This window comes from Pseudomonas putida, assembly GCF_003228315.1.
GTDB lineage: Bacteria > Pseudomonadota > Gammaproteobacteria > Pseudomonadales > Pseudomonadaceae > Aquipseudomonas > Aquipseudomonas putida_S.
Genome location: NZ_CP029693.1, coordinates 3548290 through 3645000 on the forward strand (window position 1 = coordinate 3548290; position 96711 = coordinate 3645000).

Annotated in this window: 97 protein-coding genes, 4 tRNA genes and 2 rRNA genes (1 of these 103 only partly in view); 27 read left to right on the forward strand and 76 right to left on the reverse strand. The window is 59.2% G+C overall.

Annotation, left to right across the window (positions count from 1 at the left end; translation table 11 throughout):
- The 5 genes in view from DKY63_RS16530 to DKY63_RS16550 are tightly spaced (at most 35 nt apart) and all read right to left on the reverse strand, a layout consistent with a single transcriptional unit that may run on beyond the window.
- On the reverse strand, positions 1 to 264 hold the start of the coding sequence (locus tag DKY63_RS16530) for a DUF2300 domain-containing protein (protein WP_110965076.1). It extends 1353 nt beyond the left edge of the window; 264 of the gene's 1617 nt are visible here — the first part of the coding sequence; its start codon is at positions 262 to 264; its stop codon lies beyond the left edge, outside the window.
- Between the two features lies 1 nt (position 265).
- The gene (locus tag DKY63_RS16535; protein WP_110965077.1) at positions 266 to 4825 is read right to left on the reverse strand and encodes an alpha-2-macroglobulin family protein; all 4560 of its coding nucleotides are present in this window, start codon (positions 4823 to 4825) and stop codon (positions 266 to 268) included.
- Positions 4822 to 5448 carry a DUF1175 domain-containing protein gene (locus DKY63_RS16540; RefSeq protein ID WP_430523159.1) on the reverse strand — a complete coding sequence of 209 codons (627 nt, stop codon included), beginning with the start codon at positions 5446 to 5448 and terminating at the stop codon, positions 4822 to 4824. Before DKY63_RS16540 ends, DKY63_RS16535 begins: the two co-directional genes overlap by 4 nt.
- Before the next feature lie 8 nt (positions 5449 to 5456).
- Positions 5457 to 7178 (reverse strand): DUF2138 domain-containing protein, encoded by a 1722-nt coding sequence (locus DKY63_RS16545; protein ID WP_110965079.1) that lies wholly within the window; start codon positions 7176 to 7178, stop codon positions 5457 to 5459.
- 35 nt (positions 7179 to 7213) lie between these two features.
- Entirely contained in the window at positions 7214 to 8002 is a 789-nt protein-coding gene (locus DKY63_RS16550) for a YfaP family protein (protein WP_110965080.1), read from the reverse strand.
- A 277-nt stretch (positions 8003 to 8279) separates the two neighbouring features.
- Between DKY63_RS16550 and DKY63_RS16555 the strand changes: the two genes are divergently transcribed.
- The 5 genes from DKY63_RS16555 to DKY63_RS16575 all read left to right on the forward strand — a co-directional run bounded on the left by DKY63_RS16555 (position 8280) and on the right by DKY63_RS16575 (position 14784).
- The gene (locus DKY63_RS16555) at positions 8280 to 9425 is read left to right on the forward strand and encodes a Fic family protein (protein ID WP_110965081.1); all 1146 of its coding nucleotides are present in this window, start codon (positions 8280 to 8282) and stop codon (positions 9423 to 9425) included.
- Between the two features lie 211 nt (positions 9426 to 9636).
- Complete coding sequence (locus DKY63_RS16560) at positions 9637 to 9879, forward strand: exodeoxyribonuclease VII small subunit (RefSeq protein WP_110965082.1); 243 nt, start codon at positions 9637 to 9639, stop codon at positions 9877 to 9879.
- Positions 9876 to 10763 (forward strand): (2E,6E)-farnesyl diphosphate synthase, encoded by an 888-nt coding sequence (ispA, locus tag DKY63_RS16565; RefSeq protein WP_110965083.1) that lies wholly within the window; start codon positions 9876 to 9878, stop codon positions 10761 to 10763. The genes DKY63_RS16560 and ispA overlap by 4 nt, the downstream gene beginning before the upstream one ends.
- A 91-nt stretch (positions 10764 to 10854) precedes the next feature.
- Positions 10855 to 12750, forward strand: a complete 1896-nt coding sequence (dxs, locus tag DKY63_RS16570) for a 1-deoxy-D-xylulose-5-phosphate synthase (protein ID WP_110965084.1) — start codon at positions 10855 to 10857, stop codon at positions 12748 to 12750.
- A 150-nt stretch (positions 12751 to 12900) separates the two neighbouring features.
- Entirely contained in the window at positions 12901 to 14784 is a 1884-nt protein-coding gene (locus DKY63_RS16575; protein WP_110965085.1) for a TonB-dependent receptor domain-containing protein, read from the forward strand.
- Between the two features lie 135 nt (positions 14785 to 14919).
- Here the strand turns inward: DKY63_RS16575 and DKY63_RS16580 are convergent, their stop codons facing one another.
- The 12 genes from DKY63_RS16580 to nrdR form a co-directional block, all read right to left on the reverse strand.
- Complete coding sequence (locus tag DKY63_RS16580) at positions 14920 to 15720, reverse strand: cobalamin-binding protein (RefSeq protein WP_110965086.1); 801 nt, start codon at positions 15718 to 15720, stop codon at positions 14920 to 14922.
- Positions 15720 to 16139, reverse strand: a complete 420-nt coding sequence (locus tag DKY63_RS16585; protein ID WP_110965087.1) for an MFS transporter — start codon at positions 16137 to 16139, stop codon at positions 15720 to 15722. The genes DKY63_RS16580 and DKY63_RS16585 overlap by 1 nt, the downstream gene beginning before the upstream one ends.
- Positions 16136 to 16753 (reverse strand): GTP cyclohydrolase II, encoded by a 618-nt coding sequence (gene ribA, locus DKY63_RS16590; RefSeq protein ID WP_044465292.1) that lies wholly within the window; start codon positions 16751 to 16753, stop codon positions 16136 to 16138. The genes DKY63_RS16585 and ribA overlap by 4 nt, the downstream gene beginning before the upstream one ends.
- A 248-nt stretch (positions 16754 to 17001) precedes the next feature.
- On the reverse strand, positions 17002 to 17739 hold the full coding sequence (locus DKY63_RS16595) for a substrate-binding periplasmic protein (protein WP_110965088.1): 738 nt from the start codon (positions 17737 to 17739) through the stop codon (positions 17002 to 17004).
- A 53-nt stretch (positions 17740 to 17792) separates the two neighbouring features.
- Positions 17793 to 18296: a phosphatidylglycerophosphatase A family protein gene (locus tag DKY63_RS16600; protein ID WP_110965089.1), complete on the reverse strand. Its 504-nt coding sequence runs from the start codon at positions 18294 to 18296 to the stop codon at positions 17793 to 17795.
- Positions 18293 to 19258 (reverse strand): thiamine-phosphate kinase, encoded by a 966-nt coding sequence (gene thiL / locus DKY63_RS16605; RefSeq protein WP_110965090.1) that lies wholly within the window; start codon positions 19256 to 19258, stop codon positions 18293 to 18295. Before thiL ends, DKY63_RS16600 begins: the two co-directional genes overlap by 4 nt.
- 28 nt (positions 19259 to 19286) lie before the next feature.
- Positions 19287 to 19787, reverse strand: coding sequence for a transcription antitermination factor NusB (gene nusB / locus DKY63_RS16610; RefSeq protein WP_095197200.1), 501 nt, complete (start codon positions 19785 to 19787; stop codon positions 19287 to 19289).
- Positions 19784 to 20260: a 6,7-dimethyl-8-ribityllumazine synthase gene (ribH, locus tag DKY63_RS16615; RefSeq protein WP_003228649.1), complete on the reverse strand. Its 477-nt coding sequence runs from the start codon at positions 20258 to 20260 to the stop codon at positions 19784 to 19786. The genes nusB and ribH overlap by 4 nt, the downstream gene beginning before the upstream one ends.
- A gap of 91 nt (positions 20261 to 20351) precedes the next feature.
- Positions 20352 to 21443: a bifunctional 3,4-dihydroxy-2-butanone-4-phosphate synthase/GTP cyclohydrolase II gene (gene ribBA, locus DKY63_RS16620; protein WP_110965091.1), complete on the reverse strand. Its 1092-nt coding sequence runs from the start codon at positions 21441 to 21443 to the stop codon at positions 20352 to 20354.
- Positions 21444 to 21474: 31 nt separating this feature from the next.
- Positions 21475 to 22140: a riboflavin synthase gene (locus tag DKY63_RS16625; RefSeq protein ID WP_110965092.1), complete on the reverse strand. Its 666-nt coding sequence runs from the start codon at positions 22138 to 22140 to the stop codon at positions 21475 to 21477.
- A gap of 47 nt (positions 22141 to 22187) precedes the next feature.
- A complete protein-coding gene (gene ribD / locus DKY63_RS16630; protein WP_110965093.1) occupies positions 22188 to 23321 on the reverse strand; it encodes a bifunctional diaminohydroxyphosphoribosylaminopyrimidine deaminase/5-amino-6-(5-phosphoribosylamino)uracil reductase RibD in 1134 nt (377 codons plus the stop codon).
- The gene (nrdR, locus tag DKY63_RS16635; RefSeq protein WP_162634909.1) at positions 23318 to 23782 is read right to left on the reverse strand and encodes a transcriptional regulator NrdR; all 465 of its coding nucleotides are present in this window, start codon (positions 23780 to 23782) and stop codon (positions 23318 to 23320) included. The genes ribD and nrdR overlap by 4 nt, the downstream gene beginning before the upstream one ends.
- 118 nt (positions 23783 to 23900) lie before the next feature.
- On the opposite strand from nrdR, the gene DKY63_RS16640 reads away from it, so the two are divergent.
- The 3 genes from DKY63_RS16640 (at position 23901) to trxA (ending at position 26071) form a co-directional block, all read left to right on the forward strand.
- Positions 23901 to 24365, forward strand: coding sequence for a YbaY family lipoprotein (locus tag DKY63_RS16640; RefSeq protein ID WP_110965095.1), 465 nt, complete (start codon positions 23901 to 23903; stop codon positions 24363 to 24365).
- A complete protein-coding gene (locus DKY63_RS16645; protein WP_110965096.1) occupies positions 24362 to 25018 on the forward strand; it encodes a class I SAM-dependent methyltransferase in 657 nt (218 codons plus the stop codon). Before DKY63_RS16640 ends, DKY63_RS16645 begins: the two co-directional genes overlap by 4 nt.
- Before the next feature lie 180 nt (positions 25019 to 25198).
- On the forward strand, positions 25199 to 26071 hold the full coding sequence (gene trxA / locus DKY63_RS16650; RefSeq protein WP_110965097.1) for a thioredoxin: 873 nt from the start codon (positions 25199 to 25201) through the stop codon (positions 26069 to 26071).
- Between the two features lie 103 nt (positions 26072 to 26174).
- On the opposite strand, the gene DKY63_RS16655 is transcribed toward trxA, so the two are convergent.
- Positions 26175 to 26525 carry a hypothetical protein gene (locus DKY63_RS16655; protein ID WP_110965098.1) on the reverse strand — a complete coding sequence of 117 codons (351 nt, stop codon included), beginning with the start codon at positions 26523 to 26525 and terminating at the stop codon, positions 26175 to 26177.
- A 135-nt stretch (positions 26526 to 26660) separates the two neighbouring features.
- On the opposite strand from DKY63_RS16655, the gene DKY63_RS16660 reads away from it, so the two are divergent.
- The 5 genes from DKY63_RS16660 (at position 26661) to DKY63_RS16680 (ending at position 30829) form a co-directional block, all read left to right on the forward strand.
- The gene (locus DKY63_RS16660; protein ID WP_110965099.1) at positions 26661 to 27251 is read left to right on the forward strand and encodes a DUF2796 domain-containing protein; all 591 of its coding nucleotides are present in this window, start codon (positions 26661 to 26663) and stop codon (positions 27249 to 27251) included.
- Between the two features lie 148 nt (positions 27252 to 27399).
- On the forward strand, positions 27400 to 28110 hold the full coding sequence (locus DKY63_RS16665; RefSeq protein ID WP_110965100.1) for an ABC transporter ATP-binding protein: 711 nt from the start codon (positions 27400 to 27402) through the stop codon (positions 28108 to 28110).
- A gap of 1 nt (position 28111) precedes the next feature.
- Positions 28112 to 29377, forward strand: coding sequence for an ABC transporter permease (locus DKY63_RS16670; RefSeq protein ID WP_110965101.1), 1266 nt, complete (start codon positions 28112 to 28114; stop codon positions 29375 to 29377).
- Positions 29378 to 29388: 11 nt separating this feature from the next.
- Positions 29389 to 29907, forward strand: a complete 519-nt coding sequence (locus DKY63_RS16675) for a DUF3299 domain-containing protein (RefSeq protein ID WP_110965102.1) — start codon at positions 29389 to 29391, stop codon at positions 29905 to 29907.
- A 223-nt stretch (positions 29908 to 30130) separates the two neighbouring features.
- Positions 30131 to 30829: an OmpW/AlkL family protein gene (locus tag DKY63_RS16680; RefSeq protein WP_110965103.1), complete on the forward strand. Its 699-nt coding sequence runs from the start codon at positions 30131 to 30133 to the stop codon at positions 30827 to 30829.
- A 183-nt stretch (positions 30830 to 31012) separates the two neighbouring features.
- On the opposite strand, the gene DKY63_RS16685 is transcribed toward DKY63_RS16680, so the two are convergent.
- Positions 31013 to 31909 carry a sugar nucleotide-binding protein gene (locus tag DKY63_RS16685; protein ID WP_110965104.1) on the reverse strand — a complete coding sequence of 299 codons (897 nt, stop codon included), beginning with the start codon at positions 31907 to 31909 and terminating at the stop codon, positions 31013 to 31015.
- A gap of 308 nt (positions 31910 to 32217) precedes the next feature.
- Between DKY63_RS16685 and DKY63_RS16690 the strand changes: the two genes are divergently transcribed.
- Positions 32218 to 36522, forward strand: coding sequence for a DEAD/DEAH box helicase (locus DKY63_RS16690; protein ID WP_110965105.1), 4305 nt, complete (start codon positions 32218 to 32220; stop codon positions 36520 to 36522).
- A gap of 111 nt (positions 36523 to 36633) precedes the next feature.
- Here the strand turns inward: DKY63_RS16690 and DKY63_RS16695 are convergent, their stop codons facing one another.
- Complete coding sequence (locus DKY63_RS16695) at positions 36634 to 38754, reverse strand: mechanosensitive ion channel family protein (protein WP_110965106.1); 2121 nt, start codon at positions 38752 to 38754, stop codon at positions 36634 to 36636.
- Between the two features lie 166 nt (positions 38755 to 38920).
- Here DKY63_RS16695 and DKY63_RS16700 point away from each other — a divergent pair, with 166 nt between their 5' ends.
- From DKY63_RS16700 to DKY63_RS16720, 5 genes are all read left to right on the forward strand, one after another.
- On the forward strand, positions 38921 to 40123 hold the full coding sequence (locus DKY63_RS16700) for an MFS transporter (RefSeq protein WP_110965107.1): 1203 nt from the start codon (positions 38921 to 38923) through the stop codon (positions 40121 to 40123).
- 199 nt (positions 40124 to 40322) lie between these two features.
- Complete coding sequence (locus tag DKY63_RS16705; protein WP_110965108.1) at positions 40323 to 41249, forward strand: DUF72 domain-containing protein; 927 nt, start codon at positions 40323 to 40325, stop codon at positions 41247 to 41249.
- Positions 41246 to 42043: an endonuclease/exonuclease/phosphatase family protein gene (locus tag DKY63_RS16710; protein WP_110965109.1), complete on the forward strand. Its 798-nt coding sequence runs from the start codon at positions 41246 to 41248 to the stop codon at positions 42041 to 42043. Before DKY63_RS16705 ends, DKY63_RS16710 begins: the two co-directional genes overlap by 4 nt.
- Entirely contained in the window at positions 42040 to 43332 is a 1293-nt protein-coding gene (gene clsB, locus DKY63_RS16715; RefSeq protein ID WP_110965110.1) for a cardiolipin synthase ClsB, read from the forward strand. Before DKY63_RS16710 ends, clsB begins: the two co-directional genes overlap by 4 nt.
- Complete coding sequence (locus tag DKY63_RS16720; RefSeq protein WP_110965111.1) at positions 43319 to 44305, forward strand: lysylphosphatidylglycerol synthase domain-containing protein; 987 nt, start codon at positions 43319 to 43321, stop codon at positions 44303 to 44305. The genes clsB and DKY63_RS16720 overlap by 14 nt, the downstream gene beginning before the upstream one ends.
- 115 nt (positions 44306 to 44420) lie before the next feature.
- Here DKY63_RS16720 and DKY63_RS16725 read toward each other — a convergent pair whose 3' ends face one another.
- The 3 genes from DKY63_RS16725 to DKY63_RS16735 form a co-directional block, all read right to left on the reverse strand.
- Positions 44421 to 45179 (reverse strand): alpha/beta hydrolase family protein, encoded by a 759-nt coding sequence (locus DKY63_RS16725; protein ID WP_110965112.1) that lies wholly within the window; start codon positions 45177 to 45179, stop codon positions 44421 to 44423.
- A complete protein-coding gene (locus tag DKY63_RS16730) occupies positions 45169 to 46278 on the reverse strand; it encodes a DUF3182 family protein (RefSeq protein ID WP_110965113.1) in 1110 nt (369 codons plus the stop codon). Before DKY63_RS16730 ends, DKY63_RS16725 begins: the two co-directional genes overlap by 11 nt.
- 279 nt (positions 46279 to 46557) lie before the next feature.
- Positions 46558 to 47550 carry a GlxA family transcriptional regulator gene (locus tag DKY63_RS16735; RefSeq protein ID WP_110965114.1) on the reverse strand — a complete coding sequence of 331 codons (993 nt, stop codon included), beginning with the start codon at positions 47548 to 47550 and terminating at the stop codon, positions 46558 to 46560.
- Between the two features lie 102 nt (positions 47551 to 47652).
- Here DKY63_RS16735 and DKY63_RS16740 point away from each other — a divergent pair, with 102 nt between their 5' ends.
- The 7 genes from DKY63_RS16740 to DKY63_RS16770 all read left to right on the forward strand — a co-directional run bounded on the left by DKY63_RS16740 (position 47653) and on the right by DKY63_RS16770 (position 52952).
- Positions 47653 to 48201: a cysteine hydrolase family protein gene (locus DKY63_RS16740; protein WP_110965115.1), complete on the forward strand. Its 549-nt coding sequence runs from the start codon at positions 47653 to 47655 to the stop codon at positions 48199 to 48201.
- A 303-nt stretch (positions 48202 to 48504) separates the two neighbouring features.
- The gene (locus DKY63_RS16745) at positions 48505 to 49086 is read left to right on the forward strand and encodes a YjfI family protein (RefSeq protein ID WP_110965116.1); all 582 of its coding nucleotides are present in this window, start codon (positions 48505 to 48507) and stop codon (positions 49084 to 49086) included.
- Between the two features lie 39 nt (positions 49087 to 49125).
- Positions 49126 to 49824 carry a PspA/IM30 family protein gene (locus tag DKY63_RS16750; RefSeq protein WP_110965117.1) on the forward strand — a complete coding sequence of 233 codons (699 nt, stop codon included), beginning with the start codon at positions 49126 to 49128 and terminating at the stop codon, positions 49822 to 49824.
- Positions 49825 to 49930: 106 nt separating this feature from the next.
- Complete coding sequence (locus DKY63_RS16755) at positions 49931 to 50611, forward strand: DUF2491 family protein (protein ID WP_110965118.1); 681 nt, start codon at positions 49931 to 49933, stop codon at positions 50609 to 50611.
- 14 nt (positions 50612 to 50625) lie between these two features.
- On the forward strand, positions 50626 to 51054 hold the full coding sequence (locus DKY63_RS16760; RefSeq protein ID WP_110965119.1) for a DUF350 domain-containing protein: 429 nt from the start codon (positions 50626 to 50628) through the stop codon (positions 51052 to 51054).
- A 16-nt stretch (positions 51055 to 51070) separates the two neighbouring features.
- Positions 51071 to 51781, forward strand: a complete 711-nt coding sequence (locus DKY63_RS16765; RefSeq protein ID WP_110965120.1) for a DUF1190 domain-containing protein — start codon at positions 51071 to 51073, stop codon at positions 51779 to 51781.
- Between the two features lie 13 nt (positions 51782 to 51794).
- Complete coding sequence (locus tag DKY63_RS16770; RefSeq protein WP_110965121.1) at positions 51795 to 52952, forward strand: glutathionylspermidine synthase family protein; 1158 nt, start codon at positions 51795 to 51797, stop codon at positions 52950 to 52952.
- Between the two features lie 70 nt (positions 52953 to 53022).
- Here the strand turns inward: DKY63_RS16770 and DKY63_RS16775 are convergent, their stop codons facing one another.
- Positions 53023 to 53535 (reverse strand): single-stranded DNA-binding protein, encoded by a 513-nt coding sequence (locus DKY63_RS16775; protein WP_110965122.1) that lies wholly within the window; start codon positions 53533 to 53535, stop codon positions 53023 to 53025.
- A gap of 9 nt (positions 53536 to 53544) precedes the next feature.
- The gene (locus DKY63_RS16780) at positions 53545 to 54942 is read right to left on the reverse strand and encodes an MFS transporter (protein ID WP_110965123.1); all 1398 of its coding nucleotides are present in this window, start codon (positions 54940 to 54942) and stop codon (positions 53545 to 53547) included.
- A 191-nt stretch (positions 54943 to 55133) separates the two neighbouring features.
- Here DKY63_RS16780 and uvrA point away from each other — a divergent pair, with 191 nt between their 5' ends.
- Positions 55134 to 57968 carry an excinuclease ABC subunit UvrA gene (gene uvrA, locus DKY63_RS16785; protein WP_110965124.1) on the forward strand — a complete coding sequence of 945 codons (2835 nt, stop codon included), beginning with the start codon at positions 55134 to 55136 and terminating at the stop codon, positions 57966 to 57968.
- A 63-nt stretch (positions 57969 to 58031) separates the two neighbouring features.
- Here uvrA and bfr read toward each other — a convergent pair whose 3' ends face one another.
- The 51 genes from bfr to DKY63_RS17040 all read right to left on the reverse strand — a co-directional run bounded on the left by bfr (position 58032) and on the right by DKY63_RS17040 (position 96704).
- A complete protein-coding gene (bfr, locus tag DKY63_RS16790; RefSeq protein WP_110965125.1) occupies positions 58032 to 58496 on the reverse strand; it encodes a bacterioferritin in 465 nt (154 codons plus the stop codon).
- 149 nt (positions 58497 to 58645) lie between these two features.
- Entirely contained in the window at positions 58646 to 60100 is a 1455-nt protein-coding gene (locus DKY63_RS16795; protein WP_110965126.1) for a catalase, read from the reverse strand.
- A 205-nt stretch (positions 60101 to 60305) separates the two neighbouring features.
- Positions 60306 to 60692 (reverse strand): 50S ribosomal protein L17, encoded by a 387-nt coding sequence (gene rplQ, locus DKY63_RS16800; protein WP_110965127.1) that lies wholly within the window; start codon positions 60690 to 60692, stop codon positions 60306 to 60308.
- Positions 60693 to 60734: 42 nt separating this feature from the next.
- Positions 60735 to 61736 carry a DNA-directed RNA polymerase subunit alpha gene (locus tag DKY63_RS16805; RefSeq protein WP_007924176.1) on the reverse strand — a complete coding sequence of 334 codons (1002 nt, stop codon included), beginning with the start codon at positions 61734 to 61736 and terminating at the stop codon, positions 60735 to 60737.
- Positions 61737 to 61758: 22 nt separating this feature from the next.
- Positions 61759 to 62379: a 30S ribosomal protein S4 gene (gene rpsD, locus DKY63_RS16810; protein WP_110965128.1), complete on the reverse strand. Its 621-nt coding sequence runs from the start codon at positions 62377 to 62379 to the stop codon at positions 61759 to 61761.
- Between the two features lie 18 nt (positions 62380 to 62397).
- Entirely contained in the window at positions 62398 to 62787 is a 390-nt protein-coding gene (gene rpsK, locus DKY63_RS16815; RefSeq protein ID WP_002555466.1) for a 30S ribosomal protein S11, read from the reverse strand.
- Positions 62788 to 62817: 30 nt separating this feature from the next.
- Positions 62818 to 63174: a 30S ribosomal protein S13 gene (gene rpsM / locus DKY63_RS16820; protein ID WP_009045849.1), complete on the reverse strand. Its 357-nt coding sequence runs from the start codon at positions 63172 to 63174 to the stop codon at positions 62818 to 62820.
- A gap of 130 nt (positions 63175 to 63304) precedes the next feature.
- Positions 63305 to 63421, reverse strand: a complete 117-nt coding sequence (rpmJ, locus tag DKY63_RS16825) for a 50S ribosomal protein L36 (protein WP_002555468.1) — start codon at positions 63419 to 63421, stop codon at positions 63305 to 63307.
- A 27-nt stretch (positions 63422 to 63448) separates the two neighbouring features.
- Complete coding sequence (gene secY / locus DKY63_RS16830; RefSeq protein ID WP_003228718.1) at positions 63449 to 64777, reverse strand: preprotein translocase subunit SecY; 1329 nt, start codon at positions 64775 to 64777, stop codon at positions 63449 to 63451.
- Positions 64778 to 65215, reverse strand: a complete 438-nt coding sequence (gene rplO, locus DKY63_RS16835; RefSeq protein ID WP_011336169.1) for a 50S ribosomal protein L15 — start codon at positions 65213 to 65215, stop codon at positions 64778 to 64780.
- Positions 65216 to 65218: 3 nt separating this feature from the next.
- Positions 65219 to 65395, reverse strand: coding sequence for a 50S ribosomal protein L30 (gene rpmD / locus DKY63_RS16840; RefSeq protein ID WP_003176408.1), 177 nt, complete (start codon positions 65393 to 65395; stop codon positions 65219 to 65221).
- 2 nt (positions 65396 to 65397) lie between these two features.
- Complete coding sequence (gene rpsE, locus DKY63_RS16845) at positions 65398 to 65898, reverse strand: 30S ribosomal protein S5 (protein WP_110965129.1); 501 nt, start codon at positions 65896 to 65898, stop codon at positions 65398 to 65400.
- Positions 65899 to 65901: 3 nt separating this feature from the next.
- On the reverse strand, positions 65902 to 66252 hold the full coding sequence (gene rplR / locus DKY63_RS16850; RefSeq protein ID WP_003186037.1) for a 50S ribosomal protein L18: 351 nt from the start codon (positions 66250 to 66252) through the stop codon (positions 65902 to 65904).
- Between the two features lie 10 nt (positions 66253 to 66262).
- Complete coding sequence (gene rplF, locus DKY63_RS16855; protein WP_110965130.1) at positions 66263 to 66796, reverse strand: 50S ribosomal protein L6; 534 nt, start codon at positions 66794 to 66796, stop codon at positions 66263 to 66265.
- A 12-nt stretch (positions 66797 to 66808) separates the two neighbouring features.
- Positions 66809 to 67201 carry a 30S ribosomal protein S8 gene (gene rpsH, locus DKY63_RS16860; RefSeq protein ID WP_003228724.1) on the reverse strand — a complete coding sequence of 131 codons (393 nt, stop codon included), beginning with the start codon at positions 67199 to 67201 and terminating at the stop codon, positions 66809 to 66811.
- Between the two features lie 209 nt (positions 67202 to 67410).
- Positions 67411 to 67716 (reverse strand): 30S ribosomal protein S14, encoded by a 306-nt coding sequence (gene rpsN, locus DKY63_RS16865; RefSeq protein ID WP_003228726.1) that lies wholly within the window; start codon positions 67714 to 67716, stop codon positions 67411 to 67413.
- A gap of 13 nt (positions 67717 to 67729) precedes the next feature.
- Entirely contained in the window at positions 67730 to 68269 is a 540-nt protein-coding gene (gene rplE / locus DKY63_RS16870; RefSeq protein WP_003210069.1) for a 50S ribosomal protein L5, read from the reverse strand.
- Positions 68270 to 68289: 20 nt separating this feature from the next.
- Positions 68290 to 68604 carry a 50S ribosomal protein L24 gene (rplX, locus tag DKY63_RS16875; RefSeq protein ID WP_003186046.1) on the reverse strand — a complete coding sequence of 105 codons (315 nt, stop codon included), beginning with the start codon at positions 68602 to 68604 and terminating at the stop codon, positions 68290 to 68292.
- Positions 68605 to 68615: 11 nt separating this feature from the next.
- Positions 68616 to 68984 (reverse strand): 50S ribosomal protein L14, encoded by a 369-nt coding sequence (rplN, locus tag DKY63_RS16880; protein WP_002555479.1) that lies wholly within the window; start codon positions 68982 to 68984, stop codon positions 68616 to 68618.
- A 23-nt stretch (positions 68985 to 69007) separates the two neighbouring features.
- The gene (gene rpsQ / locus DKY63_RS16885; protein WP_003176419.1) at positions 69008 to 69274 is read right to left on the reverse strand and encodes a 30S ribosomal protein S17; all 267 of its coding nucleotides are present in this window, start codon (positions 69272 to 69274) and stop codon (positions 69008 to 69010) included.
- 2 nt (positions 69275 to 69276) lie between these two features.
- Positions 69277 to 69468: a 50S ribosomal protein L29 gene (gene rpmC, locus DKY63_RS16890; RefSeq protein WP_002555481.1), complete on the reverse strand. Its 192-nt coding sequence runs from the start codon at positions 69466 to 69468 to the stop codon at positions 69277 to 69279.
- Entirely contained in the window at positions 69468 to 69881 is a 414-nt protein-coding gene (gene rplP, locus DKY63_RS16895) for a 50S ribosomal protein L16 (protein ID WP_003228729.1), read from the reverse strand. Before rplP ends, rpmC begins: the two co-directional genes overlap by 1 nt.
- Positions 69882 to 69893: 12 nt before the next feature.
- Positions 69894 to 70580 (reverse strand): 30S ribosomal protein S3, encoded by a 687-nt coding sequence (gene rpsC, locus DKY63_RS16900; protein WP_007970424.1) that lies wholly within the window; start codon positions 70578 to 70580, stop codon positions 69894 to 69896.
- Between the two features lie 13 nt (positions 70581 to 70593).
- Positions 70594 to 70926, reverse strand: coding sequence for a 50S ribosomal protein L22 (gene rplV / locus DKY63_RS16905; RefSeq protein WP_003103908.1), 333 nt, complete (start codon positions 70924 to 70926; stop codon positions 70594 to 70596).
- 11 nt (positions 70927 to 70937) lie between these two features.
- A complete protein-coding gene (gene rpsS, locus DKY63_RS16910) occupies positions 70938 to 71213 on the reverse strand; it encodes a 30S ribosomal protein S19 (protein WP_002555486.1) in 276 nt (91 codons plus the stop codon).
- Positions 71214 to 71229: 16 nt separating this feature from the next.
- Complete coding sequence (rplB, locus tag DKY63_RS16915) at positions 71230 to 72054, reverse strand: 50S ribosomal protein L2 (protein ID WP_007924198.1); 825 nt, start codon at positions 72052 to 72054, stop codon at positions 71230 to 71232.
- Between the two features lie 14 nt (positions 72055 to 72068).
- Positions 72069 to 72368 carry a 50S ribosomal protein L23 gene (rplW, locus tag DKY63_RS16920; RefSeq protein ID WP_002555488.1) on the reverse strand — a complete coding sequence of 100 codons (300 nt, stop codon included), beginning with the start codon at positions 72366 to 72368 and terminating at the stop codon, positions 72069 to 72071.
- The gene (rplD, locus tag DKY63_RS16925) at positions 72365 to 72967 is read right to left on the reverse strand and encodes a 50S ribosomal protein L4 (protein ID WP_110965131.1); all 603 of its coding nucleotides are present in this window, start codon (positions 72965 to 72967) and stop codon (positions 72365 to 72367) included. The genes rplW and rplD overlap by 4 nt, the downstream gene beginning before the upstream one ends.
- Before the next feature lie 12 nt (positions 72968 to 72979).
- Entirely contained in the window at positions 72980 to 73615 is a 636-nt protein-coding gene (gene rplC, locus DKY63_RS16930) for a 50S ribosomal protein L3 (RefSeq protein WP_110965132.1), read from the reverse strand.
- An 80-nt stretch (positions 73616 to 73695) separates the two neighbouring features.
- Positions 73696 to 74007 carry a 30S ribosomal protein S10 gene (rpsJ, locus tag DKY63_RS16935; RefSeq protein WP_003186070.1) on the reverse strand — a complete coding sequence of 104 codons (312 nt, stop codon included), beginning with the start codon at positions 74005 to 74007 and terminating at the stop codon, positions 73696 to 73698.
- A gap of 157 nt (positions 74008 to 74164) precedes the next feature.
- Positions 74165 to 75358: an elongation factor Tu gene (tuf, locus tag DKY63_RS16940; protein ID WP_010220303.1), complete on the reverse strand. Its 1194-nt coding sequence runs from the start codon at positions 75356 to 75358 to the stop codon at positions 74165 to 74167.
- 30 nt (positions 75359 to 75388) lie between these two features.
- Positions 75389 to 77494 (reverse strand): elongation factor G, encoded by a 2106-nt coding sequence (fusA, locus tag DKY63_RS16945; RefSeq protein WP_110965133.1) that lies wholly within the window; start codon positions 77492 to 77494, stop codon positions 75389 to 75391.
- A gap of 30 nt (positions 77495 to 77524) precedes the next feature.
- Positions 77525 to 77998 (reverse strand): 30S ribosomal protein S7, encoded by a 474-nt coding sequence (rpsG, locus tag DKY63_RS16950; RefSeq protein ID WP_007957592.1) that lies wholly within the window; start codon positions 77996 to 77998, stop codon positions 77525 to 77527.
- A 109-nt stretch (positions 77999 to 78107) separates the two neighbouring features.
- Positions 78108 to 78479 (reverse strand): 30S ribosomal protein S12, encoded by a 372-nt coding sequence (gene rpsL, locus DKY63_RS16955; protein WP_003186084.1) that lies wholly within the window; start codon positions 78477 to 78479, stop codon positions 78108 to 78110.
- Between the two features lie 216 nt (positions 78480 to 78695).
- Entirely contained in the window at positions 78696 to 82895 is a 4200-nt protein-coding gene (rpoC, locus tag DKY63_RS16960; protein WP_110965134.1) for a DNA-directed RNA polymerase subunit beta', read from the reverse strand.
- Positions 82896 to 82959: 64 nt separating this feature from the next.
- Complete coding sequence (rpoB, locus tag DKY63_RS16965; RefSeq protein ID WP_110965135.1) at positions 82960 to 87033, reverse strand: DNA-directed RNA polymerase subunit beta; 4074 nt, start codon at positions 87031 to 87033, stop codon at positions 82960 to 82962.
- Positions 87034 to 87251: 218 nt separating this feature from the next.
- Positions 87252 to 87617, reverse strand: a complete 366-nt coding sequence (gene rplL, locus DKY63_RS16970; RefSeq protein ID WP_007957596.1) for a 50S ribosomal protein L7/L12 — start codon at positions 87615 to 87617, stop codon at positions 87252 to 87254.
- Between the two features lie 78 nt (positions 87618 to 87695).
- Positions 87696 to 88196 carry a 50S ribosomal protein L10 gene (gene rplJ, locus DKY63_RS16975; RefSeq protein ID WP_110965136.1) on the reverse strand — a complete coding sequence of 167 codons (501 nt, stop codon included), beginning with the start codon at positions 88194 to 88196 and terminating at the stop codon, positions 87696 to 87698.
- Between the two features lie 198 nt (positions 88197 to 88394).
- Positions 88395 to 89090, reverse strand: a complete 696-nt coding sequence (rplA, locus tag DKY63_RS16980) for a 50S ribosomal protein L1 (RefSeq protein WP_110965137.1) — start codon at positions 89088 to 89090, stop codon at positions 88395 to 88397.
- On the reverse strand, positions 89090 to 89521 hold the full coding sequence (gene rplK / locus DKY63_RS16985; protein WP_007933726.1) for a 50S ribosomal protein L11: 432 nt from the start codon (positions 89519 to 89521) through the stop codon (positions 89090 to 89092). Before rplK ends, rplA begins: the two co-directional genes overlap by 1 nt.
- Before the next feature lie 117 nt (positions 89522 to 89638).
- Complete coding sequence (gene nusG, locus DKY63_RS16990; RefSeq protein ID WP_007957598.1) at positions 89639 to 90172, reverse strand: transcription termination/antitermination protein NusG; 534 nt, start codon at positions 90170 to 90172, stop codon at positions 89639 to 89641.
- A 9-nt stretch (positions 90173 to 90181) separates the two neighbouring features.
- On the reverse strand, positions 90182 to 90550 hold the full coding sequence (secE, locus tag DKY63_RS16995) for a preprotein translocase subunit SecE (protein WP_110965138.1): 369 nt from the start codon (positions 90548 to 90550) through the stop codon (positions 90182 to 90184).
- 44 nt (positions 90551 to 90594) lie between these two features.
- A tRNA-Trp gene (locus tag DKY63_RS17000) sits at positions 90595 to 90670 on the reverse strand.
- 173 nt (positions 90671 to 90843) lie between these two features.
- Positions 90844 to 90919: transfer RNA gene (locus DKY63_RS17005), tRNA-Thr, on the reverse strand.
- A 26-nt stretch (positions 90920 to 90945) separates the two neighbouring features.
- Positions 90946 to 91019, reverse strand: a tRNA-Gly gene (locus DKY63_RS17010).
- 23 nt (positions 91020 to 91042) lie between these two features.
- A tRNA-Tyr gene (locus tag DKY63_RS17015) sits at positions 91043 to 91127 on the reverse strand.
- Positions 91128 to 91268: 141 nt separating this feature from the next.
- On the reverse strand, positions 91269 to 91709 hold the full coding sequence (locus DKY63_RS17020) for a hypothetical protein (RefSeq protein WP_110965139.1): 441 nt from the start codon (positions 91707 to 91709) through the stop codon (positions 91269 to 91271).
- Between the two features lie 7 nt (positions 91710 to 91716).
- On the reverse strand, positions 91717 to 92466 hold the full coding sequence (locus DKY63_RS17025) for a pantothenate kinase (protein WP_110965140.1): 750 nt from the start codon (positions 92464 to 92466) through the stop codon (positions 91717 to 91719).
- Positions 92456 to 93415 (reverse strand): bifunctional biotin--[acetyl-CoA-carboxylase] ligase/biotin operon repressor BirA, encoded by a 960-nt coding sequence (gene birA / locus DKY63_RS17030; protein WP_110965141.1) that lies wholly within the window; start codon positions 93413 to 93415, stop codon positions 92456 to 92458. The genes DKY63_RS17025 and birA overlap by 11 nt, the downstream gene beginning before the upstream one ends.
- A gap of 135 nt (positions 93416 to 93550) precedes the next feature.
- Positions 93551 to 93666, reverse strand: a 5S ribosomal RNA gene (gene rrf / locus DKY63_RS17035).
- Between the two features lie 146 nt (positions 93667 to 93812).
- A 23S ribosomal RNA gene (locus DKY63_RS17040) occupies positions 93813 to 96704 on the reverse strand.
- Positions 96705 to 96711: the final 7 nt, after the last annotated feature.

Here is a 96711-nt window from a genome sequence, read left to right on the forward strand (position 1 = left end):
GCAGCAATACACTTCCTCTTTCGACTGCCCGCGACATTCATAGGCCGACTCCCGCGCCCCGGTATCCACCAGCCAGGCATAGACGAACAGTTTCCACACACTGCCCAGCGGCGTTTGCAAGGTATCCGGCAACGGCTCGCGGGACAGCAGCTGCGTCCGGTTCAAGGACAGCAACTCGCCCTTGAACGCCAGGCGCAGCGGTTCGCCCTGCGCCATCGTCAGCGCAGGCATCAAGCACGCCAGACAAACCAGAAGCCGCCACATGTCAGTGCACCGTCACCTGACCGAGCGCCGGTTTCTGTTCCTGGGCCTGATGCTGCGGCGCATACACCTGCGTGAACCGCACTGGCGGCAAATTGAATTGCCCTTTCTGCGAGAAGCGCACCAGATGCCGCAAACGCAACTCGCCACTCAGCGCATCCACCGGCACCGCATAGGCCAGTTGCCCCGGTTCGAAACGTGCCTTTTCCAGCGCCGTGGGCTCCGTTCCGGCCTTGCCCATCAGCTTGATGCCCCAAGTGGTGCGCTCGACATCGGCGCCCGGTGGCAACGGCACTTCCAGCATTCCGTAACGCAGGGGCTTCGCAGCCTTGCTGGTGAGGATCACTTCGTCCAGGTACAGGCTGTCGCTGGACAGCGGCGTGGTGCCGACCGGCTCCAGCTTGAAGGTGAAGGCCTCATCCCCCGGCACCAGTCGCGACAGGCGGCGGGTGATGGTCACGGCCATCGGATCTACCGGTGGCTGACGGGTCTGGAAACTCAACGCAGCACGCAGCGGACGCTCTTGCGCCCCGCTCAACGACAACACCGCCGGCACCGGCGATGCGCCCTGCCACGTCCAATACACCTCACCCGTATCCCCATATTTTTTCTTCCAGCCATCGCCCGGCGCCAATGCGATGGTCGGCGAGGCCTGTTCGATGCCGCGTTGCAACCAGGTCAATGCCAACGCACGCTCCAGCGTCGATTGTTGCGGTAGCAGCCGTTGCAGCAACGCCGTCGCGCGGGCCTGATCGAAAGGTTGCAACGACAGGTTCAACGCCTCGGCAAATGGCTGGGAGCTGACTGCCAACCGCTGTTGCGCATCTGCCAGCTGGCGATTGAACGCGTCCGGCAGGGGCACTTTGGCCTGACGTGCCATGGATGCAGTCAACACCCGCGCAGCGGCCAGACCGAGGGCCGAATCAGGATCGCCCATCACCAGGCTGTCGCCCTCCGCCTCCAGCATGTTGGCGGCGCTGCCCTCGCCCGCTTGTGTCAGATCGTCCATCAAGCCACTGAGCAGTGTGTTCACCGGCAACTGCATCTGCCGGGCGAACGACAGGATCAACGCGCGCTGCAGCAGCGGCGTGTTTTTCGCCTGTTTGGCGTAGACCTCCAGCACCCGCTGCCAATGCTCCGGCGGCAGGCTCAACTCCAGCACCTTGCTGGCGTGCCAGTCGGCGTAATAGGCGTAGGCGGTGAGGAACGCATCCGGCTCGCCGTCCATGCCCCACCAGGTGAAGCTCGCCGAGGGTCCGGCCATTTGCACCAGGCGCAAGCGGCTGTTCTGCATGATCAGGCGCAGGCGATCGCGGATCTGCGGGTTCGATGCCAGGGTTGGATAGGCGATGCTCAGCGGCAGCAGACGGCTGGCGGTCTGTTCGACGCCACCATAGGGGTAGCCCAGCAGGTCATCGAGTGCCGAGCGGAACAGCGCCTGCGGACTGTCATCAAGGCGCAGACGGATGTCCGTGGCGTCTGCCGGCAGGGTCAGCGGCGTGTCACCCGTGGTCACGTCCAGACTCTGGCTTTGCGTGATCTGCCAGCCTTCACCGGTTGCTGTCAGGCGTACGGCCAAGACGTCGGCGCTCTTGCCGTCCTGCACCAGTTCGGCGGTCCACTCGCCATTGGTCAGGGCAAACGCCGGCAGAGGGATGTAATTGATGCCGCTATTGAGCGTGACCGGAACGCGCTGCTCACTGCCAGCATAGTGAGTGACCAGTTCAGCCTTGACCGGACTCTGCGCCTGATTGAAAGCAAACACGCCCAGGTCCGGCTTGTCCCCCGCGCGGAATCTGCTCGGCCCGCTCCACTTCAGGTACAGCGGTTTTTCCGAGCGCACGAATTGCTTCTTCTGCCCGACCTGACCGTCATCGGCAATGGCCCGGGCAGTAATGCGCCAGCGGGTCAGCGAGTCCGGCATCTTGAAGGTGAAACGGGTCTTGCCATTGGCATCGGTGAGCAGTTCCGGTTGCCAGGCGGCAGTGTCGACGTCTTCGCGGCGCGGCCGCTCCAGCACTTTCACCCCGCGCTCGCTTCGATTGGCCTTGCCCGGCGCACCGGGGCTGCCGGGCAGCGCAACGTCATAACTGATGAACGACAGGCTGGCGCTGGTGCGCACGTTGTTGCGCCGTGGGTGGTAGAAGAACTGGTCGATGGTCGGCGCCACTTCCGGTTGCAGCGCGTAGACCATTTCGTCGGCCACGCTGACCGTCAGATGCGCGGGCACCGGCTTGCCGGCGAACTGCGTGGTCAGGTCCACAGTGACGGTGTCACCGGGTTGATAAGTGTCCTTGTCAGTGGCGATGGCGACGTCGATCTGCGGGGTAATCACCTTGATCCCGGCGTTCTGGAAGCTGTATTGGCCGCCCTTGGTGTACAGCACCGAGAACGTCAGGTTCGGCGTGAAGCTGTCCTTCACCGGGATGCGTGCACGGTATTGAGTGTCGCTGAGCTTCTCCATTTTCAGCCAGTCGCCACCCTTGGAGAGCAACGCGGTGGCCTCGACCTTGTCACGCTCCAGCGACAGCAAGGCATCGCTGACCGGCTCAGGAAAGGTGATCAGCGCCAGCGCTTCATCGCCCGCCTTGTACTCGGGTTTATCGAGGACGATTTCCACGGTGCCGGGCACCGCGTTGACGCCATCGCCAGTGACGGAATGCCCGGTCGCGCCGAGGGTTCGGCCGTGATCATCCCTGAGCGTGAGGTTGTAAGTGCCGGGGCGGTCGAAGGCCAACGTGAAGCCTTTATCGGTCGCCGTCAGCTTGCCTTCGCCGGTGGTTTGATCCTCAAGACGTACCCAGCCGTAGCTGCTCGGCGCGACCGATGCGGCTTGTTCGCTTTCGTTGGCATAGCTGAAAGCAACCTTGTCGCCCACCGCGCTGAAACGCTGCGGCGCGCTCAAGCGGAAATTCGCCGCGCCGCGATCGATGAGGATTTCCTTGGTGGTCTTGACCCGATACGCCGCGCCATCGCTGGCGAACACGGTGAGCATGTAGCGGCTCGGTTTCTCGGCGGCCGGCAGGTCGAGAGTGGCGTTGCCCTTGGCGTCAGTGGTCAGTTCGGTGCTGGTCAGTTCCACCGGGAATTGCCCCAGGTACTGCAGCTCGTTATCGACCATCGACAGTTGCTGGGCGCGCAGGCTCAGGCTGAGCTTGGCATTGGCCACCGGCTTGCCGTCGGGGTACAGCAGCACCAGATTGCCCTGCACCGGCTCGCCGGTGCGGTAGTCCTGCTTGGCCAGGTTCAGCGATATCTCGAAGTGCGGCTTGATGTATTCAGCCACGCGGAAGGCGCTGCTGTAGGCCTGATCCTTGTAGTTGAAACGCAGCTCATAACCACCGGCCACGGCATTGTCGGGCAACTGGAACCGGCCTTGGGTGCCGGCCTTGGAGTCGAGTTTCAAATCGAGGCTTTGCAGTGCCGTGCCTGTTGCATCCAGCACGGTCACACTGACATCGGCGGCAGCGGGTTGCACCGAATCCCGGGCATTCTTGAACTCACGCCCGACGATCTTCAGCGACACCCAATCCCCGGGCCGATACAGCGGCCGGTCGGTGAAGGCATAAAGCTTGGTGTCGTAGATTTCGCTGTCGTAGTAGAAGTTTTCCGAGACGAAAACTCCGCCCTCCTCGTCCTCGCCGATCACGAACGAACGCTCGGGGCTGACGTGTTTCAACCGCAGCAAACCATCGGCATCGGTGGCACCACTGCTCATCACGCCCAGGCCATCGGTCCACAGCACATTGACCTTGGGCACCGAACTGCCTTCGTGTTTACGCGCGGCCCATACCAGCAATTCATCACCGGCAATCTTGCTCACCGCCACCGTGTTGGAAACAAACACCATGGTGGTCGCGCGGTACTTGCCGATCAGCGCTTCCACCAAGTACAGCCCCGGCTTCAACTGGCCCAACGGGATGTAGACGTTACCCGGCGCGACGCTGACAAATTCACTGGAAGAACCGGCAAGGTTCACCCCTGGCGGTGGCTGGATCGGCTTGGCTTCCCACAAGGGATAGCGGAATTGGCTGACCACCGGCAAACCCGGAATCAGTGCGAATTGCGGCTGGGCGTCGTAGGGCGTTGGCGCAGCCATGGCGTTGCCCATCTTCAGTTCCGGTATTTCCTCGGTGACTTGTTTACGCGACTCGTAGGAAAACGCCCGCTGCATCACCCGACGGGATTTGCGGTACCAGTTGTCCCACAGGTACGCGAGGGTGTTGGACAAGCCTTCGCCCTTGAACTGGCCGTCGCTAACCACGCGGTGCAGGTTCTTCTGGCGCTTGAGGAAATCCAGCGGCTTGTCAATGCGGTACACACGAATGTCGGCACCGCCGTAAGGCTCCATGCGGAACCGGCGATAGTCGCGGCCGGGGGCTTCGAGGCGCACCATCGCCTGCTCGTCGCTGGCGAAACTGCTGTCGGCCAACAGGAAAAAGCTTTCACCGGCCACCGGCGTGTAGCCACTCGGTTCGACGGTGTCTTCGGCCTGGCTCGCGGAAAATGGCAGCGCCAGAAGCAACAGCAGAGGCAGAAAACGCAGCATGCGGGCACCGGTCATTGGGAGAGAAAATTCAGTCGATAGACGCCGATGAAGTTGGGGTTGGCTGCATCGGGTATCCATCGGGTGTCCTTCCATGTCATGAGTTGTTGCAGGCTTGCTGAACGCATGCCGTTGTCAGTGGGGGTGGTGGTGCCGGTGTGATAGGCGATGTAGCGGCCCATCCAGATCATCAGGTGCTGGTCATCGCCCTGATCGAAAAACATCAGGTCGCCGGGTCGGGCCTGAGCCACATCGCGGCCCACCAGATGGCTGTTGAACTGGATCAATTTGATGGCGTTGACGTACGGCCCGACCTTGCCGCCGCCCTGCTGCCATTGCTGGGCGAGACCGCGCTGGGCGTCGCTCAGTTGCAGCTCCGGCGGCAGGTAGCGGTTGGACAGGCCATTGCTGCGCAGCCATTTGCCGTCGTGGACTTTCAGCGCCTCGTTGGCGGCGAAACGTACCAGCCCGGCGCAGTCCTGTTGATACCAGCGCGGGCTCGGGCCCTGGCTGAGTTGCTCCTGGGCGATGCGCACGAACCAGGCGCGGAAGACCTGAGATTGCTGCACATCCAGCATCGGGGTTTCGACGGCTCGGGCGCTCGCACTCAGCAGCAACGCCAGCAGCCCAAGGATCCGCATCGATTTCGTCACAGCGCTTTCCATGTCAGCGGCAACCATTGCCAGTGACCGTCGGGCTCACTGCCTTCGGGCAAGGTCAGGGCGTATTTGCCGTAGCCACCGAGGGTGCGCAGTTTAGGGATCAGGTAGGTTTTCGCGGCGTTGTAGAACACCGGTTCCATGTCTGGCGGCAGGCTGTCGAGGGTTTCCTGCTGCATCAGTTGCGCCATCGAGTCCGGGCCGAAATAGATCGGCATCAGCAGATCCTTGGGCACCACATCGGCCATCGGCGGGAAGCGTTTGTCGAGGGTGCCGAGGGCCTTGTCCACCAGTTTGTCATCCAGGGAAAACACCAGTGTCGAGCCGTGCCGCGCCAGGCTCACGCGCATGAACGCCTTGCCGCTGATCGCGTCGGGATTCTCGGCATCCCCGGCTTTGTAAGGGCCGAAGTTGGAGCTCACCTGGCGCTGCCACTGATGGCTTTGACCTTCCTGCTTCTCGACCACCGGGAAGACCTGTTCGTCGACGTTGGCCTCAAAGGCGCCCACCATCGAACCGAACAGCTTGCCCAGATCACCGTCGAGTTTGGCGCTGTCCTTGTCATTCAGACTGGCCACCAGCAGCGGCGTGTACAGCCGCGAATCGGCGTACCAACACAATCCCGCCGCGCCGGCCATGTGTTCGGTCAGCGCCTGGGCTACCTTCTCTTCGGCGCCGAGCTTAACCAGCAACGGCTTCTGTTGTTCGGCGGCCAATGGCAGGGCCACACAAGCGCTGGCGCCCATGGGCATGGCCTGCCAGATCGGTTTGAAATCAAAATCCGGCTGGTTTTCCAACTCATCCATCGCCAGAAAGCTGTGCCAGCCCTTGTCGTCCATGTCGAAGCGCAGGCCGGCGAAATTCGGGATAAACCGCTGGTACCCCATGGCCAGCACACTGGCGTTGACCGACAGCCGCTGTTTGACCTGCGGCGCACGAGGTTGCAGGCCAAAGGCTTCCGGGAAGAGTTTTTCGCCGCCCAGCAACGCGGCGATGGCCTGGGGCGAAACACTGCCCGGAGCTTGCGACTCACCGCTTTGCGGGTCAACGAACCGGGTCGGATTCGACAACACCACCAGTTTGTCGCCGTGGGAAGCGAACAGCAGTGCCCTGCCCGCGTTATAGGTGAGCTGATAAAGCGCCACGTCATCGGTGCCGACTTTCACATCGGCGATCTTGCTCAACTGCGAATCATCCAGCGCCACTTTCGCCAACGGCTCCAGCACCTTGGCCAGGCCGCCGCGATCCATCACCAGCAAGAAATCCCGGAGTCGCCCATCCGCTCCGCGCCACAGTGCGATGTCGGCCGGCTGATCGAACAGTTGCTCGATCAGCGTGTCCTGCAACTTCAGGTCATGCTCGTAGATGATTCGCCGCAGACTGCCGATCAAACCGAGGCGATCGGCATGGGTTTCGTAATAGAAGACGAAATCCTCGGTGAGGGTTTCCTTGAGGAACGGCACCGCCAACAGGTCCTTGGGCAACTGGCTCAGGGAATGGGTTTCCAGCAGGCCGTCGGGGCGGCTCATACCGAGTTTTTCCGCTGCCAGTTGTGGCGCCGGGGCCTTGCTTTTATGCATCAGCCAACCCATGCCAGCGGCCACGCCCGCCACCAGACACAGCCCGACCACAATGGCCGGCCAACGACGGGACGGCTTGGCGCCCGGTGTTTCGGCGGCCGGTGCTGCAGTTGAATCGGTGCTATCGCTCATGAATACAAACCCAAATCATCCGTGGTGCGGGATGCTCAATAGTTGAAAGTCTTGACCAGCAGCAGGTCGCCGATGGCGCGCAAGGGCACGATGAAGGTCTCGCGTTTTTCGTCGACGGTGTTTTCGTTGAGCACCAGGTTGATCTGCGAGGTGATCACCTCGTTCTGGTTGCTGGTCTCATCGAAGTTATAGCCGCCGCTGCCGAAGTTGCCCCAATAGTTCACGTAAACCAGATAGGTGCCATGCAGCGGCGCGGTCATGGTGAACATTTCAGGTCCCGGGCCATCCACGCCGTCCGGGTCGAGGCCACCGCCGTTGGTCAGTGCCGAATGGGCCCAGAACGCATGCTGGCCGTCGGGGGTGATGATGTGCAGGTCGAGTTCGGCTTTCGGGTCGTCCCAACCCAGCACCACGCGAATCCGCGCCGGCGTGCGCAGATTGTTGGCTTCATAGAATTGAACGCGCTTGAGCGACTGGCCTTCGGCGCTGCGCACTTCGACGCTGTTGGAGCCGGCACCGAAGGCATAGGGCCGGGCGAAACGGCCCTGCTCGTCGGTGTACAGGTTCAGCGGATTACCGTTGACCGCCAGCGTGTGGGGACCGCGTTGCGTGCCGAGGGCCTTGAGCTGGCCCTGGATCATCGTGCGATTGCGCTGCACGCCTCGGTCGATGGGCGGCGTCGGGTAGGCCACCTGCGGGTTTTCCGTACGGTCCAGCAGACCATTGAAGCGCCAGCCTCCCACCGGCTCCGACAATTCGGCATTCGGCGCGGCCAGAGCCTGCGCACAGGCCAGCCCGATCAGCAGCAAAAGAAATGAACGCATGTGACGCCTCCTGCCATGCCTGACGAAACCTTGCGCCTGATCCTCGGCGCGTTACAGATGGGGTGACTGCGTTTCGTCTGAAAAACCCGCGACTGGCGGGTCATCAATGGCGCGAAGGTTAGTCACTCTATTCCCGCCGAACAATCGGATAATTCCTACGCTGCAGAGCAAATCACTGTTCCGAGTGGACGGTGAGCCGAATAGGCGTCATATTCGGCTCACCAAATGAGCCGAATAGCGGATTTATTCGGCTCACGTACCGGAGATTATTTCGCGCATGGCAACTGACTGGATCTGGCAACAGCCTGACTGGCCGAATTTCCACTGGCAGGCCGATCACCTGGCGCCACTGCTTCGCGAGTGTATTCAGGCCCAGGGTCAATTGATGGGGATGGCCGGTTCAGTCGGGAATTCCCTGAGTGCGCAAAGTGAGCTGGATGCGCTGCTACAGAACATCGTGACCTCCTCTGCGATCGAGGGCGAGCAGCTGAATGTCGGATCGGTTCGCTCTTCATTGGCCCGGCGCCTGGGTCTGGAACTGGTCGATGGCGATAAAGTCAGTCAGCGCAGCGAGGGCCTGGCGCAGTTGATGCTCGACGCCACCCAACATTTCGCCGAGCCTCTGACTCTCGAGCGGCTGCTGCACTGGCACGAGTGGCTGTTTCCTGACCAGCACACTGACTTCGCCGCCCGCTCGATACGGGTGGGCGTCTTGCGCAGCGATGAGCCCATGCAAGTGGTTTCGGGTCGACTCGACCGGCCGACCATTCACTTCGAGGCCCCGCCTCGTCCGGGCCTTGAGCAACAACTGAAGGCCTTTCTCGACTGGTTTGCAACCAGCCGAAATCAGCCTGACCTCGATCCCGTGCTCAGGGCCGGCATCGCCCATTTCTGGTTTGTCACACTGCACCCCTTCGACGACGGCAACGGTCGCCTGACGCGAACCATCACCGACCTTGCCCTGGCTCAGGGCGAGGCCCAGGCGATCCGCTTTTATGCCATGTCGGCAAGCATCCTCGATGACCGTGCGGGCTATTACCGGGTACTGGAAAACAGCCAGAAAGCCACGCTGGATATCACCCCATGGCTGGACTGGTTCTTACAAACCCTGTTGCGCAGCCTGCGGCAGGCCATGGTGAGAATCGAATCGGTACTGGGCAAGGCGCGCTTCTGGCAGGCGCACCGGGAGTCCGGGCTGACGGCTGAGCAAACCAAAGTACTCAATCGCCTGCTCGATGGAGGTGAACGAGGGTTCGAAGGCGGTATCAGCGCGGCGCAGTATCAGGCCGTGGCGAAAGTCTCCAAAGCCACTGCGACGAGGCATCTGGCCGAACTGCTGGAAAAGGGTTGCCTGAAGCGGCTGCCGGGGGGTGGGCGCAGTACTCGATATCAGATCAGACATCCCGATTCGACGGACACCTGATTCCTCGGCCCGCCTCCCGTAGGAGCGAGCCTGCTCGCGATGAACCTGAGAGCGCCATGGGGTGTCAGGCTTCCCGCGTTATCGTTGACGACCATCGCGAGCAGGCTCGCTCTACAGGAGGCGGGCCGGCTGGAAACCGTCCGCTCATTTGCCCATAAACCCCCTATCTGCTAGTGTCGCGCCGGTTTAACGTCTACCGGAAATCGCCGCCATGGCCCGCAAAAAAGCTGCACTGGATTTCGAACAGTCCCTCGCCGACCTGCAAACGCTGGTGGAGCGTCTGGAGAACGGTGAATTGTCGCTGGAAGACTCGCTGACCGCTTTCGAGCAGGGCATCGGGCTGACCCGCGATTGCCAGGCGGCGCTGGCCCAGGCCGAGCAGAAGGTTCAAGTGTTGCTCGAGCGTGATGGCGAGATGGCCGAGGAACCCTTCGACGCGGATCAACCAGAATGATTGCAGCGTACTCGGCGACCAGCCAGGCCCGTGTCAATGCGGCCCTGGAAACCCTGTTCAATGCCCCCCTGCCAGAACTGGCACGACTCTACGAAGCGATGCGCTACAGCGTAATGAATGGCGGCAAGCGCGTGCGTCCGCTGCTGGCCTATGCCGCTTGCGAAGCGCTGGGCGGCAAGGCCGAGCAAGCCAACGGCGCGGCTTGCGCGGTGGAACTGATCCACGCCTATTCGCTGGTGCACGACGATTTGCCGGCCATGGACGACGACGATCTGCGTCGCGGCCAGCCCACCACCCACAAGAAATTCGATGAAGCCTGCGCGATCCTCGCCGGTGACGGCTTGCAGAGCCTGGCCTTCAGCGCCCTGCTCGACCCGCGCCTGAGCAGCCTGGATGCCGACATCCGCCTGCACATGGTCACTGCCCTGGCCCAGGCCGCGGGACCGGCGGGCATGGTCGGCGGTCAAGCCATCGATCTGGGCTCGGTCGGGCTCAAGCTCGATCAGAAAGCCCTGGAACAGATGCATCGCCACAAGACCGGTGCGCTGATCGAAGTCAGCGTCACTCTCGGCGCCCTGGCCAGTGGCCGTGTCGAGAAGGACGAACTCAAATCCCTGAAGACGTATGCACAGGCCATCGGCCTGGCGTTCCAGGTGCAGGACGATATTCTCGACGTCGAAAGTGATACCGCCACCCTGGGCAAACGCCAGGGCGCCGACATTGCCCGCGACAAGCCGACCTACCCGGCCCTGCTCGGCCTCGACGCCGCCAAGGCCTACGCTCTGGAGCTGCGCGATCAGGCCCTGCACGCGCTGCGACCGTTTGACGCGGCCGCCGAGCCCCTGCGTGACCTGGCCCGCTACATCGTCGACCGCCGCAACTAAAGGCGTATCCGCCAAAAAAGACCAACGCGTGGGCACAGGCCGATGCATCAGGTAAACTGCCGCATCTTTTATACCTATAACGATTCGCCTGATGCCCACGACGTTTCATGAGATTCCCCGCAAGCGCCCGACCACGCCCCTGCTGGACCGCGCGAACACGCCGGACGGCCTGCGCCGGTTAGGCGAAGCCGAGCTGGAAACCCTGGCCGATGAGTTGCGCCTGGAATTGCTCTACACGGTCGGTCAGACCGGTGGGCATTTCGGTGCCGGCCTGGGCGTGATCGAGCTGACCATCGCGTTGCACTACGTGTTCGACACCCCGGACGACCGGCTGGTGTGGGACGTAGGGCATCAGGCCTACCCGCACAAGATCCTCACCGATCGTCGCGAGCGCATGGGCACCCTGCGCCAGAAAGACGGTATCGCCGCTTTCCCGCGCCGCTCCGAGAGCGAGTACGACACCTTTGGCGTCGGCCACTCCAGCACTTCGATCAGCGCCGCGTTGGGCATGGCCATTGCCGCCCGCCTGCAGAACAGCGATCGCAAGGCCATCGCCGTGATCGGTGACGGCGCCCTGACCGCCGGCATGGCGTTCGAAGCGCTGAACCATGCGCCGGAAGTAGACGCCAACATGCTGGTGATCCTCAACGACAACGACATGTCGATCTCGCGCAACGTCGGCGGTCTGTCGAACTATCTGGCGAAAATCCTTTCCAGCCGCACCTACGCGAGCATGCGCGAAGGCAGCAAGAAGGTGCTGTCGCGCCTGCCCGGCGCCTGGGAAATCGCCCGTCGCACCGAAGAATACGCAAAAGGCATGCTGGTCCCCGGCACGCTGTTCGAAGAGCTGGGCTGGAACTATATCGGCCCGATCGACGGCCACGACCTGCCGACCCTGATCGCCACGCTGCGCAACATGCGCGATCTCAAGGGCCCGCAGTTCCTGCACGTGGTCACCAAGAAAGGCAAAGGCTTCGCCCCGGCGGAAGTCGACCCGATCGGCTACCACGCCATCACCAAGCTCGAACCGCTGAACGCCCCGGCCGCGCCGAAAAAGGCCAGCGGCCCGAAATATTCCGGTGTGTTCGGCGAATGGCTGTGCGACATGGCGGCGGTCGATCCGCGCCTCGTCGGTATCACCCCGGCCATGAAGGAAGGCTCTGATCTGGTGGCCTTCAGCGAACGCTACCCGCAGCGCTACTTCGACGTGGCGATTGCCGAACAACACGCTGTGACCCTCGCTGCCGGCATGGCCTGCGAAGGCGCGAAGCCGGTGGTGGCGATCTACTCGACCTTCCTGCAGCGCGGTTATGACCAGCTGATTCACGATGTGGCGGTGCAGAACCTCGACGTACTGTTCGCCATCGACCGCGCCGGTCTGGTGGGCGAAGACGGCCCGACCCACGCGGGCAGCTTCGACCTGTCGTTCCTGCGTTGCATCCCCGGCATGCTGGTGATGACCCCGAGCGACGAAAACGAGCTGCGCAAGATGCTCACCACCGGTCACTTGTTCGAAGGCCCGGCGGCGGTGCGTTACCCACGTGGCAGCGGCCCGAATGCGACCATCGAAAAAGATCTCGAACCGATCGAAATCGGCAAGGGCGTGATTCGCCGCCAGGGCAGCAAGGTCGCCCTGCTGGTGTTCGGCGTGCAACTGGCCGAGGCGCTGAAAGTCGCCGAGACCCTGGATGCGACCGTGGTCGACATGCGTTTCGTCAAACCCCTGGACGAAGCCCTGGTGCGTGAAATCGCCGCCAGCCACGAGCTGCTGGTAACCGTCGAAGAGAACGCGATCATGGGCGGTGCCGGCAGCGCGGTCAGTGAGTTCCTCGCCCGGGAAAACATCCTCAAGTCGGTGCTGCACCTGGGCTTGCCGGACAGCTACGTCGAGCACGCCAAGCCTGCGCAGATGCTGGCCGAGTGCGGGCTGGATGAAGCCGGGATCGAGGCTTCGATCCGTGAGCGCCTGCAACTGTTGAACATCTAAACACCAGACACCTGCAAAACCCTGTGGGAGCGAGCTTGCTCGCGATTGCGGACTGACAGTCACCTGATTCATCGACTGACATACCGCTATCGCGAGCAAGCTCGCTCCCACATTTGATTTGTGTACACCAAAAGCACCAACGGACTACCGATGAAACTCTCCCCCCTCGCCCTGACGCTGACCCTGCTGCCGTCAGGCCCGCTGCTGGCCGACACCTTCGAACGCGATCAGGCCCTGAAGCTGCCCGATGTGCTGATCAGTGCCAACCGTCAGGTCGAGGCGCGCAACGACAGCAGCGCCGCCAACACGGTCTTCACCCGCGAAGACATCGACCGCCTGCAACCGGACAGCGTCACCGATCTGCTGCGCCGGGTACCGGGTGTGCAAGTCGCGCAAACCGGCGGGCGCGGCAGCCTGCCAGGCATCTACATTCGCGGCACGCAATCGGCGCAGAGCCTGGTGCTGGTGGACGGTCAACGAATCGGCACCGCAAGCTCCGGCGACAGCAACTTGCAGCACATCAACATCGAACAGGTCGAGCGCGTGGAAGTGTTGCGCGGATCACGCTCGGTGATTTACGGCAGCGACGCGATCGGCGGGGTCATCCAGATCTTCACCCGTCGCGGCGGCGAGCCGGGCCTGCGACCGCAGTTGCACGTCGGCATTGGCAGCAATCAGACCTTTGAACGTAGCCTTGGCTTATCCGGCGGCGATGAACAGACCCGTTTCAATCTCGGCGCCAGCCTTGATGAAACCGCCGGGATCGACCGCACCCATCAGTCGTATCCCAGCGACAGCGACCATGATGCCTACCGCAACCAGTCATTCAGCCTGAGCCTCAGCCATGCCCTGAGCGAAGACATCGAAATCGGCGCCAACGTGCTGGATAACCGTGGCAAGAGCGAATTCGACAATCCGTTCGGCCGCTTCGACCTGAACACCTTCGAGTCCGTCCAGCAACAACCCTACAGCGAATTCGATGTGAGCAGCGTCAGTAGCTATGTCGACGCGCGGGTCAATGAAAGCTGGAAAAGCCGCCTCGAATTCGGCCACAGCGAAAACCGTGAAAAGACCCTCGACAAACTCAGTGATGAGCGCAGCGTGTTCAACACCTACCGCGACTCGCTGAGCTGGCAGAACGATCTGACCCTCAATGATCGCAATAGCCTGATCCTCGGCGGCGACTGGTACGAAGACCGGCTCAACAGCAGCACGGATTTCGACGAGGACAGCCGCTGGAACCGTGCGGCGTTTGTACAGCATCGTTACCACACCGACAGCTTCTCCACCGAACTGGGCCTGCGCCGCGACCAGAACCAGCAATTCGGCGGCCAGAACAGCTGGAGCGGGACCTTCACCCTGCCGCTCAATCCCGATAACGATGTGTTGCTGACCTACAGCGAAGGTTTCCGCGCCCCGACCTTCAACGACCTGTACTACCCGGATTTCAGCAACCCGGACCTCAAGCCAGAAACCTCGAAGAGCTATGAACTTCAATGGCGCAGTCAATTGACCGAGGACAGCCGTCTGGAGGCCTCGCTGTACCGCACCGATCTGGAAGACGCGATCATCTTCGGCAGCAACTCGCGCCCGGAAAACGTCGCCTCCGCACGAATCAACGGCTTCGAGGCTGCCCTGAAGCAGGAGCTGTTCGGCTGGCAGAGCAACCTGGGCGTGGCGATCATCGATCCACGTGACCGCGACACCGGCCATACCCTGGCCCGCCGTGCGCGGCGCACCTTGAGCCTGGATCTGGATCGGCAGTTCGATCGCCTGGGCCTCGGCGCCAGCTGGCAGGCAGTGAGCAGCAGCTATGACGACCTGAACAATCAGCACTCGCTGGGCGGCTACGGGTTATTGGGGGTGCGCAGCAGCTGGGAGCTTAATCGCGAGATCAAGCTGGAAATGAAGGTGGATAACCTGCTGGACAAGGGTTACAGCCGGGTGCTGTACAGCCATGAAGGCAGTCAGTACGGGTATCGCGAGGAAGGCCGGGCGTTGATGTTCGGGGTGACCTGGATGCCGGAGATTTGATCTGAAGTTTGTGGTGACTGCACTGGCCTCATCGCGGGCAAGCCTTGCTCCTACAGGGCTTGCGTGTGCGCCAACATTGGGTGCGACACAAAACCTGTAGGAGCAAGGCTTGCCCGCGATGGTCGCACCCCGGTCTCAACGATCGGGCGCGATCAGTTGACATAACCTGGCCGTCGCCTCGACCATCTGCCCGCTCGGCCGCTCAAGGCCTTTGTCAGTCACCAACAGCAGCTGCTTGCGAACCACCGCATCGACTTGCGGCCAGGCTCGCCACGCATCGAGCTGCGCCTGATCACCCGCCAGTATCACCTCGGGATTACGCTGCAACACCGCTTCCACGCTGACTTGCGGCGCCGGCAACGTCAGGTCGGCAAATACGTTGCGAACCCCGCAAACCTCAAGGGCGTCGCTGATGATCTGCCCACCGCCGACGGTGTAGAGCGGCCTATCCCAGATTTGATAGAACCCGCGCAACGGCTGATCCCGCCGATAGCGCTGACGCAGCTCCGTCAGCCGCCGACGCAAATCGTTGGCCAGCTTGCTCCCGCGCTCGGGTCGCCCAAGCTGTTCGGCGATGGCTTCGATCTGTGCGGTGAGTTGGTCAAGGTTGTGCGGTTCGGCGACGAAGGTGGGGATGTTCAGGCGTTTGAGTTGCTCGCGCTGGGCCGGGCCGACACTGCCGGGCCAGAGCAATAGCAAATCGGGTTTCAGGCTAAGCAGCCGCTCCATATCCAACTGGCCGTAGCGGCCAACGGAAGGCAGGTCCTTGAGTTCGGCCGGACGCTCGCCGGCGTCCAGCACACCCACCAGCAGGTCGGTCGAGCCCAGTTCGACCACGATTTCCGAGAGCGACGGCGCAAGGCTGACTACTCGCTCGGCTGCCGCTGCGGCAGCGCTGAACGCCAGCAGCAGACAGCCCAGCCAGACAGCACGCATCAGGCCAGCTGGCGCGGGATACGGTAGAGGTAGAACAGCACGGCGGTTGAAAGCGCCAGCAACATCAATGGCACCGCTTCAAGGCCGACGAATACGGCCAGTGCACCAATCCACGCCGGCAGGCTGGCAGCGAGGAATGCCATGCGCCGCCGGGCGGCCAGGCTGATCCAGGCCGCGGGTTCGTCCTGGGTGTCGAGGGCTTTTTGCGTGGCGATCAGCGCGTGTTTGTAGCGACCGAAAAACTTCAGGCTGACAAACATCGAGGCCACGCCAGCAATGAAAAACGGCATCGCCAGCACCGGCAGGATCGCCTCACCCTGGCCGAACACGCCGTTGATGATGAACAGCGGCAACAGCGCCAGCGCAAAGTATTGCCACCAGTTGACGGTCAGCCGGCGTCTCACTTGACCACGGGTCACGCCCGGTCTACCTCGCCCTGATGCTCATTGCCCATCATGTGGTCCAGCTTGCTGGCCTTGGTCGCCAGGTAGAGTTTGTTGTGCGGGTTGTGCCCGGTGTGCAGTGGCACGCGCTCGGCAACCACGATGCCCATGTCAGTCAAGGCTTTGACCTTGCGCGGGTTGTTGGTCATCAGGCGCAGGGATTTCACGCCCAGGTGCTCCAGCATCGGCAGGCACATGGCGTAGTCACGCTGGTCGGCGGCAAAGCCCAGGCGCTCGTTGGCTTCCACGGTGTCGGCACCGCCGTCCTGCAATTCGTAGGCGCGGATCTTGTTCAACAGGCCAATGCCACGGCCTTCCTGACGCAAGTACAGCAACACGCCACGGCCTTCACGGGCGATGGCCTGCAGTGCGGCCTCCAGTTGCGAGCCGCAGTCGCAACGCTGGCTGAACAAGGCGTCGCCCGTCAGGCATTCGGAATGCAAGCGGCCGAGCACCGGGGCACCGTCGGCGATCTCACCCAGGCTCAGCACAACGTGCTCGCGGCCGGTGGCTTCATCGAGAAAGCCGTGCATGGTGAATTGCGCAAAAGGCGTTGGCAGCTTGGAAGCGGCGACAAAAACGACAGGCACCGGTGTGCTCCTGATCTAAAAAGTCCGAGATTCGCTGGACGGCATTGTAACAGCAGGTTCCAGCCGACGCTTAGGCTGAATTATCGAGGATAACTATCGATAAGTTTGATATCTGGCCCATAGCCACCTGTAGGAGCGAGCCTGCTCGCGATAGCGGACTTCCAGCCGAGGAAGATGTTGAATGACATACCGCATTCGCGAGCAGGCTCGCTCCTACAAGGGATACAGCGCCGATCGTGAAATTGCGGTCAGTTCGTGTCGAAAGGATACGGCTGTTTCCAGCGCTCGAAAATCGGCTTCAACTCGCCGCTTTTCACCAAATGCTCCATTCGCTCATCGAAGAGCGCCATCAGTGCGCGGGCCTGGGGGGTCTTGGCGAAACACAGGTAAAGCGGCAGTTCGGCAATATGGGTGCGGCGCAGCTGGGAGGGATCCTTGGCCCGGTTGAGGACGAAATCGACTTCGGTCAGCGCGTCGATGTAGTAGTCGACGCGCTTGTAGGTCAGCATCGAAACGATCCCCGTGCGCCGAACCACTTCATCGTAGTGGCGCACGTTGGGCAGGTAATTCTGGTAGTCGTAGCCACGAACCCAGGCGAGTCGATAATCACCCAGGGTCTCTGGCGTCGGCATGGGACTGCTGGCCAGGCCCAGGGCATAGATGTGATCGGTATCGAAGTTCCAGCGGGGATAGAGCAGTTGCTCGGCCTCATCGCGATAGGAGCCGACACAGGCATCCACTTCGCCACGCTCGGCCAGGCCGATGGAACGCAGATAGGGTTCGGTACGGATATCCAGCTTGACGCCCGCCGGCTCGAACACCTTGCGCAGAACGTCCCAGCCCAATCCCTGGCCATTGGCGGCGGTGTAGTCTTCCCATTCCTCGCTGGCCAGGTAAATCACGGACGGTGTCGTCGCGGCCTCCTCTGCCCGGGCGAACGAGCAGAACAAGGCCAGCACCATCACCATCAAACCGCGTAGAGCCATCCTTGATTCTCCCAGTTGAAAAGCTCCCGGCCAGCGCCTCATGACCTCTCCGGTCAGGCGAACATGCGCACCAGGCCTTGCATGGCCAGCCAGGCAAACACGCCGGCCAACACGTCATCGAGCATGATCCCGACACCACCGTGTACGTGCCGGTCTATCCAGCGTATCGGCCAGGGTTTGAGAATATCGAAGAAGCGGAACATCAAGAAACCTGCCAGCAGCCACTGCCAGCCTTCGGGCACCAGCCACAGGGTGATCCACATCCCGACCATCTCGTCCCAGACGATGCCTTCATGGTCGTGCACGCGCAAATCGTCGGCCACCTTGCCGCACAGCCAGAAGCCGAACAGCATGGTGATGCCCAGCATCAGCCAGTAGCCCCAGTCGGGCAGCATTTGCCACAACGGGATAAAGGGTAGCGCAACTAACGAACCCCAGGTGCCCGGTGCCTTGGGCAAGGTCCCCGAGCCGAAGCCAAACGCGAGGAAATGCCATGGATTGCGCCAGACCGACGGCGGTACGTTTTCCGCCGGGACTTGCTTGGGATGGTCGGTCACGGTGTCTCCCGAAAATGTTGGTAACCCCGGGTTTGCGGGGTGATGTCTTGTCCGTCCGTATCCAGCAGCGTCACGCCCTGCCCGCTCACCACGCGCCCGATCACATGTATCGGCCAGCCGTCGGCCAGCAATGACGGCAACTCGACGGACGGTAGGGTGAAGGCCAGGACGTAATCGTCACCGCCACTGAGCGCGGCGTTTTGCGCGCCCGCCTGACCGAGAAAAGACATCAGCGCAGCCGACAGAGGCAAGCGTTCAAGCTCGACCTGAAGGCCGACGTTCGATGCCAGGGCGATGTGCCCGCAATCGGCAAGCAGGCCGTCGGAGATGTCCATCGCCGAGGTGGCCTTGCCGCGCAGCGCGATGCCCAAACCCAGCTGTGGTTGCGGCGACCAGTAGTGCGCCAGCAGCGGTTCGGCGATGGCGGCCTCGGCAGTGCGTTGGCCAAGCACCAGCGGCAATGCACCGGCCGCGTTGCCCAACTCGCCGCCCACACACAGCAGATCGCCGGGTTGCGCGCCACTACGGGTCAACGCCTGGCCTGCCGGCACCCGGCCGAACACGGTCATGGTCAGGCTCAGCGGCCCACGGGTGGTATCACCGCCCACCAGTGCGACGCCGCAACTTTGCGCCATGTGGTTCAACCCACGGGCATAGGCTTGCAGCCAGTCGGAGGTCACCGCCGGCAAGGTCAGGGCAAGGGTAAAGGCTATGGGGTTGGCACCCATGGCGGCCAGGTCGCTGACCGCAACGGCCAGCGAGCGCTGACCGAGCAGAAACGGATCGCAGGGGTCTGCGAAATGCACACCGGCCACGAGGGTGTCGGTGGAAATCGCCAACTGCTCCCCGGGGGGAACAGCCAGCAAGGCGCAGTCATCGCCGATCCCGAGAGCAACGCCTTCGCCGCCCTGCGCACAGGGCGCGGCGGCGAAGAAATTGCGGATCAGCTCAAACTCGCCCATGGCCTGGTGTCGACACTCCAAGCGCCGATCAGCGCTTGAACGCCTTCACTTCAGCTTCACGCAGACGCGGAGCCAGCTTGTCGAGCACACCGTTGACGAACTTGTGGCCGTCGGTGGAACCGAAGACCTTGGCCAGTTCGATACCTTCGTTGATCACAACGCGGTACGGCACGTCGACGCGCTTGAGCAGTTCCCAGGTGGACAGGCGCAGAACCGCCAGTTCAACCGGGTCCAGCTCTTCGATGGTCAAGTCCAGGCATGGCTTGAGCGCGGTGTCGATTTCGGTCTTGAACTGCGGAACCCCGTGCAGGATTTCGCGGAAGTAGGCGCCATCGACATCGGTGAAATCGTTATCGACCCGGAACTGCGCTTCGATCTCGTTCAGCGACTGCTTGGCCATGTGCCATTGGTACAGCGCCTGGGTCGCGAGCTGACGGGCTTCGCGACGCTTGGCGCTTTTCGATGGCTTGCCGGCATCCGCAGGCTTTGGATCGCGCGGGTTGAAACGATCGCTTTCGTCGCTAATCACTTGGCCTCCAACTGCGCCAGCAGGCTGACCATTTCCAGAGCGGACAGGGCAGCTTCAGCACCTTTGTTACCGGCCTTGGTGCCGGAACGTTCGATGGCTTGCTCGATGGAATCAACGGTCAGGACGCCGAAAGCGACCGGTACGCCGAATTCCATGGACACCTGGGCCAGGCCCTTGGTGCATTCGCCCGCCACGTATTCAAAGTGTGGAGTGCCGCCACGAATGACCGCGCCCAAGGCGATGATTGCCGCGAACTCGCCCTTCTGAGCGACTTTCTGCGCAACCAGCGGGATTTCGAAGGCGCCAGGGGCGCGGATGATGGTGATGTCGCTTTCGCTCACGCCATGGCGAACCAGGGCATCAACTGCACCGCTGACCAGGCTTTCAACGACGAAGCTGTTGAAACGGCCCACTACCAGAGCGTAGCGGCCTTTAGGGGCGATGAAGGTACCTTCGATGGTCTTCAGGGTCATTCGATAGATCTCTTAAAGAGCCGGGACGCGTCTCGTACGCGTCCCTCGGTGATTTATTTGCCGCGAATTCAGGGCCGGAAACAACCGGTCATTATTCGGAGGGCACGTATTCTACAACTTCCAGATCGAAACCGGATATCGCATTAAATTTCATCGGCGCCGACATCAGGCGCATTTTGCGCACGCCCAGGTCCCGCAGGATCTGCGAACCAGCACCCACAGTGCTGTAGGTGGTCGGTTTTTTCACCGCCAGGTGATCGGCGGTTTCACGAATGTGCGCCAGCAATACGTCGCCATCCAGTGGATGGCCGAGCAACAGCACCACACCGCTACCGGCCTCGGCAACCGCGGACATGGCGGCGCGCAGGCTCCAGCGGCCCGGTTGCTTGACCATCAGCAGGTCACGCAGCGGGTCCATGTTGTGTACACGCACCAGGGTCGGTTCTTCGGCGCAGATGTTGCCCAGGGTCAGGGCCATGTGCACGTCGCCTTCCACGGCATCACGATAGGTCACCAGGTTGAATTGGCCCAGTTCGCTGTCCAAAGGCTGCTCGGCAATCCGCTGAACGGTACGTTCGTGGATCATCCGGTAGTGAATCAGGTCGGCGATGGTGCCGATCTTGATGTTGTGTTCGGCTGCGAACGTTTCCAGTTCGGCACGGCGGGACATGGTGCCGTCGTCGTTCATCACTTCGCAGATCACGCCGCTCGGCTCGAAACCCGCCATGCGCGCCAAGTCGCAGGCCGCCTCGGTGTGGCCGGCACGGGCCAGGGTGCCACCGGCCTGGGCCATCAGCGGGAAGATGTGGCCGGGGCTGACGATGTCTTCAGCCTTGGCGTCTTTCGCCGCGGCCGCCTGTACGGTGCGGGCACGGTCGGCGGCGGAAATGCCGGTGGTCACGCCGGTGGCCGCTTCGATCGACACGGTGAACTTGGTGCCGAAACCGGAACCGTTGCGCGGCGCCATCAGCGGCAGCTTGAGCGTTTCGCAGCGCTCGCGGGTCATCGGCATGCAGATCAGGCCACGGGCGTGTTTGGCCATGAAGTTGATGTGCTCGGGCTGGCAGCACTCGGCGGCCATGATCAGGTCGCCTTCGTTCTCGCGGTCTTCGTCATCCATGAGGATGACCATCTTGCCTTGGCGGATGTCTTCAACCAGTTCTTCGATGCTATTGAGCGCCACAAGGCACCCCCATTCTTTTAGAAATTGAGATTCAGGATTTGAGGTAGCCGTTGGCCGCCAGAAAGCTTTCGGTAATGGTGCTGCCGGCCGTCGGCTCTGCGGCCTTGTCGCCCAACAGCAGGCGCTCCAGGTAACGGGCCAGCAAGTCCACTTCCAGGTTCACCCGGCGACCCGGCTGGTACGACGCCATGATGGTTTCGGTGAGGGTGTGCGGAATGATGGTCAGCAGGAACTCGGCGCCATCGACCGCGTTCACGGTCAGGCTGGTGCCGTCGACGGTGATCGAGCCTTTGTGGGCGATGTACTTGGCCAGTTCTTTCGGAGCGCGGATGCGGAATTCCACGGCCCGCGCGTTCTCGGTACGGGCAACCACTTCGCCCACGCCATCGACGTGGCCGCTGACCAGATGCCCGCCCAGGCGAGTGGTCGGAGTCAGGGCCTTTTCCAGGTTGACCGGGCTGCCGCTTTTCAGGTCGTTCATGGCGGTGCAGTCGAGGGTTTCACGGCTGACGTCCGCCGCAAAGCCATTGCCCGGCAATTCAACGGCGGTCAGGCATACGCCGTTGACCGCGATGCTGTCGCCCAGTTTGACGTCGCTCAGGTCGAGCTTGCCGGTTTCTACATGGACCCGTACATCTCCGCCTTTCGGGGTCAATGCGCGGATACTGCCGATGGATTCGATGATGCCGGTGAACATGGGGTTCTCCTCGAGAACAGTGCCAGCGCTATAGCGATGGCCGGGAATTATACGCTCGACGCTGGCGAAGGAATGGCAGTGACTCGCCAATCATCGCCCACCGCGCGAATTTCAGTGATTTTGAGCTGCGGCGCATCCTTCATTTGTGCGAGCGGCCAGTCCAGCAACGGCCGGGCCGTCGAGCCGAGGAATTTGCCGGCCATGAAAATCTGGAACTCATCCACCAGCCCGAGCTGAGCGAAAGCCCCGGCCAACCGTGGACCGGCCTCGACCAACACCTCGTTGACGCCACGGTTGGCGAGTTCGATCAGCAACTGGCGCAAATCGACCTGGCCATCATCGCCGGGCACGATCAGGCATTCCGGGCCAGTGGCGTATTGTTCCTCGACCGCCACGCAAGTCGCGACCAACGCCGGGCCGGCCTTGAAGAACGCTGCATCCAGCGGCACCCGCAGACGACCATCGACCAACACGCGCAACGGCGGACGGCTCATGGCCAGTGCGGTCTGCTCGGCATCCAGGCCCAGTTCATCGGCGCGCACGGTCAAACGGGCGTTGTCGGCCAGCACCGTATCAGCACCGGTCAGCACCACACTGGCCTGGGCCCGCAAACGCTGGACCGCCGAACGCGCGGCCGGACCGGTGATCCATTGGCTCTCGCCGCTTTCCATCGCCGTGCGGCCGTCCAGACTCATGGCCAGCTTGACCCGCACAAAAGGCAAGCCTTGTTCCATGCGCTTGAGGAAGCCTTCATTGAGCTTGCGCGCCTCGCCCTCCAGCACGCCGCTGTCGGTGGCGATGCCCGCCTGTTCCAGGCGTTGCAGACCGCGACCGGCGACTTCCGGGTTCGGGTCCTGCATCGCCGCCACCACCCGTGCTACGCCAGCATTGACCAGCGCGTCGGCGCAAGGCGGCGTACGGCCATGGTGGCTGCAGGGTTCAAGGGTCACGTAGGCAGTCGCGCCCCGGGCCAGTTCACCGGCGGCACGCAGGGCGTGGACTTCGGCGTGGGGCTCGCCGGCGCGAACGTGCCAGCCTTCGCCGACAATCTGCCCGTCACGCACGATCACGCAACCGACCCGCGGGTTGGGGTGGGTCGTGTAATGGCCGTGGCGCGCCAGTTCCAGCGCGCGGGCCATGTAGTGGGCGTCGAGAATGGCTTGTTCGGCAGACGTGGTCATTCTTTCTCCGGTTCACGGGCCAGGCGATCGATCTCTTCACGGAACTCGTTGAGGTCCTGGAAGCGGCGATACACCGAAGCGAAGCGGATGTAGGCGACTTCGTCGAGCTTTTTCAGCTCGGTCATCACCAGCTCACCGACCACGAGGGACTTGACCTCGCGCTCGCCGGTGGCGCGCAGTTTGTGTTTGATGTGCACCAGCGACGATTCGAGACGCTCGACACTCACCGGGCGCTTTTCCAGCGCGCGCTGCATGCCGGCGCGGAGTTTTTCTTCGTCGAACGGCTGGCGACTGCCGTCGGTTTTGATCAGGCGCGGCAACACCAGTTCAGCGGTTTCGAACGTCGTGAAACGCTCGCCGCAGGCCAGGCATTCACGCCGGCGGCGCACCTGTTCGCCCTCGGCGACCAGACGCGAGTCGATGACCTTGGTGTCGTTGGCACCGCAGAAGGGACAGTGCATGGTGGCAGGCAACAAAAAAAGGGAGGGCCATGGTAGCGCATCCCGGTGGCAAGACAAGCCATAGGGTTTGCGGTATACAGACTGGCTATATATGGACTACACCTTGCTGGAGCCGTAAATGTCCCCAAGACCGCTCATTTTGCTCAGTCTGTTCAGCCTGTTGGTCGCCTGCGGCAGTGATGCACCCAAGCCTCAACCGCCGACGCCGGGCCCTGCGCCGGAGATGGCGCAGAAGAAAGCCAGGGAGTCGACCAACCTCGGCCCGCTGCCCGCCTGGCAACGTGAACTGAGCGGTACCTTGCAGGGCGTGCCGGAAGGTGCCGAAGTCGAACTGGCCTTGCTGGTGATCGACGAAAAGGATCGCCCGCAACAACTGCTGGCCAGTGCCAACCTGATCGGCACCAATCAAGTGCTGCCGTTTCACCTGCGCTTCAACCCGGACGCCTTTCCGGTCGGCCAGCGGGTTGAACTGCGTGGCCGCGCCAGTCAGTCCGGGCAGTTGATCCTGCACTTGCCATCACAGCTGATCACTCAACCCACCACCCAGGCGCTGGGCCAACTGCAATTCGTCAAAGCCCCATGAGTACACCGCTCGACCTGCAACAGGCATTGAGCGAACTGCTCGGCGATGCGCGTCTGGTGGCTGTTGACTTGCCAGGCACCGAACTGAAGCTGTGGCTGATCGACGGCGACAACATGGACCGCGCCTTCAGTCCGGAAGAAACCCGGCGCATCCTGCATGAACCACCCTACTGGAGTTTCTGCTGGGCCAGCGGTCTGGCGGTGGCCCGCTACCTCGTCGAATTCCCCGAGTGGGTCAAAGGCAAGCGGGTGCTGGATTTCGGTGCCGGTTCCGGCGTGGCGGGGATTGCCGCGGTGAAGGCCGGGGCGCTGGAAGTGGTGGCCTGCGACCTGGACCCGCTGGCGATTGCGGCCTGCCGGGCGAACGCCGAACTCAATGACGTGCAGCTCAACTACTCGACGGATTTTTTCGCCGAGGCCGACCGCTTTGATCTGATCCTGGTGGCGGATGTGCTGTACGACCGGGCGAACCTGCCGCTGCTCGACGAGTTTCTCAGCCGTGGCCGCGAAGCGCTGGTGGCGGATTCGCGGGTGCGGGATTTCCGTCATCCGCTGTATCGGCGCATCGAAATGCTCGAAGCCATGACCCTGCCGGATCTGTGTGAGCCGGAGGAATTTCGGCATGTGAGCCTGTATCACGCGCGGCGCGGCTGAAAAACATCGCGAGCAGGCTCGCTCCCACAGTGGTTTTGTGGCGCTCACAATTTCCCTGCAGGAGCGAGCCTGCTCGCGATGGCGGCCTTCCAGACAACACAGTTCTAAAGGCCACCCCGCTTCCGGCCACACCCCACCAAGCCGTATAGTTGCCCCATTCACGCTCCCAAGAGATCCCCCATGAGTCAGCAAACGCCGTACATCTTCGACGCCACGACTGCCGATTTCGACCAGTCGGTGATCGAGAACTCTTTCCACAAACCGGTTCTGGTGGATTTCTGGGCCGAATGGTGTGCGCCGTGCAAAGTGCTGATGCCGATGCTGCAGACCATCGCCGAGAGCTATCAGGGCGAGTTGCTGCTGGCCAAGGTCAACTGCGACATCGAGCAGGACATCGTCGCTCGCTTTGGCATCCGCAGCCTGCCGACAGTGGTGCTGTTCAAGGATGGCCAGCCCGTCGATGGCTTTGCTGGCGCACAACCGGAGTCAGCCGTTCGCGCCCTGCTCGAACCCCATGTGCAGATGCCACCGCCTGCCGCTGCCGATCCACTCGAACAGGCTCAGGCGCTGTTCGATGACAGCCGTTTCGCCGACGCCGAAGCCATCCTCAAAGTCCTGCTGGGCGAAGACAACACCAATGCCAGGGCGCTGATCCTGTACGCACGCTGCCTCACCGAACGCGGTGAGCTGGGCGAAGCCCAAGCCGTGCTCGACGCGGTCAAGACCGATGAACACAAGGCCGCCCTCGCCGGTGCCAAGGCGCAGATCAAGTTCCTCGGCCAGGCCAAGGACTTGCCTGACGCCGCCGACCTGAAGGCGCGCCTGGCGAAAGACCCGCTGGACGATGAAGCGGTCTACCAGTTGGCCGTTCAGCAACTGGCCCGCCAGCAGTACGAGGCGGCGCTGGATGGCCTGCTCAAGCTGTTCATGCGCAATCGCGGTTACAGCGAAGGCCTGCCACACAAGACCTTGCTGCAGGTGTTCGAACTGCTGGGCAATGATCACCCGCTGGTGACCACCTACCGTCGCAAGTTGTTTGCTGCGCTGTATTAAACGCCCTCTGTAGGAGCGAACTTGTTCGCGATGGTCGTGAACGATAACGCGGCCATCCAGAATTAACGCGGTGTCCTTGCGTTTTTCGCGAGCATGCTCGCTCCTACAACGGGTTTTCAATCCAATGGAAGACCGGCGTATCCGCGCCACTTTCCACCTTCACATCCGCGCTATGGCGCAAGCGCACCAGCAGCCGCTTGCCCGACACCGCGCTACCGGTCAGCGCCTCCAACTGATCCAGCAGATCCGGCCCGCTCAATTGTCCGGCCTTGCGCAGCAGGTCCCTGGCGATCTGCCACAGCGCATCATCCTGATTCAGCGGTTTGGCCGGCGTTGCAACCGCCTCGTTTTTTTCCACCTGTATTTGCGCACCGAGCCGTGCCCAATCGGCGTCATCCATCTCCAGCGTCAAATCCACCGGCCACTCGCCGATGCTTCCGCGAATTCGCAACATGGGTCTGCTCCCGCTTATTTCTTCGCTGCATGCTCCCATGGGACTTGTGCAACGCCAAGCAGGCAGTCAAACTCTCCGCACTTACGTTATAAGATTACATAACATTTCTTTCATTTTACTTTCCGGAGACTCACCATGCGTCGTCTGCTGCTCGCTTTGCCGTTTGCCTTGTTGCCGCTGGCTGCCGCTTACGCGGCCGATGAGCATGATCACGACCATGAGCACGGCAGCCTCGGCGCCCATGAACATGGCGTCGGGCGCTTGAACGCGGCGCTGGATGGCCAGAGCCTGGAACTGGAGCTGGAAAGCCCGGCGATGAACCTGGTGGGCTTCGAACATGCCGCCACCAGCGAGGCCGACAAGGCCAAGGTGGTCGCCGCCCGCACTGAGCTGGAAAATCCGCTGGCGCTGTTCAACCTGCCAAAGGCCGCGGGATGCGTGGTGTCGGATCAGGAGCTCAACAGCCCGCTGTTCGGCGACAAACCCGACGCCGATGATGATCACGATCACGACGAAGACGCCAAGGGCGAACACCATCACGACCACAGCGAAATCCACGCCCACTACCACTTCACCTGCGCCACCCCGGACGCGCTGAAAACCCTGGACCTGGCGAATATCTTCAACACATTCCCGGCGACCCAGAAAATTCAGGTACAACTGATCGGCCCGAACGGACAGCAGGGGGTTGAAGTCACGGCCAAGGCCGCTGCCCTGAAATTCTAAATTCACCCTGGATCCCCTGTAGGAGCGAGCCTGCTCGCGATGGTCGTGAACGAAAACACGGCCATCCTGAAAGAACGCGGCGTCTTTGCGTTTTTCGCGAGCAGGCTCGCTCCTACAGGGGGTTCACCACCCACCAGACCGGTTTCACATGACCCAAGCACTCATCGAACTGTCCGACCTGGGCTTCAGCTGGCCCGGTCACCCGCCGTTGCTGGACATCCCGGCCTTTCGACTGGAGCCGGGGGAAACCCTGTTCCTCAAGGGCCCCAGCGGCAGTGGCAAGACCACCCTGCTCGGCCTGCTCGGCGGTGTGCAGAAGCCCGATCGCGGCAGCATCCGCCTGCTCGGCCAGGAACTGACGCAACTGTCGGCCGGTGCCCGCGACCATTTCCGCGTCGATCACACCGGCTACATCTTCCAGCAGTTCAACCTGCTGCCGTTTCTCTCGGTGCGCGAGAACGTCGAACTGCCCTGCCACTTCTCTAAGCTGCGCGCCGCACGGGCGAAACAACGCCACGGCAGCGTCGATAAAGCCGCCGCGACCTTGCTCGCTCACCTGGGGTTGAAGGATGAGCACATCCTCGGCCGCCGCGCCGACTCGCTGTCCATCGGCCAACAGCAACGGGTGGCCGCCGCACGCGCCTTGATCGGCCAACCGGAACTGGTGATCGCCGACGAACCGACCTCCGCCCTCGACTACGACGCTCGCGAGAACTTCATTCGCCTGCTGTTCGCCGAATGCCGTGAAGCCGGCTCGAGCCTGTTGTTCGTCAGCCATGACCAGAGCCTGGCGCCGCTGTTCGATCGTCATCTGTCGCTGGCCGAACTCAATCGCGCCGCCACGTCTTCCGAGGTCTGAGATGTATTTGTTTCGTCTTGCCATGGCCAGCCTGGCTAACCGCCGCTTCACCGCGATCCTCACCGCGCTCGCCATTGCCCTTTCGGTCTGCCTGCTGCTGGCGGTGGAACGGGTACGCACCGAAGCCAAGGCCAGTTTCGCCAGCACCATCAGCGGCACCGACCTGATTGTCGGCGCGCGCTCGGGCTCGGTGAACCTGCTGTTGTACTCGGTGTTCCGCATCGGCAACGCCACCAACAACATCCGCTGGGACAGCTTCGAGCACTTCGCCAACGATCCGAAGGTGAAGTGGGCGATCCCGATGTCCCTCGGCGACTCCCATCGCGGTTACCGAGTGATGGGCACCACCGAAGCCTACTTCGAGCATTACCAGTACGGCCGCCAGCAACACCTGGAACTGGCCGATGGCCGCGCTTTCGCCACCGACCCGTTCGAAGTAGTGCTCGGCGCCGAAGTAGCGGACGCGCTGCACTACAAGCTCGGCGACAAACTGGTGCTGGCTCACGGCGTGGCCGCCATCAGCCTGGTCAAGCATGACGACAAGCCGTTCACCGTAGTCGGCATTCTCAAGCGCACCGGCACCCCGGTCGACCGCACGCTGCACATCAGCCTCGGCGGCATGGAAGCGATCCACATCGACTGGCATAACGGCGTGCCAGCTCGCGGCAATGGTCGGGTCAGCGCCGATCAGGCACGCAACATGGACCTGACGCCGCAAGCCATCACCGCGTTCATGCTCGGCCTCAACAGCAAGATTTCGACCTTTGCCCTGCAGCGTGAAATCAACGAGTTCCGTGGCGAGCCGATGCTGGCAATCCTGCCGGGGGTGGCGCTGCAAGAGTTGTGGAGCCTGATGGGCACCGCGGAAAAAGCCTTGTTCGTGGTGTCGCTGTTCGTGGTGCTGACCGGGTTGATCGGCATGCTCACGGCGATTCTCACCAGCCTTAACGAACGCCGCCGCGAGATGGCGATTCTGCGTTCGGTGGGCGCGCGGCCCTGGCACATCGCGACCTTGCTGGTACTGGAGGCGTTCGCCCTGGCACTCGCCGGCGTGGTCGCCGGCCTGGCGCTGCTGTATGTGTGCATCGCCGCCGCCCAGGGCTACGTGCAAGCCAATTACGGGCTGTATCTGCCGCTGGCATGGCCAAGCGAGTATGAATGGACGCTGCTTGGTGGCATCCTGCTCGCCGCCCTGCTGATGGGCAGCGTGCCGGCCTGGCGCGCGTATCGCCAATCCCTGGCCGATGGCCTGTCGATCCGTTTATGAGGATGTAGAAAATGCGCCGCGCTCTGTTTGCGCTGTTGATGCTGGTTGCCCTGCCGCTGTGGGCCGCCGAGCCGAAGGAGCTGACCTGGTCGGAAATGATCCCGCCCGACGCCATGCCGGAAGTGCCGGACATGACGCCGCTGCACGACCTGTCGAAAATGAGCGACGCACTGTCCGCCGAATCGGCGCCGGCGGCCAAGCAGAGCATGCCCAACGCCCCGGTGGTCAAGGCCCTCGACGGTCAGAACATTCGCTTGCCGGGGTACATCGTGCCGCTGGAAGTGAATGAGGAAGGCCGTACCACGGAGTTTTTGCTGGTGCCGTATTTCGGCGCCTGCATCCACGTCCCGCCACCGCCGTCGAACCAGATCGTGCACGTCAAAAGCGAAGTGGGCGTGAAGGTCGACGAGTTGTATCAGCCGTACTGGGTTGAAGGGGCGATGCAGGTCAAGGCGTCCAGCAGTGAACTGGCGGATGCCGGGTATCAGATGGAGGCGGACAAGATTTACATGTATGAATTGCCGGAGTGAATCCGGCGGTCATGTGTTGATTGTGAGGACGCCATCGCGGGCAAGCCTTGCTCCTACAGATTCACCGTTGCCCTTGTAGGAGCAAGGCTTGCCCGCGATGGCGCCATCAAAAATGCTGAAAATACCCGGCCCATCACTGTTTCCTTGAGCTGAGTCAAAAGACCGAATCGTTAGCCGCCTTACCATTGGACATCGAAAATTTTTAACGTCCTTTGGAGCCCCCATGAACAAGTCCTTGCTCGGCGCCTCGCTGATAGCCCTCGCGCTCGCAGCCCCGCTCGCCCATGCCCACGAAGCCGGCGATATCCTCCTGCGTGCCGGCGCCATCACCGTCGACCCCAATACCGACAGCTCCACCGTCAAGGTCGATCAGGGTCCATTGAGCGGTGCCGACCTGGGTGGCAAGGCGACGCTGAGCAGCGACACGCAACTGGGCCTGAACTTCGCCTACATGATCACCGATCACGTGGGCATCGAATTGCTCGCGGCCACGCCGTTCGAACATGACGTGAAACTCAAGGGCACCGCCCTGAGCGCGGCCAACGGCAAGCTCGGCAGCTTCAAGCAACTGCCGCCGACTTTGAGCCTGGTGTACTACCCGCTCAATCCCAAGTTCGCGTTCCAGCCCTATGTCGGTGCGGGCGTGAACTACACCTGGATGTACGACGAACACCTGAGCAGCGACGCGCGCGCCAACGGTTTCAGCAACTTCAACACCAAGAATTCCTGGGGCATGGCCTGGCAGGTCGGTGCCGACTACATGCTGACCGACAACATCCTGGTCAACGCCCAGTTGCGCTACATCGACATCGATACCCGCGCGACCGTGGAAAACAACGCCGTCGCACCGGGTACACGGGCACGGGTGAACGTGGATGCCGATCCGTTCGTCTACATGGTGGGTGTGGGCTACAAGTTCTGAAAATCGTTCACGTGGTGGGAACGAGCTGTAAAAAAAGGCGCCTGATGGGCGCCTTTTTCTATGATTTTTTTCTGTAGGAGCGAGCCTGCTCGCGATGGTCGTCAACGATGACGCGTTAAACCTGATGCCCCGCGGCGCCCATGGCTTCTTCGCGAGCAGGCTCGCTCCTACAGTTTTACGGCTCTACGGTTTGACGTCGCCCTTGCGGTAAAAGCGGTCCAGCAACCCCGGCAGGGCCGCACGCCAGGCGCGGGGCTTGATACCGAAGGTGTGGAGGATTTTCTTGCAGGCCAGCACCGCATGCTGCGGCTCCTCGGCAGCGTCCTCGCGCGCGGCGTGAGCCTGCGCGGTAGGCGCTTCGATCGCCAGTGGATGCAAGGCCCGCGCTTCCGTGAGGATCGCCTGTCCCAGGGCCAAAGGCGTGGTCGCCTCGTGCCCGGCATAGTGATAGGTGCCCCACAACGGCGCCGCGCAGTCGAGTTGCTTGAGCACCGAGATGATCACCCGGGCCGCGTCGTCTACCGGTGTCGGATTGCCTCGACGATCATCAGCCAGCAACAACTCTTCCGGGCTTTCGGCCCGGCCGAGGAAACGCCCCAGGGTACCGTCGGGGCTGTCATCGAGCAGCCAGCCGAAACGCAACAGCACATGTTGCGGACAGGTGGCACGCACGCTCTGCTCGATCCGCCACAACGCCTGGCCGCGCAGGCCCAGGGGCACCGGTTCGTCTTTTTCGCTATAGGCCGTGGCGCGGGAGCCGTCGAATACCCGATAGCTCGAAGGCTGCAACAGAACGATGTTGTGATGCTGGCACAGCTCGGCCAGACGCTCGATCGCCCGCTCCTGCCCGGCCAGACGCTGCTCGCTGACCGCTTCGGCCTGGAACCAGTCGAAGTAGTAGGCAAGGTTGATCAACGCGTCCGGGCGGGTGTCGTCGAGCAGTTGCGTCAGGCTCGCGGCATCCCAGCCGTCTTCTGGTGGGCGGGGGGCGAGGAAACCGATGTCTTCCTCCGCACCGAGGCGAATCAGCGCCTGCCCAAGGGCATTTCCGCCGCCCAGTAACATAAGGCGCATTCGCATAAAGTCAGCAGGCCCAGTCTGATTGGAACAATGGTTTTATCAACAGCGCCTGTAGGCGTTGTCGTCGATAGATGCAGGATCGTTGCATTTTGCGGGTTTAGTGCGCAACCGTCATCCGTAAAGTGTAGATACCTGAGTGCTGCGGCGCCCGTACGGGCCCCATCGCGAGCAGGCTCGCTCCTACAGTAGGTCGGTGTACACACATCCATTGTAGGAGCGAGCCTGCTCGCGATGAGGCCCTGAAGGCCGCAATAGATCCCCCCCAGCGGTACTTGCATCTTCCCGCCCCCAACCGCATAACTGACCCCATGAACCTGCCCATTCCCGCCGACAGTGCCCTGGCCGGCTTCCACCCTGCCGTCAGCGCCTGGTTCAGCAACACCTTCGCAACGGCCACTGCCGCCCAGGCCCGGGCGTGGCCGCTGGTCCGCCAGCGCCGCTCGACCCTGATCGCCGCGCCCACCGGCTCCGGCAAGACCCTCACCGCCTTCCTTGCCGTTATCGACGATCTGGTGCACCGAGGTTTGGACAACCCCGAAGGCCTGCCCGACGAAACCCTGGTGGTCTACGTCTCGCCGCTCAAGGCGCTGTCCAACGACATCCGGATCAACCTGCAAAACCCGCTGGCCGGCATCACCGAACAACTGCGCGCGATGGGCCTTCCCGAATTGCAGATCACCACCGCCGTGCGCACCGGCGATACCCCGCAGAAAGAACGCTCGGCGATGCGCAAGAGCGCGCCGCACATTCTGGTCACCACCCCGGAATCCCTTTACGTGTTGCTCGGTTCCGATTCCGGCCGGCAGATGCTCAAGACCACCCGCACGGTGATCGTCGACGAAATTCATGCCATCGCCGCCAGCAAACGCGGCAGCCACCTGGCCCTGAGCCTGGAACGCCTGCAGGCCCTTTGCGCCGAACCGCTGGTACGCATCGGCCTGTCGGCAACGCAAAAACCCATCGAAGCGGTCTCGCGCTTTCTGGTCGGGCGTGATCGTGACTGCGAGATCATCGACATCGGCCATGCCCGGCCACGGGATCTGGACATTGAAGTACCTCCCGTGCCGTTGTCGGCGGTGATGGCCAACGACGTCTGGGAACTGGTCTACGACCGACTCGCCGCCCTCGCCCGCGAGCACCGCACCACGCTGATCTTCGTCAACACCCGACGCCTGGCCGAGCGCCTGAGCCGTCACCTGAGCGAACGCCTGGGCAAGGACGCCGTGGCCGCTCACCACGGCAGCCTGGCCAAGGAGTTTCGCCTAGACGCCGAGCAGCGGCTCAAGCGCGGCGAGTTGCAAGTGCTGATCGCCACGGCCTCGCTGGAGCTGGGCATCGACATCGGCGACGTCGACCTGGTGTGCCAGATCGCCTCGCCGCGCTCGATTGCCGGTTTTCTGCAAAGGGTGGGTCGCTCCGGGCACCAGGTCGGCGGCACGCCCAAGGGCCGACTGTTCGCCACCACCCGTGACGATCTGATCGAATGCGCGGCGCTGCTCGATTGCGTACGTCGGGGTGAGCTGGACACCTTGCTGATCCCCGAGTCGCCACTGAATGTGCTGGCTCAGCAGATCATCGCCGAGGTGAGTTGCCAGGAATGGACGGAGCAAGGGCTGCTGGAGATGCTGCGCCGGGCGTCGCCCTACGCCACCCTCGACGACAAACACTATCAGGCACTGCTGCACATGCTTGCCGAGGGTTACAACGGCCGTCAGGGCATGCGCAGTGCCTACCTGCATCGCGATGCCGTCAACCGCACCCTGCGCGGTCGCCGAGGCGCCAAACTGACGGCCGTAACCAGTGGTGGGACCATTCCGGACAACGCCGACTACAGCGTGCTGCTCGAACCCCAGGGGCTGAACATTGGCAGCGTCAACGAAGACTTTGCCGTGGAAAGCATCGCCGGCGACGTGTTCCAACTGGGCAATACCTCGTATCGCATCCTGCGGGTCGAAACCGGCAAGGTCCGGGTCGAGGACGCCCAGGGGCAGCCACCGACGATTCCGTTCTGGCTCGGTGAAGCGCCGGGACGCAGCGCGGAACTGTCATTCGCCGTCGCCCGCCTGCAGGCGCAACTCGATAATCTGCTGGCCGACACGCCGGGCAATCTGCAACCCGCGCTCGACTGGCTGACCGGCACACTGGGCCTGAACATTGCCAGCGCCGAACAACTGGTGGAATACCTGGCCCGCGCGCGTCAGGCCCTCGGCGCCCTGCCGTCCCAGGACACCTTGCTCATGGAGCGGTTTTTCGACGAGTCCGGCGGCACCCAACTGATCATCCATACGCCGTTCGGCAGTCGCATCAACCGTGCCTGGGGCCTGGCCCTGCGCAAGCGCTTTTGCCGCACCTTCAACTTCGAACTGCAGGCCGCCGCCAGCGAAGACGCGATTGTGCTGTCGCTGTCCACCAGTCACAGCTTCGAGCTGGATGACGTCTGGCGCTATCTGCACAGCAACAGTGCCGAGCACATCCTGATACAGGCTGTGCTCGATGCACCGCTGTTCGGCGTGCGCTGGCGCTGGAATGCCGGGGTCGCGCTGGCCCTGCCGCGCTATTCAGGTGGGCGCAAGGTTCCGCCGCAGATCCAGCGCATGAAAAGCGAAGACCTGATCGCCAGCGTGTTTCCCGACCAAATCGCCTGCCTGGAAAACCTCGCCGGCGAACGCGAGATTCCCGACCATCCGCTGGTGGAGCAGACCCTCGACGACTGCCTGCACGAAGCCATGGACACCGAGGGCTGGCTGGCCTTGTTACGGCGAATGGAACGGGGGGAAGTACGCCTGATCAGTCGCGATCTGCCGGCGCCCTCGCCGCTGGCGGCGGAAATTCTCAGCGCCCGCCCCTACACCTTTCTCGACGATGCGCCGCTGGAAGAGCGCCGCACCCAAGCCGTGCTCAACCGCCGCTGGAGCGACCCGCAATCCACCGACGACCTCGGTGCGCTGGACCTGGATGCCATCGCCGCCGTGGCTGAGGAAGCCTGGCCTGCGCCCAACGGGGTCGATGAAATGCACGAGGCGCTGATGAGCCTGGCGTGCATCACCGATGCGGAAGCACTGGCCAATCCGAACTGGCTCGATTGGTTGAATGTCCTCGCGGCCAGCGGCCGTGCCTGTCGTCTTGACCAATCGTTGTGGCTGGCCCGGGAACGCTTGAGCTGCCTGAAAGCGATTTATCCACAGGCCGTTGTGTGGCCAGCCGTGGAAGCCTTGCCCGGATTCGATGAACCCTGGGAAAGGGACGACGCCGTGCTGGAAGTGATCCGCGCACGCCTGGGCGCCTTTGCGCCACTGTCGCTCCCGGCGATTGCCGAACCGCTGGGCTTGCCACCGGCGCACGTCACCCAGGCGCTGGCGCAACTGGAACGCGAGGGTTACGTGTTGCGTGGCCGTTTCATTCCAGGCATCGAAGCGGAGCAATGGTGCGAGCGGCATTTGCTGGCGCGGATTCATCGTTACACGGTCAAGCGTCTGCGCCGGGAAATCGAGCCCGTGGCGTTGCAGGACTTCATGCGTTTCCTCTTCGACTGGCAACATCTGTCCAGCGCCAGCCAGGGCCAGGGCAGCGCGGTGTTGCCGTCGATCGTCGCGCAGTTCGAGGGCTACCCCGCCGCCGCGTCAGCCTGGGACAGCGACATTCTGCCGGCGCGCATCAAGGACTATTCGGCGAGTTGGCTGGATGAGCTGTGCCGCAGCGGCAAGCTGGTCTGGACCCGACTCACCGCGCGCAACAAGAGCGCCAGCAGCGCCTTGCGCAATACGCCCATTCTGCTGTTGCCGCGCAACCGGGTCGGGCTGTGGAGCGATTTGACTGAACAGACGCCAGTCAGCGAACTGTCGCCGAAGACGCAAAAAGTCTACGAAGCGCTGCGCCAGCACGGTGCGCTGTTTTTCGATGAGCTGACCCATGAAGCCCATGTGCTGCGTACCGAACTGGAAATCGCCTTGCAGGAACTGGTGGGCGCCGGGCTGGTGAATGCCGACAGCTTCGCCGGGTTGCGGGCGCTGATCACCCCAGCGAGCAAGCGACAGAATCGCGGTAGCCGTCACGGGCGCGGCGCATTTATCGGCGGCATGGACGATGCCGGGCGCTGGGCGTTGCTGCGACGCGGATCACCTGCCCCCGTGGTGGATAACGCGCGCCCGGCGCCCACACCCACCGAGACCCTGGAACATATCGCCATGACCTTGCTGCGCCGCTATGGCGTGGTGTTCTGGCGCCTGCTGGAGCGTGAGGCGGACTGGCTGCCGAGCTGGCGCGAATTGCTGCGCACGTTCCATCGACTGGAGGCCCGGGGCGAGATTCGCGGCGGGCGGTTTGTCAGCGGCCTGGCGGGTGAGCAATTCGCCCTGCCCGAGGCTATCCCGCTGTTGCGCGAAGTACGCCGCCGGCCCCATGACGGCAGTTTGATCGCCGTGTGCGGGGTCGATCCGCTGAACCTGGCGGGCACCTTGTTGCCGGGTGCGAAAGTGCCGGCGCTGGCGAGTAATCGGTTGGTGTATCGCGATGGGGGGCCGGTGGCGGCGGAGATTGCCGGCAAGCCGTTGTTCTGGGTGGAGTTGGATCAGCAGGTGATGGCTGAGGTGCGTAGCAAGCTGATCCGGCATTGATGTTGACCGGACCGACCCCATCGCGAGCAGGCTCGCTCCTACAATGGAATGTGTACACCGCTCCCCTGTAGGAGCGAGCCTGCTCGCGATGAGGCCAGCCCAGGCAACAAATTACTGAGGCCGCAACCGATCCGGCATCAACACCGCCGAATGCTCCACCTCTACCCCGTCCTCCATCACCGGCTCCGCCTGCCTGGGCATCAAAACCTGCTGTGGATAAGTCTGCGCGAAATGCACCCACGGGCTGTTATCCACAAGCTTTTTCAAACGCTGATTGAACGCCCGGCTCACCGCATATTGCCCACCCGATACCGTGCGGAACTGCGCCGTCAGCACCACGCCATTAAGGTCCATCTTGTCCACGCCGAACACATCCAGTGGCCCTTGCAGGTTGTACTTGAGGAACGGATCGCTGCTGATCGAATGCCCGGCCTCGCGGATCAGTTCGATGGCCTTGTCGACATCGGTGTCGTAGGTGAACTGCACCGAAAAGAACGCATAGGCAAATTGCCGGGACTGGTTGGTCACCGCCTTGATCTGACCGAACGGCACCGAGTGCACGAACCCCTTGCCGTCGCGCAGGCGCAGGGTGCGGATGGTCAGGCCTTCGACGGTGCCGGCGTGCCCGGAGTCGAGCACCACCCAGTCGCCGATGGACAGGGTGTCTTCGATGATGATGAACAGGCCGGTGATCACGTCCTGCACCAGTTGCTGTGAACCGAAACCGATTGCCAGCCCAATCACTCCGGCACCGGCCAGGAACGGTGCGACATTGATCCCCAGGTTGGCCATGGTGGTGATGGCGCAGATCACCACCAGAATGATTTTGATCGCGTTGCGCAACAGCGGCAGGATGGTTTTGACCCGGGTGCTGGGCTGGCGCGCCGAGCGCTTGTTGACCGGCGGTTTCAGGGCTTCCTGGATCGCGGTGTCGAGCACCACCCAGACCATCCAGGTCGCCAGGAAAATCAGGCCGATATGGCTCAGTGAATCGCTGATCGCCCGGCCGACCGAGTTGGTCACTGCAAACTCGAACAACGACACGCCCCAGATGCGCCCGAGGATGTCGATGAACACAATGGCCATGGCGATGCGCAGCAAGGCATGGGACAGGTTCAGGAAGCGTTCCTTATAGGCACTGCTGCGCCGCACTTCTGCTTCGTTGCGCGACTTGAACAGGTGATGCAGCGTGGTGCTCAGGAACACTGTGGCAATCAACAAAATCGTGGTGAACAGCGCACTGCGCAGCACCTGCTGGTTGTCATCGCTGACGCTGATCAGGTTGATCACCGAGACCAGCACCATCAACAGGATCGGCCAATACCAGAGCCCGGAAAAAATCCGCAGGGTTTCGCGCAACGCTGGCTGCGATCGGCGCTGAGCCAGCGGTAAGATCCGGATCACCTGGCCCACGGGCCGGCGCATGCGAAACACCAGCAGCCCGAAGGAAATCGTTGCCGCCAGACCGGTGAACACCGCAATGCTGCTGGTGAGATTGCTACCCAGTTGGTGCGCGATCTGCGGGCTGGTCAGGGCATCGCTCAGGGCCACCAGAAAGCCAATGACGAACAGCGGTCGCGGGCTGTCCTGGCGAATGATCCGCACCGCCCTGCGCTTGTGACCGGCGTTGAACAGCACCACCAGCGACATCACCAGTGACGCGGCGAACAATCCGCTGCTGGTGGCATAGGCCAGGCACAGCGCCAGCGCCCGCCCTGCCGACATGGGTAACAGGTGACTGGCATACAGGGTCAGCGGCAGGCTGACCACCGCCGGAATGCTGTAGGGCAATACATAGCCCAGCAATGCCTGGCCGCGCTCGCGACTGAGCAGCAGGCGATGCCGGCACAGGCGTTCGGCCAAAGATTTGCCGAACATCCAGAGCAGGCCGAAGACGCCCGCCCACACCGCGGTCAGCAGCAGGAAATCCCCGGACACGCTCCAGGCCGAACGGGCTGAGGGTCGATTGACCAGTTGATCGACTTCATCGGCCGCGCGATCGGCACGCAAGCGCCAGGCGTCGACCAGGTTTTCGTTGAGATCGAGTTTGTCCTGCACCTCATCGAGGCTCGAACTGATGGCGCCCAGCAATCCGCCTTCCACCAGCGGCTGCGGGTGCGCCGGCGGTGTCGCGGCGGCGGCCGGTACGCCCGGAATCGTCGCGGCCTCCAGTTCCTCGCTGCCCAGAAACAGCAGCGCCCCCAGCAATATCGCGGTCTTGAACTTGATCAAAGCACGCGCTCCCTATGGATGAGCCTGTAAGGAACTGATCGGGAAATGGCCGGCAAGTTCGATCCTTGCGTTCCAGGCAAATATCAAATGCCTGTCCCTGTATTTTTCGGCACAACCCAAACCCTGACACTGCGCTCCATCGAATCAACCCACCGGAGTTGCAGCCATGCCCATTGCCTTGCTCGCGCTGACCCTCAGCGCCTTTGCCATCGGGACGACCGAGTTCGTCATCGTTGGCCTGTTACCCACCATCGGTGCCGACCTCGGGGTCAGTCTGCCGTCCGCCGGCCTGTTGGTCAGCCTGTATGCCTTGGGTGTCGCCGTCGGCGCACCGGTGCTGACCGCCCTGACCGGCAAGGTCCCGCGCAAACTGCTGTTGTTATCGCTGATGGTGCTGTTCACCCTCGGCAACCTGCTGGCCTGGAAAGCCCCCGGCTACGAGTCGCTGATCCTGGCGCGCATCGTGACCGGCCTGGCCCACGGCGTGTTTTTCTCGATCGGTTCGACCATCGCCACCAGTCTAGTGCCCAAGGAAAAAGCCGCCAGCGCGATCGCCATCATGTTCACCGGCCTGACCGTGGCGCTGGTGACGGGCGTACCGCTGGGCACTTTCATCGGTCAGCACTTCGGCTGGCGTGAAACCTTCCTCGCCGTGTCGGCATTGGGCGTGATCGCCTTTGTCGGCAGCCTGCTCTTTGTGCCGAAAAACATCGCCCACAGCAAACCCGCGTCGCTGTTGCAGCAACTGCAGGTGCTCAAGCAACCCCGGCTGTTGCTGGTGTACGCCATGACCGCCATCGGTTACGGCGGCTCGTTCATCGCCTTCACCTTCCTGGCGCCGATCCTTCAGGACCTCTCGGGCTTCAGCGCCGGCACGGTCAGCCTGGTGCTACTGGTGTATGGCGTCTCGGTCGCGGTGGGCAACATCTGGGGCGGCAAACTGGCTGACAAGCGCGGCCCGATCAGCGCCCTGAAAATCATCTTCGCCCTGCTCGCCGCCGTGCTGTTCGCACTGACCTTCACCGCCGGCAACCCGTGGCTGGCACTGGCCACCGTACTGGTCTGGGGCGCCGTGGCGTTCGGCAACGTGCCGGGGCTGCAGGTGTATGTGGTGCGCCAGGCAGAGCATCACACCCCTCATGCGGTGGATGTAGCCTCGGGCCTGAACATTGCCGCGTTCAACCTCGGGATTGCCGGTGGTGCCTGGGGTGGTGGCTTGATCGTGGCGCACATGGGCTTGATCCATACCGCGTGGATCGGTGGGCTGGTGGTGTTGGTGGCGCTGGCGTTGACGGCGTGGAGTGGGCGGTTGGATCGGTTGGGGCCGGTGTATGCCGAATCCTCGACTCGCGTAGTCGCCAGTCACTGATACCCCCACTGTAGGAGCGAGCCTGCTCGCGAAGACGGCTGCACATTCAACATTGATGTGACTGAAACTCCGCTTTCGCGAGCAGGCTCGCTCCTACAGGGGATTTGTGCTTTCAGGTTTTACCGTCCGTAGCCCCGCCGAAACTTTCGTCGCCACCCCACAGTCAGCAAAAGAATGGGGCACTCGGACGGGAGGCGACATGGCGGCGATTCATATCGGTATTTCAGGTTGGCGCTACACGCCCTGGCGGGGGAATTTCTACCCAAAGGGGTTGCCCCAGAGACGCGAGTTGCAGTTCGCGTCGCGGGCCGTCAACAGCATCGAAATCAACGGATCGTTCTACGCCCTGCAACGCCCGGCACGCTACGCCCAGTGGTACGCCGAAACCCCGAAACACTTCGTCTTCAGCGTCAAGGCTCCGCGCTTCATCACCCACGTCAAACGTCTGCGCGATGTCCATAAACCCCTGGCGAATTTCTTTGCCTCCGGGCTCCTGGAGCTTCGGGAAAAGCTCGGCCCGATCCTCTGGCAATTCCCGCCCAACTTCAAATTCGACGCCGAACTGTTCGAGTCTTTCCTTGAACAATTGCCCGACGATACTGAGCAAGCCGCCGCCCTCGCCCGTCAGCACGACTCACACCTGCACGGCCCTGCCAGCCTGCGCGCGTACAAGAAAAAACCCGTGCGCCACGCCGTGGAAATCCGCCACGACAGCTTCATCGATCCGGCGTTTGTCCGCCTGCTCAAACGCTACAACACCGCACTGGTGATCGCCGACACCGCAGGGAAATGGCCGTATCGCGAAGACATCACCGCCGACTTCGTCTACCTGCGCCTGCACGGCGCCGAAGAACTCTACGCCAGCGGTTACACCACCCAGGCCCTGCGGCACTGGGCCGAGCGGATCGAGGCCTGGCACGAGGGACGGCAACCCGGTGATCCGCACCTGATCGCACCCCGGCAGAAAGCCCGTGTGCGTAAATCCCGCGAAGTGTTCTGCTATTTCGATAACGACGTGAAAGTTCGTGCGCCCTTCGATGCACGTCGCCTGCTGGAGCGTTTCAATCTGCACCGCCATCTGGCGACCGCCCCCGGAGAGCCCGTCGCCGAAGGAGTGCTGCCATGAGCATTCGCGAACCGGTCGGCGTCACCGACGAGCAAGCGACCATTGCAACCACGGTGCATCGCTTCACGGTGCTGACGGTCAATACCCACAAGGGTTTCACCGCGCTCAACCGGCGCTTCATCCTGCCGGAACTGCGCGAGGCGGTGCGCAGTGTCTCGGCCGATGTGGTGTTTTTGCAGGAAGTCCACGGTACCCACGAACAGCACCCCAAGCGTTACGACAATTGGCCGGCAATGCCGCAATACGAATTCCTCGCCGACACCCTGTGGCCGCAGTTCGCCTATGGGCGCAACGCGGTTTATCCGGCCGGCGATCACGGCAACGCGCTGCTGTCGAAATTCCAGATCGTGCGTCACGACAACCTCGATGTGTCCATCAGCGGCCATGAAAACCGAGGCCTTTTGCACTGCGTGTTGCGCATGCCCGGCGATGGTCCGCAAGTGCACGCGATTTGTGTCCATCTGGGCCTGCGTGAAACCCATCGCACCGAACAACTGCGACTGCTCGCCCGCCGCCTGGAAGAGTTGCCGGACGATGTGCCGGTGATTGTCGCCGGGGACTTCAACGACTGGCGCCAGCGCGCCGACGCTCTGCTCAACCCCAGCGGTTTGCGCGAAGTATTCGCCGAACACCACGGCAAGCCGGCGCGCAGCTTTCCGGCTCGGCTGCCGGCGTTGCGCCTGGACCGCATCTACGTACGCAACCTCAAGGCCAGCCTGCCGCAGGTGCTGACGTCTCGCCCCTGGTCACACCTTTCAGACCACGCCCCGCTGTCGGTGGAGATCGAACTATGAGCAGCTCGCCGATGGAAAAAATCAACGTTGAACAGATTGCCGCACCGCCTATGGACGAACCCGCGGCGGTGGACGTCGAGTACCGCTGGCAAGGCAACAATCGCGTCGAACTGCTGGAAAACGGCGAAGCCTATTTCCCCAGGGTGTTCGAGGCGATGCGCCAGGCCAGGACCGAGATCCTGCTGGAAACCTTCATCGTGTTCGAGGACAAGGTCGGCGAAGAGCTGAAAACCGTGCTGATCGAAGCGGCGCAACGAGGCGTGCGCGTCACCGCCAGCTTCGACGGTTTCGGCTGCGGCGAGCTGAGCACCGGCTACCTCACCGCGCTCAGCGGCGCCGGCGTGCATTTGCAGATGTTCGACCCGGCACCGAAGCGTCTGGGTGTGCGTACCAACTGGTTCCGCCGCCTGCATCGCAAGATCGTGGTGGTGGACGGGAGCATCGCTTTCGTCGGCGGGATCAACTTCTCCGGCGATCATCTGGCCGACTTCGGCCCCGAGGCCAAGCAGGACTATTCGGTGGAAATCCAGGGCCCGGCCGTCGCCGACATCCATCACTTCGCCCTGCTGCAATGCGGCCGTCCCGCACGTGCCAAATATTGGTGGCAGCGGCGACGCCAGCGGCGCTCGGAACTGGTGATCAATGATCATGACGGTCAGGTGCGGTTGGTCTATCGCGATAACAACGAGCACTCGACCGACATCGAAGAGATTTACCGCCAGGTCTTGCGCACGGCGCAACGGCGGGTGGTGATCGCCAACGCCTATTTCTTCCCCGGCTATCGACTGTTGCGCGAGATCCGTAACGCGGCCCGACGGGGCGTCGATGTGCGCCTGATCCTGCAAGGCCAGCCCGACATGCTGGTGGCCAAGCTGGCGGCGCGCATGACCTACGACTACCTGCTCAAGTCCGGGGTGAAGATCTACGAATATTGCGATCGCCCGCTGCACGGCAAGGTCGCGCTGGTGGACGAAGACTGGAGCACGGTGGGCTCGAGCAACCTCGATCCGTTGAGCCTGTCGATGAACCTTGAGGCCAACGTGCTGATCCGTGACCGCACGTTCAATCGTGAGCTGTTCGAGCGGCTGGAAGAACTCACCGACAACCACTGCAAGCTCATGTCGGTGGACAAGGCGCCGCGCGGGCGAGTCTGGCACATGACCGTGGGCTTTCTGGTGTTCCACTTCCTGCGCCACTTCCCGGCCTGGGCCGGCTGGCTGCCGGCCCATAAACCGCGCCTGAAAGCCTACGCCTCACCGACCGGGAGCGATCCGCATGAGCCGCACTGACGTACAGCTGGCGACTCACGCCGAGCACCCGGCCAAGTCCCGTTTGAGCCGCTGGAAACGACCGCTGACGATGCTGTTTTTCCTGGCGATGATCGTGTTGTTGACGATGTTCGCCTCGCGCATCGAATGGGGTGAGGTGTTCGACACCCTGGCGGATTTCAAGGTGCGCACACTGTTCATCGCCTCCGGCCTGACCCTGGTGAGTTTTCTGGTCTACGCCTGTTTCGACCTGATCGGCCGCACCTACATCCGCCAGGACCTGACGTGGAAGCAGATCCTGCCGGTGGGGATCATCAGCTACGCCTTCAATCTCAACCTGAGCGCCTGGGTCGGCGGAATCGCCATGCGTTATCGACTGTATTCGCGGCTCGGTGTGAGCAAGAGCAACATCGCGAAAATCCTCGGCCTGAGCCTGGCCACCAACTGGTTCGGCTACATGGTGATTGCCGGTGCGATCTTCAGCAGCGGCCTGGTGCGCATGCCGCCGGGGTGGAAACTGAGCAGCGGCGCGTTGCAAGCGGTGGGGGTTTTGTTGTTGCTGGTGAGTGCGGGGTATCTGGCGGCCTGTCAATTTTCCAAACGACGGGAATGGGCGATTCGCGGGGTGGAAATCAACCTGCCGTCGTTGCGCATGGCCATCCTGCAACTGGCACTCGGGGCGCTGAACTGGTCATTGATGGCGGCGGTGATCTTCACCCTGTTGCCGAGCAAACTCGATTACCCGTTGGTGCTGGGTGTGTTGTTGATCAGTGCCATCGCCGGGGTCATCACCCACATACCGGCGGGGCTCGGGGTGCTGGAAGCGGTGTTCGTGGCCTTGCTGCAGCATGAGGTGTCGCGCGGGAGCCTGGTGGCGGGGTTGCTGGCTTATCGCGCGATCTATTTTCTGCTGCCGCTGTTGATCACGCTGGTGATGTATTTGCTGGTGGAGGCCAAGGCCAAGTCGTTGCGGATCTCTAAGAAGCCCAAGTGATTTGCGGTGTTTTCAAGAATGCTATCGCGGGCAAGCCTTGCTCCCACAGGATTTGTGTCGATCACTTGTGGGAGCAAGGCTTGCCCGCGATGGGGCCCGCAAGAACCCCACAAGTTTACCTGGACTGAATGATGCTCAACCGCTCCCCGACCACCATCTCGGTGATCCAGTCCACGAGGATCGAGGTGTAGGCCTGCTGGGAAACCGGATCGCTCAGTGCATGGTCGGCCCCATCAATGATGCGGTGCGTCAGCGAGTGCGTCTGCTGGCACGCGGCGCGGTAGCTCATGATGGTCGCGTGGGGCACGTAGTCATCGGTTTCGGACTGCACCAGCAGCACATCCCCGGTGAATTGCGAACAGGCATGCAGCGCCCGATTGCTGTCGGCGCGCACCAGCGTGCTGCGGTAATCGCGCAAATCGAGCTTGTCCAGATCGCGCTTGGGTGTGTGCCATTGATCGTCGCGATACAGCGCCGGCACCCGCAACGCCAGCCAGCGCACCGGACGCAACGACGTCAGGATCGAGGCCAGGTAGCCGCCGTAACTGGTGCCCACCACGGCAATCGCCGAGGTATCGAGCGCCGGATGCGCGAGCAGGCGATCGTAGGCCGCCAGCAGGTCCCGCAGGTTGTCTTCGCGGGTTACCCGGCTCAGTGGAATACCGGTGCCGCCGGTGTGGCCACGCAGGTCGAAGGTCAGGCACACACAACCCAGGCCGGCGATGCCTTTGGCCCGTTCCAGGTCCCGTTCCTGGCTACCGCCCCAACCGTGCACGAAGAGCACGCCAGGGACCTTCGATTTGGGACTGAGAAAGGTCCCGCTCATCTGCTCGTCATCAATGTCGATTTGAATGCTTTCGCTTCTAGCCGTCATAGGGTTTGACCGTCACATATTTGAGTAGGAATTCACTGTTTTCCGCAGGGCCGCGATAGACCTCGATGGCGTCCGCCGGCAGCGGCTGATCGATATAGGTCTCCACGCTGGACACCCGGATCGCGCGCATCCGCGGGTTGTTGACGAAACTTTGCAGGGCCGCCACTTCGGCGCTGCTGGCGCCGCCCATGCGCCAGGATTGTTCGAGTACGCCGCTGCGCTGTTTGCCGTTGCAGTCGATGCCCTGGGCGATGTCGTAGTTGCGCCGCGAGGCATAGAAAGCCGGATAGGCTTCATCCGCGGCGTTGTCGAAGACCTGGGCCTGGCCGATGGCCAGGCGTACGTCAGCGGTGAGGTCGAGTTTCAACAGCTCGTCGTAGCCACCCTGCACTACCAGCAGATTGGAGCCGCCGTACACCTCTTCGCCCTCGGCATCCCTGGTCAAGTATTGATCACCGCAGTAACTCAGCACTTTGTCGCCGAAGAAACTCTGACCCACGCTGTGGGTGACCACCTGATCCAGGTCCTGCTCGAGCACGACGCCTTCGGTGAACAGGTCTCTCGCTTCGGGGCGAGCGAGGATTTCGTCGAACCGGTCGAGGCTGTCGATCACCTCCTGACCGCGCCCGGCGCAGGCGTGAATCGGCTTGAGGCGGATCGGGCCGCTGTACAGCAACTGTTTCGCAGCGGGTCGCGCGTCATCCAGGGAAAACACGCTGAGGCCGTCGAGCACTACACCGCGTACCCGCTCGGAAAACAGCGGCGCCCAGCCTGGGGGGGCTTGGGCCTGCCCATTCAACAGGCCATGGGTGATGGCCTTGGTGCAGATGAAGTCATGTTCGACATAACCGCCCCACAGGTCCTTCGGGCCTTTGACACCCAATTGCCGGGCAGCTTCTGCGCCCACCAGCGTTTGCGTAGGTAGCAGGTAAATGTCTTTATCGCGATGCTGCTGCGGGTCATGGCTGCCGCCGAATTTGAGCCCGAGAATTTGCGCCAGCCACTTGGCCAGCGCGCGGTTGGTTTCGACTTCATGCTGCGGCGCATCGGGGCGCACGGAATGGGCGACCACCAGCTTTCTGGGGTTTGTCGGGGTCATGCGTCCCCCTTCGATCGGTGCTGGATGAATGTAGCGTAAGGGGTGCAGGGATCAGGCCAATCGCGGTGACGGGGAAAGGCTTTTGAAGTCAGACGGTTGAGAGAGTGGTGATGGCATGAGGCCTGTTTGATTCTGCACGAAGGTGCTTAGATTTCCGGCATTTTGCACGACTTGTGGGAGCGAGCCTGCTCGCGATGGCGGTGGATCAGACAGATCACATTGAATGGGCTGGCGCAATCGCGAGCAGGCTCGCTCCTACAGGGGTTCAGGGGGGGGTAACTATCGTGCAGCGGCATTCGGGGTGACCCCAAACCGCGTCCGATAATCACTCGGCGCCAGCCCGGTGATTTTCTTGAAGGTCGAACGAAACGCCCCCGGGTCCTGATAACCCACGGTCCAGGCTATGTGATCGATGGTGCCATTGGTGAACTCGAGCATTTCCCGCGCCTTGCCCACTCGCAAGTGCTGGCAGTACTCCGTGGGCTTGAGGCCGGTTGCCGCGCGAAAGCGCCGCAGGAACGTGCGTTCTTCCAGCCCCGCGCGCTCGGCCATCGCCGTCAGCGAGACATCGGTGGCGCCGGTACTTTGCAGCCAGTGCTGGACCTTGAGAATCGCGGCATCGCCATGGCTGAGGATCGGCGCAAAGTTGCTGCCGCATTCACTGGCGCTGTCGCTGTGCTCCACCACCAGGAAACGCGCGGTGCTGGTGGCGATGCTCGGCCCCAGCAAGCGGTCGACGATGCGCAGGCCCAGTTCGGACCAGGCCATCAGGCCGGCGGTGGTGATCAGGTCGCCGTCATCGACGATAGGCGTATCGGCCTTGAGCTTGATCGCCGGGTAACGCTCGGCAAAGGACTTGGCCGACGTCCAGTGAGTCGTGGCGCTACGGCCGTCGAGCAAACCGCTTTCGGCCAACAGCAGCGACCCCACGCATACACCGCCCAGGGTCGCGCCACTGGCGTGCTGCTGCCGAAGCCAATCGAGCAAGGCCCGGGGTGCCTGGCCCTCGCTGAACCCGGCAATCGACGGCGGGATCAACACCGCCACCAGAGCACCGTCGGAACCGCCGTGGCTGTCATAGACCCGAACCGGCGCCTGATCGCCCTCGACCTGCCAATGGCTGACGCGCAGCAACGGCAGTTGCGCCGCCTGGTGCTCGGCGGCGATCCGGTTGGCCACCCCGAACAGGTCGGTCAAGCCATGCACCGCCGCCATCTGGGCGCCGGGATAGATCAACACGCCCAGTTCGACGATTGCCCGTTGTGCATCCATTGTCAGTTTTCCCCCTTCTATTGTCGGTGCGGCCAATCCCGGCCAGACGCGTCAGCGCCAATACTTCATTCCACACCCAAACCCCACTTAGAGGAAACAGTCATGGCCAAGCAAGCACTCATCGTAGTAGATATCCAGAACGACTACTTCCCCCAGGGCAAGTGGCCGCTGGCCGGTGCCGATGCCGCCGCAGACAATGCCGTGCGCCTGCTCAAGGCCTTTCGTGAGGCGGGCGATTCGGTGGTGCACATTCGCCACGAATTCACCTCAGACGCCGCACCGTTCTTCACCCCTGGCTCCGAAGGCGCAAAACTGCACCCCAAAGTCCTCAACCAGGCCAATGAGCCGGTGGTGCTCAAGCACTTCGTCAACTCGTTCCGTGAAACCGAATTGCAGTCGATCCTCGACGAACAAGGCATCAAGGAACTGGTGGTGGCCGGCAGCATGAGTCACATGTGCATCGATGGCATCACCCGTGCCGCCAACGATCTGGGCTACAGCGTCACGGTGATCCACGACGCCTGCGCCTCCCGCGATCTGGAGTTCAATGGCCTGACCGTTCCGGCGGCCCATGTGCATGCTGCGTTCATGTCGGCGCTGGGCTTTGCCTACGCCAAGGTGGTGTCCACCGAAGAGTTCCTGTCTGCGTAACCCCCTCCTCGTTGGAGCATGGCTTGCCCGCGATGGCGTCCTTGAGATCGCTATCGCGGGCAGGCCTTGCTCCTACAGTTCGTTGTAAATCTCACTCTTTTTTGTGTGTCAGAAAATCTCACGCGTGAGCCATTGTGAGTCACCGGAATTGACTGTAGTGTTTCCACGCGTGAGTTTTCGTAACGGAATGGCACCATGAAAAGCAGCTCTCCATCAGATGCACCTGTCGGACCCGGAAACGAACCGGCAAGCCGCAAGGAAGAGCGCTCGAAACCGTCCACGAAAAAGCCGTCGAGCTTCTACATGAAGCAGATGCGCGCTGGACTGGCCGCCGCCGGTTATGTGAAACACGAGGCTTGGGTGCTTCCCGAAAACCGAAGCCTGCTCAAGCAAATGGAGCAACAGCTACGCCAACCGATTCAGGCTGGCTCATTCATGTCGGAGAATTACATGAGCGCAGGTAACAACTGGACCATCGATCGCCTGTTCACCGCCCTTCAGGCTCTGGACGAAGTGGTATCGCAAGAAATCACCCTTTCTCTCGTTCAGGGCTCCGAATCCAGCATCAAGCTGGAAATGAACGAGTCCGGCGGGCTGCCGATCTACGTCGCGGTGGTTGGCGAGCAGATCATTGTCGACACCGTACTGGTCGACATCGACTCGATCAGTGACGTGCGTGCCTTCAACGATGCCGTGCTGCGCAGCCGCGAGCTGTTCCCGCTGTCCTCGATCGGTATCGAGTCCATGCCGAACGGGCAGACCGTCTACAACATGTTCGGCGCGCTGAGCTCCGACTCCAGCCTGACCAACGTGGTCACCGAGATCAAAACCCTGGTGGACAACGTGCATCGCGCCAGCGAAGCCTTCGAACACTTCTTCAAGTAATCCTCATCTTCCAAGCCATTCGCAAACAGGGAATTTCCAATGACTCAGTCCATCTGGAGCAAGTTGTTCACCGCATTGCGCGGCGGCGCCAGCGAAGTCGGCGAAGCCATCGTCGACCAGCAGGCCCTGCGCATCCTCGACCAGGAAATCCGCGACGCCGACAGCGCCCTGGCCAATGCCCGGCGCGAACTGGTCACCATCATGGCCAAACACAAACTCTCGGCGGACCGCGTCAGCGAGTACAACGCCAAGATCAAGGACCTGGAGTCCAAGGCATTGGCCGCCATCCAGGCCAACCGCGAAGACCTGGCGCTCGAAGTGGCCGAGGCCATCTCGACGCTGACCAACGATCTGGATACCGAGCAAAAGCAAGCCACCGAGTTCGGCACCTACGCCGACAACATGCGCAAGGACATCAACAAGGCTGAGGCGCGGATCAAAAGCCTGCGCCAGCAAGTGGACATGGCCAAGGCCCGCGAAAGCGTGCAGAAGGCCCAGGTCAGCGCTTCGATTGCCAGTGGCGGCGCCAATGGCAAGCTGGAAACCGCGGTCGGCACCCTCAATCGCCTGCAAGCCAAGCAACAGCAGCGCGCGGCTGAGCTGAGTGCCCAGGATGAACTGGCCGATGCTTCGAACGGCAACGATCTGGAGCGCAAACTGCGCGAGGCCGGCATCACGCCGGACGCCGGCAGCGCCAACGCCATTCTCGAACGCCTGAAAAAACAATCGGCCGAGTAATCCAGCGGGCAGTCGCGCAACAGGAAGGGCATAGATTGCCCTTCTTTCATTTTGCCGAATCGAAGGAACGCGCCTGCCTCGCCTCTGCCCCTCAAGGAAGTCTTTAATGGGATGGTTTAAAAAGTTGATGGGGCTTGAGGCCCCGAATGCGGACTCCAAGTGGATCGCCAACGACAACGTGCCGTTCAATGAGACACCCACCGGGCCGCTGGGCCTGGCATTCGGCAAGGGTGTGATGTTCGATTCGACCCTGAAGCTGCTGCTGGACGGCAAAACCTCTGTCGCGATCCCCGAGTCCCAGCAGGTCTGGAGCGCCGGCACCATTGAACTGGGCCAGTCGACCTGGCTGTCCCGCTTTTACCTGAACGACGAAGACCATTGGCTGCAGGTGCACACCACCGGCGATGTCGCCGGCCAGGTCGAGTCGGTGATCCTGTTCAATTACCTCGACTACATCACCATCAACAGTGAAGCGCAGCTTCGACAACTGGCCGGCCCCGACAGCCTGATCGGCTTGCCGACCTTCACTCATGACGGCGTTGTATACACCCGCGAATGGGGCAGCGAGGCAGGCCAGACGGAACTGGTGGCGCTGAGCGAGCACCTGAGCAACCAGAATGAGACCTACCGCATCGAGCACCATTCGATGCTGTACGCCCGCGACACAGGCCTGACCAATCGCCGGGAATTCCTGCTGTTCTCCGTTGAAGAAGATGCCGAAGGCACTATCAGTCTGAGCACATCGCGGGGCATCTCGCTGTACACCACTGATCTGACCGTTTTTTAAACAGGACGTTTTCCATGCTCGAAGCACTCTCCATTTCGTTGAACAAAGCCGCCGTGCTCGGGTTTGTTTCTTACCTTCTCGGCGCCGCGGTGCTGTTCGCGCTGTTCCAGTGGGTCTACACCCGAATCACGCCCCACAAGGAATTCGAACTGATCCGCTCCGGCAACGTTGCCGCGGCCATCGCCCTCGGTGGCGCGGTCATCGGTTTCGCCATTCCTGCCAGCAATGTCATCGCCTACTCGATCAGCATCCTGGATTTCGTGATTTGGGCCGTGATCGCCGCTTTCGTCCAGTTGCTGGCGTTCCTGATGACCAGCCTGGTGCTCAAGGGCGCTTCCGAGCGCATTCAAAAAGGTGAAATCGCGGCGGGTATCTACGTGGCGGCAGTGGCCATCAGCGTCGGCATGTTGAACGCCGCGTGCATGACCCCTTCCCAGAACTGACCGCGCGGAGATCCGGATGAAACGAAGCACGTACGTACAGCTTTCGCTGGCCGCGTCGGTCGCCATGGCGATATCAGGCTGCGGGCCGACGGAAAAAACCTACTCGGTGCAGAAGAAGTACAACTTCCAGTCGGTTCAGCAGTGTGCCGATGAAAAACTCCCGGTGGACGTTTGCTCCGACGCCTACATGACCGCCCTGGCCGAGCATCGCCGCATCGCCCCGGTGTACGACAGCCAGGCCGATTGCGACGCCGACTTCGTTACCGACTGGTGCCAGCAGGACTCGAACGGCAAGTTTATCCCCAGGCTCGGCGGCTTTGAGCTGACGGCGGATGGCCAGGTCACTCAATCCCAGGTCGATGCTGCACGGGCACAGTTGCCTGCATCCGAAGCCAACAATGGCGGCTCGGGGTTCTCCACCGGCAGCCTGCTGACCGGCCTGCTGATCGGCAACATGCTGAGCAACAACCGAAACAGCTACTACTCGGAGCCGGTGTACCGCTATCGCGATGATCGCGGCAGTTACGCGTCCTCGACACTCAGCCAGCGAATCGCCAAGGGCACGACGTTCACCCGGTCCAACCAGGCGAAGTACGGCAGTGGCTACAGCACCTCGAGTATCCGCTCGTCCAGCAAACCGATCTCCGTGGCCTCCTCCACCTCCCGTGGCGGTTTCGGCAGCAAGGCCAGTGCCCGCAGCGGCTGGGGCGGCGGATCGAGCAGTTAAGGAAAGCCCGGCCATGAAGAAAATCCACTGCACGCCTCGGCATGACTGGAAACAGACGGCCGAGAGCCTCGGCTTTCTGTTCCATACCATCGACGATGAACCTTATTGGGACGAAAGCGCGTACTACCAGTTCAGCCTCAAGCAGATCGAAAACGACCTGGAAGACCCGACCACCGAGATTCATGACATGTGCATGGATCTGGTGGCGCGTGTGGTCCAGAGCGAGGAATTGCTCGGGCGAATGAGCATTCCCGCGCCTTTCTACGACCTGATACGCACGTCATGGCTCGAAGGCCATCCGCACCTGTACGGGCGCATGGATTTCTCCTACAACGGCACCGGTCCCGCCAAGTTGCTGGAGCTGAACTACGACACCCCCACCAGCCTGTATGAAGCCGCGGCCTTTCAGTGGGGCTGGCTGGAACAATGCATCGAACGCGGCTTGCTGCCCAAGGAGGTCGATCAGTTCAACAGCATCGACACCAAGTTGCATCAGGCCTTCGCCCAGCTTCAACTCAAGCAGCCGTTCTACTTCGCGTCGATGAAAGACTCGGTCGAAGACAGAGGCACCACCGACTACCTGCGCCTGATCGCAGAAAAGGTCGGCATCGAATCACGGCACATCGATATCGAGGACATCGGGCTCACCAGCGATGGGCGTTTCGTCGACCTCGAGGATCGCTGGATTCCTCACCTCTTCAAGCTGCATGCGTGGGAGTTCATCTTCCACGAACCCTTTGGTGCAGCGATTGCGCAGAGCGATACGCAGTTTTTCGAGCCGGCCTGGAAGTCGATCATCTCCAACAAGGGCATCCTGCCGCTGCTGTGGGAATTCAACAAAGGGCACCCGAACCTGCTGGTGGCCCATCTGGATGCCGAACCCGGAAAAGCGGTGCCCAAAGGCTGGGTGCGCAAACCGTTCTTCTCCCGGGAAGGCGCCAACATCGAGTTGCAAACCATTGAAGGCCTGATCGTGAAAGAGGATGGGCCCTACACGGATGCGCCGTTCATCCTGCAGGAATTCGCGCCGCTTCCGAGGTTCGATGACAGCTATACGCTGATTGGTTCCTGGGTCATCGGCGACCAGGCAGCGGGCATCGGTGTTCGGGAAGACAACAGCCTGATCACCAAGGACTCGAGCCGATTTCTGCCACACCTGATACTCGACTGAGAAATTGCAAGCAATAAAAAGCCCGGCATCCTTTTGGGATACCGGGCTTTGTTTTGTTCGAAGCTATTGCTTAGAACGGGATATCGTCATCAAAGCTGTCGAAATCCGGAGCTGGCTGCGGAGCGGCCTGTTGTGGCGCTGGACGCTGCTGCGGTGCCGACTGCTGCGGGCGAGGAGCCTGCTGGCGTGGCGCGGATTGCTGGTAGTTGTTGCCACCGCCTTGTTGGTCGCCCTGTTGTGGACGGCCGCCCAGCAGTTGCATGGTGCCTTGCATGTCGACCACGATTTCGGTGGTGTAACGCTTGATGCCGTCTTTTTCCCACTCGCGGGTCTGCAGCTTGCCTTCGATGTAGACTTGCGAACCTTTACGCAGGTATTCGCCGGCGATTTCCGCCACTTTGCCGAACATCGATACGCGGTGCCATTCGGTCTTTTCGACTTTCTGACCGGTTTGCTTGTCGGTCCATTGTTCGCTGGTCGCCAGACTCAGGTTGGTCACGGCGTTGCCGTTCGGCAGGTAACGAACTTCAGGATCCTGGCCGCAAGTGCCTACCAATATGACTTTGTTAACCCCACGGGCCATTACATTCTCCTAGGCTACGCACGCTGCCCCGGCCGGGTTGTTCACCAGGTCTTCCAGGGTGGTGCGATCCAATAGTTGGGTGTCCAATTTGATGTAAATCGCCGCTTCATCCGCGACGATCACCGCATCTGTTACCCCTACGACAGCCTTCAGGCGCTCTACCAGACCCGCTTCGCGGATCGCCTCGGGCGACAACGGCAAGCGCAGGCTTGTCACGTAGGGAGGTTCACGCATGGTAACAGCAAAGGCCAGCCAGAGGGCAGCGAGACCGGCGCATCCCAGGAACACAACCGACAAACCGCCGTGCTGGAACAACCAGCCGCCGAGTATCCCGCCCAATGCCGAACCGAGGAACTGACTGGTGGAATAGACGCCCATCGCCGTGCCCTTGCCGCCAGCCGGTGAAACCTTGCTGATCAGCGACGGCAGTGAGGCCTCCAGAAGATTGAACGCGGTGAAGAACACCACCGTACCGATCACCAGAGCCCGCAGGCTGTCACCGAACTGCCAGAAGAATAGCTCAGTGAGCATCAGCGTCATGACGGCGCCGAGCAAAACTCGTTTCATTTTGCGTTTCTTCTCGCCGTAGATAATGAACGGGATCATGGCGAAGAAGGAAATCAGCAACGCAGTCAGGTACACCCACCAGTGCTGCTCCTTGGGCAGCCCGGCTTTTTCCACCAGTGCCAGCGGCAGCGCCACGAAGCTCGACATCAACATCGCGTGCAACACGAAGATGCCCAGGTCCAGGCGCAACAGGTCCGGGTGCTTGAGCGTCGGTATCAATGCCTGGCGCGCGACGCCTGACTCACGGTGCTGCAAGGCGCCTGTGGAGCGCGGCACCATGAACATCACGATCACGATACCGAACAGCGCCATGCCACCCGTGGCGAGGAACAACCCGGACAGGCCGAAGGCACGGGTCAGCAACGGTCCGGCCACCATGGCTACGGCAAACGACAGGCCGATGGTCATGCCGATCATGGCCATGGCCTTGGTGCGATGCTGCTCACGGGTCAGGTCCGAGAGCAACGCCATGACCGCAGCCGAAATCGCCCCGGCGCCTTGCAGGATACGACCGGCGATCACGCCCCAGATCGAATCGGCGCTGGCGGCGAGTACACTGCCGAGGGCGAAGACCACCAGCCCCAGGTAAATCACCGGACGGCGACCGATGCGGTCGGAAATGATCCCGAAGGGAATCTGGAAAATCGCCTGGGTCAGGCCGTAAGCGCCAATCGCCAGCCCGATAAGGGCCGGGGTAGCTCCGGCGAGGTCCATGCCATAGGTCGCCAGTACCGGCAACACCATGAACATGCCCAGCATACGGAAGGCGAACACCAGGGCCAGACCACTCGCCGCGCGGGTCTCGCTGCCACTCATGCGTTCGCTGTGGGGATCGTGCATGGAAAAACCTCATGTGAACCGGCGGCGATTCTACCAGTCCCATCGATTGGCTGGGTATATCGCGACGCTTTGCCGCGCGTAGATGAAAGACCTTTCATCAAAGGCTGTAATGACATCATTCAATAGTGTGCATCCATCCAGTATTTGGCCGTATACTCCTACGTTTTCGACGCCCGCCAAGCGAGGCCACCTTGGACAAGATCCTGATTCGTGGGGCTCGAACCCACAACCTGAAAAACATCGACCTGACCCTGCCACGGGACAAGCTGATCGTTATCACCGGCCTGTCCGGCTCCGGCAAGTCGTCGCTGGCCTTTGACACACTGTACGCCGAAGGCCAGCGCCGCTATGTCGAATCGCTGTCGGCCTACGCCCGACAGTTCCTGTCGATGATGGAAAAGCCCGACGTCGATACCATCGAAGGCCTTTCGCCGGCCATCTCCATCGAACAGAAGTCGACTTCGCATAACCCGCGCTCGACGGTCGGCACCATCACCGAGATCTACGACTACCTGCGTCTGCTGTATGCGCGTGTCGGCATCCCGCGCTGCCCGGACCACGATATTCCACTGGAAGCGCAGACGGTCAGTCAGATGGTGGATCTTGTCCTCGCCCAACCAGAGGGCAGCAAGCTGATGCTGCTGGCCCCGGTAATTCGCGAGCGCAAGGGCGAACACCTGTCGGTCTTTGAAGAGCTGCGCGCCCAGGGTTTCGTTCGTGCCCGGATCAACGGCAAACTCTATGAACTGGACGAAGCGCCCAAGCTCGACAAACAGAAAAAACACACGATCGACGTCGTGGTGGATCGTTTCAAGGTCCGTGCCGATCTGCAGCAGCGCCTGGCCGAATCCTTCGAGACCGCGCTGAAGCTGGCGGACGGGATCGCCCTGGTGGCACCGATGGACGACGAGCCTGGCGAGGAGATGATCTTCTCCGCACGCTTCGCCTGCCCGATTTGCGGCCATGCCATCAGCGAACTCGAACCCAAACTGTTTTCCTTCAACAATCCGGCTGGTGCATGCCCGACTTGCGATGGCCTGGGGGTGAAGCAGTTCTTTGACATCAAGCGACTGGTCAACGGTGAGCTGACACTGGCCGAGGGCGCGATTCGGGGCTGGGACCGGCGCAACGTCTATTACTTCCAGATGCTCGGGTCGCTGGCCTCCCACTTCAAGTTCAGCCTGGAAGTGCCGTTCAATGAACTGCCGGCCGATCAGCAGAAGCAGATCCTGCACGGCACCGGCTCGCAGAACGTCGACTTCAAATACCTGAATGATCGCGGCGACATTGTTAAACGTTCGCACCCGTTCGAAGGCATCGTGCCGAACCTGGAACGTCGCTATCGCGAAACCGAGTCGGCTTCAGTGCGCGAAGAGTTGGCCAAGTTCCTGAGTACCCAGTCCTGCCCGGATTGCCGTGGCACCCGCCTGCGACGCGAAGCGCGGCATGTGTGGGTGGGCGAGAAAAACCTGCCGGCGGTGACCAATCTGCCAATCGGTGACGCTTGTGAGTATTTCGGGGGTCTGTCGCTGACCGGCCGTCGTGGCGAAATTGCCGACAAGATCCTCAAGGAAATCCGCGAGCGACTGCAGTTCCTGGTCAACGTCGGCCTTGACTATCTCTCCCTGGATCGCAGCGCGGATACGCTCTCGGGCGGGGAAGCGCAGCGCATTCGCCTGGCCAGCCAGATCGGCGCCGGCCTTGTCGGCGTCCTGTACATCCTTGATGAGCCTTCAATTGGCCTGCATCAACGTGATAACGACCGGCTGTTGGGCACCCTTAAGCACCTGCGTGACATCGGTAACACGGTGATCGTGGTCGAGCACGACGAAGACGCCATTCGCCTGGCTGACTACGTGGTGGATATCGGTCCGGGTGCTGGTGTCCATGGCGGTAGCATCGTCGCAGAAGGCACCCCGGATGAGGTGATGTCTCATCCCGATTCGCTGACCGGCAAGTACCTGTCGGGTCGGGTGAAAATCGAAGTCCCGGCCAAGCGCACGCCGCGCAACAAGAAGCTGTCGCTCTCTCTCAAGGGGGCCCGTGGCAACAACCTGCGCAACGTCGATCTGGAAATCCCGATCGGCCTGCTGACCTGCGTGACCGGCGTATCCGGCTCGGGCAAATCGACATTGATCAACAACACTCTGTTCCCCTTGAGCGCCACGGCACTGAATGGTGCAACGACGCTCGAGGCGGCCCCTCACGACAGCATCAAGGGACTGGAACACCTGGATAAAGTCGTCGATATCGACCAAAGCCCGATCGGACGCACACCGCGCTCCAACCCGGCGACCTACACCGGGCTTTTCACACCGATTCGCGAACTGTTCGCAGGAGTGCCTGAGTCCCGCTCTCGCGGTTACGGTCCCGGGCGTTTCTCCTTCAACGTGAAGGGCGGGCGCTGTGAAGCCTGCCAGGGCGATGGCCTGATCAAGGTAGAGATGCATTTCCTGCCGGACATCTATGTGCCGTGCGATGTCTGCAAGAGCAAGCGCTACAACCGCGAGACGCTGGAGATCAAATACAAGGGCAAGAGCATTCACGAGACCCTCGAGATGACCATCGAGGAAGCCCGGGAATTCTTCGATGCAGTACCGGCCCTGGCGCGCAAGCTACAGACACTGATGGACGTCGGTCTGTCCTATATCAAGCTGGGGCAATCGGCGACCACGCTGTCCGGTGGCGAGGCTCAACGGGTCAAGCTGTCCCGCGAGCTATCCAAGCGCGATACCGGCAAGACTCTGTATATTCTCGACGAGCCGACAACCGGCCTGCACTTCGCGGATATTCAGCAATTGCTGGACGTACTTCATCGATTGCGCGATCACGGCAACACGGTGGTGGTAATCGAGCACAACCTGGATGTGATCAAGACCGCCGACTGGCTGGTGGACCTTGGGCCGGAAGGTGGCTCCAAGGGCGGGCAGATCATCGCTGTGGGCACGCCTGAGGAAGTCGCCGAGATGAAGCAGTCTCATACTGGCTATTACCTCAAACCCCTTCTGGAGCGTGACCGAGCCTGAATCAGGCCCATGAAAAAGCCCCGGTCACTTCAGTGGTGATCGGGGCTTTTTGTATCTGTGAAATCAGGCGTGAGATTGCAGGTAGTTCTGGATACCGATCAACTTGATCAGACCCAACTGTTTCTCCAGCCAGTAGGTGTGATCTTCTTCGGTGTCGTTGAGCTGGACTTCGAGGATTTCGCGGCTGATGTAGTCCTGATGCTTTTCACAGAGCTCAATGCCCTTGCAGAGGGCGGCGCGTACTTTGTACTCAAGCCGCAGGTCAGCTTCGAGCATCTCGGGCACGGTAGTACCGACATCGAGATCGTCCGGACGCATGCGTGGCGTGCCTTCGAGCATCAGGATTCGGCGCATCAGTGCATCAGCGTGACCGGCCTCTTCTTCCATCTCGTGGTTGATTCGTTCGTAGAGCTTGGTGAAACCCCAGTCCTCATACATCCGCGAGTGCACGAAATATTGATCACGCGCGGCCAGTTCGCCGGTGAGCAACGTGTTGAGGTAATCGATAACGTCTGGGTGGCCTTTCATCGCCCTACATCTCCCTGCTTGAAAGTCTGTAGTTTGAACCAACTGCGCCACATCGTCACTCGCCAAACGCAATAAAAGCGAAGATGTTCTGAGAAAAGCAGCTTAAATAACGCAAAAACCGCCCAAATAAGGGCGGTTCTGCTTCTCATTTAGACTTCGTTAAGCTGTACGTTGAGCAGCTTCGCGATTGCTTCTCCATACGCAGGATCGGCCCTGAAGAAATGCTGCAATTGGCGGTCTACAACGTCGTTTGAAACGCCTGCCATCGCACCTGCGATGTTGCTGACCAACAATGACTTTTGTTCGTCACTCATCAGGCGGAACAGCGCGCCTGCATGGCTGTAGTAGTCAGTATCTTCGCGATGGTCGTAGCGCGTGGCTTCGCCACCCAGAGCCAGCGGCGGCTCGGCGTAATGAGGCGTCTGTTTTGGCGAGTCGACGTAGCTGTTGGGCTCGTAGTTCGGTGCGGCGCCACCATTGGCGCCGAATACCATAGAACCATCACGCTGGTAAGAATTGACCGGGCTACGCGGGGCGTTCACTGGTAACTGTTGGTGATTGGTGCCCACGCGGTAGCGGTGCGCATCGGCGTAGGCGAAAACCCGGCCCTGCAGCATGCGATCCGGCGACAACCCCACGCCAGGCACCATATTGCTTGGGCCGAATGCCGCCTGCTCGACTTCCGCGAAGTAGTTGAGCGGGTTCCGGTTCAGTTCCAGTTCACCGACTTCGATCAGCGGAAACTCTTTTTGTGACCAGGTCTTGGTCACATCGAACGGGTTTTCATAATGCGCAGCGGCCTGGGCTTCCGTCATGAGCTGGATGCACACACTCCATTTCGGGAAATCACCGCGCTCGATGGCTTCAAACAAGTCTCGTTGCGCGTAATCCGGATCGGTACCTGCCAGGCGAGCGGCCTCTGCTGGGCTCAGGTTCTTGATTCCCTGTTTGGTCTTGTAGTGCCACTTGACCCAGTGCCGCTCGCCCTTGGCGCTGATCAAGCTGTAGGTATGGCTGCCAAAGCCGTGCATGTGACGATAGCCATCCGGGATGCCACGGTCCGAGAACAGAATCGTCACCTGATGCAACGCTTCAGGAGAATGCGACCAGAAGTCCCACATCGCCTGCGCGCTTTTAAGGTTGCTTTGCGGCAGACGTTTTTGGGTGTGGATAAAGTCCGGGAATTTCAAAGGATCGCGGATAAAGAACACCGGCGTGTTGTTACCCACAATGTCCCAGTTACCTTCTTCGGTGTAGAACTTCAATGCGAAGCCACGCGGGTCACGCTCGGTATCAGCCGAGCCGCGCTCACCACCCACGGTGGAAAATCGCAGGAAGGTTGGGGTTTGTTTGCCGATTGACTCAAATAGCTTGGCGCTGGTGAATTGGGTGATATCGCGGGTAACGGTGAACGTACCGTAAGCCCCTGAACCTTTGGCGTGCACACGACGCTCAGGAATGTTCTCCCGGTTGAAGTGCGCCAACTTCTCAATCAGATGGAAGTCGTCAAGCAACAGCGGCCCACGTGGACCGGCTGAACGGGAATTCTGATTATCAGCGACAGGAGCGCCACTGGCAGTGGTAAGCATCTTGTTATGGCTCATGCGATCTCTTCCTTTATCGGTCTTGAACTGCCGGCTAATCGGCTGAGAGGAAGTATTGATGATGAACATGACACCCGCTAATTCATTAACTCACCTAAATCGATAGTAAAAACCAATGCCAAGTGGTGGCAGAAGCGCTTTTCGATTGAATCAGGCACAAAAAAACCGGGCACTAGGCCCGGTTTTTTCGTTTCAGACTGACGTCTTACTCAGCGGATACAGCTTCACCACCGGTAGCACGATCAACCAACTCGACGTACGCCATAGGCGCGTTGTCGCCAGCGCGGAAACCGCACTTGAGGATGCGCAGGTAGCCACCCTCACGGGTAGCGTAACGCTTGCCCAGGTCGTTGAAGAGCTTGCCTACGATAGCTTTCGAACGAGTACGGTCGAAAGCCAGACGACGGTTAGCAACGCTGTCTGTCTTGGCCAGAGTGATCAGCGGCTCGGCAACGCGGCGCAGTTCTTTGGCTTTTGGCAGAGTAGTTTTGATCAGCTCGTGCTCGAACAGCGACACCGCCATGTTCTGGAACATGGCCTTGCGGTGCGAGCTGGTGCGGCTCAGGTGACGCCCACTTTTACGATGACGCATGGTTCATTCCTTACCAAACACTACGTTCGGTGATTACGACGATCAGGCAGTCGCCTTGTCGTCCTTCTTAAGACTTGCAGGCGGCCAGTTGTCGAGGCGCATGCCGAGGGACAGACCGCGGGAGGCCAGAACGTCCTTGATTTCAGTCAAGGATTTCTTGCCAAGGTTCGGAGTCTTCAACAGCTCTACTTCGGTACGCTGAATCAGGTCGCCGATGTAGTAGATGTTTTCCGCCTTAAGGCAGTTAGCCGAACGTACAGTCAGTTCCAGATCGTCAACCGGGCGAAGCAGGATCGGATCGATCTCGTCTTCCTGCTCGATTACCACTGGCTCACTGTCACCTTTGAGGTCGACGAACGCAGCCAACTGCTGTTGCAGGATGGTTGCAGCGCGGCGGATAGCCTCTTCAGGATCCAGAGTACCGTTGGTTTCCAGATCAATAACCAGCTTGTCCAGGTTGGTACGCTGCTCGACACGGGCGTTTTCCACCACGTATGCGATACGGCGAACCGGGCTGAACGAAGAGTCAAGCTGCAAGCGACCAATGCTGCGGCTTTCGTCTTCATCGCTCTGACGCGAGTCGGCCGGTTCATAACCACGACCACGAGCTACTACGAGCTTCATGTTCAGGGCGCCGTTAGACGCCAGGTTAGCGATTACGTGATCGGGATTAACGATCTCGACATCATGATCCAGCTGAATATCGGCAGCGGTAACCACCCCCGAACCCTTCTTCGACAAGGTCAGCGTAACTTCGTCACGGCCATGCAGCTTGATAGCCAGACCTTTAAGGTTCAACAGGATTTCAATTACGTCTTCCTGTACACCTTCGATGGCGCTGTACTCGTGGAGCACACCGTCAATCTCGGCCTCGACTACTGCGCAGCCGGGCATTGAGGACAACAGGATGCGGCGCAGCGCGTTGCCCAGGGTGTGGCCAAAACCACGCTCGAGAGGCTCGAGAGTGATTTTGGCGCGGGTTGGACTGACAACCTGCACATCAATGTGGCGGGGTGTCAGGAACTCATTTACCGAAATCTGCATGGATGCACCTATTTTCTAGCCCTTACTTGGAGTAGAGCTCGACAATCAGGCTTTCGTTGATGTCGGCGGACAGATCACTGCGAGCAGGAACGTTCTTGAAAACGCCCGACTTCTTCTCAGCGTCTACTTCTACCCACTCTACGCGGCCACGTTGAGCACACAGATCGAGAGCTTGGACAATGCGAAGTTGGTTTTTTGCTTTCTCGCGAACAGCAACCACGTCACCAGCACGAACCTGGTAGGACGGAACGTTAACGGTTTTGCCGTTTACGCTGATCGACTTGTGCGATACCAGCTGACGGGATTCGGCACGAGTCGAACCAAAGCCCATACGGTATACAACGTTGTCCAGACGGCATTCGAGCAGCTGCAGCAGGTTTTCGCCAGTTGCACCTTTCTTGCCAGCAGCTTCTTTGTAGTAGCCGCTGAATTGACGCTCGAGAACGCCGTAGATACGACGGACCTTCTGCTTTTCACGCAGTTGGGTGCCGTAATCGGACTGGCGACCGCGGCGTTGGCCGTGGATACCAGGTGCTGCTTCAATGTTGCACTTCGATTCGATCGCGCGCACGCCGCTCTTCAGGAAGAGATCGGTGCCTTCGCGACGAGCGAGTTTGCATTTTGGACCAATGTAACGAGCCATTCTTTACAATCTCCTGGATTACACGCGGCGCTTCTTCGGCGGACGGCACCCGTTGTGCGGGATTGGCGTCACGTCGGTGATGCTGGCGATCTTGTAGCCACAGCCGTTCAAAGCGCGGACTGCGGATTCACGACCTGGACCTGGACCCTTGACGTTTACGTCGAGGTTTTTCAGGCCGTATTCCAGCGCAGCTTGACCAGCACGTTCAGCAGCTACTTGAGCAGCAAACGGGGTGGACTTGCGGGAGCCGCGGAAACCCGAACCACCGGAGGTAGCCCAGGAAAGAGCGTTACCTTGACGGTCGGTAATGGTCACGATGGTGTTGTTAAAAGAAGCATGGATGTGGGCGATGCCATCAACCACTGTCTTTTTAACTTTTTTACGAGGACGAGCAGCAGGTTTTGCCATGATTAAATTCCTGTCGATTCGCTGGGGCGATTACTTGCGGATCGGCTTACGCGGACCTTTACGGGTACGCGCGTTGGTCTTGGTACGCTGACCGCGTACTGGCAGACCACGACGATGACGCAGACCGCGATAGCAACCGAGGTCCATCAAGCGCTTGATTTTCATGTTGATTTCGCGACGCAGGTCACCTTCAGTGGTGAACTTCGCCACTTCGCCACGCAGCTGTTCAATTTGCTCGTCGCTCAGATCCTTGATCTTTGCTGCTGGGTTTACCCCAGTCTCTGCACAGATCTTCTGTGCAGTAGTGCGACCAACACCATAGATGTAGGTCAGCGAGATAACAGTATGCTTGTTATCTGGAATGTTAACGCCTGCAATACGGGCCATTCAGTGGGACTCCAATTGACAGCTACCTACGCCCCGGAAGCCAAGAAATAGGGCGCGAGATAATATCGCTGTAATAACAAATAATCAACCCGGTAGCGCACTAGCTACCGGGCTTGAAGCACAATCACACTCAGCCTTGGCGCTGTTTGTGACGCGGTTCCGCGCTGCAAATTACTCGAACAACACCTTCGCGGCGAATAATCTTGCAGTTACGGCACAGCTTTTTCACCGATGCACGAACTTTCATCACCAACTCCTCGAACCTTATGGGTACTCAGCGCAACATGCCGCTGCCGTAACCCTTCAGGTTGGCTTTCTTCATCAGGGATTCGTACTGGTGCGAAACGAGGTGCGATTGTACTTGGGACATGAAGTCCATCACAACCACGACCACGATCAGCAACGAGGTCCCGCCAAGGTAGAACGGAACGTTGGCTGCAACCACCAGGAACTGGGGCAGCAGGCAGACGGCCGTCATGTAAAGGGCACCGAACATGGTCAAGCGAGTCAGAACGCCATCAATGTAGCGCGCAGACTGCTCACCTGGACGGATACCCGGAATAAAGGCACCGGACTTCTTCAGGTTTTCCGCTACGTCTTTCGGATTGAACATCAACGCCGTATAGAAGAAGCAGAAGAAAATAATCCCTGCACTAAACAGCAGAATATTCAACGGCTGACCAGGAGCGATCGACTGCGAGATGTCCTGCAACCAGCCCATACCTTCAGACTGACCGAACCAGGCACCCAACGAAGCCGGGAACAGCAAGATGCTGCTCGCGAAAATGGCCGGAATAACACCGGCCATGTTCACCTTCAACGGCAAGTGGCTAGTCTGCGCAGCGAAGACCTTGCGACCCTGCTGACGCTTGGCGTAGTGAACAGCAATACGACGCTGACCACGCTCAATGAACACCACGAAACCGATAATCGCTACTGCCAGCAAACCGATGGCAACCAGGGCGAAGATATTGATATCACCCTGACGCGCAGACTCGAAAGACTGCCCGATCGCTCTCGGAAGACCGGCGACGATACCCGAAAAAATCAACATCGAGATACCGTTGCCAACACCACGCTCAGTAATCTGCTCACCCAGCCACATCATGAACATCGCACCAGCCACAAAGGTGGATACCGCGACGAAATGGAAGCCAAAGTCACCAGTGAACGCTACGCCCTGCCCCGCCAGACCAATGGACATGCCAATAGCCTGAACGAGAGCGAGGACGACAGTGCCGTAGCGGGTGTACTGGCTGATCTTGCGACGGCCAGCTTCACCTTCCTTCTTCAACTGTTCCAGCTGCGGGCTGACAGCGGTCATGAGCTGCATGATGATCGATGCCGAAATGTACGGCATGATCCCCAGTGCAAAGATGCTCATGCGCTCCAGCGCGCCGCCGGAAAACATGTTGAACAAGCTAAGAATGGTCCCCTCATTCTGTCGAAACAGGTCCGCGAGTCGGTCCGGGTTGATACCTGGAACCGGGATGTGTGCGCCTATTCGGTAGACGATAATCGCCAGGAACAGAAAACGCAGACGAGCCCAGAGTTCAGACATACCGCCTTTGCCGAGCGCAGAGAGAGCACCTTGCTTAGCCATTTATTCCTCGAACTTGCCGCCAGCTGCTTCGATAGCCGCACGCGCACCCTTGGTGGCGCCGATTCCCTTTCCGATGGTTACAGCGCGAGCCACTTCACCGGACAGCATGATTTTCACGCGCTGTACGTTGACGTTGATCACGTTGGCATCTTTCAGGGACTGCACGGTGACGATGTCGCCTTCCACTTTAGCCAGCTCGGACAGACGCACTTCTGCGCGGTCCATGGCCTTCAGGGAAACGAAACCGAATTTCGGCAGGCGACGATGCAGCGGCTGTTGACCGCCTTCAAAGCCTGGAGCAATGGTGCCACCGGAGCGGGAAGTCTGACCTTTGTGACCACGGCCACCAGTCTTACCCAAACCACTACCGATACCACGGCCCGGACGATGCTTTTCGCGACGGGAACCCGGCGCTGGACTCAGATCATTGAGTTTCATCGATTAACCCTCGACACGCAGCATGTAGTAAGCCTTGTTGATCATCCCGCGATTCTCGGGAGTATCCTGGACTTCTACAGTGTGACCGATGCGACGCAGACCCAGACCCTTAACGCACAGTTTGTGGTTAGGGATACGGCCGGTCATGCTTTTGATCAGCGTAACTTTAACGGTAGCCATGATCAGAAGATCTCCTTGACGCTTTTGCCGCGCTTGGCAGCAATGGACTCAGGAGACTGCATTGCCTTCAAACCTTTGAAAGTGGCGTGAACCACGTTTACCGGGTTAGTCGAGCCATAGCACTTGGCCAGAACGTTCTGAACGCCAGCAACTTCGAGAACGGCACGCATAGCGCCGCCAGCGATGATACCGGTACCTTCAGAAGCAGGCTGCATGTAAACCTTCGAAGCGCCGTGAGCAGACTTCGTGGAGTACTGCAGAGTAGTGCCGTTCAGATCAACCTGGATCATGTTGCGGCGAGCAGCTTCCATTGCCTTCTGGATCGCAGCAGGCACTTCACGCGACTTGCCACGGCCGAAGCCAACACGCCCTTTACCATCACCAACCACGGTCAACGCGGTGAAAGTGAAGATACGGCCGCCTTTAACGGTTTTGGCTACGCGGTTAACTTGAACCAGCTTCTCGATGTAGCCTTCGTCGCGCTTTTGGTCGTTATTTGACATAACTTAGAACTCCAGCCCAGCTTCACGAGCAGCATCAGCCAGCGCCTTAACGCGGCCGTGGTACTTGAAGCCAGAGCGGTCGAAAGCCACCTGCGAGACGCCAGCGGCCTTAGCACGCGTAGCGACCAGCTGGCCAACCTTAGTGGCCGCGTCAATGTTGCCGGTGGCACCATCACGCAGTTCTTTGTCCAAAGTCGAGGCGCTTGCCAGGACTTTGTTGCCGTCGGCCGAAATGACCTGGGCGTAGATGTGCTGCGAAGAGCGGAACACGCAGAGACGCACGACTTCGAGTTCGTGCATTTTCAGGCGTGCTTTGCGAGCGCGACGCAGTCGAGTAACTTTTTTGTCGGTCATTTGCTATGCCCTACTTCTTCTTGGCTTCTTTACGACGGACGACTTCGTCCGCGTAGCGCACACCTTTGCCTTTGTACGGCTCTGGTGGACGGAAGTCGCGGATCTCGGCGGCCACTTGACCTACCAGCTGCTTGTCGATGCCCTTAATCAGGATATCGGTCTGGCTAGGAGTCTCAGCGGTGATGCCTGCCGGCAGTTCGTAATCCACTGGATGCGAGAAGCCAAGAGACAGGTTCAGCACTGTGCCTTTTGCTTGCGCCTTGTAACCAACACCGACCAGCTGGAGCTTACGCTCGAAGCCTTGGCTTACGCCTTGGACCATGTTGTTAACCAGTGCACGAGTGGTACCGGCCATTGCGCGAGTCTGTTGATCGCCGTTGCGAGCAGCAAAACGCAGCTCACCAGCTTCTTCAACGATCTCAACGGACGAATGGATGTTCAGTTCAAGAGTGCCCTTGGCACCCTTCACCGAAAGCTGTTGGCCTGCGAATTTTACTTCGACGCCGGCTGGCAGCTTAACGGGGTTCTTAGCGACGCGAGACATGCTTATCCCCCCTTAGAACACAGTGCAAAGAACTTCGCCGCCGACACCGGCAGCGCGCGCAGCACGATCAGTCATCACACCTTTGTTGGTGGAGACGATAGACACGCCCAGACCGCCACGAACTTTCGGCAGATCTTCGACGGACTTGTACTGACGCAAGCCTGGACGGCTAACGCGCTTGACTTCTTCGATAACCGGACGGCCTTCGAAGTATTTCAGCTCGATAGACAGCAGTGGTTTGGTTTCGCTGCTGATCTGATAACCCGCAATGTAGCCTTCGTCCTTCAGGACTTTGGCAACAGCTACCTTCAACGTGGAAGATGGCATGCTTACGACGGACTTTTCAGCCATCTGGGCATTACGGATTCGAGTTAGCATGTCCGCTAACGGGTCCTGCATACTCATGGGCTAGACGCTCCTAATACAGAAAAATTAGCCTTGCGGCTACTACGTGTCGCCGAGAATCTCCGGGCATGAAAAACACGGGCTCAGGCGAGCCGGGTATTCTAGACACACCCCAGAAATGAATCAAGCCCCATGAGGGGCTTGATTCAGATTCAAGGCCACCGGCGGTCAGGAACTTGCGAACCTGAACGCCGAGACTTTGACAGTGCTTACCAGCTGGCTTTAACCAGACCTGGCACGTCACCACGCATTGCGGCTTCACGCAGTTTGTTACGGCCCAGGCCGAACTTGCGGTAAACGCCGTGCGGACGACCAGTCAGGCGGCAACGGTTACGCATGCGCGAAGCGCTGGCGTCACGTGGTTGCTTCTGCAGAGCTACGGTGGCTTCCCAACGCGCTTCTGGACTTGCGTTCAGATCGACGATGATAGCTTTCAGCGCTGCACGCTTGGTGGCGTACTTGGCAACGGTGAGCTGACGCTTCAGCTCACGGTTTTTCATGCTCTTCTTGGCCATTTTCCTACTCCAATCAGTTGCGGAACGGGAATTTGAAAGCACGCAGCAGAGCGCGGCCTTCGTCATCGTTCTTGGCAGTGGTGGTCAGGGTAATGTCCAGACCGCGGAGAGCATCGATCTTGTCGTAGTCGATTTCTGGGAAAATGATCTGCTCTTTCACGCCCATGCTGTAGTTACCACGACCATCGAAGGACTTGGCATTCAGGCCGCGGAAGTCGCGAACCCGAGGCAGGGAGATCGACAGCAGACGATCCAGGAACTCGTACATACGCTCACGGCGCAGGGTCACTTTGACGCCGATCGGCCAACCTTCACGGACTTTGAAGCCAGCGATGGATTTGCGAGCGTAGGTCACAACGACTTTCTGGCCGGTGATCTTTTCCAGGTCAGCAACAGCGTGCTCGATGACTTTTTTGTCGCCGATCGCTTCGCCCAGACCCATGTTCAGGGTGATCTTGGTAACGCGCGGAACTTCCATCACGTTCGAAAGCTTAAGTTCTTCCTTAAGTTTCGGTGCGATTTCCTTCCGGTAAATCTCTTTTAGTCGTGCCATGGTCTTCTACCTAGCAGTGTTCAAGCATCAACCGCTTTTTGGGTCGACTTGAAGACACGAATTTTCTTACCGTCTTCTACTTTGAAACCAACGCGGTCAGCCTTGTTGGTTTCGCCGTTGAAGATGGCGACGTTGGAAGCGTGCAGTGGCGCTTCTTTCTCGACGATACCGCCCTGTACGCCCGACATCGGGTTAGGCTTGGTATGACGCTTGACCAGGTTCAGACCACCAACAACCAGACGGTTGTCAGCAAGAACCTTCAGCACCTTACCGCGCTTACCTTTGTCTTTGCCGGCGATCACGATGATCTCGTCGTCACGACGAATCTTTTGCATGTCGGATCTCCTTACAGCACTTCTGGGGCGAGCGAGACGATCTTCATGAACTTCTCAGTACGAAGTTCACGGGTCACTGGCCCAAAGATACGGGTGCCGATCGGCTCTTGCTTGTTGTTCAGAAGAACAGCAGCGTTGCCATCAAAGCGGATAATGGAGCCATCAGCACGACGTACGCCGTGACGAGTGCGGACTACAACAGCAGTCATCACTTGGCCTTTTTTCACTTTACCGCGAGGAATTGCTTCCTTGACGGTTACCTTGATGATGTCACCGATACCAGCGTAACGACGATGGGAGCCACCCAGCACCTTGATGCACATAACGCGGCGAGCGCCGCTGTTATCGGCCACATCGAGCATGGATTGAGTCTGAATCATATAATTTCTCCGACCCCTAGTCCTTAGACTTCCACAGCGCGTTCGAGAACATCAACCAGCGCCCAAGACTTGGTCTTGGCCAAAGGACGAGTTTCACGAATAGTGACTTTGTCGCCGATGTGGCACTGATTGGTTTCGTCGTGCGCGTGCAGCTTAGTCGAACGCTTAACGTATTTACCGTAGATCGGGTGCTTTACGCGACGCTCGATCAGAACGGTGATGGTTTTGTCCATCTTGTCGCTGACAACACGGCCAGTCAGCGTACGGACAGTCTTTTCGGCTTCAGCCATGATTACTTACCTGCCTGCTGGTTGAGCACAGTCTTCACGCGAGCGATGTCACGCTTAACTTGCGAGAGCAGATGAGACTGCCCCAACTGGCCAGTTGCTTTCTGCATGCGCAGATTGAACTGGTCGCGCAGCAAGCCGAGCAGTTGCTCGTTCAGCTGCTGTGCGGATTTTTCACGAAGTTCATTCGCTTTCATCACATCACCGTCCGTTTAACAAAGGAGGTGGCGAGCGGCAGCTTTGCAGCAGCCAGGGCGAAAGCCTCACGCGCCAGCTCTTCAGAAACACCCTCGATTTCATACAGGACTTTGCCTGGCTGAATCTGGGCAACCCAGTATTCGACGTTACCCTTACCTTTACCCATCCGAACTTCGAGTGGTTTTTTGGAAATAGGCTTGTCCGGGAATACACGGATCCAGATCTTGCCGCCACGTTTTACGTGACGGGTCAGAGCACGACGCGCTGACTCGATCTGACGAGCGGTGAGACGACCACGAGCAACAGACTTCAGCGCGAACTCGCCGAAGCTGACTTTGCTACCGCGCAGTGCCAGACCACGGTTGTGGCCGGTCATCTGCTTGCGGAACTTCGTACGCTTTGGTTGCAACATTTGGCGTACCCCTTACTTAGCAGCTTTTTTACGAGGCGCTGGTGCTTGTGGCTTCAGCTCTTCTTGGCGACCACCGATTACTTCGCCTTTGAAGATCCAAACCTTTACACCGATCACACCGTAGGTGGTGTGAGCTTCGTAGTTGGCATAGTCGATGTCGGCACGCAGGGTGTGCAGTGGCACACGACCTTCGCGATACCATTCAGTACGTGCGATTTCAGCACCGCCGAGACGACCGCTCACTTGGATTTTGATGCCTTTGGCACCAATGCGCATGGCGTTCTGTACTGCGCGTTTCATAGCGCGACGGAACATTACGCGACGCTCCAGCTGCTGAGCTACGCTCTGCGCAACCAGCATACCGTCGAGTTCCGGCTTGCGGATCTCTTCGATATTGATGTGCACAGGCACACCCATTTGCTTGGTCAGGTCCTGACGCAGCTTCTCAACATCCTCACCTTTCTTCCCGATAACGATACCTGGACGAGCGGTGTGGATGGTGATGCGTGCAGTTTGGGCCGGACGATGGATATCGATACGGCTTACGGACGCGCTTTTTAGTTTGTCTTGGAGATACTCACGCACATTCAGATCTGCGAGCAAATAGTCCGCATAAGTCCGACCGTCTGCGTACCAGACGGAGGTGTGCTCCTTGACGATTCCCAGGCGAATGCCAATGGGATGTACTTTCTGACCCATCTCTTCGACTCCGTTACTTGTCAGCAACCTTGACAGTGATATGGCAAGACCGCTTGACGATGCGATCAGCACGGCCTTTGGCACGTGGCATGATGCGCTTCAGCGAACGCCCTTCGTTGACGAAAACAGTGCTGACCTTCAGGTCATCAACGTCTGCGCCTTCGTTATGCTCGGCGTTGGCTACGGCCGACTCCAGCACTTTCTTCATGATCTCGGCGGCTTTCTTACTGCTGAAAGCCAACAGGTTGAGCGCTTCGCCCACCTTCTTCCCGCGGATCTGGTCGGCGACCAAGCGGGCTTTCTGGGCGGAGATTCGAGCGCCCGACAACTTAGCGGCTACTTCCATTTCCTAACCCCTTAACGCTTGGCTTTCTTGTCTGCCACGTGCCCGCGATAAGTGCGGGTACCGGCGAACTCGCCCAGTTTGTGGCCGACCATGTCTTCGTTCACGAGAACTGGGACGTGCTGACGACCGTTGTGTACTGCGATGGTCAGACCGACCATTTGTGGCAGGATCATCGAACGGCGCGACCAGGTTTTCACTGGTTTGCGATCGTTCTTCTCCGCCGCCACTTCGATCTTCTTCAGTAGGTGAAGATCGATAAAAGGACCTTTTTTCAGAGAACGTGGCACTGTCGTATCCCTCTATTTACTTGCGACGACGGACGATCATTTTGTCGGTACGCTTATTACCACGAGTCTTCGCGCCCTTAGTCGGGAAGCCCCATGGCGATACCGGATGACGACCACCAGAGGTACGACCTTCACCACCACCATGTGGGTGGTCAACCGGGTTCATGGCAACACCACGAACGGTTGGGCGAACGCCACGCCAGCGTTTGGCACCAGCTTTACCCAGCGAACGCAGGCTGTGCTCGGAGTTCGAGACTTCGCCCAGGGTCGCACGGCATTCAGCCAGGACTTTACGCATTTCACCGGAACGCAGACGCAGGGTAACGTACACGCCTTCACGAGCGATCAGCTGAGCCGAAGCACCAGCGGAGCGAGCGATCTGCGCGCCTTTACCTGGCTTCAATTCGATGCCGTGTACGGTGCTACCAACTGGAATGTTGCGCAGCTGCAGAGCGTTACCCGGCTTGATCGGCGCCAAAGCACCTGCGATCAGCTGGTCGCCAGCACTCACGCCTTTAGGGGCAATGATGTAGCGACGCTCGCCATCTGCGTACAGCAGCAGAGCGATGTGAGCAGTACGGTTTGGATCGTATTCGATACGCTCGACAGTGGCAGCGATGCCATCTTTGTCGTTGCGACGGAAGTCGACCAGACGGTAATGCTGCTTATGACCACCACCAACGTGACGAGTGGTAATACGGCCATTGTTGTTACGACCACCAGACTTCGACTTCTTCTCGAGCAGCGGTGCGTGAGGAGCGCCTTTATGCAGCTCCTGGTTGACCACCTTGACCACAAAACGGCGGCCAGGGGAAGTCGGTTTGCATTTAACGATTGCCATGATGCACCCCTTCCTTACTCAGCACTGCTGCTGAAATCGAGATCTTGGCCTGGCTGAAGGGAGATAACTGCCTTCTTCCAGTCATTACGCTTGCCCAGACCGCGAGCAGTGCGCTTGCTCTTACCCAGAACGTTCAGGGTAGTTACGCGCTCTACTTTCACGCTGAACAGGCTTTCGACGGCCTTCTTGATTTCCAGCTTGGTTGCATCAGTAGCAACCTTGAAAACGAACTGGCCTTTCTTGTCTGCCAGAACCGTAGCCTTCTCGGAAACGTGCGGGCCAAGCAGAACTTTAAATACGCGTTCCTGGTTCATCCCAGCAGCTCCTCGAATTTCTTCACGGCCGACACGGTGATCAACACCTTGTCGTATGCGATCAGACTAACTGGATCGGAACCTTGCACGTCACGAACATCAACGTGCGGCAGGTTGCGAGCAGCCAGGTACAGGTTCTGATCAACAGCGTCCGACACGATCAGAACATCGGTCAGGCTCATGTTGCTCAGCTTGCCCAGCAGATCTTTGGTTTTCGGAGTTTCAACAGCGAAATCCTGAACCACAACCAGACGATCAGTACGCACCAGCTCAGCAAGGATGGAACGCATTGCTGCGCGATACATCTTCTTGTTCAGCTTTTGGGAGTGATCCTGAGGACGAGCTGCGAAAGTGGTACCGCCGCCACGCCAGATTGGGCTACGGATAGTACCGGCACGAGCACGGCCAGTACCTTTCTGACGCCATGGGCGCTTGCCGCCACCGGAAACGTCGGAACGGGTCTTTTGCTGCTTGCTACCCTGACGGCCGCCAGCCATGTAGGCCACGACTGCTTGGTGAACCAGCGTCTCGTTGAATTCGCCGCCAAATGTCAGTTCGGAAACTTCGATCGCTTGAGCGTCATTTACATTTAATTGCATGTCAGCTTCCCCTTAACCGCGAGCCTTGGCTGCTGGACGTACAACCACGTTGCCGCCAGTAGCGCCAGGAACAGCGCCCTTGACCAACAACAGATTGCGTTCAGCGTCCACGCGCACTACTTCAAGGGACTGCACGGTCACGCGCTCAGCGCCCATATGACCGGACATTTTCTTGCCCTTGAATACACGACCAGGAGTCTGGCACTGGCCGATAGAGCCTGGAACGCGGTGGGATACGGAGTTACCGTGGGTGTTATCTTGCCCGCGGAAATTCCAACGCTTGATCGTACCCTGGAAACCTTTACCTTTGGACTGACCGGTTACATCAACCAGCTGACCAGCGGCGAAGATTTCAGCGTTGATCAGATCGCCGGCCTGGTACTCGCCTTCTTCAAGACGGAATTCCAATACGGTACGACCGGCAGCAACGTTCGCCTTGGCGAAGTGGCCAGCCTGAGCTGCTGTTACACGCGAAGCACGACGCTCGCCGACAGTGACTTGCACTGCACGATAGCCATCGGTCTCTTCAGTTTTGAACTGGGTGACGCGATTCGGCTCGATCTCAATGACCGTGACCGGAATGGAGACACCTTCTTCGGTGAAAATACGGGTCATACCCGCTTTTCGACCGACTACACCAATAGTCATGTTGTAAACCTCATGAGTGTACGGGGCTTTCACCCGCTATGGCCGCCCATTTCAGAGCGTTACACGACCAAGACCGAGTCTTAGCCGAGGCTGATCTGCACTTCCACACCGGCCGCAAGATCAAGCTTCATAAGTGCGTCAACGGTTTTATCCGTTGGCTGGACGATGTCCAGAACGCGCTTATGAGTACGGATCTCGTACTGGTCACGCGCGTCTTTGTTGACGTGCGGGGAGACCAGAACGGTGAACCGCTCTTTACGGGTAGGCAGTGGAATTGGACCACGCACTTGAGCACCAGTACGTTTCGCGGTTTCCACGATTTCCTGGGTTGATTGGTCGATCAGGCGATGGTCGAAAGCCTTCAACCTGATACGGATTTGCTGATTTTGCATTGGATTTCAGACTCCGGCTGCTATTCCCACCGGGCGCAATACGCCCGTTAAAAGGAGGCGCAATTCTATAGACGCCCCAGATGGGTGTCAACCCAATAAAAAAGCCCCCGCTGAGCGGGGGCTTTTTCAAAGCATCAAAGCCATCTCAAAAAAGAGATTACTCGATGATTTTGGCTACAACGCCAGCACCAACGGTACGGCCGCCTTCGCGGATTGCGAAACGCAGACCGTCTTCCATTGCGATGGTTTTGATCAGGGTAACAGTCATCTGAATGTTGTCACCTGGCATTACCATTTCAACGCCTTCTGGCAGTTCGCAGTTACCGGTCACGTCAGTAGTACGGAAGTAGAACTGTGGACGGTAGCCTTTGAAGAACGGAGTGTGACGACCGCCTTCTTCCTTGCTCAGAACGTAAACTTCTGCGGTGAACTTGGTGTGCGGCTTAACCGAACCCGGCTTAACCAGAACCTGACCACGCTCAACGTCGTCACGCTTGGTACCACGCAGCAGAACGCCGCAGTTCTCACCAGCACGACCTTCGTCCAGCAGCTTGCGGAACATCTCAACACCGGTGCAGGTGGTGGTGGTGGTGTCACGCAGACCAACGATTTCCAGAGCGTCTTGAACGCGAACGATACCGCGCTCGATACGGCCAGTCACAACAGTACCGCGACCAGAGATCGAGAATACGTCTTCGATTGGCATCAGGAATGGCTTGTCGATAGCACGCTCTGGCTCTGGGATGTAGCTATCCAGAGTCTCTACCAGCTTCTTAACAGCGGTAGTGCCCATTTCGTTGTCGTCTTTGCCTTCCAGCGCCATACGAGCGGAACCGATGATGATCGGAGTGTCATCGCCTGGGAAGTCGTAGGTGGACAGCAGGTCGCGAACTTCCATCTCAACCAGTTCCAGCAGCTCAGCGTCGTCTACCAGGTCAGCCTTGTTCAGGAAAACCACGATGTACGGAACGCCTACCTGACGGGACAGCAGGATGTGCTCACGGGTTTGTGGCATCGGACCATCGGCGGCCGAGCAAACCAGGATCGCGCCGTCCATCTGGGCAGCACCGGTGATCATGTTCTTCACGTAGTCAGCGTGACCCGGGCAGTCAACGTGAGCGTAGTGACGAATGTTCGAGTTGTATTCAACGTGTGCGGTGTTGATGGTGATACCGCGAGCTTTTTCTTCTGGAGCGCTGTCGATCTTGTCGAATTCAACTACGGCCGAACCGAAAACTTCGGAGCAGACGCGAGTCAGAGCAGCGGTCAGAGTGGTTTTACCATGGTCAACGTGACCGATGGTGCCAACGTTTACGTGCGGTAGGGAACGATCAAATTTTTCTTTAGCCACGACAATTAACTCCTTGCCTAAAGGACTGAATCAGCCTTGTTTTTTGGTTACAGTTTCGACGATGTGCGACGGAGCTGTATTGTATTTTTTGAATTCCATAGAGTAGCTTGCGCGACCCTGGGACATGGAACGAACGTCGGTCGCATAACCGAACATCTCGCCCAGCGGAACTTCGGCACGAATTACTTTACCGGAGACCGTGTCTTCCATACCCAAAATCATGCCGCGACGACGGTTAAGGTCGCCCATCACGTCACCCATATAGTCTTCAGGCGTAACAACCTCTACCGCCATGATCGGCTCAAGCAACTCACCGCCGCCCTTCTGGGCCAGTTGCTTGGTCGCCATGGAAGCAGCCACCTTAAACGCCATCTCGTTCGAGTCGACGTCGTGGTAAGAACCATCAAACACGGTAGCCTTCAGGCCGATCAGCGGATAGCCGGCGACAACGCCGTTCTTCATCTGCTCTTCGATACCCTTCTGGATAGCCGGGATGTATTCCTTAGGAACCACACCACCCACTACTTCGTTCAAGAATTGCAGGCCTTCCTGACCTTCGTCAGCAGGAGCAAAACGAATCCAGCAATGGCCGAACTGGCCACGACCGCCGGACTGACGAACGAACTTGCCTTCGATCTCACAGTTCTTCGTGATGCGCTCACGATAGGAAACCTGAGGCTTACCGATGTTGGCTTCGACGTTGAACTCACGGCGCATCCGGTCAACCAGGATGTCCAAGTGCAGCTCGCCCATGCCGGAGATGATCGTTTGACCAGTCTCTTCATCAGTCTTGACGCGGAAAGACGGGTCTTCCTGAGCAAGTTTGCCCAGTGCGATACCCATTTTTTCCTGGTCATCCTTGGTCTTAGGCTCTACGGCAACCGAAATTACCGGCTCCGGGAAGTCCATACGAACCAGGATGATTGGCTGTTCAGCGTTGCACAAAGTTTCACCAGTGGTGACGTCCTTCATGCCGATCAAGGCCGCGATGTCGCCAGCGCGCACTTCCTTGATTTCTTCGCGGGCGTTTGCGTGCATCTGCACCATACGACCCACACGCTCTTTCTTGCCTTTAACCGAGTTGATCACGCCGTCGCCGGAGGCCAGCACGCCCGAGTAAACACGAACAAAGGTCAAGGTACCCACGAATGGGTCGGTAGCGATCTTGAACGCCAGAGCCGAGAACGGCTCGTTGTCGTCTGCATGACGCTCCATTTCCTCTTCCTCGTTATCAGGGTTGGAACCCTTGATAGCAGGAATGTCGGTTGGCGCAGGCAGGAAGTCGATAACGGCGTCGAGAACCAGGGGAACACCCTTGTTCTTGAACGAAGAACCACAAACAGCCAGGACGATCTCACCAGCGATGGTACGCTGACGCAGAGCAGCCTTGATTTCCTCGACGGAGAGCTCTTCGCCTTCGAGATACTTGTTCATCAGCTCTTCGCTGGCTTCGGCAGCAGCCTCTACCATGTTGTTACGCCACTCTTCAGCCAGCTCCTGCAGCTCTGCAGGGATAGCTTCGCGACGCGGCGTCATGCCCTTGTCAGCATCGTTCCAGTAAACCGCTTCCATGGTCATCAGATCGATCTGACCCTGGAAGTTGTCTTCGGAACCGATAGCCAACTGGATTGGCACCGGAGTGTGACCCAGACGCTGCTTGATCTGACCGATCACGCGCAGGAAGTTTGCGCCAGCACGGTCCATCTTGTTCACATAAACAATACGCGGAACGCCGTACTTGTTGGCTTGACGCCATACGGTTTCGGACTGAGGCTCAACACCGGAAGTACCACAGAACACAACGACCGCGCCATCGAGTACACGCAGGGAACGCTCAACTTCAATAGTGAAGTCTACGTGACCCGGGGTATCGATGACGTTGAAGCGGTACTGGTCCTTGTGCTGCTTGGCGGAACCCTGCCAGAAGGCGGTAATGGCAGCAGAAGTAATGGTAATACCACGCTCCTGCTCCTGCACCATCCAGTCTGTGGTTGCGGCGCCGTCATGCACCTCGCCCATTTTGTGACTTTTGCCAGTGTAAAAAAGGACGCGCTCGGTGGTGGTGGTTTTACCAGCATCCACGTGAGCTACGATACCAATGTTACGGTAGCGATTAATCGGTGTAGTACGAGCCATAAAGCCCTCGCAAAATTAGTGACGCTAAAATTAGAAGCGGTAGTGCGAGAAAGCCTTGTTAGCTTCAGCCATACGGTGCACGTCTTCACGCTTCTTAACTGCAGCACCTTTACCTTCAGCGGCATCCAGCAGCTCGCCAGCCAAACGCAGAGCCATAGACTTCTCGCCACGCTTACGGGCGAAGTCTACCAACCAGCGCATTGCCAGAGCGTTACGACGGGAAGGACGAACCTCGACCGGAACCTGGTAAGTAGCACCACCAACGCGGCGCGACTTCACTTCGACCAGCGGAGCGATGGCGTCGAGTGCTTTTTCGAAGAGTTCCAGGGGATCGGTGCCGGTCTTGCGAGCCGCAACGGTTTCCAGGGCACCATAAACAATACGCTCGGCAACGGCTTTCTTGCCGCTTTCCATAACGTGGTTCATGAATTTGGCGAGGATTTGGCTTCCGTATTTCGGATCGTCCAGAATCTCACGCTTTGCTGCTACGCGACGTCTTGGCATTGATAAGCCCTCAAACGGTCTTCAGGTTAGCTCGGAACAGATCTCGAAAGATGCGTGCCCGACCTTACTCTTATCGACTCAATAAAATAGATAACTGCAGAGCGACCGATTACTTCGGACGCTTGGTACCGTACTTCGAACGACCCTGGTTACGGCCTTTAACGCCGGAAGTATCCAAGGAGCCGCGAACGGTGTGGTAACGAACACCTGGCAAGTCTTTTACACGACCGCCGCGGATCAGTACCACGCTGTGCTCTTGCAGGTTGTGGCCTTCACCACCGATGTACGAGGAAACCTCGAAACCGTTGGTCAGACGCACACGGCATACTTTACGCAATGCCGAGTTAGGTTTTTTCGGCGTAGTGGTGTACACACGGGTGCACACGCCACGACGTTGCGGGCAGTTCTGCAGCGCAGGCACGTCGGATTTCTCGACGATACGCTTACGCGGCTGACGTACCAGCTGGTTGATAGTTGCCATCTACTAGCTCCACTGTTGTCTTGCGACGCTATTGTCTTGCAAGAAAAGCAAAATGGCAGGAACGAATCCCCGCCAAATTTAGGGGTACAAGAGTCTAAAGAGGATCCTGCCCCCAGTCAAGGCAAGGCCCCGCCCTCCCCGCTCATCCAACCTCGACAATTTATCTCGATTCGATGAACGGAGCGACCAGGGCCTTACGCTCATTTACCGCAGAACTCAGTTACCGCTCGAGTTCAGCGCTTCGGTCAGTGCAGCTTCCACCTCACTGGCGCTGACGCGCAACGGCTTGTCAGCATCACGGCGACGCTTACGCTCGCTGTGATACGCCAGGCCGGTACCGGCCGGGATCAGACGACCCACGACCACGTTTTCTTTCAGGCCGCGCAGGTAGTCACGCTTGCCGGTTACCGCCGCTTCGGTCAGTACGCGAGTGGTTTCCTGGAAGGAAGCCGCCGAGATGAACGATTCGGTGGACAGCGACGCCTTGGTGATACCCAGCAGAACACGGGTGAACTTGGCGACAAACTTGTCTTCCGCGCTCAAACGCTCGTTCTCTACCAGTACGTGAGTCAGTTCCATCTGGTCGCCCTTGATGAAGCTGGAATCGCCGGACTCGGAGATTTCAACTTTACGCAGCATCTGACGCAGGATGGTCTCGATGTGCTTATCGTTGATCTTCACGCCTTGCAGACGGTAAACGTCCTGGATCTCGTTAACAATGTACTTGGCCAGCGCACTCACACCCAGCAGACGCAGGATGTCGTGTGGATCGCTTGGACCGTCAGAGATAACTTCGCCGCGGTTCACTTGCTCGCCTTCGAAGACGTTCAGGTGACGCCACTTCGGAATCAACTCTTCATACGGATCGCTACCGTCGTTCGGGGTGATAACCAGACGGCGCTTGCCTTTGGTCTCTTTACCGAACGCGATGGTGCCGCTGACTTCGGCCAGAATCGAGGCTTCTTTCGGACGACGAGCTTCGAACAAGTCAGCAACACGCGGCAGACCACCGGTGATGTCACGGGTCTTCGAAGTCTCTTGCGGAATACGAGCGATAACATCACCGATCGCGATTTTCGCACCGTCCGCCACACCGACCAGGGCGTTGGCTGGCAGGAAGTACTGAGCGATAACGTCAGTGCCTGGCAGCAACAGATCCTTGCCGTTGTCGTCGACCATCTTCACGGCAGGACGGATGTCCTTGCCCGCAGCTGGACGATCTTTAGGATCGAGTACTTCAATGTTGGTCATACCGGTCAATTCGTCTGTCTGACGCTTGATCGTGATGCCTTCTTCCATGCCCACGTAGGTCACGGTACCTTTCATTTCGGTAACGATCGGGTGAGTGTGCGGGTCCCACTTGGCGACGATCGCGCCAGCATCAACCTTGTCACCTTCCTTAACCGAAATAACAGCACCGTACGGCAGCTTGTAACGCTCGCGCTCACGACCGAAGTCGTCAGCAATCGCCAGCTCACCGGAACGGGACACAGCGACCAGGTGACCATCCACTCGCTCAACGTGCTTCAGGTTGTGCAGACGGACGGTACCGCCATTCTTCACCTGAACGCTGTCGGCTGCAGAGGTCCGGCTTGCCGCACCACCGATGTGGAATGTACGCATCGTCAGCTGGGTACCCGGCTCACCGATGGACTGGGCGGCAATAACGCCGACCGATTCACCGATGTTCACCTGGTGACCACGAGCCAGATCACGGCCGTAGCACTTGGCGCAAATGCCGTAGCGGGTTTCGCAACTGATTGGAGAACGCACGATCACTTCGTCGATGCTGTTCAGCTCGATGAATTCAACCCACTTCTCGTCTACCAGAGTGCCAGCAGGAACGATGACGTCCTCGGTACCCGGCTTGAAAACGTCACGGGCAATAACACGACCCAATACGCGCTCACCCAGCGGCTCTACAACGTCACCGCCTTCAATGTGCGGTGTCATCAGCAGGCCATGCTCGGTGCCGCAATCGATCTCGGTCACAACCAGATCCTGCGCCACGTCTACCAGACGACGAGTCAGGTAACCGGAGTTCGCAGTTTTCAATGCGGTATCCGCCAGACCCTTACGAGCACCGTGAGTAGAGATGAAGTACTGGAGTACGCTCAAACCTTCACGGAAGTTCGCAGTAATCGGCGTCTCGATGATGGAACCGTCCGGCTTGGCCATCAGACCACGCATACCGGCGAGCTGACGGATCTGCGCAGCAGAACCCCGCGCACCCGAGTCGGCCATCATGTACATCGAGTTGAAGGATTCCTGATCCACTTCGTCGCCATGACGGTCGATGACCTTCTCTTTCGAGAGGTTGGCCATCATAGCCTTGGAAACTTCGTCGTTCGCCTTGGACCAGAGGTCGATCACCTTGTTGTACTTCTCGCCCTGGGTAACCAGGCCGGAAGCGTATTGGCTTTCGATCTCTTTCACTTCGTCGGTAGCAGTACCGATGATGCGGGCTTTTTCATCAGGGATAACGAAGTCGTTAACACCGATGGAAACGCCGGAAATGGTCGAATAGGCAAAACCGGTGTACATCAACTGGTCAGCGAAGATCACGGTCTCTTTCAGACCAACCACGCGGTAGCACTGGTTGATCAGCTTGGAGATCGCCTTCTTCTTCATCGGCAAGTTGACGACATCGTACGACAGACCTTTTGGCACAACCTGGAACAGCAGCGCACGGCCGACGGTGGTGTCGACAATACGAGTGTTGGTCACGCTGCCGCCATCACGATCGTTGACGGTTTCGCTGATTCGCACTTTGACTTTCGCGTGCAGTGCGGCTTCACCAGCACGGAACACACGGTCAACTTCCTGCAGATCCGCGAACACACGACCTTCGCCCTTGGCATTGATCGCTTCACGAGTCATGTAGTACAGACCCAATACAACGTCCTGCGACGGAACGATGATTGGCTCACCGTTGGCTGGCGACAGAATGTTGTTGGTCGACATCATCAACGCGCGCGCTTCCAGCTGGGCTTCCAGTGTCAGCGGTACGTGCACGGCCATTTGGTCGCCGTCGAAGTCGGCGTTGTACGCAGCACAGACCAACGGGTGCAGCTGGATAGCCTTACCCTCGATCAGTACTGGTTCAAACGCCTGGATACCCAGACGGTGAAGGGTCGGTGCACGGTTAAGAAGAACCGGGTGTTCGCGAATCACTTCAGCGAGAACGTCCCAAACTTCCGGCAGCTCGCGCTCAACCATCTTCTTGGCCGCTTTGATGGTGGTCGCTAGACCACGCATTTCCAGCTTGCCGAAAATGAACGGTTTGAACAGCTCGAGAGCCATTTTCTTCGGCAGACCGCACTGGTGCAGACGCAGGGTCGGACCTACGGTAATTACCGAACGACCGGAGTAGTCAACACGCTTACCGAGCAGGTTCTGACGGAAACGACCCTGCTTACCCTTGATCATGTCAGCCAGGGATTTCAGAGGACGCTTGTTGGAACCAGTGATAGCGCGACCACGACGACCGTTGTCGAGCAGTGCATCCACAGCTTCCTGCAACATACGCTTTTCGTTGCGCACGATGATGTCCGGAGCGGACAGATCAAGCAGGCGCTTCAAACGGTTGTTACGGTTGATCACTCGACGATACAGATCGTTGAGGTCGGACGTCGCGAAGCGACCGCCATCCAGCGGAACCAGTGGACGCAGATCTGGCGGCAGAACCGGCAGAACGGTCAACACCATCCACTCTGGCAGGTTGCCGGAGCCCTGGAAGGCCTCCATCAACTTCAGACGCTTGGACAGCTTCTTGATCTTGGTTTCGGAGTTGGTTTGCGGAATTTCTTCACGCAGACGGCCAATCTCGTGCTCCAGGTCGATAGCGTGCAGCAGCTCACGGACAGCTTCGGCACCCATGCGGGCATCGAAATCGTCGCCGAACTCTTCCAGCGCTTCGAAGTACTGCTCGTCATTCAGCAGCTGACCTTTCTCAAGGGTGGTCATGCCTGGATCGATAACGACGTAGCTCTCGAAATAGAGAACGCGCTCGATATCACGCAGGGTCATGTCCATCAGCAGGCCGATACGGGACGGCAGCGATTTCAGGAACCAAATGTGGGCAACCGGCGAGGCCAGTTCGATGTGCGCCATGCGCTCACGACGAACTTTTGCCAGTGCAACTTCAACGCCGCACTTCTCGCAGATCACGCCGCGATGCTTCAAGCGCTTGTACTTACCGCACAGGCACTCGTAATCCTTGACCGGGCCAAAGATCTTGGCGCAGAACAGGCCGTCACGCTCAGGCTTGAACGTACGGTAGTTGATGGTTTCCGGCTTTTTAACTTCACCGAACGACCACGAGCGGATCATCTCAGGCGATGCCAACCCAATACGGATGGCGTCGAACTCTTCGACTTGACCCTGGTTTTTCAGCAAATTCAGTAGGTCTTTCAAGGCCTTTCCTCCTGGCGGAGCAGAGAGCGGGCAATCTTGCCCCGCTCTCGATTCGCGTCACGTGTTATTCGGTTTCCAGATCGATATCGATGCCGAGGGAACGAATTTCTTTGATCAACACGTTGAAGGACTCGGGCATGCCCGGCTCCATACGGTGATCGCCGTCCACGATGTTTTTGTACATCTTGGTCCGGCCGTTCACATCGTCCGACTTCACTGTGAGCATTTCTTGCAGAGTGTAAGCGGCACCGTATGCTTCCAGTGCCCAGACCTCCATCTCCCCGAAACGCTGACCACCGAACTGCGCCTTACCACCCAGCGGCTGCTGGGTAACCAGGCTGTACGAACCGGTAGAACGCGCGTGCATCTTGTCGTCTACCAAGTGGTTCAGCTTCAGCATGTACATGTAGCCAACGGTAACTGGACGCTCGAACTTGTTGCCGGTACGGCCGTCGGTCAACTGCATCTGGCCGCTCTCTGGCAGGTCTGCCAGTTTCAACATCGCCTTGATTTCGCTTTCCTTGGCACCGTCGAACACCGGAGTAGCCATTGGTACGCCGTTACGCAGGTTCTGAGCCAGATCCAGGATTTCCTGGTCGGAGAACGTATCCAGCGCTTCGTTGCGACCGCCAATCTGGTTGTAGATCTCGTCCAGGAAGGTACGCAACTCAGCAACCTTACGCTGCTCTTCGACCATGCGGTTGATCTTCTCGCCCAGACCTTTGGCCGCGAGGCCCAAGTGGGTTTCAAGGATCTGACCGACGTTCATACGCGAAGGTACGCCCAGCGGGTTGAGGACCACGTCGACCGGGGTGCCATTGGCATCGTGCGGCATGTCTTCAACCGGCATGATCACGGAGACCACACCCTTGTTACCGTGACGACCGGCCATCTTGTCGCCCGGCTGGATGCGACGACGGATTGCCAGGTAAACCTTGACGATCTTCAGTACGCCCGGAGCCAGGTCATCGCCTTGCTGCAGTTTGCGCTTCTTGTCTTCGAACTTGTCGTCCAGCAGACGGCGGCGATCAACGATGTAGGCCTGAGCCTTCTCGAGCTGCTCGTTCAGAGCATCTTCAGCCATGCGCAGTTTGAACCACTGGCCATGCTCAAGACCGTCGAGGACTTCGTCGGTGATGTCCTGGCCTTTCTTCAGACCGGCACCGCCTTCGGCTTTGTGGCCGACCAGAGCGGAACGCAGACGTTCGAAAGTAGCGCCTTCAACGATACGGAACTCTTCGTTCAGGTCCTTGCGGATCTCGTCGAGCTGGCTCTTCTCGATCGACAGGGCACGACTGTCACGCTCAACACCATCACGGGTGAAGACCTGAACGTCGATGACAGTACCCTTGGTACCGGTCGGTACGCGCAGTGAGGTGTCTTTAACGTCGCTGGCCTTCTCACCGAAGATCGCACGCAACAGTTTTTCTTCCGGCGTCAGCTGAGTCTCGCCTTTCGGAGTGACCTTGCCCACCAGAATGTCGCCCGGGCCAACTTCGGCGCCGACGTAAACGATACCGGCTTCGTCCAGCTTGTTCAGTGCGGCCTCACCCACGTTCGGGATGTCCGCAGTGATTTCCTCTGGGCCTAGCTTGGTGTCACGTGCCACACAGGTCAGTTCCTGAATGTGGATCGTGGTGAAACGGTCTTCCTGAACCACACGCTCGGACAGGCAGATGGAGTCTTCGAAGTTGAAGCCGTTCCATGCCATGAACGCGATGCGCATGTTCTGACCCAGAGCCAGTTCACCCATGTCGGTGGACGGGCCGTCGGCCATGATATCGCTACGCTGAACCCGATCACCCTTACGCACCAGCGGACGCTGGTTGATGCAGGTGTTCTGGTTGGAGCGGGTGTATTTGGTCAGGTTGTAGATGTCGACACCCGCTTCGCCGGTTTCGACCTCATCATCTGCAACACGAACAACAATACGGCTGGCGTCGACGGAATCGATCACGCCACCACGGCGAGCCACGACGCAAACGCCGGAGTCACGGGCTACGTTACGCTCCATACCGGTACCGACCAGCGGCTTGTCAGCACGCAGGGTTGGTACAGCTTGACGCTGCATGTTCGAACCCATCAACGCACGGTTGGCGTCGTCGTGCTCGAGGAACGGGATCAGCGACGCTGCAACCGAAACTACCTGCTTCGGCGATACGTCCATCAAGGTGACGTCTTCTGGCGCCTTGACGGTGAACTCGTTCAAGTGACGAACAGCTACCAGTTCGTCGACCAGGTATTTCTTCTCGTTCATCGTGGCCGAAGCCTGAGCGATCACGTGATCAGCTTCTTCGATGGCGGACAGGAATACGATTTCGTCGGTAACCAGAGCGTCTTTCACCACACGGTACGGGCTCTCAAGGAAGCCGTACTGGTTGGTACGCGCATACGCAGCCAAGGAGTTGATCAGACCGATGTTCGGACCTTCCGGCGTTTCGATCGGGCATACACGACCATAGTGAGTCGGGTGTACGTCACGAACTTCAAAGCCGGCGCGCTCACGAGTCAAACCACCTGGGCCGAGTGCAGAAACACGACGCTTGTGGGTGATCTCGGACAGCGGGTTGTTCTGGTCCATGAACTGGGACAGCTGGCTGGAACCGAAGAACTCTTTCACCGCCGCAGCCACTGGCTTGGCGTTGATCAGGTCTTGCGGCATCAGGCCTTCGCTTTCAGCCATCGACAGACGCTCTTTGACCGCACGCTCAACACGTACCAGGCCAACGCGGAACTGGTTCTCGGCCATCTCGCCTACGCAGCGAACACGACGGTTACCCAGGTGGTCGATATCATCGACGATGCCTTTGCCGTTACGGATGTCGACCAGGGTCTTCAGTACCGCGACGATGTCTTCCTTGCACAGCACGCCCGAACCTTCGATTTCGGTACGACCGATACGACGGTTGAACTTCATCCGGCCGACCGCAGACAGGTCATAGCGCTCAGGGCTGAAGAACAGGTTGTTGAACAGGGTCTCGGCAGCGTCTTTGGTTGGCGGCTCGCCAGGACGCATCATGCGATAGATCTCGACCAGCGCTTCCAGTTGGTTGCTGGTGGAGTCAATCTTCAGCGTATCGGAGATGAACGGACCGCAGTCGATGTCGTTGGTGTACAGCGTCTCGACGCGCACAACCTGAGCCTTGGCGATTTTTGCCAGGATCTCGGTGCTCAGCTCGGTGTTGCACTCAGCCAGGATTTCACCTGTAGCCGGGTGCACGATGGCTTTGGCGGTGGTACGACCCAGAACGTAGTCCAGCGGCACGTCCAGCATCTTGATGCCGGCTTTTTCGATCTGGTTGATGTGGCGCGCAGTAATACGGCGCCCCTGCTCAACGATGACCTTGCCGTTGTCGTCCTGGATATCCAGAACGGCAACTTCGCCACGCAGACGCGAAGGCACCAGCTCCAGGCTGAGGGTTTCGCCGCTCAGATGGAAAACGTTGGTGGTATAGAACGCGTCCAACACTTCTTCAGTGGTATAGCCGAGCGCGCGCAGCAGTACCGATGCAGGCAGCTTGCGACGACGGTCGATACGCACGAATACGCAGTCTTTCGGGTCGAACTCGAAGTCCAGCCACGAACCGCGGTAAGGAATGATGCGCGCGGAGTACAGCAGCTTACCGGAGCTGTGCGTCTTGCCACGGTCGTGGTCGAAGAACACACCCGGAGAACGGTGCAGCTGGGAAACGATCACACGCTCGGTACCGTTGATTACGAAGGTACCGTTTTCAGTCATCAGGGGGATTTCACCCATGTAGACTTCTTGCTCTTTGATGTCCTTGATCGCTTTGTTCGACGATTCTTTGTCGAAAATGATCAGGCGCACTTTTACCCGCAAAGGTACGGCGTAAGTTACACCGCGCAATACGCATTCTTTGACATCAAATGCCGGTTCGCCCAGGCGATAACCGACGTACTCCAGCGCAGCGTTGCCGGAGTAGCTGATGATCGGGAAAACGGATTTGAAGGCCGCATGCAGGCCCACGTCGCGGAACTGATCTTTAGTCGCTCCCGCTTGCAAGAATTCACGATACGAATCCAGCTGGATGGCCAGGAGATAAGGCACATCCATGACGTCCGGCAACTTGCTAAAGTCCTTGCGGATACGTTTTTTCTCAGTATATGAGTAAGCCATCAGCGTTCCCCAGCTTGGTCACCTGCTTGTTTGGCCCTCCCGACGGGAGTAGCCAGAAAATCGTGCAAACCCCATGGTTTGCGCCACCGCATCGGGTGGTACAGCTCGTTATTAGCATCGACCCAGTCGACTGCCAATAACGGAAAAAGGCCGGTGGCATAAACCACCAGCCATCAGCCTTTCGCTTGACGCTCGGGCTGGAGGAGCAAAGTCGATGCTTACTTCAGCTCGACTTTAGCGCCTGCTTCTTCCAGCTTCTTCTTAGCGTCTTCAGCAGCTTCTTTCGAAACGCCTTCAGCTACAACCTGAGGAGCGCCGTCGACTTTCTCTTTGGCTTCTTTCAGGCCCAGACCAGTCAGTTCACGAACTGCCTTGATCACGTTTACTTTCTTCTCGCCGGCTTCAACCAGAACAACGTTGAACTCGGTTTGCTCTTCAACAACAGCGGCAGCAGCAGCTGGACCAGCAGCAGCAACGGCAGCGGTCACGCCGAAGGTTTCTTCCATTGCTTTGATCAGCTCTACAACTTCCAGAACGGTTTTCTGGCCGATTGCTTCGATGATTTGTTCGTTAGTCAGAGACATGACTTGAATCCTGTATTGGGGTGACAGCCTACGCAGCCATCAAATTAAACATATGATTTTGAAAGATTCGACTGCGCCTTAGGCTGCAGCAGCTTCTTTCTGGTCGCGAACGGCTGCCAGGGTACGAGCCAGCTTGCTGGTAGCGCCTTGGATCACGCTCATCAGTTTCGCAATAGCTTCGTCGCGGGTCGGCAAAGTAGCCAACACGTCGATCTGGTTAGCGGCAAGGAACTTGCCATCAAACGCAGCTGCCTTGATCTCGAACTTGTCCTGACCCTTGGCGAACTCTTTGAACAGACGAGCAGCAGCGCCCGGGTGTTCGTTGGAGAAAGCGATCAGGGTAGGGCCGGTGAACGCGTCATTGAGGACACTGAACTCAGTGCCTTCAACAGCGCGCTTGAGCAGGGTGTTACGTACGACACGCACGTATACGCCAGCTTCACGAGCCTCTTTACGGAGTCCGGTCATTGCGCCTACTGTTACGCCACGGGCATCAGCCACGACAGCGGACAGAGCGACTTTGGCAGCCTCGTTGACTTCAGCGACGATGGCCTTCTTGTCTTCGAGTTTAATTGCCACGGGTTTAACTCCTGCTTGTTACCGTTTCATCTGGTCGAAACCGGATGTCGTTTTGGTGTCTGATTCGGTAAGGAACCGGGAGCACCATCTGCGTAGGCTTGTGGTTTAAGACTTTCGCCGCCTACGGTCTTGGATAGCCCCCGCCAGGCAGGGACCCCAATTTTTCAATTAGCGCAATCGCTTGCGCCAATTCGCGTCTTACGCGTCCAGCGAGCTCTGATCGATAACCAGACCTGGGCCCATAGTGGTGCTCAGGGTAACGCGCTTGACGTAGATACCTTTCGAGGAAGCTGGCTTGATACGCTTCAGATCAGCGATCAGTGCTTCAACGTTTTCCTTCAGCTTGACGGCATCGAAGCCGATCTTGCCAACGGAAGTGTGGATGATGCCGTTTTTGTCGGTGCGATAACGAACCTGACCAGCCTTGGCGTTTTTAACCGCGGTAGCTACGTCTGGAGTTACGGTGCCGACTTTAGGGTTAGGCATCAGACCACGTGGACCGAGGATCTGACCCAGTTGACCTACAACGCGCATCGCATCAGGAGATGCAATTACTACGTCATAGTTCAGGTCGCCACCTTTCATTTCGGCAGCCAGTTCGTCCATACCTACGCGGTCAGCGCCGGCAGCCAGAGCGGCCTCAGCAGCTGGACCCTGGGTGAACACAGCAACGCGAACAGTCTTGCCAGTGCCGTGTGGCAGCACAGTAGCGCTACGAACGACCTGGTCGGATTTACGTGGGTCAACGCCCAGGTTAACAGCAACGTCAAACGACTCGACGAACTTGGCCGCTGGCAGCGAAGCCAGCAGATTCGCGGCCTCTTCGAAGTTGTAGGACTTGCCCGCTTCGATTTTCTCGGCGATAGCCTTTTGACGCTTGGTCAGCTTAGCCATTACACACCCTCCACGTTAAGGCCCATGCTACGAGCAGAACCGGCGATAGTACGCACGGCTGCTTCCATATCAGCTGCAGTCAGATCCGCGTTTTTGGTTTTCGCGATTTCTTCCAGCTGAGCACGGGTCACAGTGCCAACCTTAACGGTGTTCGGACGAGCGGAACCGCTGGTCAGACCGGCCGCCTTCTTCAGCAGAACCGAAGCAGGGGTGGATTTGGTTTCGAATGTGAAGCTACGGTCGCTGTAAACAGTGATGATCACTGGAGTTGGCAGACCTGGTTCAAGACCCTGAGTACGGGCGTTGAAAGCCTTGCAGAACTCCATGATGTTCACGCCGTGCTGACCCAGAGCAGGACCAACAGGTGGGCTTGGGTTAGCCTGAGCGGCCTTCACTTGCAGCTTGATGTAAGCGGTAATCTTCTTGGCCATGAGGCACTCCAATTACGGGTTCAAACGCCTCGAAAGGCTCCCCGGTTACTTGCGCGTTTATCCCAGTGACGACAAAACCCCACAGCCTACGGCTGCGGGGTTGGGATGCTTGCTCAGCTAGACCTTTTCGACCTGACTGAACTCCAACTCTACCGGAGTAGAGCGACCGAAAATGAGCACTGCGACCTGGATCCGGCTCTTTTCGTAGTTAACTTCTTCTACAACACCATTAAAGTCAGCGAATGGACCGTCATTGACACGCACCGTCTCACCCGGCTCGAACAATGTCTTCGGCTTCGGCTTGTCACTACCGTCTGCAACTCGGCGCAGAATCGCTTCTGCTTCTTTGTCTGTGATCGGCGCAGGCTTATCGGCAGTTCCGCCAATGAAGCCCATCACGCGAGGAGTATCCTTGACCAAGTGCCAGGTACCCTCGTTCATATCCATCTGAACCAGCACATAGCCTGGAAAGAACTTACGCTCGCTTTTGCGTTTCTGGCCATTACGCATTTCAACCACTTCTTCAGTGGGAACCAGAATCTCGCCGAAGCCATCTTCCATGCCAGCCAGCTTTACACGCTCGATCAACGAACGCATCACATGCTTCTCGTAACCCGAGTAAGCATGAACAACATACCAACGCTTAGCCACGGGACACCCTTAACCGACAATCAAGGAAACAAGCCAGCCGAGCAGGGAATCAAGCCCCCACAACAGCAACGCCATAACCAAAACAACAGCCACAACGATCAACGTGGTCTGCGTGGTTTCCTGGCGAGTTGGCCATACGACTTTACGAATTTCGGTGCGCGCTTCCTTGACCAGAACAAAGAAAGACTTGCCCTTAACTGTCTGCAGGCCTACAAAGGCAGCTACAGCAGCAATCACGAGCAAAGCAAGCACACGGTACAGGATCGGCGAAGCAGAGAAGTACTGATTGCCAACAACGCCAACAACCACCAAAGCGACTACCACTAGCCACTTGAGCAGATCGAAGCGAGAGCCTTGAGCTTCAGCTTTAGGAGTCATCTATGAGGATCCTGTGAAAAGAAAGCCAGACACCCCTGGGAATCTGGCAGGTCAGGAGGGAATCGAACCCCCAACCTACGGTTTTGGAGACCGTCGCTCTGCCAATTGAGCTACTGACCTAAAACAAAATCAGGCCGACCATTATGCAGGCCCGAAGGAGACTTTACAACAACCTACTCAATGACCCGGCTAAATCGACACTTCCGACACCTGAGGCGCCACCACCAAAGTGCAACACAACCACTGCAGGCCATTAAAACAAAGGCAGATATTTTCATATCTGCCTTGTCATATGGAGCTCTTGAGCGGATTTGAACCGCTGACCTCACCCTTACCAAGGGTGTGCTCTACCAACTGAGCTACAAGAGCGTAACACCGTGCAAAACCTGCAAACTTGGAGCGGGTAGCGGGAATCGAACCCGCATCATCAGCTTGGAAGGCTGAGGTTCTACCACTAAACTATACCCGCGAGGCTTGCAGCTCTCGCTAAAATGGTGGAGGGGGAAGGATTCGAACCTTCGAAGTCGTAGACGTCAGATTTACAGTCTGATCCCTTTGGCCGCTCGGGAACCCCTCCTAAGCGAGCCGGCATTCTATACTATGCCAGCCTTCTGTCAAGCATTTTCTCATTAAAATCCTGAGCTTAGCTGCGTTGACTTGCCTCACATCGTTTTCCGCTTAAGGTCTTCGCTGTGGAGCGGGCGCCATTCTATGCAAACTATTCGGAGGGCGCAACCCCCTCACAAGGCATTATTTTATGTTTTAACTCATTGAATTCTTTAGAAAGGTTTTGCAGCTGCAGATCATCCAGCCAACGCCTGCTTTCTGGAGCTACACGCACCCAGTACGACGCGGTTTCAGAGCCCGCTTTCGGCAGCGACTGAAACTTGACCTCCATCCCCGTCAGCCTGCGCTCAAGCCCCTGAGCAGCGTCCTGACGGGCAAAACCACCTAGATACAGGCACCCGGCATCCGACTGAGCCGCCTTGCCGCTATCCTTGGCTGTACCTGGCGCCTCGCTCAGCAGCCGAATGTCCTGCTGCCCCCCTCGATACAAACTCAAGGGCGTTACATCCTTTGCCCGCAGAGGCGCCTCTTGCTGATGCCAGATGTAATAAAAGACGTTAAGAACAATCAACAGCAGAAACAACCAACGCATAAGGACCTCAGGGCAAAGGGCAGGCCATGGCCAAACCAACGAACACCAGATCCGGAACCACCCTGGCCTCAGGTACGATCTCCGACACAAGAGAGGCATCACCACCCGTAAGGAAAATCGCGAAATCCCCCCCCCAATAGCTACGCGCCAGTTCAAGCTGTGTGAAAACAAAACCGTGCAACATCAATAGACAGCCCCGCTCCACCGCCTCAACCGTTGTGCGACCGGGAACGAGACTTTCCAAGGCCTGCTCCGCAGCGAGGTCTCCGTAACGAATTTTGCGAGTGTGAGTACGGAGCTGATTACGCATCAATGGCATACCTGGACATATGAATCCACCAAGATGCTCACCGTCCGCAGCAACGAAGTCCGCCGTAACCGCCGTACCGAAGTCCAACACCAGGCACGCACCTGCGGCCAAATGATACCCGCCCATCAAGGCAAGCCAGCGATCAAGCCCCAGCCGCTCAAATTCCTCATAACCATTGCGAACACCGGACATCTCACGCGACGGAGCAGCACAGACCACCGAAACATCAAAGGCTGCCTTTAACAAAGCAATTAAAACATCGGTCTCCCCGGCGGTCCGAACACTCACTAGCCGGCAAAACCTTAGAGATAAGCCGTTGAGCGCTTTCACCCCCTCCAGCAGCGCCAGGTCCGAATCAACAACACCCTCTCCAACCACTAGACGAGCGCTCGCATTGAGCACGCGCCACTTGATGAAGCTGTTTCCACAGTCGAGCTCAAGAATCATTGCGCAACCTCAGACTGAGCTCACCACCACTGAAGACCTTTTCCACACCACTCACCTTCAGCCGCAGGGCGCCCTGACTATCGATACCCAACACCTCACCATCAATCTGATTGGCCCCCGCAATTAGCGACACTGCGCGCCCCTGCCACAGATGATTTTGCTCCCACTCAGCCTGGATCGCTGGAAAACCTCCAGCCTGATGTCGCTCCAAGTATTTCTGCAGCATTGCACAGAGCTCAGCGACCAAGTGATTGCGATCAAATGCCTTGCCAGCCTGCAGACGCATTGACGTCCATTGTTGATCGACCTCATCAGACATCTGCATGTTCACATTAATACCGACACCCAACACCACGTGACATACATCGGCAGGATCTCCAACCAACTCAAGCAGTATCCCTGCAATCTTTTTCTGGCCAACCAGGACGTCATTGGGCCACTTCAAACCCGCACCCGGAATACCAAACTCACGCAATACCTGCATGACCGCAAGCCCAACAACAAGACTCAAACCTTCCAGCTGGCGCATTCCACCGTCAATACGCAACACCAAGCTGTAGTAGATGTTTTCTGCGAACGGGCTCACCCACTTTCGACCACGCCGCCCTCGACCGGCCATCTGCCGCTCAGCAAGCACAACAAAAGGTGCAGCCTCACGCCTCTCGATAGCCCGCAAGGCCTCAGCATTCGTGGAATCTATAGAGTCGAAGACAAGGACAGGCCAATCACAGGACGGCATCGCCCCCCTGACCTCAGCTGGCTCGAGCAACGTCAAAGGTGCCGCCAATTGATAGCCGCGCCCTCGTACTTTGTGAATGGATAATCCCAGTTCAGCCTCCAACTGCTGAAGCTGCTTCCACACAGCACTGCGACTGACGCCCAAGGCAGAACCCAGAGCCTGGCCCGAATGGAATCGACCATCCTTAAGTAGATTTAACAACGTCAGCATGCAAATCTCGCCTCACAATGAGGCCCGCATAATAGCCACGCCCAGAGCTGTTGCATAGAAATGTGGCGAAACGAACTTTTCCGTGCGCAAAAACAAAACCCCAACTGCTTTCGCAATTGGGGTTTCGGAATTTAATCTTGACGATGACCTACTCTCACATGGGGAAACCCCACACTACCATCGGCGATGCATCGTTTCACTTCTGAGTTCGGGATGGGATCAGGTGGTTCCAATGCTCTATGGTCGTCAAGAAATTCTTGAGCTGACGCGTCTTTCGACGTTCCAGCGAATCGGGTATGTGACAGCTGTCGGTGTTTGCGAGTTGCGCGAACTTTCGGTTCATTGCGTCTTCACACACCGCAATCTGGCCTTTCGACGCAAATTGCTTGGGTGTTATATGGTCAAGCCTCACGGGCAATTAGTATTGGTTAGCTCAACGCCTCACAGCGCTTACACACCCAACCTATCAACGTCGTAGTCTTCGACGGCCCTTCAGGGAACTCAAGGTTCCAGTGAGATCTCATCTTGAGGCAAGTTTCCCGCTTAGATGCTTTCAGCGGTTATCTTTTCCGAACATAGCTACCCGGCAATGCCACTGGCGTGACAACCGGAACACCAGAGGTTCGTCCACTCCGGTCCTCTCGTACTAGGAGCAGCCCCTCTCAAATCTCAAACGTCCACGGCAGATAGGGACCGAACTGTCTCACGACGTTCTAAACCCAGCTCGCGTACCACTTTAAATGGCGAACAGCCATACCCTTGGGACCGGCTTCAGCCCCAGGATGTGATGAGCCGACATCGAGGTGCCAAACACCGCCGTCGATATGAACTCTTGGGCGGTATCAGCCTGTTATCCCCGGAGTACCTTTTATCCGTTGAGCGATGGCCCTTCCATACAGAACCACCGGATCACTAAGACCTACTTTCGTACCTGCTCGACGTGTCTGTCTCGCAGTCAAGCGCGCTTTTGCCTTTATACTCTACGACCGATTTCCGACCGGTCTGAGCGCACCTTCGTACTCCTCCGTTACTCTTTAGGAGGAGACCGCCCCAGTCAAACTACCCACCATACACTGTCCTCGATCCGGATAACGGACCTGAGTTAGAACCTCAAAGTTGCCAGGGTGGTATTTCAAGGATGGCTCCACGCGAACTGGCGTCCACGCTTCAAAGCCTCCCACCTATCCTACACAAGCAAATTCAAAGTCCAGTGCAAAGCTATAGTAAAGGTTCACGGGGTCTTTCCGTCTAGCCGCGGATACACTGCATCTTCACAGCGATTTCAATTTCACTGAGTCTCGGGTGGAGACAGCGCCGCCATCGTTACGCCATTCGTGCAGGTCGGAACTTACCCGACAAGGAATTTCGCTACCTTAGGACCGTTATAGTTACGGCCGCCGTTTACCGGGGCTTCGATCAAGAGCTTCGCGTTAGCTAACCCCATCAATTAACCTTCCGGCACCGGGCAGGCGTCACACCCTATACGTCCACTTTCGTGTTTGCAGAGTGCTGTGTTTTTAATAAACAGTCGCAGCGGCCTGGTATCTTCGACCGGCGTGGGCTTACGCAGCAAGTGCTTCACCCTCACCGGCGCACCTTCTCCCGAAGTTACGGTGCCATTTTGCCTAGTTCCTTCACCCGAGTTCTCTCAAGCGCCTTGGTATTCTCTACCCAACCACCTGTGTCGGTTTGGGGTACGGTTCCTGGTTATCTGAAGCTTAGAAGCTTTTCTTGGAAGCATGGCATCAACCACTTCGTCACCCAAAGGGTAACTCGTCATCAGCTCTCGGCCTTAAGATCCCGGATTTACCTAAGATCTCAGCCTACCACCTTAAACTTGGACAACCAACGCCAAGCTGGCCTAGCCTTCTCCGTCCCTCCATCGCAATAACCAGAAGTACAGGAATATTAACCTGTTTTCCATCGACTACGCTTTTCAGCCTCGCCTTAGGGACCGACTAACCCTGCGTCGATTAACGTTGCGCAGGAAACCTTGGTCTTTCGGCGTGGGTGTTTTTCACACCCATTGTCGTTACTCATGTCAGCATTCGCACTTCTGATACCTCCAGCAAGCTTCTCAACTCACCTTCACAGGCTTACAGAACGCTCCTCTACCGCATCACCTAAGTGATACCCGTAGCTTCGGTGTATGGTTTGAGCCCCGTTACATCTTCCGCGCAGGCCGACTCGACTAGTGAGCTATTACGCTTTCTTTAAAGGGTGGCTGCTTCTAAGCCAACCTCCTAGCTGTCTAAGCCTTCCCACATCGTTTCCCACTTAACCATAACTTTGGGACCTTAGCTGACGGTCTGGGTTGTTTCCCTTTTCACGACGGACGTTAGCACCCGCCGTGTGTCTCCCATGCTCGGCACTTGTAGGTATTCGGAGTTTGCATCGGTTTGGTAAGTCGGGATGACCCCCTAGCCGAAACAGTGCTCTACCCCCTACAGTGATACATGAGGCGCTACCTAAATAGCTTTCGAGGAGAACCAGCTATCTCCGAGCTTGATTAGCCTTTCACTCCGATCCACAGGTCATCCGCTAACTTTTCAACGGTAGTCGGTTCGGTCCTCCAGTCAGTGTTACCTAACCTTCAACCTGCCCATGGATAGATCGCCCGGTTTCGGGTCTATACCCAGCGACTAAACGCCCTATTAAGACTCGCTTTCGCTACGCCTCCCCTATTCGGTTAAGCTCGCCACTGAATATAAGTCGCTGACCCATTATACAAAAGGTACGCAGTCACAGAACAAAGTCTGCTCCCACTGCTTGTACGCATACGGTTTCAGGATCTATTTCACTCCCCTCTCCGGGGTTCTTTTCGCCTTTCCCTCACGGTACTAGTTCACTATCGGTCAGTCAGTAGTATTTAGCCTTGGAGGATGGTCCCCCCATATTCAGACAAAGTTTCTCGTGCTCCGTCCTACTCGATTTCATGACTAAGAGATTTTCGCGTACAGGGCTATCACCCACTATGGCCGCACTTTCCAGAGCGTTCCGCTAATCTCAAAGCCACTTAAGGGCTAGTCCCCGTTCGCTCGCCACTACTAAGGGAATCTCGGTTGATTTCTTTTCCTCAGGGTACTTAGATGTTTCAGTTCCCCTGGTTCGCCTCTTGCACCTATGTATTCAGTACAAGATAACCATCTTATGATGGCTGGGTTCCCCCATTCAGACATCTCCGGATCAAAGTCTGTTTGCCGACTCCCCGAAGCTTTTCGCAGGCTACCACGTCTTTCATCGCCTCTGACTGCCAAGGCATCCACCGTATGCGCTTCTTCACTTGACCATATAAC

Coding starts and splice junctions, on each gene's coding strand:
- trxA (WP_110965097.1), top strand. CDS start 25,199: ATGAGTCAGCAAACGCCGTACATCTTCGACGCCACGACTGCCGATTTC.
- rpsG (WP_007957592.1), bottom strand. CDS start 77,998: ATGCCAAGACGTCGCGTAGCAGCAAAGCGTGAGATTCTGGACGATCCG.
- rpsK (WP_002555466.1), bottom strand. CDS start 62,787: ATGGCAAAACCTGCTGCTCGTCCTCGTAAAAAAGTTAAAAAGACAGTG.
- DKY63_RS16545 (WP_110965079.1), bottom strand. CDS start 7,178: ATGAGCGATAGCACCGATTCAACTGCAGCACCGGCCGCCGAAACACCG.
- birA (WP_110965141.1), bottom strand. CDS start 93,415: ATGCTGACGTTGTTAAATCTACTTAAGGATGGTCGATTCCATTCGGGC.
- DKY63_RS16575 (WP_110965085.1), top strand. CDS start 12,901: ATGAAACTCTCCCCCCTCGCCCTGACGCTGACCCTGCTGCCGTCAGGC.
- ispA (WP_110965083.1), top strand. CDS start 9,876: ATGATTGCAGCGTACTCGGCGACCAGCCAGGCCCGTGTCAATGCGGCC.
- DKY63_RS17020 (WP_110965139.1), bottom strand. CDS start 91,709: ATGCGTTGGTTGTTTCTGCTGTTGATTGTTCTTAACGTCTTTTATTAC.
- rplB (WP_007924198.1), bottom strand. CDS start 72,054: ATGGCAATCGTTAAATGCAAACCGACTTCCCCTGGCCGCCGTTTTGTG.
- nrdR (WP_162634909.1), bottom strand. CDS start 23,782: ATGCACTGTCCCTTCTGCGGTGCCAACGACACCAAGGTCATCGACTCG.
- DKY63_RS16685 (WP_110965104.1), bottom strand. CDS start 31,909: ATGCGAATGCGCCTTATGTTACTGGGCGGCGGAAATGCCCTTGGGCAG.
- rpsE (WP_110965129.1), bottom strand. CDS start 65,898: ATGTCAAATAACGACCAAAAGCGCGACGAAGGCTACATCGAGAAGCTG.
- rplO (WP_011336169.1), bottom strand. CDS start 65,215: ATGAAACTCAATGATCTGAGTCCAGCGCCGGGTTCCCGTCGCGAAAAG.
- rplR (WP_003186037.1), bottom strand. CDS start 66,252: ATGACCGACAAAAAAGTTACTCGACTGCGTCGCGCTCGCAAAGCACGC.
- DKY63_RS16560 (WP_110965082.1), top strand. CDS start 9,637: ATGGCCCGCAAAAAAGCTGCACTGGATTTCGAACAGTCCCTCGCCGAC.
- rpsD (WP_110965128.1), bottom strand. CDS start 62,379: ATGGCTCGTTACATTGGTCCAAAATGCAAACTCGCTCGTCGCGAAGGC.
- DKY63_RS16805 (WP_007924176.1), bottom strand. CDS start 61,736: ATGCAGATTTCGGTAAATGAGTTCCTGACACCCCGCCACATTGATGTG.
- bfr (WP_110965125.1), bottom strand. CDS start 58,496: ATGAAAGGCCACCCAGACGTTATCGATTACCTCAACACGTTGCTCACC.
- DKY63_RS16660 (WP_110965099.1), top strand. CDS start 26,661: ATGCGTCGTCTGCTGCTCGCTTTGCCGTTTGCCTTGTTGCCGCTGGCT.
- rpmJ (WP_002555468.1), bottom strand. CDS start 63,421: ATGAAAGTTCGTGCATCGGTGAAAAAGCTGTGCCGTAACTGCAAGATT.
- rplF (WP_110965130.1), bottom strand. CDS start 66,796: ATGTCTCGCGTCGCTAAGAACCCCGTTAAGCTGCCAGCCGGCGTCGAA.
- DKY63_RS16780 (WP_110965123.1), bottom strand. CDS start 54,942: ATGCACGATCCCCACAGCGAACGCATGAGTGGCAGCGAGACCCGCGCG.
- DKY63_RS16705 (WP_110965108.1), top strand. CDS start 40,323: ATGGCGGCGATTCATATCGGTATTTCAGGTTGGCGCTACACGCCCTGG.
- DKY63_RS16625 (WP_110965092.1), bottom strand. CDS start 22,140: ATGTTCACCGGCATCATCGAATCCATCGGCAGTATCCGCGCATTGACC.
- rplE (WP_003210069.1), bottom strand. CDS start 68,269: ATGGCACGACTAAAAGAGATTTACCGGAAGGAAATCGCACCGAAACTT.
- DKY63_RS16755 (WP_110965118.1), top strand. CDS start 49,931: ATGGGATGGTTTAAAAAGTTGATGGGGCTTGAGGCCCCGAATGCGGAC.
- DKY63_RS17025 (WP_110965140.1), bottom strand. CDS start 92,466: ATGATTCTTGAGCTCGACTGTGGAAACAGCTTCATCAAGTGGCGCGTG.
- DKY63_RS16535 (WP_110965077.1), bottom strand. CDS start 4,825: ATGACCGGTGCCCGCATGCTGCGTTTTCTGCCTCTGCTGTTGCTTCTG.
- rplN (WP_002555479.1), bottom strand. CDS start 68,984: ATGATTCAGACTCAATCCATGCTCGATGTGGCCGATAACAGCGGCGCT.
- rplV (WP_003103908.1), bottom strand. CDS start 70,926: ATGGAAGTAGCCGCTAAGTTGTCGGGCGCTCGAATCTCCGCCCAGAAA.
- rpsH (WP_003228724.1), bottom strand. CDS start 67,201: ATGAGTATGCAGGACCCGTTAGCGGACATGCTAACTCGAATCCGTAAT.
- rplA (WP_110965137.1), bottom strand. CDS start 89,090: ATGGCTAAGCTGACCAAGCGTCAAAAGGCTATCGCCGAGAAAATCGAA.
- secY (WP_003228718.1), bottom strand. CDS start 64,777: ATGGCTAAGCAAGGTGCTCTCTCTGCGCTCGGCAAAGGCGGTATGTCT.
- dxs (WP_110965084.1), top strand. CDS start 10,855: ATGCCCACGACGTTTCATGAGATTCCCCGCAAGCGCCCGACCACGCCC.
- DKY63_RS16555 (WP_110965081.1), top strand. CDS start 8,280: ATGGCAACTGACTGGATCTGGCAACAGCCTGACTGGCCGAATTTCCAC.
- rpsM (WP_009045849.1), bottom strand. CDS start 63,174: ATGGCCCGTATTGCAGGCGTTAACATTCCAGATAACAAGCATACTGTT.
- thiL (WP_110965090.1), bottom strand. CDS start 19,258: ATGGGCGAGTTTGAGCTGATCCGCAATTTCTTCGCCGCCGCGCCCTGT.
- DKY63_RS16710 (WP_110965109.1), top strand. CDS start 41,246: ATGAGCATTCGCGAACCGGTCGGCGTCACCGACGAGCAAGCGACCATT.
- rplW (WP_002555488.1), bottom strand. CDS start 72,368: ATGAACCAGGAACGCGTATTTAAAGTTCTGCTTGGCCCGCACGTTTCC.
- rplX (WP_003186046.1), bottom strand. CDS start 68,604: ATGCAAAAGATTCGTCGTGACGACGAGATCATCGTGATCGCCGGCAAA.
- rpsL (WP_003186084.1), bottom strand. CDS start 78,479: ATGGCAACTATCAACCAGCTGGTACGTCAGCCGCGTAAGCGTATCGTC.
- DKY63_RS16795 (WP_110965126.1), bottom strand. CDS start 60,100: ATGAGCCATAACAAGATGCTTACCACTGCCAGTGGCGCTCCTGTCGCT.
- DKY63_RS16690 (WP_110965105.1), top strand. CDS start 32,218: ATGAACCTGCCCATTCCCGCCGACAGTGCCCTGGCCGGCTTCCACCCT.
- DKY63_RS16645 (WP_110965096.1), top strand. CDS start 24,362: ATGAGTACACCGCTCGACCTGCAACAGGCATTGAGCGAACTGCTCGGC.
- rplC (WP_110965132.1), bottom strand. CDS start 73,615: ATGACTATTGGTGTAGTCGGTCGAAAAGCGGGTATGACCCGTATTTTC.
- DKY63_RS16580 (WP_110965086.1), bottom strand. CDS start 15,720: ATGCGTGCTGTCTGGCTGGGCTGTCTGCTGCTGGCGTTCAGCGCTGCC.
- DKY63_RS16750 (WP_110965117.1), top strand. CDS start 49,126: ATGACTCAGTCCATCTGGAGCAAGTTGTTCACCGCATTGCGCGGCGGC.
- DKY63_RS16665 (WP_110965100.1), top strand. CDS start 27,400: ATGACCCAAGCACTCATCGAACTGTCCGACCTGGGCTTCAGCTGGCCC.
- clsB (WP_110965110.1), top strand. CDS start 42,040: ATGAGCAGCTCGCCGATGGAAAAAATCAACGTTGAACAGATTGCCGCA.
- DKY63_RS16640 (WP_110965095.1), top strand. CDS start 23,901: ATGTCCCCAAGACCGCTCATTTTGCTCAGTCTGTTCAGCCTGTTGGTC.
- DKY63_RS16595 (WP_110965088.1), bottom strand. CDS start 17,739: ATGGCTCTACGCGGTTTGATGGTGATGGTGCTGGCCTTGTTCTGCTCG.
- secE (WP_110965138.1), bottom strand. CDS start 90,550: ATGACTCCTAAAGCTGAAGCTCAAGGCTCTCGCTTCGATCTGCTCAAG.
- DKY63_RS16775 (WP_110965122.1), bottom strand. CDS start 53,535: ATGGCCCGTGGGGTTAACAAAGTCATATTGGTAGGCACTTGCGGCCAG.
- DKY63_RS16725 (WP_110965112.1), bottom strand. CDS start 45,179: ATGACGGCTAGAAGCGAAAGCATTCAAATCGACATTGATGACGAGCAG.
- rplL (WP_007957596.1), bottom strand. CDS start 87,617: ATGTCTCTGACTAACGAACAAATCATCGAAGCAATCGGCCAGAAAACC.
- DKY63_RS16720 (WP_110965111.1), top strand. CDS start 43,319: ATGAGCCGCACTGACGTACAGCTGGCGACTCACGCCGAGCACCCGGCC.
- rpsN (WP_003228726.1), bottom strand. CDS start 67,716: ATGGCCAAGAAGAGCATGAAAAACCGTGAGCTGAAGCGTCAGCTCACC.
- DKY63_RS16700 (WP_110965107.1), top strand. CDS start 38,921: ATGCCCATTGCCTTGCTCGCGCTGACCCTCAGCGCCTTTGCCATCGGG.
- DKY63_RS16735 (WP_110965114.1), bottom strand. CDS start 47,550: ATGGATGCACAACGGGCAATCGTCGAACTGGGCGTGTTGATCTATCCC.
- fusA (WP_110965133.1), bottom strand. CDS start 77,494: ATGGCTCGTACTACACCGATTAATCGCTACCGTAACATTGGTATCGTA.
- DKY63_RS16675 (WP_110965102.1), top strand. CDS start 29,389: ATGCGCCGCGCTCTGTTTGCGCTGTTGATGCTGGTTGCCCTGCCGCTG.
- rpoB (WP_110965135.1), bottom strand. CDS start 87,033: ATGGCTTACTCATATACTGAGAAAAAACGTATCCGCAAGGACTTTAGC.
- ribD (WP_110965093.1), bottom strand. CDS start 23,321: ATGACCACGTCTGCCGAACAAGCCATTCTCGACGCCCACTACATGGCC.
- rplP (WP_003228729.1), bottom strand. CDS start 69,881: ATGTTGCAACCAAAGCGTACGAAGTTCCGCAAGCAGATGACCGGCCAC.
- DKY63_RS16770 (WP_110965121.1), top strand. CDS start 51,795: ATGAAGAAAATCCACTGCACGCCTCGGCATGACTGGAAACAGACGGCC.
- DKY63_RS16760 (WP_110965119.1), top strand. CDS start 50,626: ATGCTCGAAGCACTCTCCATTTCGTTGAACAAAGCCGCCGTGCTCGGG.
- DKY63_RS16540 (WP_430523159.1), bottom strand. CDS start 5,448: ATGCGGATCCTTGGGCTGCTGGCGTTGCTGCTGAGTGCGAGCGCCCGA.
- DKY63_RS16670 (WP_110965101.1), top strand. CDS start 28,112: ATGTATTTGTTTCGTCTTGCCATGGCCAGCCTGGCTAACCGCCGCTTC.
- rpmD (WP_003176408.1), bottom strand. CDS start 65,395: ATGGCTACCGTTAAAGTTACGCTGATCAAAAGCATGACCGGCCGTATC.
- rplQ (WP_110965127.1), bottom strand. CDS start 60,692: ATGCGTCATCGTAAAAGTGGGCGTCACCTGAGCCGCACCAGCTCGCAC.
- DKY63_RS16740 (WP_110965115.1), top strand. CDS start 47,653: ATGGCCAAGCAAGCACTCATCGTAGTAGATATCCAGAACGACTACTTC.
- rpsQ (WP_003176419.1), bottom strand. CDS start 69,274: ATGGCTGAAGCCGAAAAGACTGTCCGTACGCTGACTGGCCGTGTTGTC.
- ribH (WP_003228649.1), bottom strand. CDS start 20,260: ATGACCCTGAAGACCATCGAAGGTACCTTCATCGCCCCTAAAGGCCGC.
- DKY63_RS16680 (WP_110965103.1), top strand. CDS start 30,131: ATGAACAAGTCCTTGCTCGGCGCCTCGCTGATAGCCCTCGCGCTCGCA.
- DKY63_RS16730 (WP_110965113.1), bottom strand. CDS start 46,278: ATGACCCCGACAAACCCCAGAAAGCTGGTGGTCGCCCATTCCGTGCGC.
- rpsJ (WP_003186070.1), bottom strand. CDS start 74,007: ATGCAAAATCAGCAAATCCGTATCAGGTTGAAGGCTTTCGACCATCGC.
- DKY63_RS16550 (WP_110965080.1), bottom strand. CDS start 8,002: ATGCGTTCATTTCTTTTGCTGCTGATCGGGCTGGCCTGTGCGCAGGCT.
- DKY63_RS16745 (WP_110965116.1), top strand. CDS start 48,505: ATGAAGCAGATGCGCGCTGGACTGGCCGCCGCCGGTTATGTGAAACAC.
- DKY63_RS16655 (WP_110965098.1), bottom strand. CDS start 26,525: ATGTTGCGAATTCGCGGAAGCATCGGCGAGTGGCCGGTGGATTTGACG.
- rplK (WP_007933726.1), bottom strand. CDS start 89,521: ATGGCCAAGAAGATTACCGCTTACATCAAGCTGCAAGTGAAGGCCGCT.
- DKY63_RS16765 (WP_110965120.1), top strand. CDS start 51,071: ATGAAACGAAGCACGTACGTACAGCTTTCGCTGGCCGCGTCGGTCGCC.
- rpmC (WP_002555481.1), bottom strand. CDS start 69,468: ATGAAAGCGAATGAACTTCGTGAAAAATCCGCACAGCAGCTGAACGAG.
- rpsC (WP_007970424.1), bottom strand. CDS start 70,580: ATGGGTCAGAAAGTACATCCCATTGGCATTCGCCTGGGAATCGTCAAG.
- rplD (WP_110965131.1), bottom strand. CDS start 72,967: ATGCAATTAAATGTAAATGACGCTCAAGCGATCGAAGTTTCCGAACTG.